The 115,343-nt window shown below is 34.8% G+C and carries 113 protein-coding genes, 1 tRNA gene, 1 pseudogene and 1 riboswitch (2 of these 116 cut by a window edge); of the genes and pseudogenes, 9 read left to right on the top strand and 106 right to left on the bottom strand.

Annotated features, from left to right (window positions below; genetic code table 11):
* The 16 genes from P6940_RS01325 to nth all read right to left on the bottom strand — a co-directional run.
* Positions 1-620: the start of a TonB-dependent receptor plug domain-containing protein gene (locus tag P6940_RS01325; RefSeq protein ID WP_277292960.1), read on the bottom strand. It extends 4,333 nt beyond the left edge of the window; the window shows 620 of its 4,953 coding nt (coding positions 1-620); its start codon is at positions 618-620; its stop codon lies off the left edge, out of view.
* A gap of 407 nt (positions 621-1,027) precedes the next feature.
* Positions 1,028-6,031 carry a TonB-dependent receptor plug domain-containing protein gene (locus P6940_RS01330; RefSeq protein WP_277292961.1) on the bottom strand — a complete coding sequence of 1,668 codons (5,004 nt, stop codon included), beginning with the start codon at positions 6,029-6,031 and terminating at the stop codon, positions 1,028-1,030.
* 407 nt (positions 6,032-6,438) lie between these two features.
* Positions 6,439-11,601, bottom strand: a complete 5,163-nt coding sequence (locus P6940_RS01335) for a TonB-dependent receptor plug domain-containing protein (RefSeq protein WP_277292962.1) — start codon at positions 11,599-11,601, stop codon at positions 6,439-6,441.
* A gap of 324 nt (positions 11,602-11,925) precedes the next feature.
* Positions 11,926-12,525: a hypothetical protein gene (locus P6940_RS01340; protein WP_277292963.1), complete on the bottom strand. Its 600-nt coding sequence runs from the start codon at positions 12,523-12,525 to the stop codon at positions 11,926-11,928.
* Positions 12,526-12,965: 440 nt separating this feature from the next.
* A complete protein-coding gene (upp, locus tag P6940_RS01345; protein WP_277292964.1) occupies positions 12,966-13,592 on the bottom strand; it encodes a uracil phosphoribosyltransferase in 627 nt (208 codons plus the stop codon).
* A gap of 33 nt (positions 13,593-13,625) precedes the next feature.
* Positions 13,626-14,858 carry a serine hydroxymethyltransferase gene (gene glyA / locus P6940_RS01350; RefSeq protein ID WP_277292965.1) on the bottom strand — a complete coding sequence of 411 codons (1,233 nt, stop codon included), beginning with the start codon at positions 14,856-14,858 and terminating at the stop codon, positions 13,626-13,628.
* A gap of 131 nt (positions 14,859-14,989) precedes the next feature.
* Positions 14,990-15,436, bottom strand: coding sequence for a ribose 5-phosphate isomerase B (gene rpiB, locus P6940_RS01355; protein ID WP_038151045.1), 447 nt, complete (start codon positions 15,434-15,436; stop codon positions 14,990-14,992).
* A gap of 28 nt (positions 15,437-15,464) precedes the next feature.
* Positions 15,465-15,911 carry a low molecular weight protein arginine phosphatase gene (locus tag P6940_RS01360; protein ID WP_277293049.1) on the bottom strand — a complete coding sequence of 149 codons (447 nt, stop codon included), beginning with the start codon at positions 15,909-15,911 and terminating at the stop codon, positions 15,465-15,467.
* A gap of 219 nt (positions 15,912-16,130) precedes the next feature.
* Positions 16,131-17,177, bottom strand: a complete 1,047-nt coding sequence (locus tag P6940_RS01365) for an L-threonylcarbamoyladenylate synthase (protein WP_277292966.1) — start codon at positions 17,175-17,177, stop codon at positions 16,131-16,133.
* A gap of 101 nt (positions 17,178-17,278) precedes the next feature.
* Positions 17,279-18,142, bottom strand: coding sequence for a peptide chain release factor N(5)-glutamine methyltransferase (prmC, locus tag P6940_RS01370; protein WP_277292967.1), 864 nt, complete (start codon positions 18,140-18,142; stop codon positions 17,279-17,281).
* Entirely contained in the window at positions 18,135-19,220 is a 1,086-nt protein-coding gene (gene prfA, locus P6940_RS01375; RefSeq protein WP_051212035.1) for a peptide chain release factor 1, read from the bottom strand. The genes prmC and prfA overlap by 8 nt, the downstream gene beginning before the upstream one ends.
* A 20-nt stretch (positions 19,221-19,240) precedes the next feature.
* The gene (locus P6940_RS01380; RefSeq protein WP_038113498.1) at positions 19,241-20,116 is read right to left on the bottom strand and encodes a DUF1385 domain-containing protein; all 876 of its coding nucleotides are present in this window, start codon (positions 20,114-20,116) and stop codon (positions 19,241-19,243) included.
* 94 nt (positions 20,117-20,210) lie between these two features.
* Entirely contained in the window at positions 20,211-20,408 is a 198-nt protein-coding gene (gene rpmE / locus P6940_RS01385) for a 50S ribosomal protein L31 (RefSeq protein ID WP_028257392.1), read from the bottom strand.
* A gap of 107 nt (positions 20,409-20,515) precedes the next feature.
* Positions 20,516-20,794 carry a YdbC family protein gene (locus tag P6940_RS01390; protein ID WP_277292968.1) on the bottom strand — a complete coding sequence of 93 codons (279 nt, stop codon included), beginning with the start codon at positions 20,792-20,794 and terminating at the stop codon, positions 20,516-20,518.
* A gap of 106 nt (positions 20,795-20,900) precedes the next feature.
* The gene (locus P6940_RS01395) at positions 20,901-22,298 is read right to left on the bottom strand and encodes a hypothetical protein (RefSeq protein WP_038113499.1); all 1,398 of its coding nucleotides are present in this window, start codon (positions 22,296-22,298) and stop codon (positions 20,901-20,903) included.
* A 2-nt stretch (positions 22,299-22,300) separates the two neighbouring features.
* Positions 22,301-22,939: an endonuclease III gene (gene nth, locus P6940_RS01400; RefSeq protein ID WP_028257394.1), complete on the bottom strand. Its 639-nt coding sequence runs from the start codon at positions 22,937-22,939 to the stop codon at positions 22,301-22,303.
* Between the two features lie 503 nt (positions 22,940-23,442).
* Between nth and P6940_RS01405 the strand changes: the two genes are divergently transcribed.
* The gene (locus P6940_RS01405) at positions 23,443-23,670 is read left to right on the top strand and encodes a DUF896 domain-containing protein (RefSeq protein ID WP_038113461.1); all 228 of its coding nucleotides are present in this window, start codon (positions 23,443-23,445) and stop codon (positions 23,668-23,670) included.
* A gap of 274 nt (positions 23,671-23,944) precedes the next feature.
* Here P6940_RS01405 and P6940_RS01410 read toward each other — a convergent pair whose 3' ends face one another.
* The 18 genes from P6940_RS01410 to P6940_RS01495 all read right to left on the bottom strand — a co-directional run bounded on the left by P6940_RS01410 (position 23,945) and on the right by P6940_RS01495 (position 44,250).
* Positions 23,945-25,195, bottom strand: a complete 1,251-nt coding sequence (locus P6940_RS01410; RefSeq protein ID WP_277292969.1) for an aminotransferase class I/II-fold pyridoxal phosphate-dependent enzyme — start codon at positions 25,193-25,195, stop codon at positions 23,945-23,947.
* A gap of 290 nt (positions 25,196-25,485) precedes the next feature.
* Positions 25,486-26,058, bottom strand: coding sequence for an outer membrane beta-barrel protein (locus P6940_RS01415; RefSeq protein ID WP_277292970.1), 573 nt, complete (start codon positions 26,056-26,058; stop codon positions 25,486-25,488).
* 63 nt (positions 26,059-26,121) lie between these two features.
* Positions 26,122-27,138, bottom strand: a complete 1,017-nt coding sequence (ftsZ, locus tag P6940_RS01420) for a cell division protein FtsZ (protein WP_028257398.1) — start codon at positions 27,136-27,138, stop codon at positions 26,122-26,124.
* 191 nt (positions 27,139-27,329) lie between these two features.
* Positions 27,330-28,259, bottom strand: coding sequence for a cell division protein FtsQ/DivIB (locus P6940_RS01425; protein ID WP_277292971.1), 930 nt, complete (start codon positions 28,257-28,259; stop codon positions 27,330-27,332).
* Between the two features lie 15 nt (positions 28,260-28,274).
* Positions 28,275-29,207 carry a D-alanine--D-alanine ligase gene (locus P6940_RS01430; RefSeq protein ID WP_277293050.1) on the bottom strand — a complete coding sequence of 311 codons (933 nt, stop codon included), beginning with the start codon at positions 29,205-29,207 and terminating at the stop codon, positions 28,275-28,277.
* Complete coding sequence (gene murC, locus P6940_RS01435) at positions 29,207-30,589, bottom strand: UDP-N-acetylmuramate--L-alanine ligase (RefSeq protein WP_277292972.1); 1,383 nt, start codon at positions 30,587-30,589, stop codon at positions 29,207-29,209. Before murC ends, P6940_RS01430 begins: the two co-directional genes overlap by 1 nt.
* Positions 30,590-30,608: 19 nt before the next feature.
* Positions 30,609-31,715, bottom strand: a complete 1,107-nt coding sequence (gene murG / locus P6940_RS01440) for an undecaprenyldiphospho-muramoylpentapeptide beta-N-acetylglucosaminyltransferase (RefSeq protein ID WP_277292973.1) — start codon at positions 31,713-31,715, stop codon at positions 30,609-30,611.
* Positions 31,716-31,721: 6 nt separating this feature from the next.
* Positions 31,722-33,086, bottom strand: a complete 1,365-nt coding sequence (gene murD, locus P6940_RS01445; RefSeq protein WP_277292974.1) for a UDP-N-acetylmuramoyl-L-alanine--D-glutamate ligase — start codon at positions 33,084-33,086, stop codon at positions 31,722-31,724.
* A gap of 127 nt (positions 33,087-33,213) precedes the next feature.
* Positions 33,214-34,191 carry a phospho-N-acetylmuramoyl-pentapeptide-transferase gene (gene mraY / locus P6940_RS01450; RefSeq protein WP_423839093.1) on the bottom strand — a complete coding sequence of 326 codons (978 nt, stop codon included), beginning with the start codon at positions 34,189-34,191 and terminating at the stop codon, positions 33,214-33,216.
* A gap of 20 nt (positions 34,192-34,211) precedes the next feature.
* Positions 34,212-35,597 (bottom strand): UDP-N-acetylmuramoyl-tripeptide--D-alanyl-D-alanine ligase, encoded by a 1,386-nt coding sequence (locus P6940_RS01455; protein WP_277292975.1) that lies wholly within the window; start codon positions 35,595-35,597, stop codon positions 34,212-34,214.
* Position 35,598: 1 nt separating this feature from the next.
* Entirely contained in the window at positions 35,599-37,083 is a 1,485-nt protein-coding gene (locus tag P6940_RS01460; protein WP_277293052.1) for a UDP-N-acetylmuramoyl-L-alanyl-D-glutamate--2,6-diaminopimelate ligase, read from the bottom strand.
* Positions 37,084-37,143: 60 nt separating this feature from the next.
* Positions 37,144-37,551: a septum formation initiator family protein gene (locus tag P6940_RS01465; RefSeq protein WP_277292976.1), complete on the bottom strand. Its 408-nt coding sequence runs from the start codon at positions 37,549-37,551 to the stop codon at positions 37,144-37,146.
* Positions 37,552-37,571: 20 nt separating this feature from the next.
* Entirely contained in the window at positions 37,572-38,504 is a 933-nt protein-coding gene (rsmH, locus tag P6940_RS01470; protein WP_277292977.1) for a 16S rRNA (cytosine(1402)-N(4))-methyltransferase RsmH, read from the bottom strand.
* Positions 38,505-38,515: 11 nt separating this feature from the next.
* On the bottom strand, positions 38,516-38,950 hold the full coding sequence (mraZ, locus tag P6940_RS01475; RefSeq protein WP_028257408.1) for a division/cell wall cluster transcriptional repressor MraZ: 435 nt from the start codon (positions 38,948-38,950) through the stop codon (positions 38,516-38,518).
* 421 nt (positions 38,951-39,371) lie between these two features.
* Complete coding sequence (gene trxA / locus P6940_RS01480) at positions 39,372-39,686, bottom strand: thioredoxin (RefSeq protein WP_051212039.1); 315 nt, start codon at positions 39,684-39,686, stop codon at positions 39,372-39,374.
* An 11-nt stretch (positions 39,687-39,697) separates the two neighbouring features.
* A complete protein-coding gene (locus tag P6940_RS01485; protein ID WP_028257410.1) occupies positions 39,698-40,075 on the bottom strand; it encodes a CoA-binding protein in 378 nt (125 codons plus the stop codon).
* 85 nt (positions 40,076-40,160) lie between these two features.
* Positions 40,161-41,102: a tRNA glutamyl-Q(34) synthetase GluQRS gene (gluQRS, locus tag P6940_RS01490; RefSeq protein ID WP_277292978.1), complete on the bottom strand. Its 942-nt coding sequence runs from the start codon at positions 41,100-41,102 to the stop codon at positions 40,161-40,163.
* Between the two features lie 235 nt (positions 41,103-41,337).
* The gene (locus P6940_RS01495) at positions 41,338-44,250 is read right to left on the bottom strand and encodes an insulinase family protein (protein WP_277292979.1); all 2,913 of its coding nucleotides are present in this window, start codon (positions 44,248-44,250) and stop codon (positions 41,338-41,340) included.
* Between the two features lie 351 nt (positions 44,251-44,601).
* On the opposite strand from P6940_RS01495, the gene P6940_RS01500 reads away from it, so the two are divergent.
* A complete protein-coding gene (locus P6940_RS01500; RefSeq protein ID WP_052076804.1) occupies positions 44,602-44,802 on the top strand; it encodes a hypothetical protein in 201 nt (66 codons plus the stop codon).
* A 291-nt stretch (positions 44,803-45,093) separates the two neighbouring features.
* Here P6940_RS01500 and P6940_RS01505 read toward each other — a convergent pair whose 3' ends face one another.
* From P6940_RS01505 to P6940_RS01540, 8 genes are all read right to left on the bottom strand, one after another.
* The gene (locus P6940_RS01505; protein WP_028257413.1) at positions 45,094-45,408 is read right to left on the bottom strand and encodes a hypothetical protein; all 315 of its coding nucleotides are present in this window, start codon (positions 45,406-45,408) and stop codon (positions 45,094-45,096) included.
* An 18-nt stretch (positions 45,409-45,426) separates the two neighbouring features.
* A complete protein-coding gene (locus tag P6940_RS01510; protein ID WP_028257414.1) occupies positions 45,427-46,656 on the bottom strand; it encodes an aspartate kinase in 1,230 nt (409 codons plus the stop codon).
* 842 nt (positions 46,657-47,498) lie between these two features.
* The gene (locus tag P6940_RS01515) at positions 47,499-47,891 is read right to left on the bottom strand and encodes a class II SORL domain-containing protein (protein WP_028257415.1); all 393 of its coding nucleotides are present in this window, start codon (positions 47,889-47,891) and stop codon (positions 47,499-47,501) included.
* A 266-nt stretch (positions 47,892-48,157) separates the two neighbouring features.
* Complete coding sequence (gene cobO, locus P6940_RS01520; protein WP_038151071.1) at positions 48,158-48,700, bottom strand: cob(I)yrinic acid a,c-diamide adenosyltransferase; 543 nt, start codon at positions 48,698-48,700, stop codon at positions 48,158-48,160.
* A 110-nt stretch (positions 48,701-48,810) separates the two neighbouring features.
* Entirely contained in the window at positions 48,811-50,187 is a 1,377-nt protein-coding gene (locus tag P6940_RS01525; protein ID WP_277292980.1) for a cobyrinate a,c-diamide synthase, read from the bottom strand.
* Between the two features lie 76 nt (positions 50,188-50,263).
* Complete coding sequence (cobI, locus tag P6940_RS01530; protein WP_028257418.1) at positions 50,264-50,971, bottom strand: precorrin-2 C(20)-methyltransferase; 708 nt, start codon at positions 50,969-50,971, stop codon at positions 50,264-50,266.
* Positions 50,972-51,077: 106 nt separating this feature from the next.
* Positions 51,078-51,932, bottom strand: coding sequence for a sirohydrochlorin cobaltochelatase (locus P6940_RS01535; protein ID WP_038151078.1), 855 nt, complete (start codon positions 51,930-51,932; stop codon positions 51,078-51,080).
* 166 nt (positions 51,933-52,098) lie between these two features.
* Complete coding sequence (locus tag P6940_RS01540) at positions 52,099-52,965, bottom strand: sirohydrochlorin cobaltochelatase (protein ID WP_277292981.1); 867 nt, start codon at positions 52,963-52,965, stop codon at positions 52,099-52,101.
* Positions 52,966-53,205: 240 nt separating this feature from the next.
* Positions 53,206-53,389: riboswitch (cobalamin riboswitch) on the top strand.
* A 265-nt stretch (positions 53,390-53,654) separates the two neighbouring features.
* Between P6940_RS01540 and P6940_RS01545 the strand changes: the two genes are divergently transcribed.
* Both P6940_RS01545 and P6940_RS01550 read left to right on the top strand, forming a co-directional pair.
* The gene (locus P6940_RS01545; RefSeq protein WP_277293053.1) at positions 53,655-54,611 is read left to right on the top strand and encodes a sirohydrochlorin cobaltochelatase; all 957 of its coding nucleotides are present in this window, start codon (positions 53,655-53,657) and stop codon (positions 54,609-54,611) included.
* A gap of 26 nt (positions 54,612-54,637) precedes the next feature.
* On the top strand, positions 54,638-55,591 hold the full coding sequence (locus tag P6940_RS01550) for an ABC transporter substrate-binding protein (RefSeq protein WP_277292982.1): 954 nt from the start codon (positions 54,638-54,640) through the stop codon (positions 55,589-55,591).
* 282 nt (positions 55,592-55,873) lie between these two features.
* Here the strand turns inward: P6940_RS01550 and P6940_RS01555 are convergent, their stop codons facing one another.
* From P6940_RS01555 to P6940_RS01605, 11 genes are all read right to left on the bottom strand, one after another.
* A complete protein-coding gene (locus tag P6940_RS01555) occupies positions 55,874-56,824 on the bottom strand; it encodes an ABC transporter ATP-binding protein (RefSeq protein WP_277288402.1) in 951 nt (316 codons plus the stop codon).
* A 1-nt stretch (position 56,825) separates the two neighbouring features.
* On the bottom strand, positions 56,826-57,794 hold the full coding sequence (locus P6940_RS01560; RefSeq protein WP_277288412.1) for a FecCD family ABC transporter permease: 969 nt from the start codon (positions 57,792-57,794) through the stop codon (positions 56,826-56,828).
* A 307-nt stretch (positions 57,795-58,101) separates the two neighbouring features.
* A complete protein-coding gene (locus P6940_RS01565; RefSeq protein WP_028256870.1) occupies positions 58,102-58,761 on the bottom strand; it encodes a precorrin-8X methylmutase in 660 nt (219 codons plus the stop codon).
* Positions 58,739-59,527, bottom strand: a complete 789-nt coding sequence (cobK, locus tag P6940_RS01570) for a precorrin-6A reductase (protein WP_277288403.1) — start codon at positions 59,525-59,527, stop codon at positions 58,739-58,741. Before cobK ends, P6940_RS01565 begins: the two co-directional genes overlap by 23 nt.
* On the bottom strand, positions 59,524-60,213 hold the full coding sequence (cobJ, locus tag P6940_RS01575) for a precorrin-3B C(17)-methyltransferase (RefSeq protein WP_028256872.1): 690 nt from the start codon (positions 60,211-60,213) through the stop codon (positions 59,524-59,526). Before cobJ ends, cobK begins: the two co-directional genes overlap by 4 nt.
* Positions 60,210-61,364 carry a cobalt-precorrin 5A hydrolase gene (locus tag P6940_RS01580; RefSeq protein ID WP_277292983.1) on the bottom strand — a complete coding sequence of 385 codons (1,155 nt, stop codon included), beginning with the start codon at positions 61,362-61,364 and terminating at the stop codon, positions 60,210-60,212. The genes cobJ and P6940_RS01580 overlap by 4 nt, the downstream gene beginning before the upstream one ends.
* Positions 61,364-62,125, bottom strand: a complete 762-nt coding sequence (cobM, locus tag P6940_RS01585; protein ID WP_028256873.1) for a precorrin-4 C(11)-methyltransferase — start codon at positions 62,123-62,125, stop codon at positions 61,364-61,366. The genes P6940_RS01580 and cobM overlap by 1 nt, the downstream gene beginning before the upstream one ends.
* A gap of 1 nt (position 62,126) precedes the next feature.
* Positions 62,127-62,714: a precorrin-6Y C5,15-methyltransferase (decarboxylating) subunit CbiT gene (gene cbiT, locus P6940_RS01590; RefSeq protein WP_028256874.1), complete on the bottom strand. Its 588-nt coding sequence runs from the start codon at positions 62,712-62,714 to the stop codon at positions 62,127-62,129.
* The gene (cbiE, locus tag P6940_RS01595) at positions 62,711-63,337 is read right to left on the bottom strand and encodes a precorrin-6y C5,15-methyltransferase (decarboxylating) subunit CbiE (RefSeq protein ID WP_277292984.1); all 627 of its coding nucleotides are present in this window, start codon (positions 63,335-63,337) and stop codon (positions 62,711-62,713) included. Before cbiE ends, cbiT begins: the two co-directional genes overlap by 4 nt.
* Positions 63,313-64,446 carry a cobalt-precorrin-5B (C(1))-methyltransferase CbiD gene (gene cbiD, locus P6940_RS01600; RefSeq protein ID WP_028256876.1) on the bottom strand — a complete coding sequence of 378 codons (1,134 nt, stop codon included), beginning with the start codon at positions 64,444-64,446 and terminating at the stop codon, positions 63,313-63,315. The genes cbiE and cbiD overlap by 25 nt, the downstream gene beginning before the upstream one ends.
* Before the next feature lie 225 nt (positions 64,447-64,671).
* On the bottom strand, positions 64,672-65,166 hold the full coding sequence (locus tag P6940_RS01605; protein ID WP_028256877.1) for a YajQ family cyclic di-GMP-binding protein: 495 nt from the start codon (positions 65,164-65,166) through the stop codon (positions 64,672-64,674).
* Between the two features lie 389 nt (positions 65,167-65,555).
* Here P6940_RS01605 and P6940_RS01610 point away from each other — a divergent pair, with 389 nt between their 5' ends.
* The 3 genes from P6940_RS01610 (at position 65,556) to P6940_RS01620 (ending at position 69,287) form a co-directional block, all read left to right on the top strand.
* Entirely contained in the window at positions 65,556-66,431 is an 876-nt protein-coding gene (locus P6940_RS01610; RefSeq protein WP_277292985.1) for an RluA family pseudouridine synthase, read from the top strand.
* A 197-nt stretch (positions 66,432-66,628) separates the two neighbouring features.
* Positions 66,629-67,561, top strand: coding sequence for a class II fructose-1,6-bisphosphate aldolase (gene fba, locus P6940_RS01615; RefSeq protein WP_028256879.1), 933 nt, complete (start codon positions 66,629-66,631; stop codon positions 67,559-67,561).
* Positions 67,562-67,730: 169 nt separating this feature from the next.
* Positions 67,731-69,287 (top strand): putative polysaccharide biosynthesis protein, encoded by a 1,557-nt coding sequence (locus P6940_RS01620; RefSeq protein ID WP_277293054.1) that lies wholly within the window; start codon positions 67,731-67,733, stop codon positions 69,285-69,287.
* A gap of 124 nt (positions 69,288-69,411) precedes the next feature.
* On the opposite strand, the gene P6940_RS01625 is transcribed toward P6940_RS01620, so the two are convergent.
* From P6940_RS01625 to P6940_RS01635, 3 genes are all read right to left on the bottom strand, one after another.
* Entirely contained in the window at positions 69,412-69,822 is a 411-nt protein-coding gene (locus P6940_RS01625) for a hypothetical protein (protein WP_277292986.1), read from the bottom strand.
* A 72-nt stretch (positions 69,823-69,894) separates the two neighbouring features.
* On the bottom strand, positions 69,895-71,655 hold the full coding sequence (locus P6940_RS01630; RefSeq protein ID WP_277292987.1) for an N-6 DNA methylase: 1,761 nt from the start codon (positions 71,653-71,655) through the stop codon (positions 69,895-69,897).
* Positions 71,656-71,831: 176 nt separating this feature from the next.
* Positions 71,832-72,611: a basic amino acid ABC transporter substrate-binding protein gene (locus tag P6940_RS01635; RefSeq protein ID WP_414625597.1), complete on the bottom strand. Its 780-nt coding sequence runs from the start codon at positions 72,609-72,611 to the stop codon at positions 71,832-71,834.
* 156 nt (positions 72,612-72,767) lie between these two features.
* Between P6940_RS01635 and P6940_RS01640 the strand changes: the two genes are divergently transcribed.
* Positions 72,768-73,970, top strand: a complete 1,203-nt coding sequence (locus P6940_RS01640) for an amidohydrolase (RefSeq protein ID WP_277292988.1) — start codon at positions 72,768-72,770, stop codon at positions 73,968-73,970.
* A 271-nt stretch (positions 73,971-74,241) separates the two neighbouring features.
* Here P6940_RS01640 and P6940_RS01645 read toward each other — a convergent pair whose 3' ends face one another.
* From P6940_RS01645 to P6940_RS01690, 10 genes are all read right to left on the bottom strand, one after another.
* Positions 74,242-75,927, bottom strand: coding sequence for a glycoside hydrolase family 2 TIM barrel-domain containing protein (locus P6940_RS01645; protein WP_277292989.1), 1,686 nt, complete (start codon positions 75,925-75,927; stop codon positions 74,242-74,244).
* Positions 75,928-76,381: 454 nt separating this feature from the next.
* Complete coding sequence (gene folE / locus P6940_RS01650; RefSeq protein ID WP_197049759.1) at positions 76,382-76,954, bottom strand: GTP cyclohydrolase I FolE; 573 nt, start codon at positions 76,952-76,954, stop codon at positions 76,382-76,384.
* A 13-nt stretch (positions 76,955-76,967) separates the two neighbouring features.
* Positions 76,968-77,792 (bottom strand): radical SAM protein, encoded by an 825-nt coding sequence (locus P6940_RS01655; RefSeq protein WP_277292990.1) that lies wholly within the window; start codon positions 77,790-77,792, stop codon positions 76,968-76,970.
* The gene (gene queD / locus P6940_RS01660) at positions 77,789-78,166 is read right to left on the bottom strand and encodes a 6-carboxytetrahydropterin synthase QueD (RefSeq protein WP_052076806.1); all 378 of its coding nucleotides are present in this window, start codon (positions 78,164-78,166) and stop codon (positions 77,789-77,791) included. The genes P6940_RS01655 and queD overlap by 4 nt, the downstream gene beginning before the upstream one ends.
* Before the next feature lie 266 nt (positions 78,167-78,432).
* On the bottom strand, positions 78,433-78,783 hold the full coding sequence (gene rplT / locus P6940_RS01665; protein WP_028256888.1) for a 50S ribosomal protein L20: 351 nt from the start codon (positions 78,781-78,783) through the stop codon (positions 78,433-78,435).
* Positions 78,784-78,840: 57 nt separating this feature from the next.
* A complete protein-coding gene (gene rpmI, locus P6940_RS01670) occupies positions 78,841-79,038 on the bottom strand; it encodes a 50S ribosomal protein L35 (protein WP_028256889.1) in 198 nt (65 codons plus the stop codon).
* A gap of 18 nt (positions 79,039-79,056) precedes the next feature.
* A complete protein-coding gene (infC, locus tag P6940_RS01675) occupies positions 79,057-79,557 on the bottom strand; it encodes a translation initiation factor IF-3 (protein WP_038113270.1) in 501 nt (166 codons plus the stop codon).
* A gap of 322 nt (positions 79,558-79,879) precedes the next feature.
* Positions 79,880-80,317 (bottom strand): HutP family protein, encoded by a 438-nt coding sequence (locus tag P6940_RS01680; RefSeq protein WP_028256891.1) that lies wholly within the window; start codon positions 80,315-80,317, stop codon positions 79,880-79,882.
* 253 nt (positions 80,318-80,570) lie between these two features.
* Complete coding sequence (locus tag P6940_RS01685; protein ID WP_277292991.1) at positions 80,571-82,685, bottom strand: AAA family ATPase; 2,115 nt, start codon at positions 82,683-82,685, stop codon at positions 80,571-80,573.
* Between the two features lie 764 nt (positions 82,686-83,449).
* On the bottom strand, positions 83,450-84,439 hold the full coding sequence (locus P6940_RS01690) for a formate/nitrite transporter family protein (RefSeq protein ID WP_277292992.1): 990 nt from the start codon (positions 84,437-84,439) through the stop codon (positions 83,450-83,452).
* Between the two features lie 518 nt (positions 84,440-84,957).
* On the opposite strand from P6940_RS01690, the gene P6940_RS01695 reads away from it, so the two are divergent.
* Positions 84,958-85,032: transfer RNA gene (locus P6940_RS01695), tRNA-Arg, on the top strand.
* A 193-nt stretch (positions 85,033-85,225) separates the two neighbouring features.
* Here the strand turns inward: P6940_RS01695 and thiM are convergent.
* The 40 genes and pseudogenes from thiM to P6940_RS01895 all read right to left on the bottom strand — a co-directional run.
* On the bottom strand, positions 85,226-86,035 hold the full coding sequence (gene thiM, locus P6940_RS01700) for a hydroxyethylthiazole kinase (RefSeq protein ID WP_277292993.1): 810 nt from the start codon (positions 86,033-86,035) through the stop codon (positions 85,226-85,228).
* Positions 86,022-86,210, bottom strand: coding sequence for a DNA-3-methyladenine glycosylase I (locus P6940_RS01705; protein ID WP_277292994.1), 189 nt, complete (start codon positions 86,208-86,210; stop codon positions 86,022-86,024). Before P6940_RS01705 ends, thiM begins: the two co-directional genes overlap by 14 nt.
* Positions 86,207-86,539, bottom strand: a pseudogene (locus P6940_RS01710) (DNA-3-methyladenine glycosylase I). The gene P6940_RS01705 and the pseudogene P6940_RS01710 overlap by 4 nt, the downstream one beginning before the upstream one ends.
* 678 nt (positions 86,540-87,217) lie before the next feature.
* A complete protein-coding gene (locus P6940_RS01715; RefSeq protein ID WP_277292995.1) occupies positions 87,218-87,766 on the bottom strand; it encodes a YagU family protein in 549 nt (182 codons plus the stop codon).
* A 439-nt stretch (positions 87,767-88,205) separates the two neighbouring features.
* The gene (locus tag P6940_RS01720; protein ID WP_169712397.1) at positions 88,206-88,379 is read right to left on the bottom strand and encodes a hypothetical protein; all 174 of its coding nucleotides are present in this window, start codon (positions 88,377-88,379) and stop codon (positions 88,206-88,208) included.
* 216 nt (positions 88,380-88,595) lie between these two features.
* Entirely contained in the window at positions 88,596-88,769 is a 174-nt protein-coding gene (locus tag P6940_RS01725) for a hypothetical protein (RefSeq protein WP_277292996.1), read from the bottom strand.
* Positions 88,770-89,333: 564 nt separating this feature from the next.
* Positions 89,334-89,822 (bottom strand): hypothetical protein, encoded by a 489-nt coding sequence (locus tag P6940_RS01730; RefSeq protein WP_277292997.1) that lies wholly within the window; start codon positions 89,820-89,822, stop codon positions 89,334-89,336.
* A gap of 321 nt (positions 89,823-90,143) precedes the next feature.
* Positions 90,144-90,767: a GH25 family lysozyme gene (locus P6940_RS01735; protein ID WP_277292998.1), complete on the bottom strand. Its 624-nt coding sequence runs from the start codon at positions 90,765-90,767 to the stop codon at positions 90,144-90,146.
* A gap of 16 nt (positions 90,768-90,783) precedes the next feature.
* Entirely contained in the window at positions 90,784-91,113 is a 330-nt protein-coding gene (locus P6940_RS01740) for a hypothetical protein (protein ID WP_277292999.1), read from the bottom strand.
* Complete coding sequence (locus tag P6940_RS01745; RefSeq protein WP_277293000.1) at positions 91,088-91,417, bottom strand: hypothetical protein; 330 nt, start codon at positions 91,415-91,417, stop codon at positions 91,088-91,090. The genes P6940_RS01740 and P6940_RS01745 overlap by 26 nt, the downstream gene beginning before the upstream one ends.
* A 40-nt stretch (positions 91,418-91,457) precedes the next feature.
* Positions 91,458-92,630 carry a hypothetical protein gene (locus P6940_RS01750; protein ID WP_277293001.1) on the bottom strand — a complete coding sequence of 391 codons (1,173 nt, stop codon included), beginning with the start codon at positions 92,628-92,630 and terminating at the stop codon, positions 91,458-91,460.
* Positions 92,627-92,956: a hypothetical protein gene (locus tag P6940_RS01755; protein ID WP_277293002.1), complete on the bottom strand. Its 330-nt coding sequence runs from the start codon at positions 92,954-92,956 to the stop codon at positions 92,627-92,629. The genes P6940_RS01750 and P6940_RS01755 overlap by 4 nt, the downstream gene beginning before the upstream one ends.
* A gap of 40 nt (positions 92,957-92,996) precedes the next feature.
* Positions 92,997-96,554, bottom strand: a complete 3,558-nt coding sequence (locus P6940_RS01760) for a phage tail protein (RefSeq protein WP_277293003.1) — start codon at positions 96,552-96,554, stop codon at positions 92,997-92,999.
* On the bottom strand, positions 96,554-97,015 hold the full coding sequence (locus P6940_RS01765; RefSeq protein WP_277293004.1) for an NlpC/P60 family protein: 462 nt from the start codon (positions 97,013-97,015) through the stop codon (positions 96,554-96,556). Before P6940_RS01765 ends, P6940_RS01760 begins: the two co-directional genes overlap by 1 nt.
* The gene (locus P6940_RS01770) at positions 97,012-97,863 is read right to left on the bottom strand and encodes a DUF2163 domain-containing protein (RefSeq protein WP_277293005.1); all 852 of its coding nucleotides are present in this window, start codon (positions 97,861-97,863) and stop codon (positions 97,012-97,014) included. Before P6940_RS01770 ends, P6940_RS01765 begins: the two co-directional genes overlap by 4 nt.
* On the bottom strand, positions 97,860-98,429 hold the full coding sequence (locus P6940_RS01775) for a DUF2460 domain-containing protein (protein WP_277293006.1): 570 nt from the start codon (positions 98,427-98,429) through the stop codon (positions 97,860-97,862). Before P6940_RS01775 ends, P6940_RS01770 begins: the two co-directional genes overlap by 4 nt.
* The gene (locus tag P6940_RS01780) at positions 98,429-101,584 is read right to left on the bottom strand and encodes a tape measure protein (RefSeq protein ID WP_277293007.1); all 3,156 of its coding nucleotides are present in this window, start codon (positions 101,582-101,584) and stop codon (positions 98,429-98,431) included. The genes P6940_RS01775 and P6940_RS01780 overlap by 1 nt, the downstream gene beginning before the upstream one ends.
* Positions 101,584-101,841 carry a hypothetical protein gene (locus tag P6940_RS01785; RefSeq protein WP_277293008.1) on the bottom strand — a complete coding sequence of 86 codons (258 nt, stop codon included), beginning with the start codon at positions 101,839-101,841 and terminating at the stop codon, positions 101,584-101,586. The genes P6940_RS01780 and P6940_RS01785 overlap by 1 nt, the downstream gene beginning before the upstream one ends.
* Before the next feature lie 77 nt (positions 101,842-101,918).
* On the bottom strand, positions 101,919-102,311 hold the full coding sequence (locus P6940_RS01790) for a hypothetical protein (protein WP_277293009.1): 393 nt from the start codon (positions 102,309-102,311) through the stop codon (positions 101,919-101,921).
* 12 nt (positions 102,312-102,323) lie between these two features.
* A complete protein-coding gene (locus tag P6940_RS01795; RefSeq protein ID WP_277293010.1) occupies positions 102,324-102,863 on the bottom strand; it encodes a phage tail tube protein in 540 nt (179 codons plus the stop codon).
* A 21-nt stretch (positions 102,864-102,884) separates the two neighbouring features.
* The gene (locus P6940_RS01800) at positions 102,885-103,352 is read right to left on the bottom strand and encodes a hypothetical protein (RefSeq protein ID WP_277293011.1); all 468 of its coding nucleotides are present in this window, start codon (positions 103,350-103,352) and stop codon (positions 102,885-102,887) included.
* A 2-nt stretch (positions 103,353-103,354) separates the two neighbouring features.
* Positions 103,355-103,780, bottom strand: a complete 426-nt coding sequence (locus tag P6940_RS01805) for a hypothetical protein (protein ID WP_277293012.1) — start codon at positions 103,778-103,780, stop codon at positions 103,355-103,357.
* Positions 103,737-104,201 (bottom strand): hypothetical protein, encoded by a 465-nt coding sequence (locus P6940_RS01810; protein WP_277293013.1) that lies wholly within the window; start codon positions 104,199-104,201, stop codon positions 103,737-103,739. The genes P6940_RS01805 and P6940_RS01810 overlap by 44 nt, the downstream gene beginning before the upstream one ends.
* Positions 104,194-104,424, bottom strand: coding sequence for a hypothetical protein (locus P6940_RS01815; RefSeq protein WP_277293014.1), 231 nt, complete (start codon positions 104,422-104,424; stop codon positions 104,194-104,196). Before P6940_RS01815 ends, P6940_RS01810 begins: the two co-directional genes overlap by 8 nt.
* 11 nt (positions 104,425-104,435) lie before the next feature.
* The gene (locus tag P6940_RS01820; RefSeq protein ID WP_277293015.1) at positions 104,436-105,395 is read right to left on the bottom strand and encodes a major capsid protein; all 960 of its coding nucleotides are present in this window, start codon (positions 105,393-105,395) and stop codon (positions 104,436-104,438) included.
* 22 nt (positions 105,396-105,417) lie between these two features.
* Positions 105,418-106,083, bottom strand: a complete 666-nt coding sequence (locus P6940_RS01825; RefSeq protein WP_277293016.1) for a hypothetical protein — start codon at positions 106,081-106,083, stop codon at positions 105,418-105,420.
* Positions 106,084-106,385: 302 nt separating this feature from the next.
* Positions 106,386-106,661: a hypothetical protein gene (locus P6940_RS01830; protein WP_277293017.1), complete on the bottom strand. Its 276-nt coding sequence runs from the start codon at positions 106,659-106,661 to the stop codon at positions 106,386-106,388.
* A gap of 1 nt (position 106,662) precedes the next feature.
* A complete protein-coding gene (locus P6940_RS01835) occupies positions 106,663-108,063 on the bottom strand; it encodes a hypothetical protein (protein WP_277293018.1) in 1,401 nt (466 codons plus the stop codon).
* Positions 108,063-109,466, bottom strand: a complete 1,404-nt coding sequence (locus P6940_RS01840) for a hypothetical protein (protein ID WP_277293019.1) — start codon at positions 109,464-109,466, stop codon at positions 108,063-108,065. Before P6940_RS01840 ends, P6940_RS01835 begins: the two co-directional genes overlap by 1 nt.
* A 12-nt stretch (positions 109,467-109,478) precedes the next feature.
* The gene (gene terL / locus P6940_RS01845) at positions 109,479-110,867 is read right to left on the bottom strand and encodes a phage terminase large subunit (RefSeq protein ID WP_277293055.1); all 1,389 of its coding nucleotides are present in this window, start codon (positions 110,865-110,867) and stop codon (positions 109,479-109,481) included.
* A complete protein-coding gene (locus P6940_RS01850; protein WP_277293020.1) occupies positions 110,860-111,222 on the bottom strand; it encodes a hypothetical protein in 363 nt (120 codons plus the stop codon). The genes terL and P6940_RS01850 overlap by 8 nt, the downstream gene beginning before the upstream one ends.
* 2 nt (positions 111,223-111,224) lie before the next feature.
* Positions 111,225-112,007 carry a hypothetical protein gene (locus tag P6940_RS01855; protein ID WP_277293021.1) on the bottom strand — a complete coding sequence of 261 codons (783 nt, stop codon included), beginning with the start codon at positions 112,005-112,007 and terminating at the stop codon, positions 111,225-111,227.
* Positions 112,007-112,645 carry a ParB N-terminal domain-containing protein gene (locus tag P6940_RS01860; RefSeq protein WP_277293022.1) on the bottom strand — a complete coding sequence of 213 codons (639 nt, stop codon included), beginning with the start codon at positions 112,643-112,645 and terminating at the stop codon, positions 112,007-112,009. Before P6940_RS01860 ends, P6940_RS01855 begins: the two co-directional genes overlap by 1 nt.
* 282 nt (positions 112,646-112,927) lie before the next feature.
* On the bottom strand, positions 112,928-113,404 hold the full coding sequence (locus tag P6940_RS01865) for a hypothetical protein (protein ID WP_277293023.1): 477 nt from the start codon (positions 113,402-113,404) through the stop codon (positions 112,928-112,930).
* Positions 113,405-113,731, bottom strand: coding sequence for a hypothetical protein (locus P6940_RS01870; RefSeq protein ID WP_277293024.1), 327 nt, complete (start codon positions 113,729-113,731; stop codon positions 113,405-113,407).
* Between the two features lie 96 nt (positions 113,732-113,827).
* Positions 113,828-114,268 carry a hypothetical protein gene (locus P6940_RS01875; protein ID WP_277293025.1) on the bottom strand — a complete coding sequence of 147 codons (441 nt, stop codon included), beginning with the start codon at positions 114,266-114,268 and terminating at the stop codon, positions 113,828-113,830.
* 39 nt (positions 114,269-114,307) lie between these two features.
* Positions 114,308-114,556: a hypothetical protein gene (locus P6940_RS01880; protein WP_277293026.1), complete on the bottom strand. Its 249-nt coding sequence runs from the start codon at positions 114,554-114,556 to the stop codon at positions 114,308-114,310.
* Position 114,557: 1 nt separating this feature from the next.
* Positions 114,558-115,034, bottom strand: a complete 477-nt coding sequence (locus P6940_RS01885; protein ID WP_277293027.1) for a hypothetical protein — start codon at positions 115,032-115,034, stop codon at positions 114,558-114,560.
* A complete protein-coding gene (locus P6940_RS01890) occupies positions 115,018-115,236 on the bottom strand; it encodes a hypothetical protein (protein WP_277293028.1) in 219 nt (72 codons plus the stop codon). Before P6940_RS01890 ends, P6940_RS01885 begins: the two co-directional genes overlap by 17 nt.
* A 55-nt stretch (positions 115,237-115,291) precedes the next feature.
* Positions 115,292-115,343: the 3' portion of a hypothetical protein gene (locus P6940_RS01895; protein ID WP_277293029.1), read on the bottom strand. 206 nt of this gene lie beyond the right edge of the window; only the last 52 of its 258 coding nucleotides appear in the window; its start codon lies beyond the right edge, outside the window; the stop codon is at positions 115,292-115,294.

The following is a 115,343-nucleotide window of genomic DNA, read 5'->3' on the forward strand; positions in this document are numbered from 1 at the left end:
CTTCCAAATATACCAATAGTAGCATTACCCATTCGCCCAGAATCTGCACGCACATAATAATTGCTATGTGGAACAACTCCTCTATCACCTTTGCCTCTCAAACTCTCCATGTTAAAGGCTATTTCTGGTGCTACATTAGCTTTTTTAGTAATAACATTAATAACACCGCCCACAGCATCCGAACCATATTTAGCACTTGCAGCACCTTGAATCACTTCAATGCGCTCTACATTTTCTGTCCCTAACCTTAGTAACTCATCAGCAGCACCTGAATATTTTGATAAATCTCCCATGACTTGTTGTCCATCCACTAAAATTAACGTATGTCGTGGCTCTGCACCACGAATCGATACGCCAACACGTCCCATGGCATCAACAGTTCGAGAAACACCTGTCTGATTAAAAATAATGTCTTCCACAGATTTTGCTTGTTTATCTTGTATGTCCTTTTGAGTAATAATACTAACTTGTTGCGAATTCCATTTAGCTTCCTCAACTGCTTTATTAGCACGTACAGTAACTGCATTAAGTGTAGTGGCTGCAGATACATTATACGTTACGCAACACGATGACATCCAACATAATATACCTAGTGATAATATCACTTTTCTTTTCCGCATAAGAACCTCCAAAATCGATAATAATTTTCATTAGCACTATCGTATAGTATTACTATTTCTTTGTAAATATCGAAATTTAAAATAAATCCAAAAAGGTAATAAATACACGCACTTTAATCCAAAAATGTATAGTAAACTATGTATATTTACAAAAAACCGCCATTATTTTTTAGATTTTATAATCATATAAGACGATAATTTTATTATTTATCATCATAATAAAGTGATATGTATAATTCTCTATATACCCGTAAACTTAATAGTGTGGTGAAGAATCCACTATCAATTTAACAATAGTATTTTACCTATTCTTAATACATGAAGTAGTAAAAAGTATAATATAATACATCGACTTTCTACTACTTCATGTTATAGCTCTATCTATTATTTTTTTAGTACTCTATAAGTTAAAATTTATACGTCATTTGTACAGTAGAATAATTTCCAAGACTAAATGCTTCTGGTCCAAATAAAGTGTCTCTATTTTTAGTACCTTTAGCATCAAATGTATAGAAAGCTTGTAATAATACATCTTTTCTAGGTACATAACTCATGCCAAATGTAAAGCTTTTAATACCATCTAAATACCGGTTAGAAATACCTTCATGACCAGTTCCACCAAAATAAGCACCATGATCAAAATATTTATAATCTACAAATGCATCCCATGAATTAGGAATATTCATATTACTTTGCCCTATATCAAGTCGCATAGTCCAGAATTTTGGAGTATTGCCAGATGAATATCCTAATACGTCAAAATCTCCCATACCACGTTCATGGTAATAATTGGTATGTCCATTCATATACCGTCCAAAATCAGTTCTATTTTGACCATAATCAAAGGATATTTTTGTAAGATTATTAAACTTATATTCAGCACCTATACCAATAACATTCGCAAGTGTTTTAAATTCTGTATTACTATTACCGCTTAGTGTTGCATTTTGGAATGTTTGGAATGTATCGCTACCACCATGTACATACCAAGCTTGTATGCCTAATCGATTAGACACTTGTTTTTTATATTGTACAAACATTGCTCTATGAATTGGAGGAATACGATCTTGATTCAAAATAACACCATAAGTATTGATAAAATTACCCGTTAGCTTACCTAGTGCTGCACGAGGTAGTGTATTATTATTCTCAGAATTTTCTACGACCCTACATAATTCTTCAAAATACTGGTCTAGCATAGGATTCATTGTAGTATTATCAGACTTAATATCTCCGGTCTTATAATTGTCATCAATTAATTGCTTTTGTAAATTAGTAGATTTACGTACATATTTAGAGGCTCCATTTTCTTTACCTTTATAATCATTACTATAATCCTCTTTAAATAGTTTTACAACACCTAAATAATCATAATCAGAGATATTAATAGATTCATTTTTTTCATACGTTGTAATCTCACCATTTTTAATCGCCTCATCAGTAGTACCTGATGCTACACGAATAACAGGATCAGAAGTACCATTACTTAAATATCCCAAGTATTCTTTAGCTGCTTTTTCACCTTGGCTAACAACAGCACTTATAAATTGTTCAGCATGATCATTAATGTAACTACCATCAGTCACTAATGCCTTTTCATCAGAAAGTGGTACTGTAAATTTATTCCTCAACGTTCGTTTTGCTAATTTTTCTTCTGGGGAATCCCAAACTTGTTCTGTTACATCAAATGGTATTCTAGTCTTTTTGTATATAATTTCTCCTGTTTTCTTATTTTTTAATTTAAACATAGCCATAGTATCAATATTTACATTTAATGGAATTCTTTTATTTGTCATATCAGTCCCATAGGCTTGTTTAATAATAGCGTGCATCCGTTTAAGAATGGCTACGCGTTCTTCCACCGTTTTAGCCTCGGTCAATTGTTGATAGAAGAATGCTTTATCCGTTTTCCCCTTGTATTGACTCTCATAAATTCCCGTCATACTATCTGAATCTGGTTTATCAGTAGAATTTTTAGGTAATTCACTAGATCCAGATTTAGAGGCACTTAGATTATCATTCGGGAATCGATCATATTTTAATCCTAAGAATTCAGCCACTGTTGGAGGACGCTTAATTTCACCACAAATCATGTGTGTATATGGAGAATCAAAAACTCCTGTAGTATGTGAAAAATCACCATACCCAATTCGTAGCTGATTTGTTTTATGAGTCCATACAGTTCGTACACCATCAAATTCTTTATTAAACCAATATCCTGTTACCCCTATTTTTTCAGGCAACCGTCCAATGGATACATCCCATTTATGTGTAGAATGGGTGATATCAATACGATCTAACTGTTGATGATTAAAGCTTTTTGCATTAACTATATTGGCAGAATCTGATACTATAGGCTCTCCCGTAGCACTGCCTATAACAGTAAGTTGTGTATTCTTGTTTAACTTGGCATCCACACCTATACGAGTACGTTGCTCAAATCCATGATCTGCATTGTCTTTCATGTTATTGGTTCCCGTATTTACATAGGATGCGGGATGCTTTTTATTGCCATATGTGTATTCTCCACGATACATCGGCTGTGGTCTATTTAAACCACCCACATTTATAAAGCGAGCTCGATAATCGCCCCATAGGTGAATAGAATCTGCCATTGTGTTTGGACGCGTAATAAACGTTGGAGTAATTTCTTCCAATGCTTTAGAATGTACTGATGTTTCTATTTTCTGTTTTTTATCGATTTTTCCATCTGCACCAAATTTTAAGTTAACACCAAATCGATATACTCGTTCTTGCGTAGCCCTATCATCATCTCGATGATTGAACAAGTTATTAATTCCCACATACACCAGAGAATCCTTCGCAATTTGTTTTTGAACCATCAGATTCCAAACACCAAACGTTTTCTTTTCATAACTTTGATTTGATTTATTAGCATATGCAGTGGAACCATCATCATAATAGTAATTAGCATTATTAGATACCGTATTGCTATCTAACATATGTATGTAATAGTCTCCCCATAATTGTCCATTCCACCCCGATGCATCATTAGTATATGTTAATCCTATATCAATTTTATGAACTGGTTTATCTAATAGTTGTCGAGGCATATCTGGATCAGACTTATTAATGGCATGTAAATAGGTATAGCCTAATTTGGTTGCCCAGTGTTTTGTAAATTTATGTTTAACCTCTAACTCAAGTCCCGTAATTTCAGCTTTACCGATATTTTTAAAACTATAAATCATATCCGGAGCTTTTTGCCATTTTTGATCTCTTGGTAAATACGGTGCAAAGTCATATAATTTCCCTGTGAAATACACCGTCATATAGTCTTTTATACGATTATGAAATAAACCCAATCTTGCATAGGTATTTTTATTTTCTCCTTCTAAACTAATATCGAAATTAACCGATTTTTCTGGTTTTAAATTAGGATTGCCAAACCAATACCAACCCATTTTAGCAACACCCCAACCGACTGGATGTGAGCCATACATTTCCCAATCATACCATAATTCACCCATGCCTGGTTCCGTATATCCAGTTCCCACATTGGCTTTAAAGCGACGATGAGGGTTACCTTGCACACTATGCGTAAATCCTAATGTGCTCGACACATGACTTCCAAAGAGGCTACTATAATCATAGCGTATAATTGGTACAATCGTCGTATTATCATTCACTTGCCATGTATCTGATAGGAAGAAATTATGTTTTTTAATAGTTCCTTTTCCTACATCGAGCCGTTGGCTTCGATTACGATATTCATCCATAAACCGCAATGGTTTTCCATGTTCATCTTTATTGAATCTCGGTGCTTTATCATATTCAGTCTCCGATTGACCTTGCTTATAATAATCTAGCACCAAGTTACTTCGCTGATTTGCCATTTCTGGATTTTGTCGTTTTAACTTGTCTTCAAAGGCGATAAAATTATTATACTCCTTTTCGGACATCGTATCCGATCCATCTGGAGCTGTTATCGTTCCTGTCCATTTGCTTTTATCTGGCCTTCTTGTCCCTTTTGCTTTAACATAAAATTTGACATAATCATCATAAGTAAAATCGGCTACCGTATCTGGATTTCCTTTAACAGTGCCATAGTACTCATAATTATAATCCCATTCAGGAATCCCTTTATCATTGATAATAGTTTTATAATCATGAATATGTGAATACACCCGTGGTCGTGTATCACCAGGTTCTGCCACCCATCGATCTAAACGTTCTACTAATAAACTTTTATCATAATCCCATGGATCAATATACATTTTAGATGTTTGTGGTGAATGTTTAAGTCGACTACCTTCTCCGTCTTCTTTAGTATAGCCAAATCCATAGGTTAATACATGTTGATCATTTAGAGATGTATTCGCCGATGCCTTTATACTCATCTGCTTATGATCGATATTATCAATGTAGCGAAGTTCATTTTTCCCTTCATACGCAGACCGTCCACCATAAGTAATTAAGGATACATCATCTTCTTGAATCTTAGAATAATTTGTTTCCACTTCCCAGTTAGTAGACTTGCTTTTTCCTGTCCACGTCAAACTTCCTGTATTTCTGCTGGCATTTCTTTTAAAATGCTGTTGTGGTGCTGTTTCTTCTGTTGAGCGCTTTACATCACGTATTAAATCTTCTGCATACCGATTGATTCGAAGGTTTACAATATTATTTTTATTAACGTCATAGGATGCCATCAATCCAATATCTGAGGCATCGCCATAATATCTCAATACATTAGGTTCAAACTTACTAGCTTCTTTTTTATCAGCAAATGATAATTGCTTATGTGCCAATACAGGCATAATATCTCGTTTACTACCAGAAATAGAAACTTTCAATTTACCCATGTTACCAGAATCGGCACGCAAGAAATAATTTTTAAATGGTGCTATATCATTATCAACTTTTCGTTTTGATGCTTCTCCATTAAGTTGTAATGTAGGTGTATGATTTGCTTTTTTAGTAATAATATTAATAACACCACCGATAGCATCTGAACCATATTTAGCACTCGCTGCACCTTGAATCACTTCAATGCGTTCTACATTTTCAGTACCTAATCTCATAACTTCATCAGCAGCACCAGAATATTTATCAAAATCGCCTAATACTTGTTGCCCATCTACCAAGATTAACGTATGTCGTGCTTCTGCGCCACGAATCGATACACCTACACGCCCCATGGCATCAACAGTACGTGAAACACCAGTTTCTGTAAAAATAATGTCTTCCACAGATTTTGCTTGTTTTTTTTCAATGTCTTCATGAGTAATAATACTAACTTGTTGTGGATTCCATTTAGCTTCCTCAACTGCTTTATTAGCACGTACAGTAACTGCATTAAGTGTAGTGGCTGCAGATACATTATACGTTACGCAACACGATGACATCCAACATAATATACCTAGTGATAATATCACTTTTCTTTTCCGCATAAGAACCTCCAAAATCGATAATAATTTTCATTAGCACTATCGTATAGTATTACTATTTCTTTGTAAATATCGAAATTTAAAATAAATCCAAAAAGGTAATAAATACACGCACTTTAATCCAAAAATGTATAGTAAACTATGTATATTTACAAAAAACCGCCATTATTTTTTAGATTTTATAATCATATAAGACGATAATTTTATTATTTATCATCATAATAAAGTGATATGTATAATTCTCTATATACCCGTAAACTTAATAGTGTGGTGAAGAATCCACTATCAATTTAACAATAGTATTTTACCTATTCTTAATACATGAAGTAGTAAAAAGTATAATATAATACATCGACTTTCTACTACTTCATGTTATAGCTCTATCTATTATTTTTTTAGTACTCTATAAGTTAAAATTTATACGTCATTTGTACAGTAGAATAATTTCCAAGACTAAATGATTCTGGTCCAAATAGAGTGTCTCTATTCTTAATACCTTTTGCACCAAATGTATAACTTACTTCGAATAAACAATTATTAAATGGTACATAAGATCCACCTATAGTAAAACTCTTTATACCATCTAGATATCTATCGCTTAATACGCCTGTTCCATTTCCTCCAAAGAAAGATCCATGTTCAAAATATTTGTAATCTGCATACATTGACCAGGAATGAACATTATCCATATCCGCTTTTCCAATCTGTGCCCTCACAGCAAAAAACTTAGGAGTATTTCCTGATGTATTCCCTGCTAAGGAAAATGCATTAGTATGAGTATCATATTGATACTGCATATGTCCATTCAAATATTTTCCTAGAGATGACATATTGATACCCCAATCAATAGAGAATAGTGCCTGATTTCTTAATGTATATCTAGCACTTAGTGCTAGAATATCAGCTACTGTAGTATAATACCGTAACTCATTACTTCTAATACCACCATCTTCTCTTGCCGATTCATACATTAACTCGCGATTTGCTTGTGAATGTAAATACCATACAGAAATTCCTAAATTCTGTTGCATTTCTTGTTTTAACTCAAGGAAAAATGCTTCTCCTATAGCTGGTACAACTGATCTATCAAGTACATAGCCTGGTTGCATCACAAACACACCTGTACTAGCACCCAATGGAGCACGTGGATATAAGCTTCCCTTTTCAGTAAATCGCAATGCATTATCCATTTTTTCTGCATAAGCGGCTACAGGTGCCACCAATCCTTTATTTTTTTCACCATCAGCGGGTAGTATATTCCCTTTCTGTATAGTAGAAAATAATATATTTTTATCAACTGTTTTCCCTGTTATTTCAGTAGCTTTAAATGGTGGTCTTTCCATAGATTCTTTAGCATCATTAATATCACTAGTGAACTTATCGATTTTCACATCTTCCTTCACACGAGCTTTTAGTAAATCAAAATGTTCTTGTTCTAAAGGCGTTAATGAATTATCAGAATATATTTTCCCATAATAATCACCTAGAGTACCTTTTACCTCTGGATGTGTTGCTTCAAAAATTTTTACATCCTTGTCTAACTTTTCGAAATTTCGTTGCGCCTCTTCTTTTTTTGCTGTATAAACTGCTAAATTATCTTTCGCCTCATTATATTCTGCTAAAGAAACGTCTTCTTCATGCTGTATCCGTTCTGACAAAGCCTTATCGTATCGTTTTGTCAATTCGTCACCATGTGTATCTATAAATTTTTTTATAAAATCACTACCATCACCTTGAATTGGTGCATCGTTATCATAACTGACACTTAATATATCTTTATTCTCTACTACTGGTAATTCAACATATTTCGACTTTGGAAAATGCTGTTCACTTGTCGCATACTTATCTATATCTGAACTATAAAATGGATACGTTCTTGTTTCAGTCAAATATTTAATACCCGCTTCTCCTACTTTTTCAGGTTTCTTATTCGCTATTACAGAATCATATGTTTTTGTATACCCATATACCGCTTTAGGTATTGTTACATAATAGTAAGTTTCATCCTTTTTCAAATAATCCGGATATGCCTGCTTAAGCCAATTATAATAAGTACGTAATGTTGCATATTGACCTGTACTATCTCCAACTTTCTCCTGTAATGCTTTATGTAAAGGAGTGAATGGCTTAGTCAAAGTAAGTCCATCTACATTATCTAAAAATTCACTTACTGTAAGTGGGCGTTGCATAGTCTTATACGATATCTGTGTATATGCAGAATCATTAATACCTGTATTCTTAGAGAAATCACCATAGCCAATACGAACTTGTGTTTTTTTATGTGACCACACTGCTCGTATACCATCAAAATGTTGGTTAAACCAATATCCCGTTTCTCCTAATTTTTCTCCTAATCGTCCAATCGATATATTCCACTTCCGATTAACTCTTGTTAAATTAGCTTCTTCTATGTGCAATTGGTTGACTCCATGCGTAGTCTTTTCATTATCTTCAGTCATAGCACCTTTATGACCACTAGCACTAGTTAGTATTTTTATCTTCGTACGTTCATCTACTCTTCCTTCTAGTCCTAATTCAACCTTTTGTTCCCATCCATGTTCGGAAGGATCGATCATGTTTTTTGTCGCTGTGCCAATAGCAGAAGTGAGTGTAGTTCTTACATTAGGACGATTTTCTCCTTGCATATAATGGCTTTTCCAAATATAATCACCGACAAAATGTAGTTTTGAGTTACTAATTTGCTCATACGGTGTCAATAAAAATTTATCAAAGTGAATAAGTCCTAAGTCAATATTATCTATTTTCTTGTTTACTTGATCAGTTATCACTTTGTATAAGTGACCATCACTACCAAATTTAAAATTTATCCCAAAACGATATACTCTTTCTTGCAATGCTCTGTCATCATCTCTATAGTTAAAAATATTGTCAATACCGATATATGCTCTCATATCAGCTCCCCAAGATTTTTGTACTATAAAATTCCATATCCCATACGTTTTAGATTGATATTTTTGCGTTTTCCCATGCGCAAAATATGTTTCAATATGAGATATATTCGGTGATTCCTTTTCAGATGGTCCATAAGAATCTATATAGTTTCCACTTCCAGATAAAGACCGACTATCCAACATATCGATATAATAATTACCATATAAAGAGGCATACCATCCTAATTTTTTATCATCATATGTAAGTGCTATATCTAATTTATGTTTTGGCTTATCTAATAATTGTTTAGGCATTGTTGGATCCGAATTATTAAGTGTATGTAAGAATGTATATCCTAATTTTCCTGACCATTTATCACTAAATTTATGTGTAACTTCTGATTCTATTCCTGTAATAGACACATCGCCTATATTTTTAAAACTATAAATCATGTCTGGTGTATGTGAAAATTTCTGAGCACCTAAGTGAGTATTTTCATTATACTCTGGATAGAAATCTAATAATTGTCCTGTAAAATACAATGTATGATAATCTCGAATAGTATTATGAAATATAGTTGTCCGATACGATGTATTCTTTGTTTCGTGTTCCCATCCAATATCCACATTAAAAGATTTTTCAGGCTTTAAATAAGGATTCCCGATCCAATACCATCCCAGTCTAGCAGTGCCACCTCCTATACCTCCACTAATCGGATTGCCAGGATACATTTCCCAGTTATAATACAACTCACCCATACCAGGTTCTGCATAACTAGTTCCTATATTCGCTTTTAAACGTTTATGTGAATCTCCATGAAGACTATGAACCATTCCCATGTTAAAAGATAAGTTATTACCAAATAAATTACTGTGATCCATGCGTATAATAGGTGTTAACAATGTATTATCATCAATTTGCCAATTATCTTCAAAGTAAACATATTGTTTTTTTATCGTAGCCTCTCCCATAGTCATTCGATTATGCAAAGCATCACCTTTTTTAAATGCAACTCCATTCAATAAAACAGGAAATGATTTTTTTCCAATCTGCATAGGTTTCCCAGTAAAATAATAATAAACAATTTTACTTTGTGCTATTGTAGACTCTGTTTCCATTGCTTTTTTTATATCTGGATTCTCTTCATACAACTTAGCCACTAATTGATTAAAATGATTCCTTTTTTCTGGTGTTGTATGTTCTAAAAAATATGATATTCTATTATTACTATTTAAATGCGAACTCGTTATACCTGATGGGTATGAATCTGCTAGATCAAATGCATGTTCTTGACTAAAAAATTCCTCGTACGTAAATTTAGGTAAATACTCCTTCCCCTCAACGCCTTTTTCATAGCCGTACCACTCTTTTAACCGATTCCAGTAAGGTGTATTATTTTCGTCTCGTTCAATAGGATAATCCTCTATGCGCGAGGCCACTTCATGAGTAGTTGGATCTTCTTTTAAATGTTTATCATAATCCCAAGGATTTATATACCATTTTGAAGTTGTAGGAGCACTTTTTAACCGACTTCCACTCCCATCTTCTTTCTTAATACCCATGCCTATATTTACAAAGTGTTTATCATTCACGTCAACATGGAAATTCGAATGCATATCGAATTCTTTATGATGAATAAGATCCACATTATTTAGTTCATTCGCGCCAAAATAAGATTCATGACCTATCGTATTAGTTAGGGTAACATCATTTTCATTTAATTTTACATAGTTAACTTCTACATCCCAATTTACTTTTTTCTTATTCTTAGTGTGCCAATTTAAATTATACGCATCTCTCATAATAGTACGTTTAAACTGAACTTCTGGTGCCATAATGGAGGTAGAGCCTTTATTGAACCTATGTAACTGATCTTTATGCGAATCTAATTTAAAGTTAATAGTATTATGATTATCTTTTTCCCAATCTAAACTAACGCCTATATTGGATTGTTCTCCAAAAAAGCGTAATGAATTTTTAGCAAATACACTCATATTATCATGTGCTAATTTAGAAGACTTCCTAGGATTATTAGCGTACACCGGTAATATATCGCGTTTGCTACCATATAATGCTAATTTTAAAGAACCTACTCGCCCTGTATCTGCCCGCAAAAAATAATTAGAATATGGTGTGCTACTTTGCATACCTTTAGTGCGTAAAGACTCTATATTAAACTGTACCGTCCTGTTATCCATCGGTTTCTTAGTGATCACATTAATGACACCACCAATGGCACCAGATCCATATTTCCCAGAAGCAGCGCCTTGTATTACTTCTATATGATCTAGATTTTCACTTCCAAGACGCATAAGTTCATCGCCTTGTCCTTGATATTTTGCAAACTCTCCAAGAGCAGGTTGTCCGTCAATTAAAATCAAAGTATGTCTTGGATCGGCACCACGGATTGAAACACCTACTCGACCCATGGAGTCAACCGTACGTGAAAGTCCTGTCTGGTTAAAAATAATATCTTCTACAGATTTAGCTTGTTTATCTTGTATATCTTTCTGAGAAATAATATTAATTTTTTGAGAACTCCATTTAGCTTTTTCTATATTACGATCAGCTTTCACCTGTACATCTTGTAATTGTGAAGCTCCATATACAGGTTGATATACATACAAACCAATCAACCAAGACGTTATAGCCATCGATAACATTACTTGTTGTTTTTTCATACAAAATCTCCCTAAATACACAATTAACGAAAATGATAATTATTATTAATATTAATACATATAGTATACTAAGATATAAGCGTTGTAAATATAGAAATTCTAAGAAATATACGATTCAATCCAAAAAGATATAAAATATACATGAAATACTCCAAAAATATCGACAAAAGAGTACTAGCTAGTTCAATTAGCTATAAAAAAACTAGAGGAGCATGACAATTGTCAATGTTCCTCTAGTTTCTATAATTCTATAATTCTATATACTTTATAATAAAATAATAACTATACCTATATATCTATACCATGCTATAGGATACAATGGTATTATTTATTCTTATACATCCAATATAGATAGTATATCACTAATGCATAGGTAATAATATCATAAACTTGTAAAAATGGTACCATTGCCACTAACCGCTTAAATCCATGAACATGGATATTAGCTGCAATCAAGGCCACTACATTCAAACGATGAAGCCAAATCACCTTCTTATGTGACATAGAAGTAGCTAATTTCTTAACCCATGGTGACAAATAGATAACACCTACAACAAATGCAATAAACATGGCAACTAATGCTGTATAGCCACCCCACCAACCTAGTACGGATTTAGCAGCTTTACCAAAATATAGGTACCAATGAGCGGCAATCAACAAGGTGCATATAATACCAAGAATACGATGTACATTATACATCTCTTTTACATTATAGCGTTGTATAAACCATTTAGGTTTTGTCGCCAAATATGTCATAACAATCCACGTTACATATGGTATAAGCCCCAAATAGATTTTCCAATGGCAATCAAGCTTACCTTGTAATGCATACCCATATTCCATCATACCAATAAAAATAGCCGATAGTACTCCTATCCAGATCAAAATATGATATTGACTCTTGTATTGTCTTGTAGTAACCAAAATTTTCTCTCCTTATTATGCTAAAAACAACTTATAAAACCATAAAGATTATAGCAATTTTCATTTTTATTGTAAAGGATAATTATTATCTATATGTTAAATTACAAAATTATAACGATTAACGCTAGACTTTTACAATAACACATACAGCAAAGTATAAAATATAGTTATCCACTATGTCCCTAGTATTACGATGTCAGATTCTTATATAACTAGTATATGCTATTTCTATTCTACGTATAACTAACATCTAATTCTATCCGGATGATACCTAACATCAACATGTCCTGATCATTAGTAAATATACCATCTCCTTAACAAGTAATCTGCTATTTCTCATTCTTAGTCATCCCATACGCTAACTATACATACTAAAAATGACAGTATATAGTTCCCAACGGGTTCTATATACTGTCATTTTCTAGTATTAATCCTATTCTTTATTTAGTGCCAAAAATACGATCTCCTGCATCGCCTAATCCTGGCAAAATATATCCATGCTCATTTAAACATTCATCAAGAGCTGCTACAAAAATAGTCACATCTGGATGATTTTTATTGACTACTTCAACACCTTCCGGAGCTGCTACTAAACACATCAATTGAATATGTTTAGCACCTTTTTCTTTTAATAACGTGATCGCTGCAGATGCACTTCCTCCAGTGGCTAGCATAGGGTCTGTAACAATAAAAGTACGTTCTGCTATATCACTTGGTAATTTACAGTAATATTCAACTGGTTTCAATATTTCTGGATCTCGATATAGACCAATATGCCCAACTTTGGCAGTAGGAATCAAATCTAACATACCATGAACCATGCCAAGTCCGGCACGAAGTATTGGCACAATACCTAATTTTTTGCCAGCGATTCGCTTACCTACCATTTTTACAAGTGGAGTTTGTACATCTACATCTTCCAATGGCAAATCTCGTGTAATTTCATATCCCATTAACAATGTAATTTCATCTAAAAGCTGTCTAAAATCTTTAGAACCTGTTTCCACAGATCGCATAAGCGTTACTTTATGCTGAATTAATGGATGTGTCATTACATTTACATTCATAACTAATTTGCCTCCTATATAGCACGTATAAAATTAATATAAAGGGTATCTTTCACAAAGATTAGATACGCGACGTTTCGCTTCTTCTTGTTTTTCAGTGTCTTCTGGATGTTGTAATACCATAGCTATAATATTAGCTATTTCTTTCATATCCATTTCTTGTAAACCACGAGAAGTTAATGCGGGCGTACCCAATCGGATACCGCTTGTGACAAACGGACTTGCTGGATCAAAAGGAATTGTATTTTTGTTGCAAGTAATATTTACTTCATCTAATATATGTTCCGCTTCTTTACCAGTCAAACCTGTATTGCGCACATCGACTAACATAACATGAGTATCTGTACCCCTAGAGACAATGGTTAAACCATTATCAATTAATTGATTCGCCAAGGCCTGTGCATTTTTTACAACTTGTGTAGCATATTCTTTGAAAGTTGGCTCTAAGGCTTCACCAAAGGCAACAGCTTTAGCTGCAATAACATGCATTAATGGTCCCCCTTGGATGCCAGGGAAAATAGCTTTATCAATAGCTTTTGCATATTTCTCTTTGCACATAATCAACCCACCACGAGGGCCACGTAATGTTTTATGTGTTGTTGTTGTTACCACATCTGCATAGTCTACTGGATTTGGATGCAATCCTGCTGCTACAAGACCAGCAAAATGAGCCATATCTACCATGAAAATAGCACCGACTGTATGTGCAATATCTGCAAATCGTTTAAAATCAATAATCCGCGAATAGGCACTACCGCCAGCGATAATTAACTTAGGCTTACATTCTTCTGCCTTCTTAGCCACCGCATCATAATCAATTCGTTGTGTAGTCGCATCCACCTGATAATCTACCACATTAAAATAGGAACCAGATACATTAACGGGAGATCCATGAGTTAAATGTCCTCCATGCGACAAATTCATGCCCATAATCGTATCACCTGGTTGTAGCAATGCAAAATATACGCCAAAGTTTGCTTGTGAACCTGAGTGTGGCTGTACATTTACATGCTCTGCACCAAACAGTTTCTTAGCTCGTTCAATCGCTAATGTTTCAACCATGTCTACATATTCGCAGCCGCCATAATATCGTTTTCCTGGATATCCTTCCGCATACTTATTGGTTAGTACGCTACCTTGTGCCTCCATGACTGCTTCACTTACAAAATTCTCTGATGCAATCATTTCTAATTTATGACGTTGACGATGTAATTCTAGGTCAATAATCTTAGCAATTTCTGGATCTTGTGTTCTTAACATACTCATATGATAGCCTCTACTTTCTTCTCTCTATGTATATTACCTTATATACGTCAATTATGGCAATATAATTTATAAAAGAATCTTATAAAATCAATCCATTATCTACTCTACTTATATAATAGAATTTCATGCAATTATGACTCATGTTCCTCAAGGGCCATAATCTTTTCTACTCGCCGTAAATGCCTACCACCTTCAAACTCAGTAGTAAGCCAAACATCAACAATATCGACTGCCAATCCTGGTCCAATAATACGCTCACCCATAGTTAAAATATTAGCATCATTGTGTTCTCTTGATGCATGTGCTGAAAATGTATCATGACATAAAGCAGCGCGAATACCTTTTACTTTATTAGCGGCTATGCCAATTCCAATACCAGTACCACAAATTAAAATTCCGCGATCATACTCACCAGATGCCACAGCGTTAGCTACTGGATCGGCTATATCCGGATAGTCAATAGACGCTTCTGAATAGCCCCCAAAATCATAAAAAGGGATGCCTTTTGATTCTAAAAAAGTCATAATGACTTGTTTTAAATGAAATCCACCATGATCACATCCAATGGCAACCTTCATACTATCAACTCCTTATCTATCTGTATCACTATCTTAACGGTTTCATATTCGTAATAGCCTTAGCAATTAACTTTTGAAGTGTTTCTATATCTTTTTTAGCCACTCTATCTATGGATGCCATACACTCCTCAGCGTTCTCTGTACCTGCCCATTCACAAATAGTCTTAATCTTATTTGCCATGAAGATAAACTGTCGCAATAATACACGTTTATCAGTTTCTGTCATAGCAATGACTAAATCGGCCTCATTCATTAGCCCGACGCTAAGCGGTTTTGAGCGATGTGTTGAAAGATCAAATCCCATAGATTGCATCAAGTCTATTACTTTTCCCTTAACTTTAGCACCATTCGCACAAAATAAACCAGCTGAATCAACCACTAAATCTATAGATGATTCTGTAAGAATTGATTCCGTTATGGCTGCTGCTATAGGACTTTGATACGTATTATCCGAGCATACAAATAAAATATTCATCACCTATAACCTCATTACTTATTCTACTCACCGAATAAGTTAGTCCTGACTAGAATTTTGTCTTTTACAAAAACACATTAGTCCAACCAACATAAACTATTATAGCAAAGTATTAGAAATATTCCAATACTTATTTATAGAAATCATACTTTTGTTACTACAGTAGAAGAAGAAAATCTGTATATCAAGCTGTCAACACCATTTCCGACACAATGAGCATTACTTCTTTACTATAACAATACGATGATCACTTGATTTTTCCATGCGATTCATAATCGCCACACCCATTCCCTCAGATTTTACACCTTCTGCGAGTATATGTGTTACCCCTTGTTTGTTAAACTCTAATAATGATGCATATAGCTTATTTGCCAGTGAAGTATCATCTTGATGATGACCATAAATAATACAATGCACCTTAGACACATCAACTATCGTATGTAAAAATTCATATGTTTCTTGGCTAATTAATAGACCAATAGGTCCTGATAATGTTGTCATCATACGAGCCATCTCACGGGCAACCGCTAGAGGATCGCCTACCAGCGTTGTCATTTCTCCATCTGGTGCATAATGTTTATATTTCATACCAGGCGCCTTGGGTACTCCGTTGCCAGTTACCATATGTGTATCATATACTACAGTATCTACTACTTTGTCTAACATATCTTTTGTGATCCCACCAGGGCGTAAAATGGTTACTTTATTGTCATTAACTTCTACTACTGTTGATTCTACGCCAATTTGACAATTTCCTGCATCAACAATAGCATCGATTCGGCCTTTCATATCATGTAGTACTGCTTCTGCTGAAGTAGGACTCGGCCTACCAGATATATTGGCACTTGGTGCCGCAATAGGTACACCAGCAGCCTGCAAAATGGACCGACATAATTCATGATTAGGACAACGCAATGCAACTCGATCTAATCCCCCCGTCGCACGATAATGAACTAGATCAGATTTGGGTAATGTAATCGTTAATGGACCAGGCCAAAATGTTTCCATTAAACGATGGGCAGTTTCTGAAATTTCTCGGACTAACGGTGTAACCGCCTCCATAGATGGTACATGTAAAATTAGTGGATTATCTGAAGGTCTCCCTTTCGCCTGATAAATTTTATCCATCGCTGTTTCATCAAGGCCGTTGGCACCTAGTCCATATACTGTTTCGGTTGGCAATGCAACCACACAGCCATCCCTCAACATTTTACCTATACATTCAATCTCTTTCTCTGTAGGATATTTATATATCTTTGTTTCCATTGTACTTAGTGATAGCCACTTTATATCACTATACTCCTTCCTATAAAATGAAGCAGCATTGACACATCATATACGTTGCACGTAAATGATTGCATATATTCTCATACCTTTTGAAATACTAATACACGAATTACATTCGCCAAATCTCGCACTGTATCTATACACTTATATTGTAGTGCAGATGCAAATAACTGAATAATAGCCTCTTCTTGATGAATACCGATTTCTATAATAAGAAGACCGCCCTGTTGTAAGTAATGATGACTTTCACTTACTAAGATGCGATAAAAATCGAGTCCATCTTCTCCTCCATCAAGTGCCATATGTGGTTCATGGAGTACTTCGCTTGGCAATGTATCCATCTCACCTGTACGAATATAGGGTGGATTAGAAACAATAATATCAAATAGATTCTCTTTCTTTAAGGAAGTAAACATATTAGACTGTATCAACGTAGCTCGTTCTTCTAATTGCAAAGCCTTTCTATTTTGTTTAGCCACATCTAATGCTTTTTCTGATAGTTCTAATCCAATGCCAGTTGCTTGCGGCAAATAGTGTAATAGACTCAACAAAATTGTTCCTGGTCCAGTACATACATCTAACACAGATAGATTAGTTTTTTGTTTACATGACTCTATTGTGTATTCTACTAATGTTTCTGTATCAGGCCGTGGAATTAATACCTCTTCATTTACCATAAATGATAGGCCCATAAATTCCTTATGTCCCACAATAGAGGCCACACTATATCCATTGACTCGTTTAAGCACAAGTGCTTTATACGCACTTAATTCTTCTGTTGTTAAGGGTTGATCATAATGAATATATAAATAAATTCTATCTTTCCCCAATACATGAGAAAGCAGTACCTCCCCATCAAGTCGTGGTGTATCCAACTCCTTGTTATGAAAATACTGCTCTGTCCATTGAAGAATTCGACCGATCGTCCAAATCTCCTTATTCATTTACATTAGCTCCTTGCATTTTAGCCGCCTGGTCAGCTGCAATCAGTGCTTGAATGACTTCATTTAAATCACCATTTAATATGGCATCTAACTTATATAATGTTAAATTAATACGATGATCCGTTACACGCCCTTGTGGATAATTGTATGTGCGAATACGTTCACTACGATCACCCGTGCCAACTTGACTTTTTCGATCCGCAGCTACAGTAGAAGCGGCTTCTTGATCCGCCATGTCTTGAAGTTTTGCCGCTAGTACTTTCATGGCTTTATCTTTATTCTTTAATTGAGATCGTTCATCTTGACACGCTACTACTACTCCAGTTGGTACATGTGTGATCCGTACTGCTGACTCAGTACGGTTAACATGTTGTCCACCAGCGCCACTCGCACAATACGTATCAATTTTTAAATCCGCTGGATTAATTTGAATATCTACTTCTTCTACTTCTGGCAATACTGCTACTGTAACTGTCGATGTATGAATTCTTCCTTGCGATTCAGTATCTGGTACACGTTGCACGCGATGTACACCCGATTCAAATTTCATCTTAGAATATACACTATCTCCATCCACAGAGAATACAACTTCTTTAAACCCACCTAATTCTGGTTCATTAGCATCTAAAATACTACATTTCCAGCCTTGTGATTCTGCATATTTTGTATACATGCGGAACAAATCCCCTGCAAATAATGCCGCTTCGTCGCCACCAGCGCCACCACGAATTTCAATGATAATATTTTTATCATCATTTGGATCTTTCGGTAATAACAAAATATGTAATTTTTCTTCCAGCACTTCTCGTCTTTCTTTTAACGACTTAAGTTCCTCTTGTGCCATTTCACGAAATTCTTCATCCAAGGTTTTATCTTCTACTACTTCTAATGCTTCATCTAATTCATGGAGTACTTTTTTATAGTCTCTAAAAGTATCTACCGTATCTACCAGTGATGCGTGCTGCCGTGTCAATTTTTGCCATTCTTGCTGTTGTGCAATCACAGCTGGATCACTGATTCGTTGTTCTAAATCCATGAATTTATCTTCAATTACTTGTAATTTATCTACCAAAGCCATTTAGTATATCTCCTTCATCATTAATTTGTTTCATATGCCTCTGACTCAGGTGGTCTAACTTCCTGTAATGCACGAATAGCGACTTCAATTTGATCATCTTCTGGTTCTCGAGTCGTCATATATTGTAACCATAACCCAGGAGTAATAATTGTTTGTATCAATGAATTTGTACTTTTCCCGGCTAAACGAATTATTTCATAAGAAACACCAGCTACCACAGGCATTAAAAGCACCCGTGATACAATACGTTCAATTAAATTGGGCCATCCTAAAAAAGCAAATATAAAGATACTCACAATCATAACAATCAGTAAAAAGTTAGTGCCACATCTAGGATGTAAACGAGAGTGGCGTTTTACATTTTCCACATTTAACTCTTCATCAGCTTCATATGTATGAATTGTCTTATGCTCTGCCCCATGATATTGAAATACACGTTTAATATCTGGCGTTAAGCCAATACCCCATATATATAACAAAAATAGAGCTAATCGTATAACTCCCTCTACTAAATTTAATAGCACATGATTGTTTCCCACACCGGGAACATATTTGGCAACAAATGTAGGTAAGGCTAAGAAAAAAATAATCGCAATAACACTTGAAACAATCATAGTCATAGCAATCTCTTTATTGGACATTTCTTCATTTGCTTCACCAGCTGCTTTAGCAGAGAATGCCAAAGCACGCATACCAATAACCAATGATTCTACAAGGGCAACACATCCACGAAGTAATGGTTTTTGTAGAATAGAATATCGATCACTAATCGATGTAGTCGCATATTTATCAATAACAATACTACCACTTGGCTCTCTTACTGCTGTTGCTGTATATCCAGGGCCACGCATCATGACACCTTCAATGACTGCCTGACCACCAACAAATTTTTTCATTTTTTTAGATTTCAAAGGATAACTCCTCTCTCTAAACAAATATAGGCAGAGCCCCAGCTCTGCCATGTCATTTGTATAGTAACATTTCAGTAAATTATTTACCGTAACGTTTGTTAAATTGTTCAATACGACCACGAGCTTGTGCCGCACGTTGTTGCCCTGTGAAGAACGGATGACATTTAGAGCATACGTCAACACGAAGATTACCTTTAACAGATCCAGTTGTAAATGTATTACCACATGCACAACTTACAGTGCATTCTTGGTAATCTGGATGAATACCTTGTTTCATTATATACACCTCTTTTCAGTGACTATTATTATTCTTACAAATTGTATCATAATAGTGGGGTAATTGCAAATTTTTATTACAACATCTTGTATTATCTATGTTTAATTCTATTTTTCTGCAGCTTTAGCGGCTTGACGTTCTGCTATTGATTCATTATACGCTTGTTCTAAATCCACTTTATTTAATAAATCTTTCAGTGCCAACGCTTCTTCTAACGACAAGGTAATTCCCTTAGTCATAGTCGTATAATCACTATTCCAAGACCGCAAATCAAATTTAGGGTTATAGCGTCCCCAACTAATACAAGTTAATTGTTTGCTTTTTCCGTCTTTATCTTCTGATAAAATCCCTAATACTTTATAAATTTCAAAATTTACAACAGCCATATATATTCCTCCATTTTTACACAACCTCTATTATAATACACTATCTATGCCATAATTACCACATAGTAAGTATACTCAATTTATATAATACTACTATAAAAGAAGATTAAGGCAGTATATGTTCGCCTAATTGCTCTAAGATCTGATCATAATTAGTTTCTGCTTTTCTAAGAGTATCTGCATATCTTTTTTCTGCTGTATCAAGGGTCTCAATAATATCATTTTTTTCTGTATCACTAACTCTACGACGACGGCAACTGCTAATTAACTGGCAAAAAGCATCTTCTGATAAAACCATCTCTGCCAATCGCCCCGCTATGTCACGTCCCCGATCACATGTGAAATAAGCAAACCACATATAAGCGATTGCTTGACTAGGGAACATCCAAAATGATACATCTTCTGGCTTTTCATCAGTTAATCCAAAGTTAATAGATAACCCATTACGTTCGCAGGTCAAGTACCATGCGTCTTCTTCTACGAGATGATCTATAATACGTTCTGGCAAACGAGCATCGCGACAGTACAATCCTTCTTGCCCCATGGCTAGGTCATTCGATGTGCCCGGTAAAATAACAGAACATAAGGATAAACCATATCCGACTAACGAGAATACTTCTAATTCTGAAAATACCTCATGGGGTAAGGCAATAAAAGGCGTTGTTCGATACGTGTCATCTATGATTTCACAGATTTCTGCTTTCATTTTTTTGACTTCACTAGGGCCAAATACAAATTCATAAGTTCCAATAGGCGTCCATTCCCGAACTCGCTCTAGTTTTTTTTGTCCTAAAAAGAACTGTAACGCCATTCTATTAAGACCAGTTTGATTTTGAATTGCTGTCAACGGCAAAAATAAATGAGCCGTTCCATATTTAGAAAGATTATTCATACCATTGGCCACTTCTTCCATGATATGTTCTGAATCCTGATACATGCCAACTGTAGCAGTTACTATGTGATCAAAATAGGTGGCACTTGGCCATTCATTTACAATTGTTGCCAACGGATATAATCGACTCAACACACTGTAACACACTTCTGAAGCAGTATATAAAACAACTCGCTTTTTACCAAAGGCTTGTAAAATATCCTCTATTAGGCTCGTATATTCTTCTACATAAGCAAATAAAATAGTAGTATTGGATTCCGCCTTATACTGATTAATATATGCCATTAATGGAGTTTTCCATTGATAGCCTGCATTCATGCCCTCTATAATGCCCGTATCACTAATAAAATCCATCACATCTACAGAAAAAGAGGGGCCATATAGTTTTTCAAATGTATCGATTGCATAGGAAATCTCCCCAAATGATTGTACTGTAGCCTCATGAGCTAAGGAAAATAATTTATCTGCCGTAATCCCCCACTCTTTTGTGGCAGGATGCGATGAAATCATTTGATCGAGCACTCTAAATCGCAAAAGTTCATTCACTATATCTATACCATCAATTCCGTTATCTTGAAATAATGCTATCATCTTTTGATGACTTGTCTTCATAATTACACAACCTTTCCTGCCGAAGGACACAACTTGGCTAATGGACATACATGACACAATGGTTTTCTCGCTTTACAAATTTTTCTACCATGCCAAATAAGCCAGTGGTGGGCTGCAGCCCAGTCTTTCTTAGGAATCGCTTTCTGTAATTTACCCTCCATTTCTAAAGGAGTATTAGCAATTCCTAATTTTAATCGATTAGCCACACGGAATACATGCGTATCAACAGCAATGGCTGGTATTCCCCACAAAACTGATACGACGACATTAGCGGTTTTTCTTCCTACTCCGGGCAACTCTAGTAATGACTCAAAATCAGTTGGTACTTCTCCAGCATATTTATGAACTAATATGTCACATGTACCAATTAAGTTAGCCGCTTTTGCTCGATATAATCCACAATCACGAATTAATACTTCTAATTGTTTTACTCCTAACGCTAACATATCTGCTGGATCACTATATTGAGGGAATAATCGTCTTGTAATAATATTAACACGTTCATCCGTACATTGGGCTGACAATATTACTGCTACCAATAATTCAAAAGGACTATTATATACCAATGCTGGTTTAGCATCCTTATACACTTCTGATAGAATCTTTAACTGTTCTGATTTAATCGCTTTTGTGACTCTCATAGGAGCCTCCTTATGTACTTATCATAATTTTACTACTATTCTTTTAAAATAGTTTATAGTTGCTACCATATAATAACTTTATATCGATATCTCTCATTATATCATATCTAATAATAACAAATCACTTATACACCTCAAACTTTCTCCATTACCTTATCATCAGTAATTATTCCCCATTATAACTTTCATAATCTAAATGCTTTCTAGTGCATCACAACACGCATGAAACATACTATACTAATTATTTCTCCCTAAGGGAGTCATAACACTATCATTCTATATCATTATTTTTATCTATTCATCAAGTACTACTAACAGATATATTAGCTCGCTAGAGTAGATTCATGCTATAATGTATATATTAAAATGAATGTGTACCATAAGAAAGAGAATAACTTTTTGTTATTTTATATAATAATGCCTATGTGACAGCATTCATATGTATTTAACGTGCTTATTCAAAGAAAGGATCTACAATAGATTTCAACTATTGTATATAAACAATGGAAATTAACGAAACAATTAAACGAATCAATGAGTTAGCTAGTAAGAAAAAAAGTGGTCAACCACTAACAGAAGAAGAACTAGCAGAAAAAAAGAAATTATATGATATTTATCTTAAATTTATTCGTGGTCAAGTTACACAAACTCTTGATAAAGTAGAGTTTGTGGACATTGATGAAAATGGTAACCCTATTGATGTAAAGAAACCAGCTCATCCTACTCATTAACATATATATAAATATGATTAACTATGTGTAGACATTATACTTCTAATAAGACTCAAAATATACCAGAACCCATGCCATTTCACTAAGAGCTACACACAAAAAGGCAGCACCCATCTTGGTTGCTGCCTTTTTATAATATATCATTCTATGAATCACTCATAACTAAAATCATACTATGAAAGTACTATAAACTATCCAATAATAAAATACATAGTTTATATAATGCTTGTATAGTAAACTAATTGTAGTGTTGTTCTATATTGAACTATTTATTTTATAAACTATGTAGCTCTTTCATAGTTTCATATATACTCAATGCTAACCCTTTCATTTGTTTTTTGGGAATACTACATGCCGCCACGCGTATTCCTTTCACTAAAGGTATTACATATATATGTTTTTCTTTCAATACATCACAAATCTTTGTAGATTGTGTTGTAGGAATCGTTAAAAAGAATCCTCCCTTATATGGTAATAATGGTAATCCACAAGATTTTGCTTCCTCAACAAAAATAGCCGCTCTTTCATGAATCAATGAATTATATGCTTCTCGTTCTTCTTCGTAGGCAGCAAATTTTTTATCATCACTTACCAAATTAGCAATAGTTCGTTGTGCTGGTCGACATAAATTAGACCATGTAGCACGTGATGTAATTGCATTAATTTCATGAAATTCATCAATCACATCTTGATTAGAGGATATACCAATCATAGCCCCTAACCGTTGTCCATACATAGTAAATCCTTTAGACACACTATAACAAATAACTGTCAAAATTTCTTTTGGCAATTGACTAAATTTTTTAAAGAATTGTCTAACCGCATGTTTTTCGCCTGCATAATCAAGATATGCTACATCAACACCTAATATAATTTTAGTGGTAGTGGAAGCTACTAAACTAGATAAGAACGCTAAAATCTCATCCCAAGATGTATCGCTAATACTAAATCCTGTAGGATTATTACCAGGTGTATTTAATAAAATTAGAAGATTTTCTTGTTCTTTTGATAGATGCATTACTTCTTCTTTAAAAGAATCTATATTAAATTCATTAGTATCAGTTAATAATGTAAATGTAGATAAGATGCGGCCAGAATCCTTACAAATGGTCTTATAATTGCCCCAATACCAGTCAGCAGTCAATACAGTATCGCCCAATGCAGTATAATTATGAACCAAATGATGAATACCACCAGTACCACCAGCAGTTGCTACTGCATCTATATAAGCATCAGGCTTAGCATCTTCAAAACAAGCTTTGTACACTGCGGATAGATACTCAGGTAATCCAGCAATAGGCGCATATGCAATATATTCATTATTCGGTAGATGTAAATATTCTTCTTTTACAGATTGTAAGAACACAATTTGCCCGTCTTCATCCAAAATAGATCCTACCGTACCATTCACTACATGATCTTTTCCATTTAATTTGATATCACTTTGTGCTGCAGAACTAGCTGCAAAAATAACATCATTTTGTTTTTTTCCTCTAGCTTGTTTTGCTGCCATAGTCATTGACATACTCAACACCACCCCATCTTTATAACTCGATACACATCTATCATACACAAAAGTATGCTCTAATACAATAGAAAGCATGTAAGAATTACCTAGTCTTCTTTATGAATTCTGTATACATGTATTCAATATTGAATGTACTAATTGTATAATAATTTCCTACTACACAATCTATACTTACTGCATATCCTATATGCTAATCCCCTATTAGGAACAGCCAAACATTATAAAAAACCGTTATCAAAGGAATATAATCCCTTTAATAACGGTTTTTAAAGTATATATAATTGTAATTAGAATGTATAGCCTATACCTGCATGTAACCCTTTAACCGTAGTATTTTTTTCATTCATGTTATAGTTATCATAACCATAATATACATTTAAATCTACGCCATCAGTCAATGCATAATTAGCACCAATCTGATAGGATTGTTTAATATCGTCGCCTAAGCCAACTTTTGCATATCCATTAATTTTATCAGAAATCGGCATATATCCAATAACACCTGCTTGTATTCCATAGTTATGACTATGAGTATCGATAAGAGTACCAGCACCATAGAAATTAATCATGTCATTATATTTATATACCAACGCTAATTGATGATCTTTAATATTAGTAATGTTTTTATTATTTAATTTACTATACGAATACTGTGCCGCTAATCTATCACTAAATCCATGTTCTAAGGACACACCAAACCCATCTTTATGACCACTGTCCCGTTGTACATGTTGAGCAAAATTATACTCAACATTAATTTTAGATGTATCAGTAGTAATATTAGTAACAGGAGCTGTTTGTGCAAAAGCCAATGCACTTGTCATGGAAAGTATAGCCGTAACTAGTAATGTCTTCTTCATAAAATGTCTCCTTATATATCATAAATTAATATATCAACTGTATAAACTGTTAATGTATACACATTATCGTTTCATGAAAACTGGAATATCAGGTCCACCAGATGGAGCTGAGAAAGATTTTTTGCCAAATTCTGGAACGGATCGGTTTGTTCCTCCAAAGCCTGTTGCCACTACAGTAATTTGTACTTTATCACCTAAATTATCATCAATAACAGAACCAAAGATGATATTCGCATCAGGATCTGTTGCTTCAGAAATAATTTCAGCGGCTTCATTAATTTCAAATAAACTCAAATTACTACTACCACTAATATTTAGTAAAATGCCTTTAGCACCATCAATAGATGTTTCTAATAATGGACTATTAATAGCCATTTTTGCAGCATCAGCAGCACGATTTTCACCTTCACCAATGCCAATTCCCATTAGTGCTTCACCTTGATTAGTCATAATTGATTTTACATCAGCAAAATCCAAATTAATCAATCCAGGAACGGTGATCAAATCAGAAATACCTTTAATTCCTTGACGCAATACATCATCAGCAGTACGGAATGCATCGCTTAAAGAACATTTTTTATCAACAACTTGTAGTAATTTATCATTAGGGATGACAATAATAGTATCAACTTTTTGAGTTAATAATTCCGCACCTTTATCAGCTTGCGCACGGCGACGTTTTCCTTCAAAAGAAAATGGCTTAGTCACAACACCTACTGTTAAAGCGCCCATTTCTTTAGCACATTCAGCTACTACAGGAGAAGCCCCTGTACCAGTACCGCCACCCATACCAGCAGTAACAAATACCATGTCAGCCCCTTCTAAGGCTTTCACAATTTCTTCACGACTTTCATTAGCAGCAGCTTCGCCTACTGCAGGATCCCCACCAGCGCCAAGATTTCTTGTAACCTTTTCACCAAGTTTAATTGTTTTATCCGCTTTTGATAAATCCAATACTTGACTTTCTGTATTAGCTGCAATAAATTCTACACCTTGTAAATTGCTTTCTACCATACGATTTACAGCATTATTGCCGCCACCACCAACACCAATTACTTTAATATTTGCGAAATCAGACATTGAAGTTCCTCCTCTAATGTACATACAAATTCTATATTTATAATCAATTACAAATTTTGTATAAATACAAGCTCAATCAATATTATCATTGTACAATATTTTTGAAAAACTTTCTACTACATAAAATTTCAATTATTATCTATATAGGCTTATTATACACTATTTTTATATTTCTTAAAATAAATTAATTATCATTGTTTAATAAACGGTGATGTAATATTCACATCAATATATTCTGCATTTAAATTATTGTTTTTAATATCCTGTATCATATTTTCTGAAAGTGCTGCTTTCTTTTCTAAATTTGTAGTGTCTCCAATATGAATTGGTAAGCCATCAACTGTATAGGCTACTAATTCGTTGGGATTTCCCACATTCACTTCTGCTATCTTGGATAATCCCTCATCAGATAAGGCATTTAAAAAAGTAAGGGCCGACAAAATAGACTGATTAGTTAACTTATCTCCTAGCAATACATTACCAGGCTTAATACCAGAAATAATTGGCACAGTTTCATCAGTAATTGCCGTCTCACTATTAATTGCTTGGCCGTTTTTATCAAGTGTAATAAAAGCGAACTGTGTCGTAATAATAGCTATTGGCTTTCTATCAGTTATATTGACACACATCGTCAACGGGAATTTATAAGTGATTTCTACTTTTTCCACCCGTAAATCATGACTCATTTTCTCCTTAATTGTATCTGAGCGTATTTGTAATATATTTATCGGCTCATGAATATCTGCGGCCACCAAAACATCATTGGTGGTTACTTTTTTACTGCCATTTACTTCTAAACTTCCAAACGGTATAGGTAGTAATAATAAGGCAACTATGATTATCAATATAGCAATCATAATTCTAAGAATCTTTTTCCTACGTTTATGCTTATAGCTTCTAATTTTTCTTTGTCGGATTTTCCGTTTTTCAAAGCTTGCATCATGATCAATATATTCTGGCGTATTCTCAATAGGAGTTGCACCGTCAAAATCAGATTCTCTATAAGGAAATGCCGTCCTACCTCGAAAGTCAACATATGCAGTGTCTTCTTTACTTGAAGTAAGCATTTCACCATTATCATCTCGTTTAAGAGAAAATGAATGCTTATTATTTTTATTCATAGAAAGCTCCTATCATTAGAATTTACCTAATCCTGCGGAGTATAATATTTTTTCGCACAATTCAGGGAATGCTATGCCTACTGCATTAGCCGCTTTGGGAACTAATGATGTGGATGTCATGCCAGGAATTGTATTATATTCTAATACAAATGGATCATCCTTATCATTGGTCATAATATCGACACGAATAACGCCATTAGCTTGAATTTCTTCATATACTAATTCACCAATGGCTTGCATTTGTTTTGTTAAACTATCGCTAATAGGCGCTGGCACTAAATAATCAGTAGCACCCGATGTATATTTAGATTCGTAATCATATTCTCCTGAATGAGGACGAATTTCTATAACAGCTAATGCTTTACCATCCAGTACAGATACGGTGAATTCTCGCCCTGTTAAATATTCCTCTACCACTAAAATGGGATCATATTTTATAGCTTCTTCAACCGCTGCTACTAAATCATCTGAGGACTTAACAACTGCAACGCCTATACTTGATCCTTGTGTGGCTGCTTTTACAACAACTGGTATAGTAAACTTCTCATTAATATCCGCTACAATATCAGACACTGAGATAAGATTTGCATTGTAATTGATAGATCTAGCTGTAGGAATGCCTACTCCTGAAAAAACAGCTTTACTGATTTTCTTGTTCATACCGACAGCTTGTGCCATAATACCTGATCCAGTATATGGTATACCGGCCATTTCTAATGTTCCTTGTAATGCACCATCTTCACCAAACTTACCATGTAAGGCATTAAAAACAATATCACCTTTCATTGATTTAATATCATCTAATAGTGTCGCTTCATGTAACTCCAAAATACTAGCATGATATCCTAATCCAATAAGTGCCTCTCTAATAGCCGTCCCTGTACGACGCGATACTTCTGCTTCTTTAGATGGTCCACCTACTAATACAATAATATGTTTATCTTTCATCATAATCCCTCTTCTAATAAAGCAAGTAATTTTGGTCCATATTGATTAATCGTACCTGCCCCCATAGTAATCACTAAATCATTAGGCCGTACTACATTTTTTAATATACTAGGAACATCCTCTATGTTAGAAATATAATTAACTTTACGATGACTTTCTTTTTCTATCATATTAGGAATAGAATGTCCATCAATACCTGGAATAGGTTCTTCGCCAGCACTATAAATATCTGTCATATAAATTTCATCAGCTGCATTAAAAGCACGAGCAAATTCCTTGAGTAATAAACTAGTGCGCGTAAATCTATGAGGTTGAAATACACAAATAACACGATGTTTCTCTAATTCTTTCGCGGCCTTCAAGGTAGCTTCAATTTCTGTTGGGTGATGTGCATAATCATCCACCACCCATACTCCAGCTACATGACCTTTGGTTTCAAATCTACGTTTAGCGCCTATAAATTTAGAAAGTGCTTTTTGAATCACTGTGATATCAACACCATACACCACATGAGCCACTACAAAGGCTGCCAAAGAATTTAATACATTATGTTTACCTGGAACACGCAATCGTATACGAGCTACAGTCACATTATCATGGACTACATCATACATGAGTGTACTATCCACATAATGAATATTTTTAGCTATATATGCATTATGTTCACTCATTCCATAGGTAATAAAATCTCGTTGCACCTTAGGCATAACATGTTGAATATTAGGATTATCTCCGCAAACTATTGCCTGTCCTGATCTAGGTAATTTTTCTATAAACTTACAAAATGCCTGAAGCAAATTATCCATAGTTCCATAATAGTCCATATGATCATTTTCTATATTAGTAATAACAATTGTTTGTGGATTTAATTTTAGAAATGACCCATCACTTTCATCAGCTTCTGCAATACTAATATCTCCCCTCCCTAATCGACTACTAGCATTGTCAAGATAGTCAACTTGTCCGCCAATAATAATAGTAGGATCAAGATTTGCTTCACAAAATATTTGCCCTAACATAGATGTAGTTGTAGTCTTACCATGAGCCCCTGCGACAGCAATTCCCTTTGTTACATCTATAACAGCTTTAACAATATCTGATCGATGTAAAATTGGAATACCTGCTTGTTTAGCAGCCACAATTTCAGGATTATCATCATGAATTGCTGTTGAACGAACTACTGCATCTACTCCATCTATATATGATGCATCATGTCCAATATGAATAGTAGCCCCCATACTTCTAAACTTATCAATAATGGGAGACTCTTTAATATCAGAGCCTGTTACATCATAGCCTTTACAAATTAATATGTTGGCAATTGCATTCATACCTGAACCAGCAATGCCAATTAAATGTATTTTATGAATACCATCTAACATAGATGTCTCTCCTATCTAATTATTTAGCAATTTCTAATACCAGCTTAGCAATATCATGAGCTGCTGTTGGTCTACCAAGCTCTAATGCGGCTTTAGACATATTCTTTAATCTATGTGAATCTGCCATACATGATTCTATTTCACTAATCAAATCCTGATTACTTAACATTTTATCAACAATCATGCGTGCAGCACCATGCTTAACTAATATTCTAGCATTATAAGTTTGATGATCTTCTGCAGCATACGGATAAGGAATTAAAATAGATGGAATACCACGTACGGTTAATTCTGCTAATCCAACGGCGCCAGCTCTAAACACTGCCAAATCTGCTGCTGCTAACGCTTTTGGCATATCATGCAAGTATGGCAGAATAATAGAAGAGCTACTGAAACTATTTCCCTCTGTAATATGCAAGGCTTGCATAACATTCTGATATTCACTATTACCAGTAATATGTATTAATTTAATACCATCTCGATTTTTAAAATGTTTATGTACATCAATCATAGCCGTATTAATAGTTCTTGCACCTCTAGAACCTCCTGCTATAATAACAGCAAATTCATCATCTTGCAAATTAAAGTACTTACGTCCTTCTTCACGAGTATCAACAAGAATTTCTGGACGAACAGGATTCCCGGTATAAACGACTCGCTTACAGCGAGAAAAAGAAGTACTTGCTTCTTTATACCCTACTGCTACTACGTCAACAAAACGACTTAGTATTTTATTTGTAATACCTGCTATAACATTCTGTTCTTGAATCAATGTAGGAATTTTTTTTAATGCGGCAGCCAACAAAATAGGCCCGCATACATATCCACCAGTCCCGATTACCACATCAGGCTTAAATTTTTCTATAATTACAAATGCTTTTAGAACTGACAAAACAGATTTAACACCTGTAACGATTGTGCCCCATGAAAGCTTACGTTGTAACCCTTGTACAGGTAAGGTTTTAAAATTAATTCCCTCTTTAGGAACTAAGTCAGCTTCTAAGCCTTTCTCAGTACCAATATATAAAACCTCGACATCTGCCATAGCCATCAGTTCTTTATAAATAGTAATGGCCGGATATATATGTCCACCTGTGCCACCGCCTGAAATAATAATACGTTTCATTCTGTATCACCCCTGCTGTGCTAATCTCATTACTTCACGTTTAAAATCATCGCCTCGTTCTTCAAAACAAGAATACCAATCAAAACTAGAACACGCTGGTGATAATAATACAACGTCATTAGGCACAGCTAATTTTTGTCCTAATTCAATCGCTTCTCGCATAGAATTAACACGGTAGATTGATAACACACCTGCTTCTCGAGCTGATTGTTCGAATCTATCCGCAGCTTCCCCCATCAATAGTAATGCTTTAGTTTTACACTTAATCAAATCCATCAAATCATGCAGTGGTGTCATTTTGTCATGACCGCCTGCTAATAATATAACTGGCGCTGTAAACGATTGAAGTGCTTTAATCACAGAGTCTACATTAGTAGCTTTAGAATCATTATAATATGTAACCTCATGAATAACGGCAACTTTTTCCAACCGATGTTCTACCCCTGAAAATTGGCTAATCACATTATAAAGAATGTCTTTTGTCACTCCTAATGCATACGTCAATGCAATAACACTCAATATATTTTCAATATTATGAGCCCCTGGGATTAAAATGTGTGAAACATCTATAATTGCTTCTTCTATGCCATTAGAAACTGCATAACAAACACCATTTGCATAGTATGCGCCATTATATACTTTCTGCTTTTGACTAATATATAATATAATTCCGTCTGCCTCATCTTCCATAGCTTTAACAATCATATCGTCTGCATTTAAGACGAGATAATCATGATTATCTTGGTTCTTAAATATATTAGCTTTTGCCTTAGCATACGCTTCAAGTGTTTTATGACGCGCTAAATGATCAGGGGTAACATTTAACACAATAGCACCATGTGCTCGAAATTCTTCCACACTTTCTAATTGATAACTGGATAATTCAGCTATTAAGTATCCATCCGATGGTACTCGATACGCCGCCTCACTTAAAGACTTTCCAATATTGCCACCCACATATACATGAGGGTTAACGGCTTTCATAACATCGGCTAACAAAGTAGTAGTTGTCGTCTTACCATTTGTTCCTGTGACGCCCAAGATAGGGGCTTTCGAAATATGATATGCTAGATCAACCTCTCCAATAATAGGAATATGACGACGTCGTGCTTCTACTAAAATAGGAATAGATAAAGAAATCCCTGGAGAAACAATAATTTGATCTATATCACATAATAAATTATTATCTTGCGAACCAGTGATAATTGTAACCCCCGCGTTCAATAATTGTGTTTCTATATCTGCCTCTAGTTTAATAGAAGTATAATCATTTAATACTACATGTGCACCTAACATGGCTGCTATATGAGCTGCTCCTATCCCACTAGTGCCAGCTCCTAATACTAAAATATGTTTATCACGATACTCCATTTTATCACCTTATATGTATGTGTATCTAAACTATATCTAACATACACCAGTATGATGTACATTAGATATATTTCAGATATAAAACCAATGTTCAACTTTCTATATCATCATACATCATATCATTTTATTATTTTATAAAATAGATACATAAACTAATTAATGCGAGAATACCCCCAGCAATCCAAAATCTATTAACCACTTTCTGTTCCGTCCATCCAGACAGTTCAAAATGATGATGAATTGGACTCATTTTAAAGACGCGAACGCCTCTCGTTTTAAATGATATGACCTGAATAATCACAGATAATGCTTCTGCCACAAATACACCGCCTAGAATAATTAAAAGCAATTCAGTTTTCGTCATAATAGCCATACCTGCAAAAGCAGCACCCAACGCCAATGATCCTGTATCGCCCATAAATACTTTTGCTGGATTACTATTAAATACTAGAAAGCCTAAGCATACAGCACAAATGATAGCACCAAAATAGGAAATTTCTATTTTATCATATAGCAAGCCTATCACAGCATACGCAATAGCCGTTATAGCCGCCGTACCAGCTGCCAAACCATCTAGTCCATCAGTTAAATTAACAGCATTCGAAGTACCCACAATAACAACAAAAGCCAATACATAGTATAAGAATCCAATATTTATAGTAACATTAGCTAAAGGAATCCACAAGGTTGTGGGCAATACTATATATTGAGTTACTACATAGCAAAAAATACCGGCCAAAATAATTTGACCTAATAGTTTCTGTTTCGCTGTTAATCCTAAGTTTCTTTTTTTTACTGATTTTACAAAATCATCAAAAAAGCCTAGTGCACAATGGCCTAATATAAGTAGTAGTAAAATAGCTGTCGTTGCTGTCCACGGAGAAAAAATAAGTACGCTAATGGTAAGTGAAAGCATCATAAATAAGCCGCCCATAGTTGGTGTGCCAGCTTTAGATTGATGGCTCTTAGGTCCTTCTTCGCGTATACTTTGTTGTGCATGTAATTTTTTCAACAGCGGAATCGATACTTTTCCAATACCAATCGTTATTATCAATGTTACTACGAATGCAACTACTACTGATGTTAATATATCTGAGCTAAGCATGATACGTCTCCTACTATTTCTTATTCATTATATGAAACTTTATTATTTCTATATTTATCTTGTATATGAGTAATTACTTTCTCCATTGCTAATCCACGAGATCCTTTAACTAAAATAATGTCTCCTTTCTTATGCAATGGCCAATAAGCATTCCCCATATCCACATGATTCAAGCAGTGCCATGAAGGAATACCCAAAGAATCTGTTATTCTACTAATAAAGGAAGATGCATTTCCTAGTGTAAATACCATATCATACCCTTCATCTGCTAGCAACTGTCCTATAGCCTCATGTGCTTCTTTCGTATAGTTACCTAATTCTAGCATATCTCCTAGCATAGCAATTTTCCGTTTTCCTTCCAATTGTCCTAGTGCCTTAATTGATTCCGCCATAGATGATGGATTCGCATTATACGCATCGTTTAAAACAACTATATCATCTAATGGAATAATCTCTTGTCGCATCGCCATGCCAGTAAAAGTAGAAAATGCTTTTTTTATTTTACCTGTCGCAACACCTAATACTCTTGCTACAGCAATAGTTGCTAACGCATTATAAACATTATGAACTCCAATCATTGGTAAAAAGATATCAAACACGTCATCATAACATTTGCAAGTGAATTTAATGCCGTCTTTTTTATAAGATATATGGCTCCCACGTACAGTAGACGTGCCTTCTAGTCCATAAGTAATCGTTTTTCCTTTTACATCAGAAGACATGGCTTTTACCAACACATCATCTTCATTTAATATAGCAATACCCGTACTAGGTAAATGCCTAATCAATTCACCTTTTGCTTGTGCTATCATTTCTTGAGAACCCAAAAGTTCAATATGACTCGTTCCCACATTCGTAATAATACCGATAGTTGGTTCTGCAATCGAAGCTAATTCTTCAATTTGTCCTAATCCACGCATGCCCATTTCTACAATACAAACTTCATGAGAACCGGTCAACTCCAACAAAGTCATAGGCAAGCCGATTTCATTATTAAAATTTTTTTCCGTTTTCAATACATTAAATTGACTGCTAAGTACAGCACCTAACATTTCTTTAGTAGTCGTCTTACCGGATGAGCCCGTAATTGCTATAACAGGGATCGAGAACCGTTGTCTATGAAACCTTGCCAAATCTTGATAGGCACGCAATGTATCTTCTACTTCAATACAAAGAAAATCATCAATGCCCTTTCCTTTTTGAACGATAGCTCCTATGGCACCAGCTTTTTTAGCCTCTATCAAAAAATCATGTCCATCAAAATTATTTCCTTGTAAAGCAACGAACAAAGAATGAGATACAATTTTTCTAGTATCTGTAACAACAGTTGAAAATGTTACCGATTCACATCCTTGGCATAAGCCATTAACTGCTGTTATAACTTCTTGCAATGTAAATTGAGCCATATTATTTCTCCTTAAGAGCTATGCGAGCTTCTTCTCGATCATCAAAATGAATTGTTCCTTCATTTAATATTTGATAATTCTCATGTCCCTTTCCGGCAATAATAACCACATCTCCATTTTGAGCCATAGCAATGGCTGTTTGAATAGCTTGCCGTCGATCTGCAACAACTCGATACGAAGTACCTTCTCTCAAATTATTTTTAACACCCACTTCTACATCTTTCAAAATTTTCTCAGGATTTTCTGTACGAGGATTATCAGAAGTAACTATAATAACATCCCCATATTGAGCAGCAATTTTTCCCATAATAGGACGTTTTGTAGTATCCCGATCACCACCACAGCCAAATACAACAATAATATGATGTTGTACTATCTTTTTAGCAGTTTGTAAAATATTTTCTAATCCGTCAGGAGTATGCGCATAATCAACGACTACAGCAAATGGTTGTCCTTCTTCAATTAACTCAAATCTCCCTGGCACTGAGGAAAAACTAGATAAGGCTGTATCAATTTCTTCAAATGAAAGTCCTTCATATAAACATGCACCAATAGCAGCTAATGTATTATATACATTAAACAATCCTGTTGTATTAATCGTCACTGGGTATTCGCGATTATTATAAGAAATCGTATATGTTAAAGATTTAGCAGTCATAGCAATATCTTTAGCATTTAGACTGCCTTTTCCACATGTACTATACGTTATAATAGGTGCTGTTGTTTTGTCAACAACACGACATCCATAAGGATCATCGATATTAATAACGGCTCCTTTATTACTTTTATATTGATTATCCGCACTTACTTGCTCAAACAATTTACATTTAGCCGCCAAATAATTTTCAAATGTTTTATGAAAGTCTAAATGATCTTGTGTCAAATTAGTAAATACTGCTGTATCATATTCGACACCTGCCACACGACCTAATGCTAACGCATGAGAGGATACTTCCATAACGCAATGTGTGACTCCCTCCCGTACCATTTGTGCCAATATATGTTGTAAATCCACCACATCTGGAGTTGTATTATGAATTGGATATGATGTGTCACCAATAAGTATATGAACTGTACCAATAACACCAACTTTATACCCCTTTGCTCGCAAAATATGCGCAATCATATGCGTTGTCGTAGTTTTTCCATTAGTCCCAGTAACACCTATCATACGCATTGATAATGCTGGATAATCAAAAAAAGCTGGTACACATCCCATCATAGCTTGTCGTGTGTCCTCAACACGAATGATGGTAACATCTCCAACAACTGCAACATCTTTAGATACCAACAATGCACTTGCACCAGCATCTACGGCTTGTTGTGCATAACTATGCCCATCTACTGTGGACCCATCTAAACAAATAAATAACGATCCCTTTTCTACTTGTCTCGAATCGGCAGTAATATCTGATATTTCTATATCAATATTACCTTTAACATCTATAGGATTGATAAATTGAAGTAGTTCTTTAATTGTTTTCATCATGCACTCTCATTTCTTTACATAATAGAAGCAGCCCCACACTGGGAGCTGCTCACCTAATTAATCTACAATCTGCTGCGTCTTTTTTGTATTGCGTTCCGTAGTAGTATATTTACTATTATATACGAATCTATTAGGCAAAACCATTCCTAATGTATCTTGTGCAATTTTTTGAATTCGTGTTGGCGACTTTAATGTAGCCACTTCAACTTCTAACGCTTCTTGTTGTTTTGTTAATTCTATCACATTGTTTTGTAATTTAACCACATCATACCCTGAGGCAACGGATAAAGATCGCAAGAAAAGAATGGCTCCCAGGAAACACCCTATAAGTATTAGAATAGGAATAGTCCGTTTCATTGTCGGTGTAAGATCCAATATAAACGAGTTATTTTGTCTGGCTCCAATCACACCACGCGGTGCATATATACTTGTCTTCGTATCCCCAAATGCCTTTCTTGCTAACATATCTTTTCCACCTATCTACTTTACAATTTTTCTGCTACTCGTAGCTTAGCGCTACGTGCTCTCGGATTTAATTCAACTTCATTCTGACTCGGTACAATCGCCTTATTTTTAACTTTTATCACCGCTTTATGATGACATACACATATAGGTAGTTCAGGTGGACAAATACATCCTGTACTCATTTCTTTAAATGTTTGTTTAGTAATCCTATCTTCTAACGAATGAAATGTAATAACCCCTATACGTCCCCCTGTATGCAGCATAGATATGGCATCTACAAAACTATCATGCAATATATCTAATTCTCTATTTACTTCTATGCGTATTGCTTGAAAAGTACGTTTTGCTGGATGTGGGCCATCTTGTCTAGCCTTTGCAGGAATTGCTCTTTTTATAATATCTACTAATTCACTAGTTCTAGTAATGTTATGATGATTTCTAGCTTCTACAATAAACTGAGCAATACGTTTCGCCCATCGTTCCTCTCCATAGTCACGTAAAATACGATGTAGTTCCTCTACTGGATATTCATTAACTATCTGTTCAGCAGTAATTTGATTGTTTATATCCATGCGCATATCTAATGGGCCATCATGCATATAGGAAAACCCTCGTTCTGGCGTATCTAATTGATAACTAGAAACCCCTAAATCAAAAACAAATCCATTAACCTTCTCAATTCCATGTTCCATTAAAGATCTCTTTAAATCGCTAAAATTAGAGGCAATTGTCATCGTTCTACATGCTAAATCAGATAAACGTTCTTTAGCTACACGAAGTGCTACTATATCTTGATCCAATCCTATCAGCATTCCCTTATTCGATAATCGCTCTCCTATAGCATGAGCATGTCCAGCGCCACCTAGTGTACAGTCCACATATATACCATCAGGATTAGTGACAACTGAATCAACAGTTTCTTTTAACAATACACTGGTATGTCTAAATTCCAAAATATTGCCTCCTATAATATGCCATCAAAGTCTAAATTTTCAGCCAATTCTTCCATATTAATACCGACTTCATCAGTATATGTATTCCATCGTTCTTTGCTCCAAATTTCCACATGGTCACCTGATCCAACAACGACAGCAGCCTTCTTCAACTCTGCATATTTTCTTAAGGAGCTAGGAATTAACACGCGACCTTGCTTATCAAACTCAAGTTCACAAGCACTACCAAAAAGAAAACGCTTATACGCACGAACATTACTTTTATTAGATGGTAAACTTTGTAATTTTTCAGCAATTTTTGTCCACGCTTCTTCCGTATAAATGGACAAAGAATTATCTAGACCTTTAGTAACAATACAAATGTCACCTAATTGTTCACGTATTTTTGCAGGAATAATCAAACGACCCTTTGTGTCAATCGTATGTGAATATTCTCCCATGAACATAGTCTAGCACCGCCTTCCTCACTTATTTACCACTATATGGTAAATTTTACCACAATTCCCCACCATAAACAACATCATTTCATTAAAAATTCATTACTTTTATTAATTTTATGAATATTATATAAGGTTAATTAAATTCCCTACCTTTCTATACATACAAAAGGTAGAACAAATATTTGTATAATATGTAAACATTTTCAAATACATAAAAATTCATTTCTATATTCTAAAAATTTTATTAGCTCATATTTATATGCCAATGAAGATATTCAATATGGCTACTTTCAAAATTGCATACAAAAAAGGACTACCATAAGTCCTTTAATCATCATATATAAATACACATCGCATTTGTATATATGCTAAGACTATAGTAATCCTTAAAAATACTCTATTAAATTAGTAAATGCTCATATACATCTTATAAAGCCTTTTCAATAGCAGCTAATAATTCGTTTTCAGGAATAAATCCCACTTTTTTATCTACTACTTCACCATTCTTTACCACTAAAAAGGTTGGTAATACTTCAACATTATATTGACGCGCTAATTCTGGTTCTTCATCTGTATTAACTTTAACAAAATCTACTTTATCGCCAATTTTTTTATCTAAGCCTTCAAAGATAGGCATCATACGTACACAATAACCGCACCAAGGTGCCCAAAAATCAACAACTGTTACTTTTGTATTCTCTTCTACGGCCACTTTAAAGTCTGCTGTTTTTACTTCTTTCATGATAACTCCTCCTATGGTAATTGTACTAATACACAATCAGTTATTACATTGATATTTCGTTCTTTTGCAGCATTGATAACAGCATCCGTATCCGCACCAGGCTGCAGCCAAACCGTCGATATACCTAATTCCTCGCATTCGCTCATAGCAGCTACACCGACTTGCTCAGGAACTACTACATTTACAATATCTACTACTTTAGGTATATCCGTCAACGTAGAATAACATATATCGCCATCCACTTGTTCAGCATTAGGGTTTACAGGGTATACTTCATAGCCATACGATTTTAATCGTTTGTATAATTTGAAACCGAATTTAGTTTCTTTAGGCGTTGCACCTAAGACGGCCCAAACTACATCTTTTTTTAACGCTTCTTCGATTGTCATACGACCACCCTTTCTAAGTATTATTATATAAAAATATCGAAAAAAGTCAATATAATCTATTTCCTATCTGTATTACACTAAATAATTAGAGTATAATAGTAGACTTCTTCAATACATCTTGATCTAATGATACATCCAATAATTCATCTAGAGAAATGCCACTGCTCGATACATAACGAGAATCAACCAGCTTAGTCTTTTCCACCAATAATCCTATGATTTGATGTGATGAGTATCCCATCTGTCTTAGTTCTTGAATAGTAATACTCTGTTGTCTTTTAGATAATCGATGTCCATGCGTATCCATTAGTAATGGTGCATGTTTATAAACGGGGACCTTTTTCCCTAGCAATTGATATAAATATATTTGAAATACTGTAGGCTCTAATAAATCACAGCCTCTAAGCACTTCTGTAATCCCCATAGCAATATCATCTAGCACTGATGCCAAATGATATGCATACATACCATCAGAACGTTTTAGGATAAAATCATGTAATCCTTCCTCTATATGCACGCTAACTAACCCTTGCCAAAAATCTATATATTCAATTAAACAAGACTTGACTTTCAAACGATATGATGGCACCTTTTTATGCGCTATTTCATTGAAAATTTTTACATCTGCGTCACGGCAACGACCATCATAAATAGGTATCAGTTCTCCAAAATGAGGAGCAGACATAATCGTTTGAAGTCTTGATCGATTACAATAACAAGGATATATAATATCCTTACTAGACCACTCATTTAATTGGGATTCATAATAATGCCCGCGATAGCTCTGATAATATTGTTTATCGTTATTACTAACACGTGGGCCTTCATCCCATTCAAAACCTAACCACTCTAAATCATCTAGCAGTAACTCTGAAAATTCTTGTTTTGACCTCTGTCTATCAATATCTTCAATACGAATGACAAACTGTCCTTTTTGCCGTCGAGTCGATAAATACGATAATATGGCAACCCAAAGATTTCCCAAATGCATTCTACCTGTCGGGCTAGGTGCAAAACGCCCTTTCATATATCAAACTTCCTTGTCATTAATCTAACATACTAGCGTAAACATCTATACAATGAGGCATTTTATCACATGCGCATATATAATCCTTACATTCATTTTATACCAATAGTATCATTTCTTCATTAGTAGCAACATATACAACGACAATATCTAGTAATAAATGATATAGCCTTATATATTCTAAACAATGTACCACTCATATAGTTATAACTCATTAATTTATATATAAGCTTTCTTATTGTTGTAATGGTACAAGACTATCAAACAATTCTTGTGTTTCTTTAATTGTTTGTTCATTCCCCATAACACATATGTGATTATCTGCCATTACGGCATGAACGACTTGAGAAAGATTTCTTATATCTTCTTGTGTGCAGGCGATAACCTCTTTTCTAAAATTAATTTTATTTTCTAAATGTGTTTCACTAAAATACAATCCCATCGCACGAGGGCCTCGTAACGCTGGTGTCATTGGTAAGTCAAGTCCGCTCATAGTGCCAATAATATATTTACGCATTTCTCTATCTGTAATAGTAAACGTTTTTAGATACTCTGCTAACTCGTCGTATGTATCTAGTGTTTTCATAAGATTAGGATCTCGATAACTACAGAAAATCATGTTTCCATTTTCATAGAAATTGGCAAATGCTCCATACGCTCCACCTTGTACACGAACTCGAATCCATAGATATTCATAGCGCAAAATTGTTTCTAAGACGCTCATAGCTCCACAATGTACAAACCCATGATCTTTAAAATTACCACCTTTACCAACATATTGAACTTTTCCAGAGGTAAGAATTCCTTCATTTACGAAAGATTGTGTCATAGCCAATTTCCCAACAGGAAGTTCATCTTGATTCCAATTAGCTAACATAGGCTCTAGCAATGTTACAAATGAGTCAAACTCATGTTCCTCCCCTACAAACATAATTTCTACATTATTGGCACGGAATAATTTTTGAGCTATAGAAGCTAACTTTTCCGGTAAGTGAGAAAGAGCATCAGGCTGTTTTACCAATTCACTAATCTTTTGATAATAACTTAAATTACCTGCATCTCTAAATTTACTAATAGATGATACTTGCGCTAATACTCGTTGGGTAACAATAGTGTTACCGCGGCGAAACGCCTCTGTATCCCAAATAGCCTTACTTTCAGAAATCAATTCATGTAATCGTTCTACATTTGTAAATTCTGACTCTTGCAAAATTGTATGGATAATACGTGTCAATTCTGATAATTTACTATGTAATGCTTTCGCACGAATAATCATAAGCGGCACAAATTTATCACGATCGTTTTCTTTACCAATAGCAGTAATATCTGCATTAAATCCACCTAGATTTAAATTAATATCATTTGCTAAATCAGTATAGGACATAGCAGTAGTATCAACGCGCCCTAGCAAATCAGTCAATAAATCTGCATAAAATAGCTCATTTTCTGTTAAACAGTCTAACTTAAAATAAAAACCAGTATAATTAATCCCTTTGGCAAAAGTGGGAATAAAATGCACCTTAGTGCCGCCAACATAGGATTCTCTTCTCTCAATTTCTTCAATATCTGCACTTAAATCTGATAAATCTAGCAATGGAATTGAAGACAGTGCTTCCGGTGAATCCGGCTCTGCTTGTCGTGCATGAAGTTTTTTAGTGGTAGCGATTACATGTTCTATTTCATCAGAGGTCATTTTAGCTTTGATAGCTGCTAATTTTTCTTTTTCTTCAGCTTCTTTAGCTTCTTGCAAACCTTTTTCTGGATAAATCGATACCAACGCTTTATGGGTATTCTGTAAAATAGCATCGGTAATTAAGTCTTCAAAATATGTTTCAGACAACCCTTTTCTAAGAGTGGACAATATGTTCTCATATCGCAATAACTCAATTGGATCATTATCATATAACCAATTATCCATCATACGAATATTATAGGCTAATCCAATAGGCCTACCTCCAAAATCAGCCTCCCGCAAAGAAAATTCGATGTTATTTAATGATGCTTCTAACATCGTTTTATCTAGTCCTGCGGATACTAATTCTCGCAATGTATTTTCTACAACCGTTTCTACTTGTTTTTGTTGGTCCATATTAGATCCTGTAATGGAAATATTCCATATTGGTTGTCGCAAGCTATCTAAATAATAACCACTTACATCGCTACCAATACCAGCTTGTACTAATGCCTTTTTCAATGGTGCTGCTGGAGATGTTAACAATGCATGGGTTATTATTTCAAAGGCTAAACTTTTTTCTCCATTCATTTCTGGCAATACATACGTTAATGCATGCATACTCTTGTTTTCTTCACTATCTTCAGATCCAATTCCATAAGGAAAGGAACATACTTTTCCTTCTGAAAAAGGTGCTTGTAATGGAATATCAGAATGAACTGTAATGGCTTTAAAATGAGATAAATATTCATCATTAATAAATTGCAACTGTGCTTCAATATCCATAGCCCCATATAAAAATATGTAGCTATTAGATGGATGATAATATTCTCTATAAAATTTTTGAAAATTTTCATAGGTCAACTGAGGAATCACCTCTGGATCACCACCAGATTCTACTCCATACGTTGTATCTGGAAATAGTGTTTCCATCATATGACGTTCTAGGATAGAGTCCGCCGAGGAGAAAACTCCTTTCATTTCATTTAGCACTACCCCTTTATAAATTAAGTCATCATTAGGCGTTTCCATTTCATAATGCCATCCTTCTTGCATAACAATTTCAGGATCTTCTGCTACACGAGGATAGAATACGGCATCTAAATATACATCCATCAAATTATGAAAATCTTTATCATTTTTACTTGCTACCGGATACATGGTTTTATCTGGATAGGTCATGGCATTTAAAAATGTATTTAATGATCCTTTAACTAATTCTACAAAAGGTTCTTTTAAAGGAAATTTCCTTGATCCACATAACACAGAATGTTCCATAATATGAGCTACGCCAGTACTATCCTTTGGTGGTGTTCTAAAGGATATAGAGAAAACTTTATTTGTATCATCCACATCAATATAAATAAGTCGAGCACCTGATTGTTTATGGTATAATTCATAGGCTATACCATTAATTTCTGAAATTTTTTCAATTCTTTTTACAAGAAATCCTGAATACACTTTATGTAAGTTCATTATATTCACCCCATTAACTAACTCATACTATTAATCATTTTACCAAAAATTAGTAAGAATCTATTTGCGCACTATATTGATAGATTTCTAATAGTATTTAACATATACTACTAATAACATCATTTAATATTGATAATCACTAGTATTTTTAATTATAACATACTCTATCTCTATTATGTTGTAAAAACTCATTTTATTAAAATATACTACTACAATATGAAAGAACTTTTATAAAAATTCAAATTATAAATGTTAACTACTAAATGCTATCGATACTAATTAGTTTTGCTATATGACTTCTATCTATAAATACTCCCAAAACGTATATTATCGATTACAAATGAGAAATGCGTGACTAATACAAGCAGATTTTTGATAGATGTAGCAGATCGAATGATCGTTGACATACAAACAGTACAGGCAGATAATACACGAGAATTCACTAATTATGATATCAAGAAGCGAGAATATTTATTCGATAGAATATTACAAGAATTAGGTATAAAACATAAGGTGATACACCCATTTTCACCATGTAAAATGGAAAAGTAGAATGAAGTCATACAGTTGATAGAGAATGATTTTACAGAAGAAGTTAACAAATCTTGCCGCTTTTTCAAAAGCACATCAACGGGACGCAAGTAGATATAATAACATAGTGCAAAAAATATTAGTGTTTATATCACCTAATAAATATATAGCAGAGTACTTTTTACGTACATCATCAAGAGTCTGTAGCACAAATATTTGACTACTACAGAGAATTACTATAAATTATAAAAAATACATGTTGAAAACAATTTGTATTTCAACATGTATTTCTTAATAATCTACAATACTATATTAAGATTCTAACGCCCATCGCTGTTTTCGCCTGCATGTAATCAATCCTTCAACGATAACTGCAAATTGAGCAAAATTCACTATATAATCGTCATATAAATCAGGAACTACTTTATATACAATAGTAACCTCATGAGACTCATAATTCATGCGAATGCCATGTAAATGACTGGACACAGTAAAGCCACTCTGTGCTTGTTTAAGTGTTGGTATCGGTTGTTGTTTAATATCTTTTAAAAGTGCCTCAAGAAATATGTCTTTTTTAGTATCACTATCTAGCAACATTTCATCAATAAAGCTATGTAAACTGTCCATATCCGATCCTTTCCAAAATTATCCTCGTTCTCCTAAAAACAACTTTTCATGAATCAAACGAACAGCATCTTTCACACGATTTTCTGCCACTAAACATGTAATTGAAATTTCAGAAGTACTAATAATTTCAATATTAATACCTTCTTCACCTAAGATTCCAAACATTTGTGCTGCTACACCTGGTTGTCCTAGCATACCAGCTCCAACAATTGATACTTTCGCCATATTTTCATCAATATTAATCGATTCCATTTTTATAGTTTCATGAAGTTTATCTAAGATTTCACGAGCTAATGGTACATCATCACATAAAATAGTAAAAATAATATCAGTAACAGCATCATCAGTAGAGCGAATGCTTTGAACAATCATATCCACATCAATATTTTTATCTGCTAATGCTTTAAATACAGTAGCTGCAACGCCCGGCTTATTTTCGACCCCTACCAAAGATACTTTAGCCGCATTAATATCATCAGCAACGCCAGTAATAACACGTTTATTTGATTCCACAGTATATTCCTCCCGAATGATAGTTCCTTGATTAGTAGAAAAAGTTGAGCGCACATGTATAGGAACACCATAACGACTTCCCATTTCTACCGCCCGTGGTTGCATAACGCCTGCTCCCAAACGAGCCATTTCTAGCATCTCACCATAAGTAATTTCCTGTAGTTTAACTGCATCAGATGCAATACGTGGATCTGTAGAGTAAACCCCTTCTACATCTGTGAAAATTTCGCATACATCAGCCTTCATCGCACCAGCTAAAGCCACTGCTGTTGTATCTGATCCACCACGGCCTAATGTAGCAATGTCACCGTTTTCTACAATTCCTTGAAAGCCTGCTACTATTACAATATTACCTGCTTGTAATGCAGAGAATACTCGTTCTGGAAACACATCTAAAATACGTGCTTTACCATACGCCGCACTACTCTGAATACCCGCCTGTGGTCCAGTCATAGATATCGCTTGATGACCGCGCTCTGTAAAAGCCATCGCCATCAATGCAATCGTTACTTGCTCGCCTGTCGATAATAACCTATCCATTTCACGTCCATATGGCTTAGATGTTATTTGTTTTGCCAAGGATACTAATTCATCTGTAGTGTCACCCATAGCAGACACAACAATTACAATTTGATCATTTTCTTTTTTCTCATTTAATACACGATCAACAATATTAAATATCTTTTCTGGTGTAGCCACGGAGCTACCGCCAAATTTTTTTACAATTAAAGCCACGGCTTCTCCCTCATTTGCATCAAATATTAAATACGATTAATGCTTACTTTATCATAAATTTCTCTCTTAGTAAAGGATATTAGCTATTTCATCTCCTCTTAATAGATAATTATTCATTCAGGATGGACATATATAAGGAAATGTACTGTCTATTTTACATAATGAAAATTTGCTCTATGAAATGTATGAATTATATCTAACTTCTGCCAATCAGTTGAAATATAGAAATTTATAAAAGTATAGAACTACACGTATCTATGATATCGCTATAACCTGTTTTCAGATAAATCATACATTATACTATTACAATCATCTATCTGAATACTATTACTATCATGTATCTATCTCATTATAATTTTAATATACTATCCCATTCGTCAATCATCAGGATGACACTCATCTGTATCCATTTTAATTAACTGTTATATATCTTCTAGTAGAAATAATATAATGACTAATATAGCAAAATACAATAATCTACTTACATTTTTATTATAATCTATAGCAAACATGATACTTCAGAATCTATTTATACTATTATAAAATGTTATTTTTAAAGAAGCATCCCTCATAGTGATTAATTCATCTAATGTATGTAGTCTACAAGCAATCTCTTCATTCCTGTAATACAACTGTAACACCTTAATTACATATAAGGTAATTTTTTATATCATAAAATATTTTCCACAACATAGAAAATACTCTATTATGTCACCTAAAAAAGATCAACAATCAAAAGATACATAAAAAGAGCTACAATACTATAAGTATTGCAGCTCTTGTATATTTGATTAAAAGATGTATTTTATATGAAACGCAAAACTATCTACTTCAATTGGCAACTATGCTACTGTTATATCTTTTTCAGATTCCCACAAACCATGAATATTACAATACGATACAGCAATCAATTTGCCAGATTTTTTAAATGTAACTTTAAAAGAACCTTCAGCTTCAGCAAACACAGGCCCTTCATTAGCACCTGCAGCAGATTCACCATGTACATTAAATTCAATGGCCCCTACTTCATAAGGCACTTGTGTTCCTTCTGGAACAAAGTATAATTTAATCCAATTAATATGATGTTCTGTTGTATTAGGATGTGCAATTTCTTTGCCTACTGCCACTTCAATAGTTGCTTTTTCTCCAACTTTAAAAGTATCTGCACAATCAATTACAGGAACATGTTTTTCATTTTTAAAATCTGCACTTTTAATATAATCATGTACTGCCATTAGGACGACCTCCCTACATATAGAATATTACTTAATAAATTATTATACTTAATAAAAATGATTAATACATCATTCATAATAATTTTAATTACACATTCATTATATCGAATTTTTTCGTAAAGGTCAATATCTTTTTCGAAATTATTCTATTTACATACTCTTATAACCAATTACTGTATAGAAATATACTGTACTTCGCAGATAACAACATATCATAAATTCTGCACAAAAATAAAATAGCTATATTCTCGCCTCCATTAAGGCACTTAAAATTCAATACCTCTCTTAGCTTTTATTCCCTTTTGATAGGCATGTTTTACCACTTTCATTTCTGTAACAGTATCCGCTAAGGCAATAATTTCTTCTGGTGCATTACGACCTGTTAAAATCATATCTAATCGTTCTGGTTTATTTTTTAAAAGATGTATAACAGACTCAGCACTAACTAATCCATAATGCATGGCATAGTTAATTTCATCCAAAATAATTAAATCCCACTCGTCAGAATTTACTTCGTTCTTTAACATATTCCATGCTTCATCAGCAGCTTTCTTATGCTCATTTAATTCAGCAGTACTAACATTATCTTTATTATGGAAAATAAATCCTTTTCCCATAGGACGAATTTCTATTTGTGGTGCTAATCGTTTAATCGCATTTAACTCTCCATAATTTTGTCCACCTTTAATGAATTGCAAAATTAACACTTTTTTATTTTGTCCAACTGCCCGCAATGCAACACCCAAGGCTGCTGTAGTTTTACCTTTGCCGTCACCAGTATTTATCAAAATCAATCCTCGTTCTGACATAGTACACCTCCCACAGTATTAACTGATACACTATAATAGCAAATTAACACATATATAAATGATTGTATACAAATATAAATATAAAGAAGCCTATAAAACGTATCACATAATTACTTGGAATGTTTATATGTAACACAAGCGTGAACGAAATGGTTGCGAGCGATATCACAACCAGCAAAATTAATATGCAAATAGGTAGCTAATACATTTCCATTGGCATATCCACCTTTATACTCTTGTACCTTTCTACCACCTACTAATTGAAAAGCCCAAGGAAAATCGTCAACTTCTGGTATCATCGTTGAAAAATGAAATTCATGGCCTCGTAAAGATTCATTTTTATGAGCTATCACAGAGTCCTTTAATGCCGTTGCCGTTACATATCCAACTTTCTGTAATGATGTTTCCATGACCGTACGTGCAGGTACAACTCCTACCATCTCTAATGTATGGTTTTCAAAATCCGTAATTGACTGACATAAATACATAAGTCCCCCGCATTCGGCATATATAGGCATACCTTCTAGGGCTTTATTTTTAATATCTGTCTTCATACTACGATTAGCTTCTAATTGTCCTAAAAACATCTCTGGGAATCCGCCGCCGAAAATAAGACCATCCACTTCTGGCAAATGCGCATCCTTTAACGGGCTAAAATATACTAACTCAGCTCCAGTAGCCTCTAATGCAGCCAAACTAGCTGGGTAATAAAAAGAAAATGCTTCATCATAAGCCACACCAATACGCGCTACTTTTTCTGTTGTTGTAGTAGGGATAATAGGTTCGCTTACTAATGGTGGCGCAGAATGAGCAATCCTATAAAGTGTATCTAACTCTACCATACTAGTAACAGCATCTCGAATAGTAGCAATTGCCTCTGTAGGATCAAACTCCGTAACAGGTGTTAATCCTAAATGTCTTTCTGGAGATTGCATACGATTATCGCGATAAATACTACCTATAATAGGAATTCCTACTTTCTCCATGCCTTGACGAATCATTTTTTCATGGTTTTCTGATCCTAATCGATTTAATATAACGCCGGCAAAATTTACATTTCTATCATAATCTCTAAAACCTTTAGCAATAGCTGCTGCACTTTCTCCCATGGCTTTGCAATCTATAACTAATACTACAGGTGCTGCTAAGCGTTTAGCAATTTCAGCAGTCGAACTAACCCCCTCGCGTCCACCATCGTATAATCCCATGACACCTTCTATAATCGATATATCGACAGAATCAGTAACTGATTCAAAAAAAGGTATCATCTTATCAGGAGGAACTAACCAAGTATCTAAATTATAAGAATCTCTGCCTGCTGCCATTTTATGAAAGCCCGGATCAATATAATCCGGGCCCACTTTAAATGACTGCACTACACGTCCATTTTGTCTATAAGCAGCTAGTAGCCCTGCTACAATAGTTGTTTTTCCAACTCCAGAATTTGTACCTGCTATTACTACTCTTGGTCTTTGTACAGTTTTCATATATTTACCTTTATTATGTATTAACATAACCTTTTACTCACAGAATTATCATATTCATCCCATGTATTATCTATATTTATCTATCTTTTCGTTTGGCTAGAATGGTCGATAAATAATTTAATTTCGTATCAGCTGGCATATTCTCAAGCCCACAAAATACTTCTTCATCAGGTAGCCCTACACGGCTAATCATAACTGCATCATCAGCCATATTATGTTTCTTTAATACAGCTTGTACTTCATCAAAATTTTTATAAACTTTCATAATAACAGCATCATCAGCTACTGCCATAACTGCGTCTATTTTTTCTTTTGGTGCTGTAGCAGGAACAATGGCTAATACCTCTTCTTTTTCAACAATTGGATAGCCTAAATGTGAACCAATTGCGCAAAATGCTGGTACACCTGGAATTGTTTCAATATCATATCCAGTATGTTCAATTAGGCGATATACATACATATACGTACTATAAAACATTGGATCCCCTAATGTTAAAAACACAACTTTTTTCCCTTGTTCTAAATATGATACAATAATATTTTTAGCTTCTATCCATGCATCACTTAATGTTTCTTCATGAAACACCATTGGAAATACAACAGGAATAATTTCTGTATGTTCTTGAATGTATGGTTTTGCAATATTTAAGGCTACAGAACCATCTTTCTTTTCTGTTTTCGGTGTAATAATAATATCAGCTTCTCCTACTAAGCGAGCCGCTTTTACCGTCATTAATTCAGAGTCACCAGGACCTACTCCAATACCATATAATTTACCTTTCATATTGTCACCTCATAATTACTATTTAATTTAATTTATATTACTTTTCTATACTACTATATTTATTGGTAAAAATCTATATATTGTAAGCAGTAAAATGATACGCCACTTATTTTATATTAGGAATCACAGGACGATGTGTGCTACGTTTTCCATAACAATCATCAATCATATCTTGTACATGTTCTACATATAAATCTTGAATTGCTCTATATTCGCCTAAACCAGCGCGATGTATCTTGACTTCATACCCCTGTGCTCGCAGTTGATTGATAACACTATCATCCTCATCACCAAATAAATCATTATTCGCATGATCACCACAAACTAATAATAATGGATGTACATGAAGCACACGAGGCCGTTTTCCCCCTAATATTTCCCAATTAAACGTTGTATCTTCTAAATACGGTGCATTTTCAAGAACTGCAATACGCACATGATTCATCCCATTTAACAGCAACTTACACTGTAACATGCCGTATACGGAATTGCCAGAATCTAAACCACCATGCCCGACTAGTACTAGTCCTTCCCCCTCTGGGATTGGTAGTGTAGCAATAAATTTATCAATAAACAATTGATAATCATCAGGATGCTCCTCTTGTGCCATATAAAAATTAAGAGGTCTTCCTACTATCAGTGTAGTTAAATTACCAGCACCTTCATAATTCATAATATTGCGTTTTAATTTTTCGTATTCTCCACCACCGGCAAAATGCAATGGTTGTACATAAATTTTTTCATAACCTGCATCAATTAATTGTTCCATAGCCAATTGTTCTGTCATTATTTCTTCCCCACGATCTCGTAATCGTTTTACAATAATCCGGGATGAAAATGCTAATAAGCAATCATAGTCTGCATAGGCATCTTTAATACGATTAAATACAGCATCTATATTATTTACTCTTGCTTCTTTAATAGTTGTTCCAAAGGCAACAACCAAAATGGCTTGTTTCATAAGTATCATTCTCCTATGCATAAATTCATAAAATAAAGACTATATAATATATTACTACTTTGTATCATACCATACATATTACAGCTATGTAATAATAAAGTTTCATAATAAAAAAGAGCAGATATATAATAGAATCTGCTCTTTTCTCATACATTATCAGTACCTTTTAGGCCAATGACCGAACTGACGCTACTGAATCTTCACTTTTACAAGCTGAGCGTCTTCTTTCTGCCATTCTCATAGTCTGCGATAAATGTTTTAAAAATAACTCTTGAATATATGGATTTTCTCCTAGTCCTTCATTCCAAATAAAAACACTATAGCCTTCTTCCGTTAACAATGCATAAATCGAATCGGACCGATCGCCCCCTAAATAATCCATTAAATGTGTAGAACCAATTAATGCCAATGGTACCACTAGAATATCTTGATAAGATATACGATTTAAAATATGTAAAGCTTGTTTAAAATTAGGGAATCCATTAGCTGTAAAAACTACCATATTAGGTGCTGCACCATATAGACATTTCAGTTGTAATGCACTAAATTCTAGCTGATTCTGTCCATTCGCCATTAATACGATTGCTTTATCGATAGCTTTAGTACTAACATGTTTAACAATTGCTTCAATTGTTGCTGTATAGTCATCCGCATAATTTTTTACGCCTAATGATGTCAATAAAGGTTTTCCTACCGCAATTTGTGTAAAACCATATTCTCTTGTATGAATCATTTTCATAACTTGTTTTCTCATCTGTTGATAACATTGATCACTTACCAAGGCAAATGGTTGAATATAAACTTCTTCTATATCTTCAGCTCTTAAGCTTTGTAAGGCTTCTTGTAAAGTCATAACACGAGTATCATATTTTTCGTTCCACTTTTCCACTAATGCATCCGATAAGAAAACTCTTCGAATAGCCACATCTCCATAAATAGACTTCACTTTTGATTCCATTGCACCTATTGATTTTTCCACCGCATCTTGATATACCGACCCAAATGATGCAATAATAATTCCTTGTTTTGTCATAGCTAGACCTCCATATATAGTTACAACACCTTTGTTAAATGTACCTTAATGTATATATCACATAACAAATATACTGAAATGTGTTATCATTATTCTATCAATTATCATACGTCATAATCTTAGATTAGTCAATGAGAAATATTATCAATATTGTGTATTTGTGATATTTGACACACGCTTTCTCATTTGATATGATTATGTCAAATGAATATAGGCGATCAAGGTGTACACCATATTAATAGTATATAATGTCGAATATATCCTATTAATATTAGTACTTAATATGAAAAGTGTAGTAAATGCTACCGCGGTCCCGCCACTGTGAAGGGGAGTCCATTCAATATGTCACTGAGTTATATAACTTGGGAAGGCGAGTGTAACAATGAACCGAAGCCAGGAGAACTGCCTTGACGATATTACCCAGAACCCACGAGCGATGGATAGGTAATATATACCTATTGTTGGAATGTATCAAACGTATGTATATATGTTCACTTATGTAACGATTTTTCTACTTCATATAGCATATTACATACTGTATCTTCCCCCTAGTATATACGTCCTATCTCTCCTCTTCTGGAGAGATTTTTTTATACCTATATTCATGATGTATTTTATTTTGTAGATAAATTTAAAGGAGAATGTATATGAAACACGCTATCCGAAAAACATTAACTACTACACTTACTATGGCTGTTATGGCAGGTTGTATGGGAGTATCTACTTCTCATGCCGCTTATATGCTAAATGCAGAAGTTACCGATCCTACACCAGCCTTACAACAAGCATCTCAAATTGGCGTAAGAACTTATGAAAATCCTCAACTTCAATACAAAGAAAATAAAGATGCTATTCTTGTTATGAGCTTTGGTACAACATTTAAAGATACTCGTGCTAAAACAATCGATGCCACTGTGGATGCAATCAAAGCCGCACATCCAAACACAAAAGTAGTGACTGCTTTTACTTCCCATATCATTCGTGACAGAATCAAAGCTAACGAAGGAATCACATACCCTACTCCTGAAGAAGCACTTGATCAACTAAAAGATGAAGGATATTCTCGTGTAGCATTAACATCTCTTGATGTAATTCCAGGCATGGAATATAACTATGATATAGCAGTATTTAATCTATATAAACAAAACTTCAAAAAAATGACATTAGGTACTTCTCTAATGTACTGGATGGGTCAAGAAAATCAAAGTGATGACATTATAGAAGCTCTTAATGCACTTAAAACTCAATTCCCTGCAGTAGGAAAACAAGATGCTGTACTAGTTATGGCTCATGGTACTCCAGATCCTTCTAATGCTTATTACTCTGTTATCCAAGATCGTATCACATCTATGGGATTACCTAACACCTACATCTATACAGTAGAAGGTTGGCCTTCCCTAGAAACTGTTATTCCTCAATTAAAAGCAAAAGGCATCAAACATGTAACATTAATGCCTCTAATGATGGTTGCTGGTGATCACGCTAATAACGATATGGCTGGTGATGAACCTGATTCTCATAAATCCATTCTAGAAAAAGAAGGATTTGCTGTAGATACTTATATCCATGGTATTGGTGAAAATACTGCAATACGTCAATTATTTGTAGAACGTGCTAATGAAGCTTGGAATGCATTAGTAAAATAATTTACATAGTATACAGGAAAGTGTGAATGATTGTGAAAAAGAACTTTCTTCTCTTAGTTATTTGTATTATTACCCTACTATGTGCAGGTTGTAATAAAAATATAGGCTCTAATGCAGAGGCAACTAAAAATATAACCTTTAAGGGAGAAACGTACACAGTACCATCTAATCCAGAAAAAATAATTACTCTCTCTAACTCGTTGCTATCTATGCTAGATGCTGTTGATGGTAAGGCAATCGCTAGAGTAGAAACTAACGATCCTCTACCTGATAAATTAGCTACCTTACCTACTATTGGTCATACATCAACACCTTCTGTAGAGGCAATCATTGGTATGCACCCAGACTTAATATTAGGGCTAGCTAATCAACATGATAAACTAAAAGATCAATTAACAAGTAATCATTTGCCTTACATACTAATTAATTATGATGGCATCAATGATAACATTCCTCTCATCACATTATTAGGTCAATTAACTAATCACACTGATAAAGCTAATGCGGTTATTGAAAAGTATACAAAACAAGTTGATGCGGTAAAAGAAGCCGTTAAACATGTGACTCCCGCTAAAGTAGCTATTTTACGAGCTACTGGTAAAAGTGTAACCGCAGAAACGAATTTGGCGATTACTGGTTCTATGATAGAAGAACTAGGTATGCAAAATGTAGTTATGAATCATTATACTGACAATGGTAAACACAGCAAAACAATCCCTTACTCCTTAGAAACGTTAGCAGCTGATAATCCAGATATTATCTTCGTTGTAACCATGGGTAAGGAAGCTGATATTACAGCTACTATGCAAAAAGAAATGACTAATAATCCTGCGTGGAATGAATTAAGTGCTGTTAAACAACAGAAAGTCTTTTATTTACCATCAAAATTATTTTTATTAAATCCAGGATTGGATACACCTAGTGCTATGGCTATATTAGTGCAAGATGCGTATGGAATTACTATTCCTTCAGAAAAATAATAATCTACTAAATTCGATGATTATCTTTTATATGTATCTAGACTAATCTAATAAAGAGCTGTCATACAGAAATAATCTGTATGGCAGCTCTTTATGTATAATAATCATTTTATATCTATACACTAACTAAATCTATAAACTATAAAATCATATTCAATAGTTTCATACTATAGTGATACGTTCATAAATATATTCTACCTAGTAGCAAAGAGATAATAACAATACAAAATATTCTAGTGAAGACAACTAGCAATTATACTTCTAATGTAATCATACTACTTATTATAATAATCCATGAATTTGTACTGACAACTGATTATTTTCATACCGAACATCGCCATTAACCATAAAAATATCTCGTAACATATGCTTGGTCATAACTGCTTCTGGGGTTCCATGTAATGCCAAGGTTCCTTGATGTATTACTGCAATCTGATGCGAATACCTCGCTGCCTGATTAAGCTCATGCAATACCATAAGTACTGTCATATGTCTCTCTTTATTCAATCGTCGTAAAAGTTCCATAATTTCAAATTGATGATTAATATCTAAATACGTAGTTGGTTCATCCAATACAAGCATTTTGGGATTCTGTGCTAGCGCCATCGCAATCCATACCCTTTGTCGTTCCCCTCCCGACAAGGAGCTAACTAGCTGCTTGCGTAAATGTGTCACTTTAGTAAATTCTAATGACTCTGAAATAATCTCTCTATCTTCTTTAGCCGTATTCTTCCACCAATTTTGATAAGGAAATCTTCCACACCCTACCAGTTCTTCTACGATCATATCTTTTGGAATATCTGGTGTTTGTGGTAAAAATGCTAAATATTGTGCTAAAGCGCGGCGTGAATACGTTTCTATATCTTTTCCATTAATCCGAATAGAACCTGTAATGCTATGATTATAGCCTACCATAGCTTTTAACAAAGTACTTTTACCACAACCATTAGGCCCAATCAATGTAGTAATTTTCCCTTGAGGTATCTGCCAAGTAATATCATGAAGTACACACTTCTTATTAAAAGAAATGGACAAGTTATTAACTTCTATCGCTGTTGTTTCCGTAAAGTTACTATCATTCAATGCTTCTATAGAAGCGGTACTAATCACGTTCGTGTCTACTTTGTGCGTCTGCGATTCAGGTGATGGTACAGTATCCACGTCAGAGCAACCATGAGTTACTTGCTGTATCATACTAGGAGCATGAATTTTTCTAGATTCATCTACATTCATATTACTCTCTCCTCAATAAATATAAGAAAAATGGAGCTCCAAAGAAAGCCATAATAATCCCAACAGGAATCTCAACAGGACTTACTATCGTTCGACCAATCGTATCACTAATAACTAGTACAATGGCTCCCATACAAGCAGAACTAGGAATTAAAAATCGATAATCTGTACCAATAATCATCCTCATAATATGTGGCACAATAAGTCCTACAAATCCAATTAATCCTGCAATACTAACTGCTCCAGCAGCTAATAAAGATGCTACGGCTGTCATTATGAATCGCGTCTGTTCAACTGGTAATCCAAGTCCTTTGGCCGTTTCATCACCCAAGCTCAAAATGGTCAATCGTTTCGCACCCATACATGCCAATACTAATCCTACAACTGTATAAGGAGCTAATACATACACTTGTGGCCAACTTCTAGCCGATAGTCCACCTACCATCCATAACAATGCCCCTTGTACGCGATCACCATAAAAGACTAATAGTGCAGAAATACCTGAACCTAAAAAAGCAGACACAGCCACCCCGGCCAATATAATTCGTGTGGGGCGAATTCCATTTTTCCATGCTAATACATAGACCAAGATTGACGCGCTTAGCGCACCCAAGAATGCTACCATAGGAACAATATATTCATAACTAGGAAATAAAATAAGAACTATAATCCCTGCTAACCCGGCACCAGAAGAAACACCTACAATCTGTGGATCTGCTAAAGGATTTTTCATAACTGCCTGTAATATAGCACCCGATACAGCTAAGCTAGCACCTACTAAGGCAGCCACAATATTACGTGGCAAGCGAATATTCCAAATAACCATTTCCTCAGTTGTACGAATAGTATCTGTCATAATCGTATGAATAATAGTCGATAAGCTAATTTCTACTGCTCCATATATCATCGATATAATTAAAGCTAGAATAGCCATACATGCCAAAGCGATAAGAATAATACCCCTACCCATTGTTCTATTCTTATTACCTAGAATCATAACATTCTCCTATCGTAAAAATAATGAAAAAAGTTGTACCCACACAACCTACTTGCATAAAGTACAACTCCTTTCCTGTAGAATATAATTGCTAATTTTACTTTATAAATAATGAATAGATATCTTTATAAGCATATTCTACGTATATAAAATGATAATACGTTACTAGTCACTTCCACAGTAAAGCATAGTACTATTAATGTACAATTATTCTATTACGATTCTATCAATAGCTATACCTTACTATGATCCATATCTCACCTTATACACATTGAGAATATTATTTTTTGCCTTGTACAAATAACATATCATCTCTTTTGACACCTGTATAAAGCAATGCGTTTATAACAGACGCAGCAATAGGACTACCACCTTTATTGCCTTTCACTGTAATGTATGGAACAGGTGATACTTCCATTAAATAATCCTTTGATTCAGCAGCGCCTACAAATCCAACAGGAATTCCTACAATCAATGCAGGCTTAATATTTTCTTCTAAGGCAAGACGCAATACTTCATACAACGCTGTTGGTGCGTTACCAATAGCCACTACTTGACCGTCCAATTGTTTTCCAAATGTACGCATAGCCGCAATCGAACGAGTTACGCCTAATTCCTTAGCCATAGCCGCTACTTTTTCATCTTTAATCAGACAATGTACTTCGTTACCGTGAATTTTTAGTGCTGGTTTACTAATACCTGTGCGAACCATCTCTACATCGGTGAAAATATCCGCCCCATTTTGTAACGCTTCAATACCTTTTTGAACCGCATTAGGACTAGTACGAACTAAATTAGCATAATCCACATCCCCAGATGCATGAATAGTGCGAGAGTATACTCTGATTTCATCATCTGTTAAATTTAAATCTTTTACATACGGATAAATTAATTCCATACTCTTATCTTCAATTGCTTTAGGATTTTTTACGTAATCCATCGATTTGTTCCTCCCATATATCAAAAAATTCTTCAATAGAATTTGCGATTGGACCATCAATTGCAATCGCCGGTCTATCAATGACAATAACATGTACACCTAGATCAATAGCTGCCTGTAATTTAGTATCTGCGCCCCCTACAAGCCCAGAATTTTTCATAATAACTACATCAGCTTTTGTATCAGCAAACATAACTTTATTCATATCATAACTAAAAGGGCCTTGCATAGCTATAATAAATTTAGGACTCACACCTAACTCTTCCATAATGCCTAACACTTCTGCCGTTGGTAACACTCGAGTCCATACAGATTTATCTTGTAATGCAGGTGCTTGGGCAAAGACTTTCATAGTCTTACTACCAGTAGTTAAATAAATACGCTCCCCTAAGCTACCAGCTAATTGAGCTGCTTCTGCTTCATTAGCTACATGATGCAGTTTATCGTAATTAGGTAATGGTACCTCTTGACGTTCAAATCGAACAAAAGGAATGTGCATCTCTTTAGCTGCCTCTTGTGCTGTAGCAGTCACAATAGCTGCATAGGGATGACTAGCGTCAACTAATACATCAATCTGCTTGTCTTTGATCATTTGACACATCGCTGCTTTATCAAGCCTACCCGTATATACTTCAATACCTTCATGCTGTGACAGCTTAGCACCATAAGTACTGACTACAGATACAAGAACATTTTCTTGTATTGTTTCTTGAATTCTTACGGCTAAAGTACGTCCATCCAATGTGCCTGCAATAACCCAAATCATAATTTATATCCTCTAGGTGTGATCATGCGTCCATTTTCAACATATGTATTACTATTGCCAATAATAACTAGTGTTTGCATGTCAACTTCTTCTTTTGTAAAGTTTTCTAAATCAGAAATAACCATATGTTGACCTGCACGACCTGCTTTTTGCACAATGCCTACTGGAGTCTTAGGATCTCTATGTTGTAACACCAACTCTCTAACTTCATCTAAATGAGTAATTCTTTTTTTACTTCTTGGGTTATATAAAGCAATAACCATATCTCCTTCTGCACAAAGGGAAGCACGTTTTTTTATCAAATCCCATGGTGTCATCAAATCACTTAAACTGATGACAGCAAAATCATGCATTAATGGAGCCCCTAATACAGATGCTGCCACATTAACAGCGCTCAATCCAGGAATGATTTCAACAGTAGGGCGCTTTTCTACATCTATTTTGTTAGCTAATTCAATAACTAATCCTGCCATTCCATAAATACCAGAATCTCCACTTGATACAACAACTACTTCATGCCCTTCTACCGCTAAATCTACAGCTTGTTGACACCGATCTACTTCTTGCATCATCGCAGTACCTACAGTTTTTTTATTGCCAATCAAATCTTTAATTAACTCTAAGTATGTTAAATATCCTACTACTCGATCAGCCGCTAAAATCGCTTCTCGTGCTTGCGGTGTCATAAATTCTTCATTGCCTGGTCCAATGCCGATAACTTTAATTCTACCTGTGCAATGGCTACCGTTGTTTTGGGATATATTGTTTTCTTTTGTATTAATGTCTGGCTTTGCGCCATTAATAATGCTGTTGTCTCGCATACGTTTCCTACTCCTATAGTCTTTTTAACAAAATCAGATGTTGATATATTAGAATTTTCTACAATAGATGCTATTTCTTCTTGTGTAAAAAATGTAATGGGCCAATGTAATTCATTGACGGCCTCTAATAGCCCCTCTTCATCAGCTTTAACAATAACTGATGCTGCACTCATTACACTTTTATATGATCTCCCTATATTCTTTAATGAATTTTGAATAGCCTCCATAATTAATATTTTAGAAGTATTGCGCCTACAACCAATACCGATTGTCATGGTAGGAGGACGCAATACTAATGCATGAGTGCTTATATTATGTGGTAAATTAAGCAATTGATCTGTTACAATTACACAAGGTCCCTCTTCTTTATTGATTTCTTTGGATGTACCATTAACTATTGATACCAATGTAACGGGAATTACTAACTGTGATTCACCCAATATTTTTCTCGTAAACTCTTGAATAAAAGAACTATATTCTCCTGCTAGAACTAATGAATTATCAATATAGTACGAAACACTCTGTTTTTCTACAATCGCCGCATTCACTCGTTTTAACACAGAAAAATCATCGACTCGAAAATGTAGTTTTCTCGCAATAACATCGGGTGCTGGATATCCATTCACATCAGTAGCTGTTGTAATAATAGGCTCTGCATTGACTCCTAAAGCAATCTCTGATGCCCATTCATTAGCTCCACCCAAATGTCCTGATAGCAGGCTAATCGCATAATGTCCAGCTTCATCCATAACCACAATGGCTGGATCAAGAGACTTATGCTTAATAAACGGAGCAATCATTCTTACTACAATGCCGGTAGCCATAATGCAAAGAATGCGATCGTAATTCAGAAATAAGTCTTCCATCAACGGTTTCATCGTTGAAAATAAATAGGCCTTTTTACCGCTTATTTTTCCATCCTTTTCATAGCAATCTGCGTCAGGGATGACTTCTGCTTTAATACGTTGTCCTAATAAAGCCGCCTTCTTAGTTACAGAAATAATTGCTGTCTTCATTACTCTTTAGCACTCCGATACATATGACTAAATCCCTTGTCATATAATTTGGATAACTCATAATCACTATCTAGCACATGACTAACTACAATCATTGCCTGTCGTATAACACCTTCATTTTGTACAATATCACAAATAGTCTCTAAAGTACCACGAATGATGCGTTGATCTGGCCATGAAGCTTTTACAACAATAGCTACTGGTGTTGTTTTATCATAACCACCTTCAATCAGCTGCTCTACTACCTTATCCATCATTTGTACACTCAAAAAGATACACATAGTAGCCTCATGAGATGCTAACATAGATAACTTTTCTTTAGGAGGCATCGGTGTACGACCCTCCATACGAGTAATAATAACTGTTTGCGATACATTAGGTAATGTATATTCTTGTCGTAACGCAGCAGCTGTTGCTAAAAATGAACTAACTCCAGGAATCACTTCATAAGAAATATCTAATTCTTGTAAACGATCCATTTGTTCTTGAATAGCTCCGTAAATTGCTGGATCTCCTGTATGCAAGCGAACGACTTGTTTATGATTAGCCACGGCGGTCTTTATTACTTCAATTACTTCATCAAGATTCATTGTGGCACTATTATAAATTTCGCACTCCACTTTACAAGCTTTTAAAATTTCAGGATTCACAAGTGATCCAGCATAAATAACAACATCAGCTTCTGACACGACGCGATACCCTTTACGAGTAATTAACTCTGGATCTCCAGGGCCAGCTCCGACAATATGTACTTGTGCCATATTATTTCTCCTCTTTTCTTTTAATCGCAGTAACAATAAAAATAGGGCTTAATGGATTCATTAAATGATAAGGTCCTGCTTTACGATACCGATTAACTTGAACTTGAAATCCTTCATACGTAAATGGACGACCTTTTAACTCTTTTAAAATAGCAGCACCTGTTTCCATAGTCACTGCAGTAACTACTAATCTGCCATCTATTTTTAAAAGTCGTTGTGCTTCATCCACAATGCCACTTAAATTACCTGCACTACCACCAATAATAACCGCATCTAAGGTCGGTAAATTTTCCATACCTTCAGGTGCTTTTGACTCAATAATCGTCAAATTTTTTACATTAAATTTTTCTGCATTTTGCCGAATTAAATCCGTTGCTTTCTCAAAGCGTTCAATCGCATATACATGTCCTTTTGAGGCACCTAATGCCGCTTCAATGGAAATAGAGCCAGTCCCTGCGCCTACATCAAGAATAATACTATCTTCATCTACACGCGCTTCATTCATGACAATCATACGAATTTCTTTTTTCGTCATTGGTACTTCACCACGAATAAATTCGTCATCGTCTATACCAAAAAAATGTCTCATCCCATCACCACCAATACAGAATGACAAAAACCTTCTAAGTGAATCATCTCTTCTAGCGTTCTACGCTCAATATGTTCATCTTCATAACTCAATCTTTCACAGGCGGCCGCTTTCGTAGTAGGAGGCCACCCCAATTCAATTAAATATGCTGCAATCTTAGCAGGATTATATTCATTGTCCGTTAAGAAGCCCATTTTTTTCCCTTTGTGATATGCTAACTTTTCTACTGCTGGCACTCTTCCATGGAAGCTCATTAAATCTACATCTTGCCAAACTTCATGCAATCTTGCAAAAGCAAATGTCATAGAACTTAATCCTGGTATCACCTCCATAGGCACATGAGGGAATTTCTTTTTCAAATACGGCAACAAACTATAGTAGCCTGTATCACCGCTTACCATGACAGTCACATCATGATATAGTAACTGCTCTTCTATAAATGCTGTCAACTCTCCTAACTTACCTGTAATCGGATACGTTACTTGTTGTTCTGTAGAAAAATCAGCTAATGCTCGTGCACTACCTACTAAGATAGTTGCACGACGAATGATGTCTAATCCTTTTGGCACCACATAATCAGGATTACCAGGTCCAATGCCTACGACATACAAGGTATGTTCCATCGTTCTTCTTCTCCTATTTCTTTTGCACGCTTGTCAACGGCTAATATTTCACCTTTTAATGTAGCTATAATAATGCCTACCTTTGCTTCATTCGCGATATATCTTTCAGATCGCATAGAGGCTCGCTCCGCAATGCGTTGATACACATTAGTTAAACCAGCTTCCTCTAAAATAGGCATAGCTGCTTCTGTTGTTTGACAGGCAAATAATTTTTGTGCCACTTCTGTTGAAGCCCCTTCTAATGCAGCATAAGCAACTAAACTCTCCATGCGACCATCGCTCATGCGATTATGCGTATGAAAACTACCACTAGCTAATTTAATTAGCTTACCTACATGTCCAATAATTACAATTTGCTTAAATCCAATTTCTACGCACTTTTCTAACATAAACCCAATAAAATTACTAGTTTCTGCCAATTGATTTTTTTCTAGCCCCAATACATTACAAGCAATGTCTTCTCCAATACGTCCTGGCGTTAGAATCGCAGTTTTACAACCATTGGCTTTCATTACCTGTAACTGTGGTACTAAGGAATTCTTAAATCCTTCTTCACTCATTGGTTTAACAATGCCCGTAGTACCAATAATAGAAATGCCACCTTCAATTCCCAATGTATGATTGAGAGTTTTCTTAGCTAGTCGTTCTCCATCTGGTACACTAACTGTAACTTGCACACCAATCCCCTTAGGGCCTAACGCAAAATCCTCAAATACAATTTTCATCATGCGCCTTGGTCCAGGATTAATAGCAGGTTCTCCTTTAGGGGTAGATAGACCATCTTTTGTAACAGTTCCTACGCCAAATCCAGCAGCAAAAGTAAGCTCTCCGCTAGTATTTAACTCAATAGCAGTTACTATATCTGTGCCATGAGTTACATCTGGATCATCCCCCGCATCTTTCATGATTGTAACCTGTGCCGATGTATCAGACAAGATGGTAATGCTCTTTACAGGCACTTGAATATGCTGACCTTGTGGATTTTCAATGATAACTTTTTCTGCTTGTTTATGATCTAATAATGCCAACAAGCCTGCCTTCATGCCTGCTGTGGCACAAGATCCAGTTGTATAGCCACCCTTCATCTCTTCTGGTTTTAATTGAGCCATGGTTCCTCCTTTTCAGATGGTATCAGCTATTTATATAATTAGTAATAGCCCAAATTAATTCACTAGTATAACTATATGGTCCTAGTCAATTGAAAAGGTATCGAGTATATTGCAACTAGTCAACATCTCAATATAAGCATGTATAATCGAAAACTTATAATAGACTAATGAGTTACCAATTATGCGTTAATGGTCATAATAGAGTGCCTTACATCACTCCATATATTACGAGCGGAAATTAACAAATTGCAATTCTACTGGTACATCCAAGTCTTTTAACATTTGAATAACAGATTGCAAGTCATCTTTATCTTTACCAGACACACGCACCTGATCTTCCTGAATCGACGCATTGACTTTTAATTTCATGCCTTTAATAGCCTTAACAACATCTTTGGCGTTCTCTTTAGAAATACCTTTTTTGATAGTAATAATTTGTCGTACTGTACCACCTGATGCTGATTCCACTTTTCCATACTCTAGGTTTTTTAGTGACACATTCCTCTTCACCATTTTTCCTTTTAATACATCAATGACAGCACTTAATTTATAATCATCATCTGCTATAATTTTAAGACTGTCACCATCTAGTGTAATTTCACATTTACTACCACGAAAGTCATACCGTGTACCAATTTCCTTTTGTGCTTGATTAACTGCATTAGTCACTTCTTGCATATCCACTTCAGATACTACATCAAACGAACAGTCTTTAGCCATATATGTAAACCTCCTAAAATTATAATCTATAACTATTTTATTTTACCATATATTCATCTATTTCGTCCCTTTATTTTCTATAAATATTTAAATTTTTATATATAGTTTTCTCCACATAACAATATGTATACTTATGCTTAATCATATCCATCCTGTCTAGCATATAGTATAATAAATTCATACTATTATTTTTATGATACATTGCATCAATCTATTGTAAAAATAAGGCCCTAGAAAATTTTCTAGAATAAAATAAATACATCGCAAATTTGCATCATACTCATAGCGGTAACTTATTACATATAACTCATTTTTAGTAAGTTCATACAACTATAGTACCTAGTATTACATATAAACTATCTCAAAAAATTTAAATAACAGGATTTCTTATGCAGCCATTATTAACAATACCTATCAACAAAAATATTCACTCCATTTCGATTAATCACGCTATTAAAAAAGCACATATTTCTCAAGCTATGCGACGTAAGCTTAAAAATCAAGGCACATTTCTATGCAACCAAGTTCCCTGTAACTGGAACACTCTGTTACAGGGAGGAGATATATTATCCGTGTTTTTAGAAGAGAGACAATCCTTTTCTCCCTATGAATTCCCCCTCTCTATTGTCTATGAAGATGACTACATCATAGTAGTGGATAAGCCTTATAATTTATTAGTGCATCCCACTTCTACAGAAAGATTACATACCCTTGCAAATGCTGTGACTTACTATTATCAACAAACAAATCAACACTCTTCTTTCCATCCAGTACATCGGCTCGATAAAAATACATCTGGTCTTATTATCATTGCTAAATCTGCCATCGTACAACATGCTTTCACTAAACAACATACCCCGATTTATAAGGTATACCAAGCCATTATAGAGGGGAGTTTGCCCATAGCATTAGGCACCTTACATTGGCCTATAGGAAGATGTACTGGTAGTATCATTGAACGAATTTGTACGAGTAATGGCAAATTAGCTCATACTGATATTCAAGTAATACGTCGCTATGCGCAGTATACTCATATACAATGCATTTTACACACAGGGAGAACACATCAAATCCGTGTGCATTTAGCTCAATTAGGCTATCCTTTACTAGGTGATGATATATATGGTGGTTCCTTACGTTATCTCTCACGCCATGCTTTACATGCTATAGGGCTGCAATTCGTCCACCCCATGACAAAAAGAGAGGTAATACTATCTTCTCCACTACCTTCGGATATGAAAGCACTATTGATTCCCCCCCAATAACAACTATCATCTACACTCAGTAGATCAAAAATGCCTTATCACACATGACAACGTCCCTCTAAAAAAGTATTAATTCGTTCTTTTAATGAATTACCTATAGCACTTTATCTAAGTTCTTGCTATACTTAATTTGATATATGCACTTATTTCAATTACTATCATCACACAAATGTGTGTGTAGCTAAGGAGGAATACTAATGCCATTAGTAACAACAACAGAAATGTTCGAAAAAGCCTATAAAGGCGGTTATGCGATTGGTGCTTTCAATGTAAATAATATGGAAATCGTACAAGGCATTGTAGATGCGGGCAAAGCAGAACAATCTCCATTAATTCTTCAAGTATCTGCTGGTGCAAGAAAATATGCTAAACATATTTATCTTGTAAAATTAGTAGAAGCAGCTTTACAAGATAGTGAAGATTTACCAATTGCCTTACATCTTGATCATGGAGATTCCTTTCAGATTTGTAAAGACTGTATTGATGGTGGTTTCACATCTGTCATGTATGATGGATCTCATTTAGATTTCGAAGAAAATATTAAAATAACAAAACAAGTTGTAGACTATGCTCACGCTCATGGTGTTGTAGTAGAAGCTGAATTAGGACGTCTTGCTGGTGTAGAAGACGACGTGAATGTCAGTGATAAGGATGCACGTTTTACAGACCCTGATCAAGCGGTTGAATTTGTAGAACGAACTGGTGTTGACTCCTTAGCCATTGCCATTGGTACAAGTCATGGTGCCTATAAATTTAAAGGTGATCCATATTTAGACTTTGACCGATTAGAAAAAATTGGCAATTTGTTACCAAACTTCCCTATTGTACTACATGGTGCCTCTTCTGTATTACCTGAATTTGTAAAAAAATGTAACGAATTCGGTGGCAATATTCCAGGTGCTCAAGGTGTTCCAGAAGAAATGTTGCGTAAAGCTGCTACAATGGCTGTCTGCAAAATTAATATTGATACTGATCTACGCTTAGCCATGACTGCATCTGTTCGTGAATTTTTACAAAAAAATCCTTCCGAATTTGATCCGCGTAAATATCTTGGTCCAGCTCGTAGCGCTATTCAAGGCATGGTACAACATAAAATTAAAGATGTACTAGGTTCTTCTCATAAAATCTAATGCTACCATCTGTTTCAGAAAAGACGGTGACTCTCATAAGATTCACCGTCTTTTATATTGAGTAAACTTCCTCATATATGCTACAATTGATAATTGAAGTATATACATTTATGCGTAATGTGCATTATATAATAGTATCCATATCGATAATGATATGGTAGGAGTGATTATGGTCAATCGATTTTTAAAAGGAACTTTTATCCTGACTATTGCAGGTTTTGTCGTTAAAGCTATTGGCAGTATTAATTGGATTTTACTGTCTCGCATTTTAGGTGGTGAAGGCATTGGTATTTATCAAATGGCTTTTCCCATTTATCTACTTGCCTTGCAAGTATCAAGTGCTGGTATCCCCATTGCTATCTCCATTATAACTGCTGAAAAACTAGCTCTCAACGACTATAAAGGGGCCTCTCGCGTTTTCAAATTATCTTTTAATTTGTTATTTATTACAGGCTTACTTTTTAGCGTGCTTACCTTTTTCGGTGCCGATTGGTTTATTGCAAGTGGGTACATTCGTGAAGCTAGAGCCTATTATTCAATCATCGCTTTAGCACCTGCCATTTTTTTCGTCACTCTCATCTCTTGTTTTAGAGGTTATTTACAAGGGTGGCAACTAATGACACCAACAGCTATCAGTCAAATTATAGAACAACTCTTACGAGTTGTCATTATGCTGGTAGCCGCTGCTATTTTACTACCTTATGGTCTAGATAAAGCGGCCGGTGGTGCTAGTATGGGTGCTGGTATTGGTGCATTTGGTGCCTTACTTGTTCTTCTTTACTATTACTGGAAATTACCTAAAGCACCGTCTCAAGGAGAACTCTATCAAGGTGTACAGGAAACCTCAAGTTCAATTTTATCCCGTTTAATCAGATTAGCTATTCCAATTTCTTTGGCAAGCATTATGCTGCCATTAGTAGCTAACTTAGATTTATTTATCGTACCCCGTCAATTAGAAGTAGCAGGCTATTCCACTGCGCAAGCTACAGAGCTATTTGGTTACTTAACAGGTATGGCTGTACCACTCATTAATCTTGCAACGATTATTACAGCTGCATTAGCCACAAGTATTGTTCCTGCTATCTCTAATTTAGTAGCCAAGAAAGATGGGCAAGGCATATTTTATCGTACTGCTGGAGCAATGCGTATGACATTTTTAGCCACTGTGCCTTTTAGTATTATGTTATTTGTACTGGCTAAACCTGTGGTTACATTAATTTATAATGCACCTCGCGCCGAAGAGGCAACACAAATCTTAGCGATTGCTATTTTCTTTTTAGGACTACATCAAGTAACAACTGCCATTTTACAAGGCCTTGGAAAACCTACATTACCAGTTATCAATATGGCACTTGCTTGTATTGTAAAAGTTATATTAAATTGGAATTTAACTGCCATTCCTTGGTTAGGTATTGCAGGTGCTTCCTATGCTACTGTAGCAGATATTGCATTTGCAGCTATTTTAAATCTATTTTATATAAAAAAATATACAGGATATTTCCTAGACATATCCATCCTTTGGAAAAATGTGGTAAGTGCCACCATTATGGGGGGCATTATGTATCTATCATACCATGCATTAGAGCCAACAATGCCTATGGTATTTAACTTTCTATTAATCGGTATAGAAGGCGGTGCTTCCTATATCGTAATTATGATACTAGTGAAAGGCCTTAATAAACACGATGGTGCCAGAATGCCATTACTAGGAAGGTTCTTTCAGTAAATAAAAACTATCCTTAAGCAAAGCTTCTTTATTAGAAATTTTGTCTAAGGATAGTTTTATTATTTCTACTTACAGTTACAAGACTCTATATATTTCCACACTCTTTCTAAATAACTGCATGTTACTATTTCTTCTTTTCAATGATATCATTAGAACAATGCATCACTCTATGCTTACTATAATGCCAACCACGACGATCATCATATGCATCCGGTGAATCCACTTTAAAGCATTCAAAAAGTTCCATTTGAACAGCTAAGGAAAGTTGTTTCTCATTTCTAAGCGATTTGCACCGAGATGAACCTCTACTAGTAGTTACGCCACTACTAGAATGCCGTCGTCTAGTAATTCCCAATTCTTTTCTAATCAATCTCACTTGTTCTTCTATTTTACGTCTCATACGATCACAAGGTGTAACACCATTATAATAACCATAAATCTGCTCATAAATCAAACCCGTTTTTTTACAAAATGTTTCTAAATCTAGGGTTGTGCTTTCAATAAGTTCTGGTATCGATTTTCTCGTATTAATCATGCCGCACTCCTCATATAATATATGAATTCAAGTATCAATCTTTCAAATACGTGTAAGAAGAATGTATTTCAACTATTTTATAAGTTTTTTTATTGTATCCTCTACAAATCGTTCTTTATCCTTTCTTAATAACTTTAATCGTTTCAACAAATTATCTTCTTCTTCACATTTTTCTAAATAGGACTTCACAAATTGTTCTTCTTCATTCTTAGAAAGAATTGGAATTTGAATTCCCGATAAATCACTAATACTGATAGTTTTAATCGTATTTCCTTTTACAATTTTATCTAACGCTCTTTGCCCCACACTACTATTTAAGTAGCTCATAAGATATATAGGATTAATTCTGTCCTCACTACTTACAATCATATATAAATTACCATTACAAAGAATGTCTTTCTTTTCCATATCGCGCACCATTGCTGCTTTAAAAGGTGCTAATTTGCTCATAATAATTGCATTCTTACCAATCGTAGGGCTCTTATAATCCAAATCCTCTTTTAATGATGCCACAGTATCTAAATCGATAAATTCACTCACTATATCCTTAGGTGTAATATATCTGATAGAAGTATTTGTCTCACTTATCATTTGATCTAATTCATTCGCTCGTAATAAACTACCACGACTAATTTTACAAGCTTTACCTAACTCTATAGCAGGAGAAGAAAACTCCATACCTTTCCCATAACGACTAGGCGTAAAAATATACTCCTGGTCTTCGATAGCAGGAATCGAAATAGTCAATGACTTATCATTACTAAAATATAACTTTTTAATATCCTCTATATTATCTTCTAATAATGTATTTTGTCGTCTACCTTTTGTAAAGATATCGGTGGCATCAATCATTTTTACCGTTTTATTCCCCTCTGAAAATATAAGTATCGCCATAGGAGTTAGATTATTATATAGTAAATTAGGTGGTAATTGAATAACCGCTTGTAGCAACCCTTTTGTAACAATCCCTTTTCTTAATATAGATTGTGCTACATTATCTAGTGCACTCATAGGAAGAAGGGCCACTAGTAATTCATCATTACTATTTATACTACTCAATCTACTAAGAACAGTCCCCCATATACCACGCCCTAAAGCCTTTTCTAAATCGTTTACATCAAAACCATGATATATACTACAAGGTGTACTAACTAAATTATTTTCTTCTATAAAAGAATTCCTATTTCTACTCATATCTATATCGCTTTTTTTCCCTTTTTTTAAAGGATACATAATACGTATAGTGCCACACTTGGCTTCTTCTAGTTCTTCTACCTCTTTTTTATAATAATATGTAATGATACTATCTAATACGCCATCCTTTAAACGTACCAACATTTCCTCTTCTTCACTAGCTACGTACACTCTGAATTCTTTTGCATAACCTTCTAAAGCCGCATAGACAAAAAAGAACGAATTACTGCCAGTCCATATATTGCCATTTTTTTGTTTTCTATCAATTAGCGTATCTATTAATTGATATACTGACATTGATACATTAGATCGCAACAAATCAGAAAATAATATATAGGCAGCCAATTCACATGTAGACAACTCTAGAAGTTCATCTGAAATATGACCATATCTACATAAGGTATCTTTAATCAATGTATCTAATTGCACATGGCGGTCCATCATGTCACTTTCAAAAATACTCTGTCTTCCTTGTCCTTTTATTTTATTCATATAGGCAAACATAACAATAATAATTTGCTCAATATCTCTCCTTGGCGCACGAGGTCTCATAGTAATCTTTTTATTAATTCTAAAAATAATATCTTGTATTGCTCCCTCTGATAATCCCTGTAATTCTAATGCCAATTGCTTATTCATACTAGCCAACTCCTTTTCATAAATACATCTTTTGGTTTTTTTTAACCACTTTATGTCATTATAATACATCAACATGTTTTTTGTGTCAATGGTTTTTTTTAACCATTTTTATTTATTTTAAAAAAAATGGCTATACACACATATGCATAGCCATCTTATAAGTATATAAAAATAGATTATTTAATAGGGCCGAACCATTTTTCATAAATTTTTTGATACGTACCATCTTCTTTAAGTTCTTTTAAAGCTTTATTAATTTGTTGAAGTAATTCTTTATCATCTTTGCGAACACCCATAGCAATGCCTGGAGAATCAGTTGGTTGTCCTGTTAATTTTAAGTCTTTACTTGCCCCTTGTGCGAGATAATATTTAGCTACTGCTGTATCTAATATAGCCGCATCAACTGTACCCGCTTGTAATTCCATGAACATTTGAGAATTTCCATCTACTTCTTTCACAGTTGTACCAGGAATTTTATGTGCCATTTCAACAGGAACAGTACCAATTTGTACAACAATACGTTTATTAGCTAATGAGTCAAAATCTTTGATATCCGTATTGTCCTTTCGAGTGATAATACTAAATCCCCCATCATCATAATAAGAATCTGAGAAATTGATTGCTTTTTCACGTTCTGGTGTTGGATTCATACCAGATGCAATAACATCGATATCTTTTGATTGTAAGGCTGGCACTAACGCATCAAAGCCCATGCTCTTAAATTGGTATTTATATCCCATTTTTTCAGCAAGTGCCTTTGTTAGATCCATGTCAAATCCTACATATTGATCATTTTCAGAAAACTCAAATGGAGGAAATGTGGTTTCAGCACCAAATGTTAAGACTTTCTCCTTTGATTCTTCATTACCACAACCAGCAAACAAGCCAACAGCCAAAATTCCTACTGTTGCCACTAAGGCTAGTTTTTTTACTGTTTTGCTCATACAATTAAACATAACTAACTCCTTTCACACTTCTATACGAATTATAAATGTATATCTATTTGATAATTATACATCACTAGTATATAATTATCAATATAAAATTAAAATTAATTAATTTTCACTGCATATATATACATAATATACATTTCAAGACAAGGAGAATGTGATATGAATCAATTACAACAGATATTTATCAAGGAAATTAATAAGCATATATCCACTGCGGAACATGTAAATCATCAATTGGCTACACATCCTGAGTTATCTGGGCAAGAATATGAATCATCAAAATTATTATGTACTATCTGCGAATCTGCTAGTATGAATGTGGAACGTGATTTTATTGGCTTGCCTACGGCATTCCGTGCGAATGTAGTACGTGCTAATAATCCGCAAGGTAAATTAGCCATTTTATGCGAATACGATGCTTTACCAGATATTGGGCACGGGTGCGGACATTGTGCAAGTGGTAGTATGAGCCTATTAGCTGCATTAACATTGCACGAAATGTACAATACTAGTTCTATGGCTAACTCATCTACAATGGATATCGACCTCATTGGGACTCCTGATGAAGAAGCTACTGGTTGCAAAGTTGATATGGTTAAGGCTGGTATTTTTAACGACTATGACTATGCTATTATGGTTCACCTCGATGGAATCGAATCACGAGCTAAGGCTCAATTTTTAGCTCTTGATAATTTTAGAGTTCGCTATCACGGTAAAACAGCTCATGCCGCTTCTAACCCTTGGGATGGTGTAAATGCATTAAATAGTGTGCAACTAGCCTTAACAGCAATCGACATGTTGCGTCAACAGGTGCGCCCTGAAACACGTATCGGCAGTTGGATTATTACTGGTGGAAAAGCGGCCAATGTCATACCTGACTTTGCTGAATTTGAATGTTGCATTCGTCATACAGACAGACAATATCTTAATACAGTTACTGAAAAAGTAAAGAAGATCTTTGAGGCCGCCGCTATGGCAACTGGTACAACGGTAGACTATACATTTTATGGTAATCCTTACGATAATATGAACATAAATCAAAATGGTATTACTCTTCTTGAAGATATTATGACGCAACTGAACATCGACTTTAACCCTAATCCCCCTACAGAATTAGGCAGTTCTGATATTGGATCTGTTAGCTTTCAGTGTCCCGCCTTCCATCCATACTTACGATTGGCTGGCACAGATAAAGTGTGTCACACTATTGAATTTGCTAATGCTATGTTAGAACCTACCATCACAAAAACTATTCAGGAAGGAGCAATGATTATCGGTGTATCATTATTAGAATTAATGAGTCATCCTCAAAAACTAAGAGCTATAAAAGAAGAATTTTATCACTCTATAAATAATCTATAATACGCTAATATAATAACTACATTCTCTAACAATAAAAAATAGTAACATGGTACAATCACTGGTAGTCACTATACTAGACTATCACGATACAACACCATGTTACTATTTTTTATATACGTTTATGCACTATTTATATCATCACACTATAACTATACATAGATATAAGAATAGATGAAACGCAACCACTTATGACTCACCTTAGATTAAATCTTCCTTATCTATTTTCAATCATGCCCTATGTCATACACACTATTATACAGGACTCTATTGACTATATTGTATGTTTCCAACGTCGTCGAATAATTGCTGGATGTGTAATTTGCAAAGAATCCATTAATTCGCCTACTACATTATGCCGTTGTTCAAGCACTTCATAGGCTTGCAATAAATATTGCTCATTAATATCAATTCGTTCGGCTACACTAAAATAATTTTTTACATCTCTATGATTATATTCTGCTAAACGCACTATAAGCGGCATAGTAGGATATTGTTCTTGCCACTCATGTAAGCCTTGACTTAAATCATCTGCTAACGCTTCTGGTCCTGCAAATTCTCCATGGACCCACTGGCTAATAATTAAAAAATTATTATACGCAATACAGCTTTTACATATATCATTAACTGGTAAATTAACAGTCATCCCTAATGGTCGGTATTGACGGTCTAAGGTCTTAGCATATGCATATACTTCATTAAAATAGCGCTCATCGTCATCAACTAAAATACCTGGTTCATAGAATAAACTCCAACCAATAACGGAAGAGTGGTTTTTGTCTCGATTCATAATTGCTTTTACAATATTTAAATGACTTTGCATTACTCGAATCTTGACATCTGCTTGTGAATAATAGGATCCTTTATCATCAAAGTCAGCTACATTTTTAATTCCCATACCCGCAGCGGATATTTCATCAATCACTAATAATCCCATTTGATCAGCTAAGGTAATGATATACTCGGGCAATGTATAGCCACCGCTAAAAATACAATTACCTCCTAATTCTAATAGACGAATTAATTCCCGTCTCGCCATAATAGGACTTGCAGTCATAGCGTCTACATGGCGCCCATCAACGCGTACACCTCGCAATATAACCTGTTTGCCATTAATACACCAAGTTTGATTATCTATTTCAATGGTGCGAATCCCTATAGGAAGGGAATACGTATCATGATGCTTTCCCAATCGACTAACATCAAAATCAAGTCGATATAAATACCCATCACCAATATCCCATAAATGCGGTGTATGAATAAGTAACCGTCCATTGCCCCCTACGCTAGTAGCAACCACACGACCTTCTCGATCCCGCAAAATGGCTGTTACTAAACAATTGCCTTTAATTTTTACCATGTAATGAATAACGGCTTCTTCTGGAGTTACTTTTTCTATATGATAGTCTACATCAGTAATCCGGTTTTGAGGCACTGTACACAAATGCACAGAAGCATATAGACCCGTAGGCACTGGATAATCCGAATGATTTACATTTACTTTTCGTCCATCTGCCCCTACACGCACATGCCCTGTTGGTAAATCATAAGGAGTAATACCGTTACTAATCTGTATAACAATTTTATTTTCTTCCCCATAACGAATTTGCCGGGTTATATCAATAGCAAATGGTATAAATACACCTTCATGACGACCAGCTACCGATCCATTTACATATATTTCTGCTCGACGTCCTACGCCTTCAAAATGCAAATATACAGTTTCTCCTAACCATTCTTTTGGTATAAACATAGTACGTTCATACCACATGGTGCCACTAAAAGAACGCTCTGTAGGCTTGATAAAACTATCTTGTATGTCAGCTGGTACATTAACTACAGTTCGTTTTGGTATTCCTGCTTCCCAACCAATTTGATTTTCATCGAACGCAAAATACCATGATCCATCTAATGGAATACTATGTCGAAATTCGTTATCTATAGGATATAATAACTCCATAAGACGCCTCCTCTAATTATTACCATGTTCTCATCTATAAGTATATATGATACATCTACCATAATACAACTATAGTTTTATCCCTTATTATAAGGATTATGTATTCTATACTATAACTATACAACATATGTAAAGACTATATAGTATCAATCTATCTAAATATCTGCCAATACCATATGCTATCCTATATTTATACTGTACTGCTCTATTAAATCGATAGTACACAAAAGTTATCAGTTAAAAATAAATCTACCTTATTATTCTCGTCTGTCCTATTGCATAGGTAACTTAGAATCAATACACTAGTATTTGGTGTGTAAATCTGTTTATTAACTACCGCGTAGGTAGCTTAGAAAACACAACGCCCCTATCAGCGTCGAGATAACTACGTTAACTACCGCATAGGTAGCTTAAAAATACATATATTAATTTGACTTCTTCTTGTGCAGGTTAACTACCCCATAGTTAGTAAAGAGTAAAACTCTTGTCTAAGAGGAATATCCGTCTCAAAAATTCCTCCTAAGGAAGCCGTTTTAGTAATAGTTCCAGGCTTTCTAATACCTCGGGATGTCATACATGCATGTTCTCCACGAATAACGACGATAATATCTTTTGTATCTAATACTTCCTCTAAAATCTCTCTAATATCATCACCAATTCGTTCTTGTAGTTGTAGCCTCTTACCTACCAAATCAGCAATTCTAGCCACTTTTGATAAGCCAATCACTTTATTATTAGGAATATATCCTACACTAACGTCCATATTATACATAAGTGCTAAATGGTGTTCACAATAACTAAATATAGGAATATGTGTAACAGTGACTAAACTCCCCGTTTTAACTTCTTCAAATACTTTTCCAAACTTTTCCGCAATCTCATGATTAGAATAACGAATACCTTCAAATACTTCTTGATACATACGAGCCACACGGTCTGGTGTTTCTAATAATCCTGGCCGATTAGGATTTTCTCCCAATTCAATTAATAATTCTCGTATTAATGCTGCCACGCGTTCTTCATTAATTTCTTGTTTCATATTATACCCCTCTCGCATTAGGGTCCCAAATAAATTTATGCATCTGCAATTGCATCCGAACACACTCTAAGTGATGCATCATGATAAAATCAACAATACGTGCAGGTTCAATCACACCATATATAGGACTAACAAATATTTCTAATCCATCAATAGTTGGTAACAGTTCCGTCACCACTTGTTTCATTTTCCATAAATCTTCATCAGTACCTACTACAAATTTAATGACATCTCCTGACTGTAAATAATTAAAATTCTCTAAAAGCATCGCATGATTCATTGCACTTGATGGTGATTTATAATCAAGAGTATAGATAATATGGCCTTTATAATGCGCTAGATTAGACATATCACGCTTGTTATTATGTTTTTTAGGGAGTATATAACTATTGCTATCAGTAATTTCCCTATTCTCGATTTTCTCCTCTAATTTTTTTTGGCTAGCGTGAGAGAATGCATATTCTTTTTTATTAAAATTTGTAGTATCTCGCAATTTCTCAAATGGCAACAATGAAACAGCTCCGTTTGTTTCTATATTAATTTCATAGCCAAGAGTAATTAATTCTTCTAGTAGAGGGTATACTTCTTCCTTATGTAATAATGGCTCTCCACCAGTTAATGTAATACGTCTATAGCCTAGTTGATTAACCATAGCTATTATATCAGAAATCGACATGTTGCGATAATCGTTACCTTCCACAGCGTACATGGTATCACAATAGGAACACCGAAGGTTACAATCAAACAAGCGAATAAAGGTAACAGGATATCCACTACGAATACCTTCACCATCAATAGATGTAAAAATTTCATTAACCTTTATCATAATTGCCCCATATAGACTTCAATAGGTAGTCCAGGTTGTACATAACAGGCTTCATTACCTTCCGTTTCTTGCACAACGGCTTTATAGCAACTAGGGATGGTATCCACTATCCATTTTGCCATATTTTCTGCCGTTGGATTAAGTCCATCCTTAAATGGCACAATATCATTAATAATATGATGATCAAATACATCATGAATTTCTTTTTTTATATGTGTGAAATCAATGACCATACCATCTTTATTTAATTCTTCTGCGTAACAATACACCGTAATAATCCAATTATGCCCATGTAAATTTTCACATTTGCTTTGATATGAGAGATGTAATTGATGTGCTGCAGATATTTCCATTCTCTTTGAAATAAAATACATAAATTTTTCATCCTTATAACATTTATTTTTTATTCGTAACTAGTGGTGATAGGAAATTATTTCATCATATTCCTATATAATTACTCACTCTCTAAAATCATACTATATAGCTACATAAAAATATATGTGTTAACTATAGAAATTACTTATAGAGATTCATCAAAGTCTAATACAGAAAACTTTGTATCCACCATAAACTACATATATTATATATACTACAAAAAAAGACTATAGTATATAATACTACAGTCTTTCATAACTATCTACTATGCATTTTTAGCGATTTCAACTAATTTAGCAAATGCAACTGCATCATTAACAGCCAAATCAGCCAACATTTTACGGTTAACTTCCACGCCAGCTTTAGTTAACCCAGCAATAAAGCGACTATAGCTTAAACCATTACTACGGGAAGCAGCATTAATACGAGCAATCCATAATCTACGGAATTCGCCTTTCTTAGCACGACGGTCACGACGAGCATAGAATAATGCTTTCATTACTGTTTCATTAGCTTTTTTAAATAAACGGCTACGAGTACCGCGATATCCTTTCGCTAATTTTAAGATTTTTTTATGACGAGCATGGGCTGTAACGCCTACTTTAATCCTAGCCATTATACATTTCCTCCAATATTACTATCTAATATTTACAATTTACTACTTATAGAACGATTAAGCGTAAGGTAACATTTTAACTACACGTTTATAATCAGATTTACTTACTAATGTTGCTTTACGCAAATTACGTTTACGAGCTGGAGATTTTTTTTCTAAAATATGGCTTTTAAACGCTTTCGCACGCTTAAATTCACCAGTACCTGTTGCTACAAAACGTTTAGCCGCTGCACGACGAGTTTTAATTTTTGGCATAATATAAATCCTCCTCAATTATCCTTTTTTTGCTAAAATCATAGTCATATTTCGACCCTCAAGCTTAGCTGCTTTTTCAACAACTGCTTGCTCTTTGAGTTCATCAGAGAAGCGGGTTAAAACGTTAAGACCTAATTCCGGATGGCTTAATTCACGGCCACGGAACATAATTGTGACTTTTACTTTATTGCCTTCCCCTAAAAATTTAGAAGCATTTTTCATTTTAACATAAAAGTCATGATCTTCAATATGTGGACGAAGTTTTACTTCTTTTAAAGTAATAACTTTTTGTTTCTTTTTGGCTTCTTTTTCTCGTTTTTGCTGTTCATATCGATATTTGCCAAAGTTCATAATTCGACAAACAGGTGGTTTTGCATTAGGAGAAATTTCAACTAAATCTAATTGTTGTTCTTCTGCTAATACTAACGCATCACGAGAACTCATAATGCCAATTTGTTCATTATCGGCACTTAACACACGAATTTCACGAGCACGAATTTCTTCGTTAATACGTGGCATATCTTTGCTAATAAGGTTCACCCCCAAATAAAAATAACGGACAGCATAATATGCCATCCGTGTAGTATTGCTATATATAACCCTATATTTCATGACATAAGGTGAGAAGCGGATGGCCTCTTCTTCATAAAGCTTACTAAATAATAATATACTATTTACGTACTAATGTCAACAATTATATACTGCACTAAAACAAACATACAACGATTGTATTAGTATCACTAACAAGCACCTACTAAAACATATAATTATCCCATTTATAATTGTATACTATTTCTACCATTATTATCTAATCTATTAGTGATTCTTACAGTTCCGTATATTATAAATGGCTTGTTTCTTCCTGTGCTGGCATAGAGCGATGAGCCATAGCTACTGCAATTTCATTAAGGTGCAAAATTCCAACGCCCATATAAATAGCAACACTCAAATGTTCTCTACAACGAGCTATACCAATTTTGCCTCCCACATTGAGTCCTGTCGCTTTCCGTTTAAGTTGTTCTAATGCTTCTTGTGTAGCTCCAATAACAGCTCCTTCTCCAATATGATTGGTTGCTACCACACCTTGTCTCTGTGCAGCAATAACGGCGTGTTCAATGATTTTAGGAATCGATGGAATGAATTGCCCGCCAAAATCAACTGCTACAGAACGAATATCAGCCGTCTCTAACTCTTTTCGCAATATTTGCTCATCCATTCTAGTTTCTGATAGCGCCAAGCGCAACGCAGCTCGCCCCACAGTTAAACTTGTTTGCTCCATATAGTACCTCACACTTTTTACTCAATAATAGAATACTTTTATTATAACAAAATATAGTGAATATACAACTTCAATTTATTATACCCAATCTACTAATTCAAAAAAATCTTCCTAATAATCTTATGATTAACATTATCAATAGCTATAAAATAAGCCTGTCATTAATCGTTATAGTAATGACAGGCCTATGTATTAAATATTTATGAGTAACTATCCTATACCATATAATAGAAACTGTATGTTCCTACATAACTTATTTATTTTCTGTAGCACTTGCCTTAGTATCTTCACTGATAACTATATGATTATCTTTTACATCGGCTACTAAATTTTTCACATCAATATGATCAAGATAAAAATCAGTAACAGTATCTCGTACTTCACTTTCAATAACCCTACGCAATGGACGAGCACCTAATGCTTTATCGTAACCTTCTTCCATTAAAAATTCTTTAGCTGCATCTGTTACAGTAAGTTTGATATGTTTTTTAGCTAATGTAGCATTTACTTGATCTAACATTAAATCCACAATTTTATGCAAATCCTCTTTGCTCAAATGGTTAAATTCAATAACACCATTAAAACGATTCAAAAATTCTGGACGGAAATATGGTGCAATACGATCCATAATATCAACAGATTCATCTTGCGGTTCTGTGCCATATCCAAATCCTGCATTTGATGTAGCAATAATAACGGTATTCTTAAAGTTAACTGTATTGCCTTGTCCATCTGTTAAATGTCCATCATCTAACACTTGAAGCAATAATGTAATAACTTGTGGATCTGCTTTTTCGATTTCATCAAACAATACAATAGAATATGGGTTACGGCGTACACGTTCTGTAAGTGTATTAGAATTATCATCATATCCTACATAGCCTGCTGTAACGCCAATCAATTTTGATACAGCAGTTCGATCACTATATTCTGACATATCAAGACGAATAATAGCATCTTTATTACCAAACATATCTAAGGCTAATTGTTTAGCTAATTCAGTTTTACCAACACCAGTAGGTCCGACAAATAGAAAACTACCAATTGGCCGATTTCCTTCATCAAAGCCTGCTCGATTACGTCGAATAGCACGTGATACAGCTTCTACGGCATCATCTTGACCAATGACATGTGCTGCCAACCGAGATTTCATATCTTTAAGCCGTTCAATATCAGAAGCACCCATTTGAGAAACTGGAATACCAGTCATACGTTCTACAGCCTCAGCTACATCATTGACCGTAGCTGCTACTTTTTGATTTTCTGTATGATTATCAATTTCGTTCTGTAACTTTTGAATTCTCATCTTTTCATTAATAGCAGATTCATAGTCTTCTTTTCTTGCATATTCTTCTTGCATATCTTTTGCTTTTTTTATTTCTGCTTCTAATGATTTAATATCCGTAACAGGATGCTGTGAAGCTAAATGAGCTGCAGTAACATCAATCAAGTCGATGGCTTTATCTGGCAAACTCCGTTGTGGAATATATTGTACAGAGTAGTCAATTGCTGCTTTTAACACAATGTCTGGTAATTCTATATTATGATGTGCTTCATATAAAGGTCGAATACCTTGTAAAATCTTAAATGTATCTGCTGCAGATGGTGCATTAACCTTTACTTCATTAAATCGACGTGCCAATGCAGCATTCTTCATAATTGTATTTCTATATTCATCTTGTGTAGTAGCACCAATAACTGTTAAATCACCACGAGATAAAGCAGGTTTTAAAATATCTGCTAATCCTTTTGAGCCTTGTCCATCACCAGTAGAACCAGCCCCTAAAATCTGATGAATTTCATCAAAGAAAATAATAATGTTTCCTGCTGCTTGTACTTCTTTTACAAGTTTTTGTACATTTTCTTCGAAAGAACCACGATATTGAGTACCTGCTTCTAAGCCAGAAATATCGATAGAAATAATCTGTTTATTTTTAATAGCTGCTGGTACATCTCCATTCACAATAGCTTGTGTTAATCCTTCAACGACAGCAGTTTTACCTACCCCTGCATCCCCAACTAGTACAGGATTGTTTTTTGTACGCCGAGCTAATATTTCAGCAGTTTCTTGAATTTCCTTATTACGCCCAATAACAGGATCCAACTTGCCTTCTCTAGCTTGTTCAGTCAAATTAGTGCCTAATTTTGCTAAAATACCATTTTGCTTTATAGGACCTACATTGTCATCCCCACCTTCTTGACGTGGCAATTGTCCATTTTGACGATAATAAGCAAATTCTTCTGGTGTTACCTCTCTGCCATTGATACTATAGCGACGATTTTCTGTTGAATAACCACCCATATTGCCCATTAATTGATTAAATAAGTCATGCATGCTATTAAAATCATTGCTAAAATTATTGTTCATAATAAGTACCTCGTTTTTACTTTCTAGGAATAGTGTTGCACTATTCTATTTATAATTTACTATATCTTTTTCTTATAAACTTAATTCATTACATCTACGTAACCTATCGTATACTGTTTTCTCTTCCAAAATCGCTAGCCATTATTTTGTTAACACCTCAATCATCAGATAATAATTATATTACTTATTAACCTTTTGACCTTTAGCACCTCCAGTTCCATTTCTTCTTTATGTCCTTATCATACTCCCTAAAAGTCAAAAAGTCAATAGGTCAAATTTTATTTTTTTACTTTTTTTATTAGCTAGTTATTTTAAACTATTTGCACCATGTTTTACTATGAATGACTAACATATGATACTTCTATTACATATCCATTCATTGCTCTATGTAAACTTCCTATATTTAAATATATATTTTATATAGCTATTCTCACTATTATTAGCACTGTATAAGGAATTAAGCCTATTGATTATGGTATATATAACCAAACTTTCTCGATATAGTATGCCTTATTAGTCATACTATATCTATAAAAGAAAAACTACATATATTGCTTATTAACAAAAAGCGTATTCTAAAAACTATTGATTTACTAGTATATCGTAAAAATAGTTATATAAAAACGGTATAATACTATTTTCTCAGCACTATACCGTTCCCATTTCTATGTAACTATTTTGTTTTATAAAAGCATTCTAACTACTATTCCTTTACAATATTAGGCATATGTTATTTAGTATATCATCAACTACTATTTCTATCTTTAATGTTTTACGTTCAGTTCAGAAGAAATTTGTGCATAAGCTAGCAACGTAAATACTCCTGTTCCCCCTAATATATTCCCTATCCCTGTAGGAATCAAAAATGTGAAAAAATAATCACTCATCGTTGCCATGCCATGAATAACGGCATAACACATTTCAGCTGATCCAACAACAATATGTGTGAAATCGCCTAGTGCAATAAAATAGGTGAAAAATGCAATGATGAAAAAACTAAAATTACGAGCGGATGGCATCATCCAAACAATGGCTGCTATTAAAATACCAGAAGGTATGCCTCTAATTAAATTTTCATAGGCACCCATATGTGCCACATGACTAGCAATCAATTCCATTTGCACTACAAATTCAGGATTCATAACTCCATCAATACTTAGAAACGAAGCAGCTAGTGTCGTACCAATCAAGTTAGATAGTAATACGATAGTCCACAAGCGTCCTAATGGGCATAACTTTTTGAATTTAAAAGGCTTAAAGACTGGTACTACCGTAGTAATTGTATTCTCTGTAAATAGTTGCGCTCGTGCTAAAATAACAAGAATAAATCCTATTGTATATCCCATTTTTGAAATAATTGGACTCCATGATTCTTTTGGTAGTAAAGCTGCCAACACTGCCATACACACAAAAGAAAATGTAATCATAATTCCTGCACCTATGCCAGAGAATACAAGCGCCTTAACTGGTCGTAATAATTCTTCAATACCATCTCTGCGAATAATTTCAAAAATTAAATGTGGTGATAATCGTTCATGTTCTTCAACAATTACTCGTTCTTCATGATTTAATGTAACTGTATTATACGCTTCTTTATATATTTCTTGCTTCTCCATAGCATTAATATCTACTTTCGATAAATCAATACCACGTTTCCATACATCACTAGGTGTAATAATCTCTTCATCACATTGAATTACTTTACCATCTTTGGTTTCAACCAATCGACAACCTTTTAGTGTGCCTTGTTCCATGTCTATATTAACTTCCTTTCTCCCTTAGTATAAACTTTCAAATTAATCTTTCTAATATCAAAAATATATTGTAGCAAAAAAGAGTAGGCATGACAAACATTGCTATGTCTGCCTACTAGATATCATAAAATACATATCATAATGTTTCTATATGAATCATTAATTTTACACAAATCGCGTATATAGTTTAATATCTCATGGTATCTATTGTAATGAAGTATAAATCATAAAATATGACATCTTTTATAATACTCTATAGCAACTTATAATTCATCGAATAAAACTTAAAGTTATAATATACTTAGCAATAACAATAAAATTGATATGAGCTAGCTAGATAGTCACTTAATATATTCAAAGGTAAAAATTTTTATTTATACCTATAATTCTATAGTAATATACTATAAAATTATATCTTACATAGAAAGTAACGACTAGAATCTATAGTGATCCTATATAAAATTATGGTATTAAATTATGGTATTATCGATTTCCTTATGATATAATAATTAACACATGCGCTTGTAGCTCAATGGATAAAGCGTTGGTCTCCGGAACCAAAAATCCGAGTTCGATTCTCGGCAAGCGCACCATATGCCTCTAGTATATATGCTATGTACAAATTAAATGATACATACTACATATACTAGATTTTTTACTTTTATGCCAATATTACATACTAATTTGCTATACTCCTAATGAAATATCTTTATGAACCATAAAAAGTACTCTGCCAACTACAGAGTACTTTTTATATACACTATATTCTGTCCATATAGTGATACCTCATTTAATAGAAAGGAGATCAAGAAACGTATCACCTGTGAGTATACTTAATGCATCATGTAAATAAATAGAGAACGATCCTAACCCTTCTTCATTCTGTAATCTCATTTTAGCGATTTCGCCGCTAATACTCATATAACTAATTCCTAATATTGCTGCCTTTATAGGATCAGTAACTGTTAAAAAGGCACCCACTAATGATGTAGTCATACATCCAGTCCCTGTTAGCTTAGGTAACAGATCAACCCCATTATATAAATGATATATACATTTTCCATCTGTAACTATATCCACTGGACCAGTTACTGCTACTACCGTATGATACTGTAAAGCTATAGATTTTGCTATTTCATCATAGTTTTTATCTTCATCAATCAAAACTGAATCAACGCCTGTGGAAGTATATGTTTCAGAATATAATGCAATTAACTCACTCGTATTACATCGAATAACCGCTACAGGAAATGTATTCAACAATGTTTTTGCTGCGTAACGTCGCAAAGAAGTAGCTCCTACGCCTACTGGATCAAATACTATTGGGATAGTATGGTGTTGTGCCGCTTTGCCAGATTCTATCATAGCCTCTAAAGTACCAGATTCAATAGTACCTATATTCCATACAACCGACTGACTATGAGATGTAACTTCATACGCTTCTTCTCTATGAGAAGCCATGATAGGAGAGGCTCCAATCGCTAATACGGCATTGGCACATTCATGTATCGTAACACGATTAGTAATATGATGCACTATGCCCCGTTTCTTTCGTATCATATCTAATACTATCTCTATATCTTTAATCAAGTGCATCCATACCTCCTAGTAATTCGCTATATCGTAGACAACTTACGATATGATCATTAACAACGCCAATCGCTTGTAAAAATGAATAAACAGTAATAGTTCCAATAAAAGTAAAACCATATGTTTTCATATCTTTACAAACTATATCTAATAGTTCTGTACGACGAGGCACCTCGTTCATAGATACCAATATCCAATAATAGATTTTCTTCCAGTAAAACTCCAAATATACGCGTCAAAGGACCCATATATACGTTGTATTGCTTGAAAAGCTCTAGCATTTTTACGTAATGATTTTATCTTCAATGTATGGCGAATAATGCCAGCATTATTCAACAAAGATTGTTCTTTTTTAGTATCGTACTGAGCAATTGTGTTTCTGGAAAATCCATCAAAAGCACCTCTCATAGCTTCTCTATGCAGTAAAATAGTTAATCAAAACAAGCTAGCCTGCATACATTCTACCACTACATATTCAAACAATATAGCATCATCATGAATGGGTATCACCCATTCTGTATCATGATATAGTTTCTCTCTTTTACTTGTTAAAACCCCATGTACATACTGTTAATGATTGCATAAATTCTCTCACTATAATAATCATATATCAATTTCTTGGTGTAGGTAGTATATACTCATAAATAGCAGTAATTCGTACTTTATATGAGGAGAAATGCCATCACTCAAAAAATTCCTATCTTGGGAATCAATAACATAAAATATAAATAGGGACAGCATCCTTTTGTTATGTAAGAAGATATATATCTACTACTAGCTCGATCAATCATTCATAGAATGGCTATTTTTAGTGTTTCTAATGATTATCGTACCTACCATACCATCATTATATAAAAAAATATATTAAATTTGAATCTTATGCTTTTCATATATTCTAATCGATCTATCTAACTACTTCCTGTAGAAATAATACTAGATGCTATAAAATATATAGCATCTAGTATTATATATAACATATAATTTTATGGTATTGTCTTTACATAAAAATATATGTAAAGAGTGAAGCTACACGGATTATACATTCTACCATAAATATATTTACTGTTACTATTCTATGAAAGATATATTTCTGTTTTTCATTTTATCAAGAGAAATCCTATATAGATAATAATTCAAAATTGACCGCTAGCTGTTTATACTAATTATAATTACTGATTATAATTTTTCTTATTTTTCAGGATCTGCTTTACCTGTCATGCGATTACGAAGGTCTCGACGACATAATTCCATAATCCACAACCACCATATATGTCCAAATAATTCAGAAAATTGTTCGTCAAACGGAATTTCTGTTAATGGAGGAACAAGTCCCATCCACGGCATAACAATACAATGCGCTAAAAAATAAACAAAAAATCCAAATACAGTACCTTGCCACATTTTAATTCTTGGCCAATATTCTGCAATCACGCAATACATAATACCAAAAATCACAGAAAATAACACATGTACTATAAACACATCAACTGGTTGTACTGTACCAGAAAACATAACGTGCCAATCACCAATGCCCAACATATCTAATAATACTTTAGGTGGTGTTACGCGAGCTGCTGCATCAATGGGCCAAAAAATATCTGGGTTCCGTGGTGGAAATGGTACTTCCCATCCCCATTTAGCAAAAGCCCCAATAATGCCAACAATAATACCTATTAAAATAGATAATCCAATGTGACGTTTATTTGGATTGGTAATATATGCAAAACCACATTTCATATAAATTCTCCTTTCCCATAGACAACTTTTATAAAAAGCCATTAATTCTAACACTATAACTCAAAAAGTTATGAATACCTACGATAACTCATATTATCATAGCATACGTATTACAAGATATAATAAATCAATATAAAAAATAATTCCTATAATTCTGTATAAAAACATATTTCTAAAGAAATCTACACCTCACTCGTGTGAAATATAGCATTTACTACAACTTACTATATTCTCTCAACCTTTTTTATTACCCATATACTCAGCCATATCTTATATAAGGTGCATCATCATAGATAACACTAAAATAAGGCTATATGTAACTAAGTACTTAGTTACATATAACCTTATAATAATAGTCTACATTATATCTATATCATAATGATTTAAAATAGCTATGAACTCATATAGCAACTGAACCATCGAATGTATTGTGCATCACTTAATGCTTAATAGATGCGATTCGTTCTTCTGTACGATGGCGGATTTCATCAATAATTGGTTTAACTTCTAAAAATTCTTCATCGGTCAAGCGAAATGTTCTTCCAGTTCGTTGAAATAGGGCTTTTTTGCGTCCGGCGCCAACACGCTTACCGCCCCAGTTATTCCCTTTCATAATATGACCTCCTTATACAATCTTACATGATTAGCAAAATGTAAATCAGTGCATATGTTTCTATACATACATATTATACGACATAATAATAAATATAATCAACAATCATCTAAAATCTAGCAAAATACCATGTTGGCCATTATTTACACTTTTGATTTTTAATCAACAACATGCAATAATACTCAACTGCTTTTTGCCGTTTTTTTGCCGTCAAACTTATTGTAAATACTTTTCTAACTGCTGTATCCCTACACGGATTGCCTCGGCTCTATTTACTTTATATTGATCCATATATTTATCTAGTATTGTGCTTGTCTTTTCATCTAATCTTACGTGTATAGGTCTGCTTTTTGGGTTATCAGTTGGTCGCCCCATCTTTTTCTTTTCCATAATATCCATTGTGCTTTTTCCCTCCCCTATGCTATAGTATAGAGGAAGGGTGGGCAAGCACCCTTTCTATAGAACTTGAAGTCATACTATTTATAGTGTGGCTTCTATTTTTTTAACTTCTTAATCTTTTCAATGGCTTCTTCTGTTGTTTTGCTATCTCTCAAAATCTGAATAACCATATCAAGGAATATTTGAAATTGCTCGTTTGTCATTTTACTCATATGTATCTCCTTTCTGTACTTGCCTACTATTTGTAGTATCCTTACTACTCTTATATTATATCATTTTGTAGCCCAAAAATCAATAAATTTAAATAAAAAAAGCCTATCTTTCTCCTTTTTGGGACTATTGCAAAACCTATGCCAAAATGCTAAAATAACTTAAGTAAATATTTTTGTCTGACCATTTTGGTTAAGATTCATACATAATTAGCTCCAACTAATCATGTATGGCTACAGCCCCTGTGTATTCAACCACTAGGTGGCTGTTTTTATTATGTTATAAAAAAAATAAAGCCTACTAACATAGTTTTTACTCTATGCTAGTAGGCTCTTTTTATTACAATTAATTCTTTACAGCAAGATATATGACCGCTCCACTTAGTAGAATATTAAGCAATTTACTGTTTCGTTGTTGTGTTTTCGCTTTTTCGATTTCTTTCTTTTGCTCGTTCAAGTATTGATTTGCTAGTTTTAATGAGTTCGTCATTTCGTTTAATGATTGACTTTGCATTATTAATTTCTGATTTGCTAATTCCAATTGATTGGCTTGTTCTTGCATTAAGTTCTCGGCTTGTACTAATTGCTTGCTCTGTTCGTTCATTGATAGACTGACTACGTTCGATTGCTGATTTAGCATTTCTATTTTGTTCGATAGCTCTTGATTGTTCTTGTCTAACTGTAACAAGTTCTTGTTGAGCGTTCTGTATTCCTCTTGTGTCAATGTTATTTGAGTTTCGGTCGGTGTAGCACAATATACAAGCGACGATACACACGATAACGCAAATAGGAACAATAATATAGTAAACGTGCATAAGCTTTTTGATTGTATCATACATAGTTACCTCCTATAAAAAAAGCACCCTCTATGGGTGCAATATGTTATAATAATCTCGTTGCTTTCTCCAATCTGGCAACAGAAAGGAGGTGCAAGCATGATTGATATATGTAACTCATTCTTGGTATCTATCATAGCAAATATTGCCTGCCACTTTATTTGCAAATGGCTCGATAGATATATGTAAAGCAACGAGCATAAAAAAAGCAGGGCTGCCACCCTGCTTTTTTGTTTTGCGTGCAAACATGATCTATTAACTCATTCTTTTGCCTATCATCATTGTATACTGATTCAAAGGCATTGTAAAGTCGTTACGTGTTATTCGTACATATAATTTACATCTACTTCTTTGTCGGCTACTGTTCCACTATAAGAATATTGCCATATCTTTACGTTTGGATAGTCGCAAGTGCTGTTATATTGAGCAATCCACACTGGCACGCTCGGCATTTGACTGTATGCATATGTTTCATTCCATAGCAAGCTATATCCACTATACACGCCTACATTTTGAAATCCCGCTTGCCACAATCTGTTGATAAATCGACTAATGCAGTTAGTCATTACTTGTTTAGTTAATGCTCCGACATTAATCATATTGCGTAGTTGTCTATGTTCTTCATAGTCATACCAAATGCCAGCTTGTAAATGATAATTAGTATAGCCGTAACTGTTAAGTGTATTAATGACCCACTCTGCCTCTTGTACAGCTGTTGCTTCGTCGTATGCATGACTAAAATAATATACGCCAACTTCAAGTCCAGCGTTTAGTGCTGATGTGATATGTTTTGTAAAGAAATCATCAACACAATAATTCTCACCTAATTTTATAATGACAAACTCATTACCCTCTGCCTTGGCTTGTGTCATGCGTTCATCAGTGAAATACGGTTGCCTGTTCTCATCTTCTTGCCACGCTGATATATCGAACCCTTTTTTCATTCTTATCACTCCTTTCTTACCTATCTCTTTCTTCTAATTTGTCTGGTATTCCGTCACCATCTTTATCGACCCACAACGCAAGAAAGCCGACTAACGCAGTAAGTACTGACGGTATAAAGATATGGTCAATAATATTGATACCGACACTGATAAGCTTGTTCATGTCATCAGACACATACCCTCGAATAAATGCTAGTACATATTCAATAACTACTAATAAAATAGGTACTAGCATTGTAAATACTAGTACCCTTGTTGCTAATATACCTGTCGGTTTAATTGTTGCTATTCGTATCGACTGATACGCTTGTTTCGATGTGCTAATGAACTTTTGTAGTATGTTCATGAAAGTCCTCCCGTAGCTCATCTACTCGTGTTTCTAGTCCATCGACTCTAGCAGTCAATCTCACATGCTCTGCATACGATTTTGTTCTTTGCTCTCTCGATAATTTAATCTCCGTTTTTAACTCTAACAACGTTTCATTCAATGCTCCCATTCTTTCTGTAAAAATGAGATTGTCTTGCATGCGTTCATCACTGATACGTGTTAGAATCGGTAAAATCATCAGACGATAACTAGCACCACCGATAACTGCTACAATTGATAATGTAGTTAGAATATCATCTAATTGAAATTGCCATGTCCACATTCCGCCGCTCCTTTCTTCAATAAAAAAGACATCCATTTTATTAAGATAGATCTTTGTTAAATGGATTAAATTTATAAATTATTTCATCACTTACATAATATTGCTCTACTGCCTCTCCATTTGGTAGTCTATTTACTTCTCCATTTGGCAACACAAAAAAATACATATCATTAGAATTAACATTAAGATTTGGTAATCCCATATTTCTCATGCAATTCATAATTTTAGTTACATCTAATATTACTAATGGGAAGCTACCACACACAATTCCATCAAGATCTACTTCTCCTAAATAATCATATGTAAGAATCGGTTTATGTGATATTCTATCTTTCAATTTTACCCTCTCTTTACGAGGTTTTTCCATAAATTCTTTTACAGTATATCCTTCTATTTTTAGAGCATAACCAAACACATCAAAATGAACAAAGCAAGGGGAAATCATCATGGCGCTATCTCCTTTATAACCCCTGTCTGATTTATAAGCAAAAGCTGTTTCATTATTTGCAATAGCGTAGTAATGATTACGTTCCGGTTTAAAATCACTAGTTAATTTTGATATCTTTTTTACTCTATCATCATCTGATAAATATCCATCATCTAAAATTCCATCAATATGCTTACAACAAACAATCTTTGGATATAATAAATTTGATGAAAAAGTCACTTTGTTGTCTTTATATTTTGCAACACCATATTTAGGTGGTTTTACATTAGGATGCTTGCCAAAAAATGCAATCATACATTTTTGATTAATAAAATCCCGACAATTTTGTAGACTCATATATACTAATTTTTTCTTATATGCTTTATCAGAAATATACTTTTTATATTCATCGGTGTATCGTATTCCGTGGCATATTTCTGCAATAGAATATGGCGTAAAAATTTTATTGAACCATCCCTCATAACGGGATAACCGTCTATACTCTTCATGAATCAACAAAAACTCTACATCTATGGGCAGCAGAACTGCAATCTCTTCATAATCTAATAATTCAACTGCAAGACTTGCCATCCAATCAACGGGTCTATTATAAGTATTCCAATAATCTAACCGCTTTAATTGTAAATTACGTTCTTGTATATATCCTCCGCCCCATTTACCGAATGCTTCAAGACCACAAACAACCCTTGTTAAATATAATGCATTGCCAGCACTCCCTAAAAGCGTATCTATGCCATTTTCATAAATTCCTATACCCTGATTCATACGTATACCCCATATGTGATTTTGCAAGGAAGGTTAAAAGAATCGCAACGAAGATAAAAAGGATCCTTAGATGCTAAATACTTCCATTGCAGCTTACTATCATTAAATAATACAACAGGAATTTTTAAATATAATGATTTCTCATTATTATAATAGTCACTGTCATTCATGTACTGCACTTGTGAAATTAAATAAAAGAGCTTTCCTGTCTTTAATACTTCTATTTCGTCTTCAGGCGGTTCAATAAATCCATCATTTCCATCAGCTTTACATTCTCCTAATAAAATATAATTAGCATCTCCTGTTGTAAATGTCGTGAAATTCATATTTCTGTCTTGAAAATAATGATAACATTCAATCCCAATTTTATTGTTCATCTGACCAATCTCCAATTCTTACTATGATATTACCTTTCTTGTCATATACTTCAATTAACGAACCGCTAAATTTAACCTTGCCATTCTTGGTTTCCGTGTCAAATGTGCCAAAGTCAGCTGATATCGCCGACAACGTACTAACATTTAACTTATCAGCAGTAATAGCTCCTGTTTGAATCATATTTTTTGTAATAACATTATTACCAATTTGTGTAGTCCCATCAATTTTAATCAACGAAGATTTAATCTTAATGCTATCCGGACTGGCGTTAATACTAGATATTAAATCGCCTTTTCCTACTTTTAATCCCAGTGCATTGTTTAATTGTGTAATAGCTGTAAACTCGCTTTTACTCGGATCGCCATTCAACTGATTAACAACACTTGTAATTGACTTTTCTGTCTGCGTAACTTTAGAAGACAAGGTATTGACTGTATTCGTTGCCGAATTAACCGAGGTTTGCATATTTGATACAGTTGATTGAACGCCATTAATAGAATGTTCTACATCCACAATTTTAGTGTCAATTCCATCTTGCTTTTTCGCTACATCTGCTACCGTTGTTTTTACTCCGTCAACACTTTCTTGTATTTTAGTTATCGTATTCTTATTGTCGTTTGTAGAAGTCACTAGCCGTGTAATTGCATTTGTATTTTGCAGTATTTGAGATTGTACATCTTGTTTGTTCGTAGCTACAGTAGTCTCTAGTCCGTTTAAATCTTTTTTTATCGGTGCAAGAAGTTTATTTACTGTAGTCGTTGGATCATAGTCTTTTAAATTAGATAACGTTTGCTGCAATGAATTGCTTAAATTATCCTCTGTAATTTTTACGTTCTTTAATACAGACGGGTCAATCGTCTTTGTAACTTGTGCTTGTGTATATAATGATTTACTGCCTTCGCCAAACAAATCAACATATGCCACCTCGACTTTATATATACCCACATCTCTAGTGAAATATAACGAATTACTGATTGTCTTATACGCTTCACCATCAATATATACTAATGCACTTTTACAAGTGTCAGGAACCGTATCAAATGACACTGAGAACCCGTCTAATGTTGTTCTAGTATACACACGTTTGGGCGGCTTGGGTTTTGGCACATTATACTCGACTTTTGCTGCTGTACCGTACCCCTTGAATGGATTATGAGCTATTACATAAATACTTCCTTTTCTTTCAACTAATTCTGGTTCAAATGATGTGCCACTTGTACGCCCCAATAATCCGTCTGTTATATCTGTGTAAGGATTTGTACGCACTTCATAATAGTCGACAGTAGCATTTTGAACCTCTGCCCAGCTTACTTTTATAACTGATTTAATAGAAATAGCTACATTATCAGGAGCGTTTGGTACTTCTGCTTTCATTTCAACCGCTATCGTCTTAATAACACCTTGCGAATAGTTTCTGAACTTATCACGTACAAGCAATTTAACTTCATAAATATGCCCTATTTCGCAGCCGCTAATAGCAATTTGACCATTCCCATCTCCACCAAATTGCCATTCTTCTGTGCCTTTTTCTCGATACCAACATTCGACTGTATCTAAATGTTCTAGTGATGGCACATTAAATTTAGCGATTACATCGAATGTAGATACGCCTTTACCTAGATCATAATACTTAGTAAATAATGTATAGTTAGATACATCAGGAATATAATACGGTTTAATGTCAAATTCATAGCTCTTTACATCTGCTAAATCCTGCGTTGCAGCTCCAAACATATTAATTGATGCGAATTTAACCCATATTTTCTTACCGATATCTTCTTTTTTGAATGGCACTTTTAATAACGCTTCATCTAACCTGAGAACGGTTGTGCCAACATCATGTCCGCTAGCCACTGTGTTATATTGTCCTCGAATGCATCCAGTTAATTTATATGTATTCTTATCAATCAACATGGCTTTTTCATAAGAGAAACACTCTCCTCCAAGCCAACATACTGTGTTGCCTCGTTCTGCATCAACAACTGTTCCTGATGATAAATTACCGGTAATCTTAACGACTAATTCTTTTTCATTCTCTGTACAAGCGGTTAACAACGTGCCGAATCGTGCTGTATTTGTTAATGTGCCAATCCGTTTATATGCAGTATTATTATCTGATACATATACATCAGCACCGCTCCAATTATTACTAGCTCCGCTACCGCCTACCCACACTTCCATGCCGGTGGCGGTTAAATCTGACGGAGCTTGTATAATAACAGGTACAGTATTGTCCGCCGGCTTGTTGTAATCGATAAATGGTCGTTCATTTTCATGCACCACATATTTAGCTGGTGTATATGCTCCGGGTGGTCGCCCTATTGCAGTAAGTACCAGCTCACCGTCGCTTGATTCTGTAACTGATGTAATGATAACGACTTGCTTCACTAACTGACACGATTCGTCTGTTAACGTTACTAGATCGCCTGGTTCTAATCTGCAAAATGCCCAATCTAATTTAAATGTATACTGTGTTTTACCATACAAATACTTCATAGCTAGTTGCTCTGCATAATATTGAGCTCTAGACTTTGTAAATAAATAATGTGCCGGTTTACATCTAGCAGGTTTCACGCCATGCTTTTGTATATCTGCTAACACATCAAATGTTACTGTCTCTTTCTCATAGCCGTTAGCTCGATTAATAAATTCTACTGTAGCTTGATTGTACGTTTCAGCTGTGTCTTTGCGTTTAAAAATAATCAATTCTCCGTTACTGTTGGGAATAAAATCATCTACGGTAAGATCATATTGAACTTCTAAATTAGGGTCCCATTGGCCGATTGCTGTATCTGCCAACGGTACTATTTTTAATGAATCGTTTGACCAGAACAAATACGAATTAGTAATATCAGCAATTTCATTAATGATTGTTTGTGCTTTTTTGCCATTGCTATCCGGTGGTGTCGATATTAATATATCAGCTTCACGACAATACGTTCTGTAATTATTTAATCCTACAATGTTAGCATTATCAATGCCTATGCTTTTCAATATATGAACAATGTAATCAGCTGGATTCACGTCGATACCGTCGCCAGAATCTAGCAATTTTCCTCGCACTTCAAAATTAAAATTCGGTAACGCACCGCTATCACCTAAATCAACAACACCGGCCATATACGCAAGGCCACTATAAGGTAACGCCTTATCAGGGTGTTTGCCAATAACATATGGCCACGGTGATTGTCCGTAAGAACCATCAAACAAGGTTAGCTCGATATTATCATGTGGGTATGTATAAATTTCTTTATTTCTCCACACTTTACCAACGCCCTCGATAGGTCCTTCACATAAACCAATAGCAGCTGCTACAGTATATGTATAAGTAATTGATGTATGCTTAGAGCCACCGCCCTTGCCGGTTCGTTGTGTATAACTATGTTCATGAGCGGTGAAATCATCCCAGTAAATCACATTCCCGCTAACTCTTGTAGTGCCTAATATTTCAGGCACAATCTCACCATAGGATGCACTATTAATTTGAAAGTCCCCTATCATATCAGATCGAGTTGTGGTAGAGTGGCCACCAAAAAAGAATCCCATTATGCACCCCTCCTGACTTTCATAGCATTATAACGCCATGCTCCTCTAAATCTGCTAGTATGTGTACGATCATAAAACATGACATCATGAACAGTAGATAAGATAACACCTTGACCGACATATGCATGAATTACCATATCATCACCTATATAAATCGCACCATGACTGATACATCGCCCATATTGATATAACATAAAATCCCCTACTTGTGGCGGTCCTTCTACTTTATCAGCATATTGCATGACACGATGTAAAAACTTCTCTTCTGAACGATGTAAATGCCACTCATTAGAATACTGTTCGATAACGACATCTTCCACTTGAATTAGTCCTGCATCGATAACAGCTCCTACTAGCAAATGAGCACAATCTACGCCAACACCTTTTATCATTGCATTACTTTCATAGGGAGTACCCAACCAAGTTTTAGCAGCATTAGCAATTTTTACCCCGTTATTCATCGTATTGTCTCCTTTAGTGGCACATATGGTGTCGCTCGATTTCGACTAAAGTTATTAAATTTATGCTTACAAGTATCCGGAGTTTTATCGCAACCAGGATATATATATGCTTCATCACCTACTGATACAGAATGATTGAGTGGACTAATAAAAGTAATTCTATTATCTTCGCTGCTTATAATTTGCGTATTTTGCCCGACTAACGGTCCTGTCAACCATTCAATCCCACCTGCGTTAAAATAGTCATCAGCAAACTCTGTATTGAAAGTAACTGTATTTGTTGAATGTACGTTAAGTACATGAACCCTACGTTTATACTTATTAATATCAATACCGCACTCTTTCCCATACACTGTATAAGGGCACTGAGGGTAATATCTCTTACATGGCCATTCTGTTGTCAATTTTTGCACTATCGATTTAGCATTAATTTTTAAAGACAGACCGCCTCCGCTACTCACTTCTACAAGACCGGTGAACAAGTCAATCGAATCTACTACTTTTCCATCTTTAGAAAAGAACGCTCTGCTTAGCTGTAATTTAGCATTATCTAATCCACCATTATGTGCAACTGCCATAATCGGTGTATCTTCGATAGTATCTCGTTTATCGCAAGAAACTGTTACTGTTAATTTATCAACGCTAATATCTGATGATGTACTAATCTTATTTCTTGTAATAATCGGACCATTTCCTTTATACGTATGCCCTTTGTGATATACGTTAATATCTGTATCGGCCCAATAGTATACTAGCCCACTTTGCAATGTTAATTCATACAAATCACAACTCATAAATTCATTTGAATTAGAAAGGAGTGTTGCTAATTCATCACTTACTTGTTTCATCGTACCGTCACCAACTTCATCGATTTTGATTTATAAATATTGTTATATTTTAGTTCTGCAGTAAATTCACCATTCAATCTGACTTTCCAATAATATGTATAATCCGCGGTAATTACTGCATTGTCATTGACTTCATCTTTTGTAGTCAATACCCCTTTGTTATTATCAACATGTTGTAATGGCTTTCCATCTGCATATAATACTATATCCTCAATATATTCAACCGGTTCTATATAATCGCCCATTTTGCGAATAGCATTCCACTGACGGTCAATCCCTTTTCCTAATACAATTCCTTGCTCGTGATTATCTTCTGGATCAAGCCATAAGAATGGTTCTGTACCACCTTTGGTTGATGCAAAAAATCCCATAATCGTTCTATATTGTTGCGTATTTAAAATAGCAAACGATGTAGTAATTGTATAACGAGGATACCGCCATGTTGTCATAGTCCTAACTTTTCCCGACCCACTTGTCTTGACTTTCGTATCCCACGATTGCGACTTGCTAGAGTTCCAATCGAGGGAATTAATGCTAGGGAATTTCTTTATGCCTGAAAAACTCATCACCAAGTCCCCCGTTCTGTTGCAAACTCACGATTTTCATCTCTAAAAAATTGTTTTATTTTATCGCCAGCTCCTGATGATAGCCAGTTTTCAAACGAATGTGCATCCATTGTGCTTACATGAATCGTTACATCACCTGCACTACCTCCACCGGCTTTATTAATGCCTTGGCCAATTTGAGTAAATACCGATTCACTTAAAGGAACAACCGCCTCCGGATATCGACCTTCGCCAATTTCAGCAAATGTTCTACCGTAAGCTAATCCACCTGATGCCATTTTAGGTAATTTATTAGATCCAATAACGCCTGTAAAATCACGATTAAATAAACCGCCTGATAACGCACTTTGCATTTGTCCGGAAGCAGTAGCTGATGTATAAGCGGCCATACCTGCTGTTGCACTCGCTCCGAATGTGGCCATTGCCATCTGTTGTGCTAATTGTGTCCATGCTGGTAATTGTGCTTGTGCTGCTGCAATGCTAGTCGCTGTCTGTTGTGCTTGTAACGTTTTACCTAGTATCATTTGCTTTAGTTGTGCAGCTGCCCATTGTGCGACATAATCCATGACTGATTTAATCATTGCTTTACCCAAATTCTGTAATGCTTGCGTTAATGTTGTTGTACCTTGCAACAATCCGCTAATGCTATTTTTTAACGAATCAACGCCCGACATAAGCGAGTTATTCATTAATTCATCAAGAGAGAAATAAGCCTCTTTCACCGATTCAATATATTGGTCCATCAGTTCTTTCTTCATCTCATATGCATTTTGATGTTCGATGTATTCTTGACTTAATGCAGCTTGTAAAGCTTCAAAATTTTGTGTCCGTAACGCTTCTTGAATAGCATATTCTGTTTCAGCTCCATTTAATACTAACTCTTGTCGCTTTTTGTTAAATAATTCTAACTGTGCCAACTCTTCTTGACGTTTACGCTCTGAATAATCAAGCGTGCCATCTTCTAAAATTTCATACGCAATCTTTCGCTCTTGTAACGATGCAATATAAACTTGTTTATCGCGATCTGTCATTTCTGCAAAGTCATCACTCATTTTTTGGTAACGATCTGTAATTTCACGCATAGCTTCCGCATGTTCTTGATTTAACTTTTCAAATGGTGAAACCGAACCAGTAGAATCTTTAGTGGCAACTGTGATAGTAAAAGCAGCATCCATATCGCGAATACTATTTTTAATCTCACGAATCCTTTTTGCTTCTTCATGTAATGCTTGTTCTCGCTTTTTAGCATACATTTCATTCAACATGTTTAAATCATTGTTGTAATTAGCATTTTGAGCTTTTGATTTTTCTAATTCTTCTAGTTCTTTCTTCCGCCATGCTTCTACTTCGTCAACTTTAGTGCCGAACATTTGACGGTAAGAATCTTCTATTTGTTCGTGGGCTCGTTTTGCTTCTTCAACGCTTTGTTGTAATGATGAGCCACCATCTCCGCCACTGCCACCACTAGAGCCACCTGAACCGCCAGAACCGCCTGAGCCACCGTCGCCACCACCTATAGAAGTATCGTCCATAGTGCCGCCCATAAACGCATTTGCTACAGTGCCGATAGTGTCTGCCGATGCATTTGCAAAATTCTCAGCTGCTTCTCCTGATATTTCACCAATCGCACTAAATTTCCCTATGTCAACATTCAATACTTTACTAATAACGCCACTAATACTGTTTAATGCACTTGTTAATCGATTGATACCTCGTATAATTACATTAATTGCCCATGTAACTGTATGAACAATGCTATGCCAAATGGCACTCATTGTTGATCCAAAACCTTCCGCTGCAACCTTAGGCCCAATAAATGCAGTTGCTAATGCAGCTAACAAGCCAATAACAATTCCTATCGGGTTTGCTTTTAGTACCATATTGAAAGCCTTTGTAGCAATTGTTGTTAAACTGATACTACCACGTAACGCCATCATTACACCTCTAGCAAATGCCATGGCTGTAGATGCTGTACCCATTGCAATTGCACCAGCAATGACTCTCGCTCTAAATGCCGTCATGACGGTGTTACACAATGCCACAGCTCCTTGATATCCCCTAATAGCAGCAGCAACTGCCATCGTTGCGACTTTCTGCACCGTCAAACTAGATGAAAATGCCAGTGACGCAATTCTCACGCCGGCAAAATACCCCATCAAACCTACCACCAATGTTCCATAAGTTCTAATGGCAATCGACGGTGCTGTGAATATGCCTTTCCAAGTGTTAGCTGATGTTGTTATTACTGAAGTAAGCCCACTGAATGCCCCTTTTACAATTGCAATAGCACCTTTGGCAACAATAGCCATAACTTGTATAGATACGATAATACCATCTAGCACGCTCTTAAATTCTTCACTCGCTGTCATAGATGAGATTTCTTCTAATACAGGTTGAAACGCTTGAAACATTGCATTTGATAATTGTTGCCCTACTTCTTGGAATGTCATAGGCATTTCAGCAAACTTAGCATTGGTTTCATCTGCACTATTAAATAAAGCCTCTTTGATAACATCTGCTGTAATTTTGCCCTCTGATCCGAGCTGTTTTAACTCACCAATCGATACGCCCATTTCTTTAGCAATCGCTTGTCCGAGCATTGGTGCATTTTCCATGACGGATCTAAATTCATCACCTTGTAATCGACCGCTCGCCATAGCTTGTGTTAACTGTAACATAGCAGCGGATACTTCCGTTACACTAGCACCCGATAATTTAAACTGCTTATTCAATTGTTCTACAAACTGAATGGCTTCGTCATTTGATGAAAAGCTATCTTTGGCCAACATATTTAATTTAGCAACACTATCCAGCATATCAATATACGAACCGCGAGAACGTTCGGCAGCTTGATATACTTTATCCATAATTTCAGCTGTTGTTTGCGTTCCATCATTAATGATGTTGATTCTAGCTTTCATAGATGTAAACGTATCACTAACAGCCGTTACTTTAGCTCCTAAATCTAATACTTCACGCCCTACTAAGCCAACGGCACCTACTAACCCAGCAATAGGAATCGCATTAAACGCTTTAGATACGATAGACCCCATACGTTTACCAAATACATTTTCTGCTTTTTGGCCAACTTCTGTTATCGCCTCTTTTGCACTTTCACTATTACCGCTTATCAGTACTTTTATCTCTTCACGCATTACATATCACCTCCTGCTGCGGTCCATTCTTGAATAAATAACTCTTCCTCACGTTTTTTGTCTGCATACGTAGTAGGATGAAACATTTCTACAACATCTTGTACTTTAATATGATGATCCTTTGTAAGCTGTACATTCGTTATCATGCATGCATAATAAGCGTCTTTTACATCCTGCTTTTTAGTCGCCATAGTATGCCCTTCTACTAAATCAGCAAAATCAAACGGTACTAATTCATCTAATTCTCTAGGTGTCATATGTAAATAGCCGTAACAAATAGGTTTAACTCTTTCTATCCATTCAAATATAGAAAGGGGAGCATTCGCTCCCCCGTCTAGTTTTTTGACTCTAATTCCTCGTCAATAAGCTTTTTCTTCACTGTTTGAGTGGCTTCTTTTGGGAATAACTTATAATACATATTCTTTCCTAAAATGCCACTGGCAACTAACACTTTATAAGCGGTTTGCATAATATCACCTATGCTATACGTTTCATTTTCAATAAGTTCTTGCAACTTTTCTTCATAAAATTCACTAGTACGCAAGCCATTGTCAATATGCTGCATTCCGATAGTATATACCTGAATCATATCTGATAACGACATTTGCGTATTAGACATAAGCTGTATAAGTGGTTTACCGATTGCCAATTCTAACTCTGCTAATCGTTTAACATTAAAATAAATCGTTTCATTTTTCCCAAAATAATTACAAGATAATACTTTCATATAATTTCCTTTCTATGGACGCTTTAATTCAGACAAAGGACCGACACCGTTTAATGAGCCTTTATAAGTGGCCACATCATCATGTGGTGCTTCAATCGATAATTCTGTTACAGAAGCCCATCCAGTTACATAAGATTTGTCAGGATATTCAAATTTCAAATGTACTTGTTGATCATCTAAAAATGCTTGATTAAGTACAGCTAAGCCTTCATCATTTGGCATAATCAATGTATCAACATCAATGCTCCACTCTTTTAAGCCTTGCAACGTTGATTTCCATCCACCAGAACCTTTATGTGAAGCGTCAATGCTATCAGCTTTACGTGATAACGAACCACCTCGCTGACCGCCTACTAATAGCCATTGAGCTCCTGTTGTTTCATCTGTTCCAGTGTTAATATAAATAAAATAATTCTTACCCACTGTAGGCATTACTTTTGCCTTAGTTGGTGCTAATGCTTTTTTCTTCCCTTGATTTTGATCCATAGTTGTTTCTCCTTTCAATCGTTCTTTGTCTTCTCTATCATTTTTTAGGAGTTCTTCTTCAGTCATATATTTACACTCTTTCTATCATCAATATATATCGATATCATCAACTAATGAATATAATTTACATCTAATAGTATACTGACTGCCTACCAAAGGCCGTATGCTGTCTAAATCGCCGACTTTACGTTCTACAACTATATCCATAAGTTGATATCTATCGTTAAGTACACAATATTGTTCATTAAGGCTTGTAACAGCCTCTCTAACAACAGTAAATGCCTTATCAATACTTTCTTCTAATTTTGTTAACAATTTATAGCCATTTTCCAAATTCGGACTATCTTCACGCACCCAAGCTTCAAGATACACCGTTACATCTGACATTTTTGTATCTTTCGCTTCAGCCATATATTCATCACCACGTATCAATAAGACGTTTCCATTACTGCCTACATCTAAATGTTCCGGTGGAATAGCACCGAGGGATACTTCAATAGTACTATCCATTTCAGTGATAGCTCGCTCGAGAAGTGTTAGCACATAATACCACATATTTACCCCCTATATAACCGCACAGTCCGATAATTATCACGAATACCACTTGTTGTATCTCCCGTTATGTCTTCCGCTGTTAACATGGCCTCTAACTGTTTAATTCGCATGTCATATGTTTTTAATTTGTTCGTGTAGTGATCATCTCTTTGTTGCCCACGGTACGGCGTTCCGATAGAGCCATATCCTTTTTTTACGCACACTTCTCTATATGCATACATAGCTAATAACTCACGAACAACAAATGAATATGTAATAGCCTCTTTTTCAACGCCCAATCGATTCGCAAAATAAAATAACCATTCATACGCCTTTTGCATGATATCTTCAGACACTTCACGACCGACGAGCTCATCTCCTAGCCGTATCGTTTCATATATTTCTTTATTTAAATCGAATGGTATAGCTATATTCTTTACTGTGCTCATTGTCAATCACCTCTTTCAATGCCGTTCTTGTATATCGAGCAAAGATGTTACGAATTGTATCTCGCTTACTTTTTAATGCCTTATAAAGAAACGGATCCGATTTTGTACCCGGATGATGTACTCGTTTCGCAAAGTGAAACGCACTACCGCCTTGTGCAACCCACCTCAATGCGTTCTTGTTCTTCGGAAAGATCTCATGAGCCATCGTTCCTTGGTGAACGAATGGCCCATGAGGTGCGGATTGCGAGTCAATATAAACGATACCACTATTTTCATTAAACTTTACGTCAATTGAACGTTCTAATTGTCCAGTGCGACTTGTAAATCTATGATTCATTTGTGCTTCGTCTTGCACCTCAATAGTACTTGCTTTAATCGCTTGACGTATCCGTCTTTGAAATATTGCGTTGCCGTTACTCATTGCCCTCATCTACTTCTTTCAACGTGTCCGCTGTTGTACTATCAGATGGTTTTTCTTTTGCTTTATTTGCACTTTTAGTTTTTTCATCGCATTCTACAATATAGCCACGTTCTTCAAACCATTCTAATAAATTATCATTGTCTGTTTCTGCTACACCGTCAACGAATTCTACAGATGCAGAAATTCCGTTGTAATTTTCTAATGGTGCATATACTTTAGCCATGAGTTCCCCCCTTACTTAACTTTGATGTTACGCAATACACCAGCAGATTTAGTCGCTTTCAATGCAACACCTGCTACCATTTCAACCTCGCCACGTTTTACTGCTCCAGCTGTGCTAAAATCAGGTAACCATGTTCTAACGGGTGATTGTCCAGTCATAGAGATACCGTGGAATCCATCCAAACCAAAACGTACTGCATATAAAGATGTAGTGCCATCTTCCGCTTTTGTAGATACAACATCTTCATTAGTGCCCGCTTTTGCTCCTAAATTGATTAATGGAATACCATCATAAGTAGATACTTGACGACCAAATGCGTCTTGCGTTTGAGTATACATAGATGTACGACGTGCTACGGCTTTAATTTTGTTAATTAATTTAGAGTTGCCCATTAATGCACCAGGGCGACCATCTAATGCAGATAAGAATTCATCTAATTGATCCAAGAATTTAATAGCATTCTCTGTTACTTTGTCAGATGTAGATAAATCAATCGCCTGTCCTGTTGCGTTGATTTCGGTAGATGAGCCTTTTAACGCTTTCTCTAAACCGTCAAATGCATGCGTTCCTAATGCAACATCGCCATTGATAACCGTGTCATTAAATAATGCAGATGCAGCCTTGATTTTTTGTTGAAGTTGTAACTGTACTTCATCAACAATACCACCCATGTCAGCAATAATACGGTCGATTTCAAATGATCCGCCAAACACTGCTAAATCTGCTGTAAATTTTTGACGGGTTACTTCTTGTGGTGTATATTCGTGATTAATTTCACGGAATTCAGCTGTCGGTTGAGTTAATAAACGTGTATACGCATATGTTAACGCTGCTCCACCGCCAGTAGGCGATACAACATCATCAAACGTTAATGTATCCCAAAAAAAATTAGATTTTCTAAACTCATCAATAACTCCAATTTGCAAATCATCTTGTACATTTTTCTTTGCTTCAGCTAATGTTACTGCCATGTTTGTTCTCCTTTTTAATTAATTACTCTTTAACACCGATTGCGTTTGCAATTGACGCTCTTAATCCGATAGGCTGTCCACCGTCATTATTTTCTCGATTATGGCCACTGCCTGCTCTTTGCGTGCTTTTAACAGCCCACGCATTGCCATCAAGCCATGTTTTTGCACCCTCGGCGATAGAATGTGCATTTCCTTTATCATCTGTATAAGAATATGCTCCATCATCTCCTACTGTTACTTTTGAAATCAATAACGGTGCTAATGTGTTCGGATCTACTGCGTTATGTTCACTCAATGCATTTACAACTTGTGTCATAATTTCGGACTGCACACGTTTATTTAACTCTTCTTGTCTTGCTTTCTCTGCATCTTCATATTGTTGTTGCAGCGTCTTTAAGTCAGCTTGTAACTTAGCAATGTCTGCACCACTGTTAGCTCCAGCAGATGTAAAGCCTTCTAGCTTGTTTTTTAAATCATTTTGCTTTTCCGTCAATTCTTTGACTTTGTCTTTTTCATCTTTCAAAGATTGTAATTGAGTGTTAAATCGTGTTTTACTTACATAATTTTTGCCATAATCTGCAACGACTGCCTCCGCTTGTTCATCAGTTAAACCTAACGCTTTCAATTCTTCTTTTGTCATGTCTTGACTCCTTTCTTTTTCCCGATTCGCTTGTTTTTCGTCAGCCACACCTGACGCTTACAGTCTTGTTCTTTTTCGCCTGCAATACTAAAAAGGCAATATAAAAAGCCCTGCACTAGGTACAAGGCTTTGTTATTAAATTATTTACTACACAAAATAGATAGAATCAAACACACAATAAGTATAAATATGATGATTCCCACTATAATCATTGGCAACCATAAAAACCACAATGGCAGCTGCAACTCAAATATCCTGTTAATGATTAAAAATAATACCTGTAGTAATAGTAACTTCATAACACTTACTCCTAACTGTGTATAAAAAAACCACCTACCTAAGTAAGTGGTTTAAATGTTATTTTTTGCAATCCACGTTCCAAAATCAACATGAGTGTAATCTTCAATTGCCTTCTTTAGGCTATTATTCTCGTCATCCTCAATGATTTCCCATACACCTTGTGCCTCACTGTTTAAATCCCTCGGAGTAAGAATATCGTATAAATAATCCTCTTCTGAATCATCAATAATTCGCAAGAAAGGATGCTCAATAGCAACACACTCATAAATCTTGTTATTGGTTAAGCTATCAACTCCAAATGATTCGCCTTTATATCTAACCTTCATGCTATTTTCTCCTTTCTTTTTTGGACTTAATTTTAAACTCTATAGGGCCTGTATCTTTATGATAATACCAATAAATATCAAAAATATATTTATTTGATGGAATTATCCCCACCAACTTACTCCATCCAATAGCATTAGTATTATACTTTTCACCCAATCGAACAGAGGTTCGTAAATCCTTATCACTACCCAACCCTGCAATAATTCGTTTTGGTTTCACTATTGTACCTAGAGGAATAAATTCAAATTTACTAATAGCTAAGCGTTTATCTGTCGCTACTTCTGAATTCATAATAACATTTACATCTATCTTAGGCAAGCGACTTTCTAATACTTTTCCACTATATCCTCTAGCCTTTTGTGTCCACGACGTCCCTTCTTCTACAGCTTTAGCTCCATGCACACCAAATAATCGTTCACGCTTATGATTAGTAATACCATCTAAATATTCTCGACCGCCCTCTTCAATGCGTTCTTTCGGCACTTCATTTTTTAAGCTGCCTTTTACTATTGGCTTTAGATGGCACATACAATTAGGATGTACCGGTAGCAAAGGGACTTTATCCTTTGGGAACACTCCTTTTCCCATACCGTATAAGTCTGCATTGGCATAAAAGTCGCAAATATCAAACACTGGATGTCTACTGCCCAACTTCCACTGAAAAGCGACTATGTCATCATCATCTATGCATCTAGATACTTGACCATCAGCATATGCCCTAGCTATCTCAGTGCGTGCAATTCGTTCAGCATTGTACCTTGTCTTTTCTTCTGTAGCAATCTCTATCGCCTTATCTAGTTTTTCTTGATTGTCATTATTTACAGCGTTTATAACTTCGTTATATGCAGCTCTAATACCTGCAGTTGTTCTCTTACTTACTTGCCTATGCACATTGCGTAATAACTTTCGCTTTTTATCAGCACTCATGCTAATCGGAATTTGAGCAACTTCTTTCATAAATTTTGGTAGCTCAGCAGTATCAATCACACCTCGATTCAATAATTCGCTTGCTATCTTTTTATTCGTATTACCTTTACCAATAGTCGCCTTGAGTATGTCCGCTACTTCTTTGCGTACCGCTTGCCCTCTTTTATGTAGTCTTGTAGATAGATTCAAATTATCTTTCGACCACGCTCGTTGCATAGCAGTAGATATGGCCTCACTCGAATATGGTATATCTCTAGTATCGACACCTACCTCAACGCTTGCATTCATATATCCGCTTATGAAAGACTTTATCATATCATCAACGATTGATTCTTTCATGCCGTCAATAACGGGATACCGTTTATACGCTTCTTCTATTGCTCTATTTACATCAAAACCTTGATCTAATAAATGACGAACAACGCTTTTAAAACCACTAATTAAAGTGTCTATCTTTTGACTCGTATTGTCCATTATTCATCTCCACTTAATGCTTGCAGCATACTATCATGATTTAATAAGTCGCTGTATTGCGTATCCTGTTTTGCTTGTGATGTGCTTTCCTCAACTTCTTTGACAATAGTATCGTAAATGTCAGGCATGATATTCGGCATATACGCTTCTAACACTTTCTTAGCAACTTCTACTGTAAAAGCGTTAGAACCAAGATTTAAATCGATAGCAGATTGTGCTTGCCCTAATGATTCTGTTACATCATTAATGCTAAAATCACGTGGATATTCACAAGTAAAATCTGTTGTTTCTCCAGTCCATAATTCGAATAACTGAACTATTCTGCGTTCAGCACTTTCGCATTGAACAGCAAAATCTGCTAGCCGTTGATTAATTCTTTGAAAATCCCACTGCTTAGCAACACCACTTTTTGACGCTTGCACACCTACAACACTATCCATGCCACTCATTCTGTATATTTCTTGAATGTGTCTATCCATTTGATTAGTTAACATATTAGCCGGTGAAGCATCGGGCGATATAAATGCTGGTGCCTTATTACTTTCAGACGGATATACTAATAAGTTATCTGTGCCAATCGTCAAATTATCCGTCATATTTCCATCATCGGGGAATGTTAGAATACTAAATGCTTGATCCACCAACAACTGCGTATGCCATGAACATAATTGATAGAGTGAATAATTCGTCTGTGCAATACTGATAAATTCGCTTGGAGGTTTAATGATATTGGGCGGTGTAGCACGTCCAAACCATTGAACAATTGGCACTACACCTAGCCCATGTACACCTTGATGTATGACGTCATCATCATTAATTGCTAGTGTTTTATGTGTTGACCACGTATCTCTGTCCCATTTGTGATAGATGTACTGCTTACCACTTTCTGTAAACTCTCCCACTTGCTTGAATACAAATTCAATAATTTCTCCATTCTCGTCTAACTTCCAAGACACTACATCATTTGGAAATATCTCTGTTACAAATGGATAATTCCCACTTTCGATATCTTCTTGTCTAGTAGTTGCTACATTCTCTATGTTATTGACTAGTATATAAGCGACGCCATACAACTTAGCCGCAACTGCAACACGTCTCATATATTCTTGCAATCTTGTTCCTGCGTGGTCTGCATTTTCAAGAAATAATTTAAACAGTGCGTTCTCGCTATATTCACGTTTAATCTCATCTTTAAATATCGGATCTACAGTAGCATCTACAACGGGACGTGTATAATTCCAGTAATACGCTAATGATTGACGTTTAATGTAATTTTCTAAACTCTCTCTTGCGTGCTTTTGTATCCCATTGCCATAGCTGAATATACCATTACCGTGGTAGGCATCTCGCAGTAATGTATATTCATCTATTTTTACCGTTTGTTTGTATACTCTATCTGCCACATTCTCACCTCATTAATATAAATTAACTCGACCACTACGCAATATCGGAGCATTGATTTTCTCTGCAACTCCCGTCAGTGTGTCCGGGCCGTCATCATTATCATTCTTGCCATCTCGTTGATATCTCAATATTGCTTTTGCAAAATCTTTCCATCTCACTTGCCAATCAGTCGGCATATAGATGTGATCCATGACCCATGTCGCTTGCGACAATATGCGACTTTCTTTATTTTTTGATTGATGAAACGCTACTAACTTTGTGCGATTACTGTTATATTCTTGTTCTAGTATTCTGCGTACACTTCTAACAAACCCACGTCCACCATTGTTGCTTTCAATGTCAGCAATCACAACATTATAATCATAAATTGTTTTTGCCACAAGTGGCTCAGTAACTTCCATTGATTCTTTTGTATAAATAACATCAAGTAAATATGCTTCGTTCTTATATACACCATACGTGATACTGCATAAATAATCCGCACCTTGGTCAGCAGTATCTGTATAGCTTTTAATCATCTCAAATTGTGGTGTTGTATCATACGTTTTAAACCCACTATATAAGCACCCTTTTAAATCAATAGGTATTTGTTGATAGTTAGCACTCGCTATGTCTTCTCCCATAGCTGATACTTTATCTCGATATGATTCCAAGCTTAATATTTCATCACATAACATCGTGCCGTCATCTTGCAAAGCTTTCATTGTTATCACTTTGGCTTGTTCTCCAAAATGCTCTATCGCTCGGCCAGCTAAATCGTCACTAGCCCACCTTGTCATGATTATAATGATTTTACCGCCCTCTTCTAACCGCGATAACATTGTATTAGTAAACCAATCCCAATGCTTAATCTTTACATTCTCGTTATAAGCCTCTTCTGCATTCTTAATGATGTCATCTAATATCAATATGCTAGCTCCAAAACCCGTTGCAGTACCACTCGGAGATGTCGCAAGATAACTATTATATCCACCTTCCAAACTCCACATATCCATACTGCCATCGCCACGTTTTATTCGTGTATTTGGAAATATATCACTGTATACAATTATATCTTTATCTGCTTTAATCATTTGAATATCATTTCTGACGTTTTTAGCAAATGTAGTAGATAATGTCGTATTGTAACTTCCTGTCATTATCTTTTCGTGCGGATGTGTCCCCAGTATCCATTTAACCAACATCTGAGCACTTCGACTTTTTCCATGGCGAGGTGGCATATTCATGATTAATACTTTGGCGGTTTTATCTTCATAGAACCTTTGCAACTCATGACATAAATTAACTAAATAATGTCTATCTTTTTTGTAAAAATCAGCTGCCATAATACTGCAAAAATAAAAAAAATCACGTCTAGCTAATTCCAAACGTGCTTGATATTTTATCGCATCTTTATTCATCACCTATCAACTTCTTAATATCTTCTGTGCTAACTCCATCAAATGGATTATTGACATCTGCTTTTACCTCAACCTCACTATAATCTCGCTGATCTAAATACTGTTTGCCAAGGAATATGGCCATCGTTGCACTTCTTTCTGCTAACTTCCATTGCTTTCTTCGCAAACTGATTTTTCCTACCCCCTTTTTTTGTTTAAAAACTTCGGAAAAACTCGCTTTATATTCTCGCTTACACCATCTTGTTAACGTTTTGTCAGTAACACCAAACCATCCGCATATTTCTGCTTGTGTACACTGCAACCCACATAGATTTTCAAACTGCTTTTTGTCAATTTTTATCAACGGTCTTGCCATCTTTATATTCCTTTGATTGGTATCTTGATGACAGGGTTATAATCCATCTTCTTACTTTCTCTTTTCTGATTTAGATTTTTTGCATTATCTATTTTTACTATTTTTGATCCCCATTTTTTCATCAACATACTCAATTGTTCTTCTTCCCTTAAATAATTTCTATATGTTGCACAGCCTCCAACTTGTTTACTTTGTTTACAATCATAATGATAACTGTTTACACGCAAACACCCTCTATATTTATTCACATGTTGGATAGTTAAATCATAATCTTCTTTTAACGGTAATGATTCATCATATCTTAAATCATTTTTGAGGTGTACAGAAAATGGGGCTCCTATAAATGCCAATGTGCTAAATGGACTATTATGTCTATATGCCATTGGATCTCTTAAACAATTTACGCCCCACAAATAAAAACCAAACTCTTTGCAAACTAATGTATATTTTTCTAAAAACTCAATGAATTCATGTGCCTCTATTTTATGTTTCTTATATGCATTTTTCCCCTCTACATAAAAACGGTATATGCCTTTCATATCATCATCAATAATGCATACAGCCTCATTTTCTTCTAATTCTTTATCTAAAATATAATTCCTAATTCTGCAAACATTCCCCTGAATCCCTTTTGGAACTGATATGATATTATTCTTGAAATTTGGATTTGCTTTTATATACTCATCATATTCATCAACATCAACATACACCCTACACATTGGCAAATAATCCAATGTTTCTACTTTGGGTCTTTTATATGATGGGCAACACACTGATATTTTCATCACTTAACCTCTTTTAAACTATTTACTAACGCTTGTATTGCTCTAGCACCATTCACTACTCGACCAACTCCATACGTTGTCATTTTTTCTTTTTCAATCCCATCTTTGTTAGTCGGTAACATTTTAACCCGTGGCAATTCAAATAAACTTTGTGCATTAATCCAATCAATTTCATTATCAAAATAAAGAACAATATAATTGTGTTCTTCACCCAACACCTCTGTGAACTCTACTTCAGCTTTTTCTTCTACATCCTTTTTAATTTCTTCCTCAACATCATCAATAAACCCAAAATCTGACATATCTATATCAACGATATTGCCTAACTCCATTTCCAATAATTCATCATACCATGTAACAATTTCACCGACCTTGTTATCTGCTAATCTAAACGCCTTAATCTGTTCATCTGTAAGATCATCAGCAATAATGCAGGGAACCTCTTTCATGTTTAATTGTTTAGCAGCAAGTAATCTAGTATGACCACAAATGACAATGTTATTATTATCTACTACAATAGGTACTTTAAAGCCAAACTCTTTAATTGAATTAGCTACATATTCTACTGCTTCTGTATTGTTACGTGGATTGTTATCATAAGGAATTAATGCATCCGTTGAAATTTGTACAACATTCATACTTTTTTCTCCTTTCTATATTTTGCATACAAAAAAAGCACCCCGCTATAGAGATGCTTTTTTGTTCTTTGGTAATTATGCTGTTAAGAGAGATAGTGCACACATGAAGATTGTTTATTGCCTTTCTTCGACATATACATCATATCACTGTCAAGGGGGTGCAATCAATAGCATTTTAGGTGCACTTAGTGTATTTTTTGAACACTTAGTGTAACATTAGGTGCATTTAGGTACACCCCACCCCTCATGAACCCGCTCCAACACTGAATAGTTATAGTCACGTTAGGTGCACCCCCTATTTTTTAAATTTTTTTCATAAAACAATTCTTCAGCTCTTCTAAGTACTCTCTTAATATAATTCGTTGAGTTATTTTGCATACCTAACTCTCTATATACCACTGATATTGCGTATATATCTCTTCTGTTCATATATCTTTCAATGAGTATCGCCCGGTACTTAGGCTCATTGATATTGTATATTTCTCTAATTACAGTAAGCTCACATTCAACAGCTTTTTCTTTTAAATCATCAATTTCATCTTTTAGTTTTGTTAGCTGCTTAAATTGCTGCATGATGTCTAGATCGCTATTTTTAGAAATTCCATCAGAATTGCCACTCGGTAGTTCTGCCGGACCCATCCTTTCAATCAATAAATTTAATTGCTTTTTTAATGCCATTTCTTCAATGTAGTAATCATTAATTCTTGTAATGTACTCTCTTGTTAATCGTCTTTTTTCCTCTTTTGATAACTCTGCCACTTATCGATTAGTCCCTTTCTTATTATATATTTCTCGCTTAATTTTTTTGTTATATTCATGTGCACAAGCAACGCCACACGTCTTTTTATCTTTTCTATTTGTAGAAAATTCGTTACAACAAATAACGCATATTTTCTTGTATTTTTTAATTAATTTTTCCTCTTTTTTCTCATAATTTGTGATTACTTTTCTATCTGTGTGTTTATCGCACATTAGTTGTCCATGTTGTATTTCATATATGCACTGATTACAAATTTTATCAGTACTTCCCGGTGTAAATAATTTACCGCATCTATGACATTTTCTCTGCATATTACGCCCTCTCATAGCAATACTCATATAGTACTAGCCAGTTCAACCTGTGTCGCATATAGTAATCATTCATTATCTTACATGCTCTTTTAATCATTTGTATTCGCATGCTTACTCCTCTTCTGCTATCTTGCAATATTTATACCCAATAACAAACCCATCAGTAGTTGCCGACCATGACGTTGCGCCATTGATATACACAATGAATGGATAGCTTGAATTTTCTTGATATTCTTTAAAATATCTATTAGACCAGTCTTTACCACCATCGGATACTAAGACTTTAGTATCTTTTGGTATCGTTGACCAATCAGTACTATCTAGTTCTTTGGTGATGTCAAATGGTTCTTTGTCCTCAAATGTTAAGTAATCAAATAAATCATCGAACAAATATAGCCATGTGCTTTTTTCTCCCGCCGTCCAATAAATGTCCATTTTTTTTGGCTTACGACAGTAAGAATAAAGACAACTATCCTTATCTCTAGCTATGTATCTATACCCAAACCTATATAAACGTTCCAATAAATTTTTTTCATATTCTTTCTTATTCATTTTCTCATTCTCCTTTTGCTATATCATTGATACTTGCAATCAATCGATAATACCTAATTCTTCGGCGATATTGAGAGGTTGTTTATCTTCAAAGCTTACATCTTCAAACAAGCCATCAGAAAACGATAGGCTTAGTGCTAAATCCCCTTTATTAATCCAGTACAATCCTTTCTTTTTTGGCAATTCTTTATGAATATGCACAGTACCAGTTATGCTCCTTGTGATATATCTATAACCCTTGTTATAGACTAACTCCAAAGTGCTTTTTCGTACGTCTGTTGTATTCATGTTAGTTCTCCTCTGCTAGCTTGCAATACTTGAACCTAATTGTTCTCATACTCGTCCACGACGTCGTCCCATTTACGTAAACTTCAAAGGGATATGTAGAACATTTTCCGTTATATTGTGCAAAGTGTTTCCGTTCCCATTTCTCGCCATCATTAGATACTAAAACTTTAGTATCCTCGGGTACTTGCGACCAATCGATAATGCCTAATTCTTTAGCTATATTGAGCGGTTCTTCGTTCTCGAACGTTATATCTTCGAATACTTTATCAAAAAAATACAATCTTATAACTTTATCGTTACTCAACCAATACCTTGCTCCTTTTATCGGCTTTTCAATGTGAATATATCCAATTCCATCTACGTTACGTACGATGTATCGATATCCTTTATCGTAAATCAGCTTTAAAACTTCATTTCTTAACTCTTCTTTGTTCATTGCAATTTCTCCTTTCTTTGATTTATTAGGCATCATTTCCATCGCCCGCACCTAATTCATGTGCTATATAAAGTGGTTCTGCGTCATTAAATGTTACATCTTCAAATGATTCGTCATAAAAAAAAGAAGCCCCCTCTAATTCCCTCTTTGCATAACCAGCAAGCCTCTCCCTTTGTCGGTTTTTTTGTAAAGATGTGCATATAGCCGTTTTTATCCCGTGCAAGGTATTGATATCCGCATGCATAAAACATCTGTAAAATCTGTTTTTTACGCTCTTTCTTGTCCATTTCTCGCTCCTCCTAATCAATAGTGCCTAAAGCTTTAGCAATATTAAATGGTTCTTCATCTTCA

The sequence above is a fragment of the Veillonella montpellierensis genome (genome assembly GCF_947090115.1).
Taxonomy (GTDB): domain Bacteria; phylum Bacillota; class Negativicutes; order Veillonellales; family Veillonellaceae; genus Veillonella; species Veillonella montpellierensis.

Excerpts from the sequence above, each read along its gene's own strand:
- P6940_RS01330 (WP_277292961.1), bottom strand. The coding sequence starts at position 6,031 with ATGCGGAAAAGAAAAGTGATATTATCACTAGGTATATTATGTTGGATG.
- P6940_RS01335 (WP_277292962.1), bottom strand. The coding sequence starts at position 11,601 with ATGAAAAAACAACAAGTAATGTTATCGATGGCTATAACGTCTTGGTTG.
- upp (WP_277292964.1), bottom strand. The coding sequence starts at position 13,592 with ATGAATGTAAATGTAATGACACATCCATTAATTCAGCATAAAGTAACG.
- glyA (WP_277292965.1), bottom strand. The coding sequence starts at position 14,858 with ATGAGTATGTTAAGAACACAAGATCCAGAAATTGCTAAGATTATTGAC.
- rpiB (WP_038151045.1), bottom strand. The coding sequence starts at position 15,436 with ATGAAGGTTGCCATTGGATGTGATCATGGTGGATTTCATTTAAAACAA.
- P6940_RS01360 (WP_277293049.1), bottom strand. The coding sequence starts at position 15,911 with ATGAATATTTTATTTGTATGCTCGGATAATACGTATCAAAGTCCTATA.
- P6940_RS01365 (WP_277292966.1), bottom strand. The coding sequence starts at position 17,177 with ATGGAAACAAAGATATATAAATATCCTACAGAGAAAGAGATTGAATGT.
- prmC (WP_277292967.1), bottom strand. The coding sequence starts at position 18,142 with ATGAATAAGGAGATTTGGACGATCGGTCGAATTCTTCAATGGACAGAG.
- prfA (WP_051212035.1), bottom strand. The coding sequence starts at position 19,220 with ATGGCTTTGGTAGATAAATTACAAGTAATTGAAGATAAATTCATGGAT.
- P6940_RS01380 (WP_038113498.1), bottom strand. The coding sequence starts at position 20,116 with ATGAAAAAATTTGTTGGTGGTCAGGCAGTCATTGAAGGTGTCATGATG.
- rpmE (WP_028257392.1), bottom strand. The coding sequence starts at position 20,408 with ATGAAACAAGGTATTCATCCAGATTACCAAGAATGCACTGTAAGTTGT.
- P6940_RS01390 (WP_277292968.1), bottom strand. The coding sequence starts at position 20,794 with ATGGCTGTTGTAAATTTTGAAATTTATAAAGTATTAGGGATTTTATCA.
- P6940_RS01395 (WP_038113499.1), bottom strand. The coding sequence starts at position 22,298 with ATGAAGACAAGTCATCAAAAGATGATAGCATTATTTCAAGATAACGGA.
- nth (WP_028257394.1), bottom strand. The coding sequence starts at position 22,939 with ATGAGAGTCACAAAAGCGATTAAATCAGAACAGTTAAAGATTCTATCA.
- P6940_RS01405 (WP_038113461.1), top strand. The coding sequence starts at position 23,443 with ATGGAAATTAACGAAACAATTAAACGAATCAATGAGTTAGCTAGTAAG.
- P6940_RS01410 (WP_277292969.1), bottom strand. The coding sequence starts at position 25,195 with ATGTCAATGACTATGGCAGCAAAACAAGCTAGAGGAAAAAAACAAAAT.
- P6940_RS01415 (WP_277292970.1), bottom strand. The coding sequence starts at position 26,058 with ATGAAGAAGACATTACTAGTTACGGCTATACTTTCCATGACAAGTGCA.
- ftsZ (WP_028257398.1), bottom strand. The coding sequence starts at position 27,138 with ATGTCTGATTTCGCAAATATTAAAGTAATTGGTGTTGGTGGTGGCGGC.
- P6940_RS01425 (WP_277292971.1), bottom strand. The coding sequence starts at position 28,259 with ATGAATAAAAATAATAAGCATTCATTTTCTCTTAAACGAGATGATAAT.
- P6940_RS01430 (WP_277293050.1), bottom strand. The coding sequence starts at position 29,207 with ATGAAAGATAAACATATTATTGTATTAGTAGGTGGACCATCTAAAGAA.
- murC (WP_277292972.1), bottom strand. The coding sequence starts at position 30,589 with ATGTTAGATGGTATTCATAAAATACATTTAATTGGCATTGCTGGTTCA.
- murG (WP_277292973.1), bottom strand. The coding sequence starts at position 31,715 with ATGAAACGTATTATTATTTCAGGCGGTGGCACAGGTGGACATATATAT.
- murD (WP_277292974.1), bottom strand. The coding sequence starts at position 33,086 with ATGGAGTATCGTGATAAACATATTTTAGTATTAGGAGCTGGCACTAGT.
- mraY (WP_423839093.1), bottom strand. The coding sequence starts at position 34,191 with ATGCTTAGCTCAGATATATTAACATCAGTAGTAGTTGCATTCGTAGTA.
- P6940_RS01455 (WP_277292975.1), bottom strand. The coding sequence starts at position 35,597 with ATGGCTCAATTTACATTGCAAGAAGTTATAACAGCAGTTAATGGCTTA.
- P6940_RS01460 (WP_277293052.1), bottom strand. The coding sequence starts at position 37,083 with ATGAAAACAATTAAAGAACTACTTCAATTTATCAATCCTATAGATGTT.
- P6940_RS01465 (WP_277292976.1), bottom strand. The coding sequence starts at position 37,551 with ATGTTAGCAAGAAAGGCATTTGGGGATACGAAGACAAGTATATATGCA.
- mraZ (WP_028257408.1), bottom strand. The coding sequence starts at position 38,950 with ATGTTCATGGGAGAATATTCACATACGATTGACACAAAGGGTCGTTTG.
- trxA (WP_051212039.1), bottom strand. The coding sequence starts at position 39,686 with ATGAAAGAAGTAAAAACAGCAGACTTTAAAGTGGCCGTAGAAGAGAAT.
- P6940_RS01485 (WP_028257410.1), bottom strand. The coding sequence starts at position 40,075 with ATGACAATCGAAGAAGCGTTAAAAAAAGATGTAGTTTGGGCCGTCTTA.
- gluQRS (WP_277292978.1), bottom strand. The coding sequence starts at position 41,102 with ATGAAAGGGCGTTTTGCACCTAGCCCGACAGGTAGAATGCATTTGGGA.
- P6940_RS01495 (WP_277292979.1), bottom strand. The coding sequence starts at position 44,250 with ATGAACTTACATAAAGTGTATTCAGGATTTCTTGTAAAAAGAATTGAA.
- P6940_RS01505 (WP_028257413.1), bottom strand. The coding sequence starts at position 45,408 with ATGGACAGTTTACATAGCTTTATTGATGAAATGTTGCTAGATAGTGAT.
- P6940_RS01515 (WP_028257415.1), bottom strand. The coding sequence starts at position 47,891 with ATGGCAGTACATGATTATATTAAAAGTGCAGATTTTAAAAATGAAAAA.
- cobO (WP_038151071.1), bottom strand. The coding sequence starts at position 48,700 with ATGTCAGAACGAGGATTGATTTTGATAAATACTGGTGACGGCAAAGGT.
- P6940_RS01525 (WP_277292980.1), bottom strand. The coding sequence starts at position 50,187 with ATGAAAACTGTACAAAGACCAAGAGTAGTAATAGCAGGTACAAATTCT.
- cobI (WP_028257418.1), bottom strand. The coding sequence starts at position 50,971 with ATGAAAGGTAAATTATATGGTATTGGAGTAGGTCCTGGTGACTCTGAA.
- P6940_RS01535 (WP_038151078.1), bottom strand. The coding sequence starts at position 51,932 with ATGAAACAAGCCATTTTGGTTGTTGCCTTTGGAACAACTATTAAAGAA.
- P6940_RS01540 (WP_277292981.1), bottom strand. The coding sequence starts at position 52,965 with ATGACAAAACAAGGAATTATTATTGCATCATTTGGGTCGGTATATCAA.
- P6940_RS01545 (WP_277293053.1), top strand. The coding sequence starts at position 53,655 with ATGGCTGTTATGGCAGGTTGTATGGGAGTATCTACTTCTCATGCCGCT.
- P6940_RS01550 (WP_277292982.1), top strand. The coding sequence starts at position 54,638 with ATGATTGTGAAAAAGAACTTTCTTCTCTTAGTTATTTGTATTATTACC.
- P6940_RS01555 (WP_277288402.1), bottom strand. The coding sequence starts at position 56,824 with ATGAATGTAGATGAATCTAGAAAAATTCATGCTCCTAGTATGATACAG.
- P6940_RS01560 (WP_277288412.1), bottom strand. The coding sequence starts at position 57,794 with ATGGGTAGGGGTATTATTCTTATCGCTTTGGCATGTATGGCTATTCTA.
- P6940_RS01565 (WP_028256870.1), bottom strand. The coding sequence starts at position 58,761 with ATGGATTACGTAAAAAATCCTAAAGCAATTGAAGATAAGAGTATGGAA.
- cobK (WP_277288403.1), bottom strand. The coding sequence starts at position 59,527 with ATGATTTGGGTTATTGCAGGCACATTGGATGGACGTACTTTAGCCGTA.
- cobJ (WP_028256872.1), bottom strand. The coding sequence starts at position 60,213 with ATGACACCGCAAGCACGAGAAGCGATTTTAGCGGCTGATCGAGTAGTA.
- P6940_RS01580 (WP_277292983.1), bottom strand. The coding sequence starts at position 61,364 with ATGAAGACAGCAATTATTTCTGTAACTAAGAAGGCGGCTTTATTAGGA.
- cobM (WP_028256873.1), bottom strand. The coding sequence starts at position 62,125 with ATGGCACAAGTACATATTGTCGGAGCTGGCCCTGGAGATCCAGAGTTA.
- cbiT (WP_028256874.1), bottom strand. The coding sequence starts at position 62,714 with ATGAGACATTTTTTTGGTATAGACGATGACGAATTTATTCGTGGTGAA.
- cbiE (WP_277292984.1), bottom strand. The coding sequence starts at position 63,337 with ATGGAACATACCTTGTATGTCGTAGGCATTGGACCTGGTAATCCTGAT.
- cbiD (WP_028256876.1), bottom strand. The coding sequence starts at position 64,446 with ATGGCTCAATTAAAACCAGAAGAGATGAAGGGTGGCTATACAACTGGA.
- P6940_RS01605 (WP_028256877.1), bottom strand. The coding sequence starts at position 65,166 with ATGGCTAAAGACTGTTCGTTTGATGTAGTATCTGAAGTGGATATGCAA.
- P6940_RS01610 (WP_277292985.1), top strand. The coding sequence starts at position 65,556 with ATGCAGCCATTATTAACAATACCTATCAACAAAAATATTCACTCCATT.
- fba (WP_028256879.1), top strand. The coding sequence starts at position 66,629 with ATGCCATTAGTAACAACAACAGAAATGTTCGAAAAAGCCTATAAAGGC.
- P6940_RS01620 (WP_277293054.1), top strand. The coding sequence starts at position 67,731 with ATGGTCAATCGATTTTTAAAAGGAACTTTTATCCTGACTATTGCAGGT.
- P6940_RS01625 (WP_277292986.1), bottom strand. The coding sequence starts at position 69,822 with ATGATTAATACGAGAAAATCGATACCAGAACTTATTGAAAGCACAACC.
- P6940_RS01630 (WP_277292987.1), bottom strand. The coding sequence starts at position 71,655 with ATGAATAAGCAATTGGCATTAGAATTACAGGGATTATCAGAGGGAGCA.
- P6940_RS01635 (WP_414625597.1), bottom strand. The coding sequence starts at position 72,611 with ATGTTTAATTGTATGAGCAAAACAGTAAAAAAACTAGCCTTAGTGGCA.
- P6940_RS01640 (WP_277292988.1), top strand. The coding sequence starts at position 72,768 with ATGAATCAATTACAACAGATATTTATCAAGGAAATTAATAAGCATATA.
- P6940_RS01645 (WP_277292989.1), bottom strand. The coding sequence starts at position 75,927 with ATGGAGTTATTATATCCTATAGATAACGAATTTCGACATAGTATTCCA.
- P6940_RS01655 (WP_277292990.1), bottom strand. The coding sequence starts at position 77,792 with ATGATAAAGGTTAATGAAATTTTTACATCTATTGATGGTGAAGGTATT.
- queD (WP_052076806.1), bottom strand. The coding sequence starts at position 78,166 with ATGTATTTTATTTCAAAGAGAATGGAAATATCTGCAGCACATCAATTA.
- rplT (WP_028256888.1), bottom strand. The coding sequence starts at position 78,783 with ATGGCTAGGATTAAAGTAGGCGTTACAGCCCATGCTCGTCATAAAAAA.
- rpmI (WP_028256889.1), bottom strand. The coding sequence starts at position 79,038 with ATGCCAAAAATTAAAACTCGTCGTGCAGCGGCTAAACGTTTTGTAGCA.
- infC (WP_038113270.1), bottom strand. The coding sequence starts at position 79,557 with ATGCCACGTATTAACGAAGAAATTCGTGCTCGTGAAATTCGTGTGTTA.
- P6940_RS01680 (WP_028256891.1), bottom strand. The coding sequence starts at position 80,317 with ATGGAGCAAACAAGTTTAACTGTGGGGCGAGCTGCGTTGCGCTTGGCG.
- P6940_RS01685 (WP_277292991.1), bottom strand. The coding sequence starts at position 82,685 with ATGAACAATAATTTTAGCAATGATTTTAATAGCATGCATGACTTATTT.
- P6940_RS01690 (WP_277292992.1), bottom strand. The coding sequence starts at position 84,439 with ATGGAACAAGGCACACTAAAAGGTTGTCGATTGGTTGAAACCAAAGAT.
- thiM (WP_277292993.1), bottom strand. The coding sequence starts at position 86,035 with ATGCACTTGATTAAAGATATAGAGATAGTATTAGATATGATACGAAAG.
- P6940_RS01705 (WP_277292994.1), bottom strand. The coding sequence starts at position 86,210 with ATGAACGAGGTGCCTCGTCGTACAGAACTATTAGATATAGTTTGTAAA.
- P6940_RS01715 (WP_277292995.1), bottom strand. The coding sequence starts at position 87,766 with ATGAAATGTGGTTTTGCATATATTACCAATCCAAATAAACGTCACATT.
- P6940_RS01720 (WP_169712397.1), bottom strand. The coding sequence starts at position 88,379 with ATGAAAGGGAATAACTGGGGCGGTAAGCGTGTTGGCGCCGGACGCAAA.
- P6940_RS01725 (WP_277292996.1), bottom strand. The coding sequence starts at position 88,769 with ATGGAAAAGAAAAAGATGGGGCGACCAACTGATAACCCAAAAAGCAGA.
- P6940_RS01730 (WP_277292997.1), bottom strand. The coding sequence starts at position 89,822 with ATGATACAATCAAAAAGCTTATGCACGTTTACTATATTATTGTTCCTA.
- P6940_RS01735 (WP_277292998.1), bottom strand. The coding sequence starts at position 90,767 with ATGAAAAAAGGGTTCGATATATCAGCGTGGCAAGAAGATGAGAACAGG.
- P6940_RS01740 (WP_277292999.1), bottom strand. The coding sequence starts at position 91,113 with ATGAACATACTACAAAAGTTCATTAGCACATCGAAACAAGCGTATCAG.
- P6940_RS01745 (WP_277293000.1), bottom strand. The coding sequence starts at position 91,417 with ATGTGGACATGGCAATTTCAATTAGATGATATTCTAACTACATTATCA.
- P6940_RS01750 (WP_277293001.1), bottom strand. The coding sequence starts at position 92,630 with ATGAATCAGGGTATAGGAATTTATGAAAATGGCATAGATACGCTTTTA.
- P6940_RS01755 (WP_277293002.1), bottom strand. The coding sequence starts at position 92,956 with ATGAATTTCACGACATTTACAACAGGAGATGCTAATTATATTTTATTA.
- P6940_RS01760 (WP_277293003.1), bottom strand. The coding sequence starts at position 96,554 with ATGGGATTCTTTTTTGGTGGCCACTCTACCACAACTCGATCTGATATG.
- P6940_RS01765 (WP_277293004.1), bottom strand. The coding sequence starts at position 97,015 with ATGAATAACGGGGTAAAAATTGCTAATGCTGCTAAAACTTGGTTGGGT.
- P6940_RS01770 (WP_277293005.1), bottom strand. The coding sequence starts at position 97,863 with ATGAAACAAGTAAGTGATGAATTAGCAACACTCCTTTCTAATTCAAAT.
- P6940_RS01775 (WP_277293006.1), bottom strand. The coding sequence starts at position 98,429 with ATGAGTTTTTCAGGCATAAAGAAATTCCCTAGCATTAATTCCCTCGAT.
- P6940_RS01780 (WP_277293007.1), bottom strand. The coding sequence starts at position 101,584 with ATGCGTGAAGAGATAAAAGTACTGATAAGCGGTAATAGTGAAAGTGCA.
- P6940_RS01785 (WP_277293008.1), bottom strand. The coding sequence starts at position 101,841 with ATGACACCTAGAGAATTAGATGAATTAGTACCGTTTGATTTTGCTGAT.
- P6940_RS01790 (WP_277293009.1), bottom strand. The coding sequence starts at position 102,311 with ATGAAAGTATTATCTTGTAATTATTTTGGGAAAAATGAAACGATTTAT.
- P6940_RS01795 (WP_277293010.1), bottom strand. The coding sequence starts at position 102,863 with ATGACTGAAGAAGAACTCCTAAAAAATGATAGAGAAGACAAAGAACGA.
- P6940_RS01800 (WP_277293011.1), bottom strand. The coding sequence starts at position 103,352 with ATGTGGTATTATGTGCTAACACTTCTCGAGCGAGCTATCACTGAAATG.
- P6940_RS01805 (WP_277293012.1), bottom strand. The coding sequence starts at position 103,780 with ATGAGCACAGTAAAGAATATAGCTATACCATTCGATTTAAATAAAGAA.
- P6940_RS01810 (WP_277293013.1), bottom strand. The coding sequence starts at position 104,201 with ATGAGTAACGGCAACGCAATATTTCAAAGACGGATACGTCAAGCGATT.
- P6940_RS01815 (WP_277293014.1), bottom strand. The coding sequence starts at position 104,424 with ATGGCTAAAGTATATGCACCATTAGAAAATTACAACGGAATTTCTGCA.
- P6940_RS01820 (WP_277293015.1), bottom strand. The coding sequence starts at position 105,395 with ATGGCAGTAACATTAGCTGAAGCAAAGAAAAATGTACAAGATGATTTG.
- P6940_RS01830 (WP_277293017.1), bottom strand. The coding sequence starts at position 106,661 with ATGAAGGTTAGATATAAAGGCGAATCATTTGGAGTTGATAGCTTAACC.
- P6940_RS01835 (WP_277293018.1), bottom strand. The coding sequence starts at position 108,063 with ATGGACAATACGAGTCAAAAGATAGACACTTTAATTAGTGGTTTTAAA.
- terL (WP_277293055.1), bottom strand. The coding sequence starts at position 110,867 with ATGAATAAAGATGCGATAAAATATCAAGCACGTTTGGAATTAGCTAGA.
- P6940_RS01850 (WP_277293020.1), bottom strand. The coding sequence starts at position 111,222 with ATGGCAAGACCGTTGATAAAAATTGACAAAAAGCAGTTTGAAAATCTA.
- P6940_RS01855 (WP_277293021.1), bottom strand. The coding sequence starts at position 112,007 with ATGAAAATATCAGTGTGTTGCCCATCATATAAAAGACCCAAAGTAGAA.
- P6940_RS01860 (WP_277293022.1), bottom strand. The coding sequence starts at position 112,645 with ATGAATGTTGTACAAATTTCAACGGATGCATTAATTCCTTATGATAAC.
- P6940_RS01870 (WP_277293024.1), bottom strand. The coding sequence starts at position 113,731 with ATGAGAGGGCGTAATATGCAGAGAAAATGTCATAGATGCGGTAAATTA.
- P6940_RS01875 (WP_277293025.1), bottom strand. The coding sequence starts at position 114,268 with ATGAATAAGAAAGAATATGAAAAAAATTTATTGGAACGTTTATATAGG.
- P6940_RS01880 (WP_277293026.1), bottom strand. The coding sequence starts at position 114,556 with ATGAATACAACAGACGTACGAAAAAGCACTTTGGAGTTAGTCTATAAC.
- P6940_RS01885 (WP_277293027.1), bottom strand. The coding sequence starts at position 115,034 with ATGGAAATGATGCCTAATAAATCAAAGAAAGGAGAAATTGCAATGAAC.
- P6940_RS01890 (WP_277293028.1), bottom strand. The coding sequence starts at position 115,236 with ATGCATGCGGATATCAATACCTTGCACGGGATAAAAACGGCTATATGC.